Origin of the sequence: Vibrio penaeicida, assembly GCF_002933855.1 — a bacterium.
GTDB classification, from domain to species: Bacteria; Pseudomonadota; Gammaproteobacteria; order Enterobacterales; family Vibrionaceae; genus Vibrio; species Vibrio penaeicida_A.
In genome coordinates this window covers 1-115343 of sequence record NZ_BFAQ01000049.1, presented here as the reverse complement: position 1 = coordinate 115343, position 115343 = coordinate 1, and the positions used below count along the sequence as shown (strand labels likewise).

93 protein-coding genes and 1 tRNA gene are annotated in these 115343 nt (G+C 43.1%); 27 read left to right on the top strand and 67 right to left on the bottom strand.

The genetic code is table 11. The features are described from left to right. Positions 1-11 precede the first annotated feature (11 nt). Positions 12-1136 carry a hybrid sensor histidine kinase/response regulator gene (locus tag VPNCDNU1_RS24875; protein ID WP_104402866.1) on the bottom strand — a complete coding sequence of 375 codons (1125 nt, stop codon included), beginning with the start codon at positions 1134-1136 and terminating at the stop codon, positions 12-14. Between the two features lie 164 nt (positions 1137-1300). Here VPNCDNU1_RS24875 and VPNCDNU1_RS24870 point away from each other — a divergent pair, with 164 nt between their 5' ends. Beyond that, on the top strand, positions 1301-5251 hold the full coding sequence (locus VPNCDNU1_RS24870) for a response regulator (RefSeq protein WP_104402865.1): 3951 nt from the start codon (positions 1301-1303) through the stop codon (positions 5249-5251). A 39-nt stretch (positions 5252-5290) separates the two neighbouring features. Here the strand turns inward: VPNCDNU1_RS24870 and VPNCDNU1_RS24865 are convergent, their stop codons facing one another. Continuing rightward, the gene (locus VPNCDNU1_RS24865; RefSeq protein ID WP_104402864.1) at positions 5291-7597 is read right to left on the bottom strand and encodes a response regulator; all 2307 of its coding nucleotides are present in this window, start codon (positions 7595-7597) and stop codon (positions 5291-5293) included. A gap of 415 nt (positions 7598-8012) precedes the next feature. Here VPNCDNU1_RS24865 and sstT point away from each other — a divergent pair, with 415 nt between their 5' ends. Further along, a complete protein-coding gene (sstT, locus tag VPNCDNU1_RS24860) occupies positions 8013-9227 on the top strand; it encodes a serine/threonine transporter SstT (RefSeq protein ID WP_104402863.1) in 1215 nt (404 codons plus the stop codon). Between the two features lie 69 nt (positions 9228-9296). On the opposite strand, the gene VPNCDNU1_RS24855 is transcribed toward sstT, so the two are convergent. Next, positions 9297-10394, bottom strand: a complete 1098-nt coding sequence (locus tag VPNCDNU1_RS24855; RefSeq protein WP_104402862.1) for a tetratricopeptide repeat protein — start codon at positions 10392-10394, stop codon at positions 9297-9299. Positions 10395-10919: 525 nt separating this feature from the next. Here VPNCDNU1_RS24855 and glgX point away from each other — a divergent pair. Further along, positions 10920-12869 carry a glycogen debranching protein GlgX gene (gene glgX / locus VPNCDNU1_RS24850; protein ID WP_104402861.1) on the top strand — a complete coding sequence of 650 codons (1950 nt, stop codon included), beginning with the start codon at positions 10920-10922 and terminating at the stop codon, positions 12867-12869. Positions 12870-13161: 292 nt separating this feature from the next. Further along, positions 13162-14865 carry a sensor domain-containing diguanylate cyclase gene (locus VPNCDNU1_RS24845; RefSeq protein ID WP_237324216.1) on the top strand — a complete coding sequence of 568 codons (1704 nt, stop codon included), beginning with the start codon at positions 13162-13164 and terminating at the stop codon, positions 14863-14865. Between the two features lie 2 nt (positions 14866-14867). On the opposite strand, the gene VPNCDNU1_RS24840 is transcribed toward VPNCDNU1_RS24845, so the two are convergent. Beyond that, a complete protein-coding gene (locus tag VPNCDNU1_RS24840) occupies positions 14868-15863 on the bottom strand; it encodes an arginine deiminase-related protein (protein WP_104402859.1) in 996 nt (331 codons plus the stop codon). A 603-nt stretch (positions 15864-16466) separates the two neighbouring features. On the opposite strand from VPNCDNU1_RS24840, the gene VPNCDNU1_RS24835 reads away from it, so the two are divergent. The 3 genes from VPNCDNU1_RS24835 to VPNCDNU1_RS24825 all read left to right on the top strand — a co-directional run bounded on the left by VPNCDNU1_RS24835 (position 16467) and on the right by VPNCDNU1_RS24825 (position 19962). Continuing rightward, entirely contained in the window at positions 16467-18332 is a 1866-nt protein-coding gene (locus tag VPNCDNU1_RS24835) for an ABC transporter ATP-binding protein (RefSeq protein ID WP_104402858.1), read from the top strand. A gap of 148 nt (positions 18333-18480) precedes the next feature. Continuing rightward, complete coding sequence (locus tag VPNCDNU1_RS24830) at positions 18481-19092, top strand: outer membrane protein (RefSeq protein WP_104402857.1); 612 nt, start codon at positions 18481-18483, stop codon at positions 19090-19092. 621 nt (positions 19093-19713) lie between these two features. After that, a complete protein-coding gene (locus tag VPNCDNU1_RS24825; RefSeq protein WP_104402856.1) occupies positions 19714-19962 on the top strand; it encodes a hypothetical protein in 249 nt (82 codons plus the stop codon). Positions 19963-20084: 122 nt separating this feature from the next. On the opposite strand, the gene VPNCDNU1_RS24820 is transcribed toward VPNCDNU1_RS24825, so the two are convergent. Both VPNCDNU1_RS24820 and VPNCDNU1_RS24815 read right to left on the bottom strand, forming a co-directional pair. Further along, positions 20085-20158, bottom strand: a tRNA-Gly gene (locus VPNCDNU1_RS24820). A gap of 116 nt (positions 20159-20274) precedes the next feature. Beyond that, entirely contained in the window at positions 20275-20739 is a 465-nt protein-coding gene (locus VPNCDNU1_RS24815) for an Lrp/AsnC family transcriptional regulator (RefSeq protein WP_104402855.1), read from the bottom strand. 411 nt (positions 20740-21150) lie between these two features. Between VPNCDNU1_RS24815 and VPNCDNU1_RS24810 the strand changes: the two genes are divergently transcribed. Beyond that, entirely contained in the window at positions 21151-22104 is a 954-nt protein-coding gene (locus tag VPNCDNU1_RS24810) for a nucleoside recognition domain-containing protein (RefSeq protein WP_104402854.1), read from the top strand. 53 nt (positions 22105-22157) lie between these two features. Here VPNCDNU1_RS24810 and VPNCDNU1_RS24805 read toward each other — a convergent pair whose 3' ends face one another. Beyond that, the gene (locus VPNCDNU1_RS24805; RefSeq protein WP_104402853.1) at positions 22158-22871 is read right to left on the bottom strand and encodes a DUF1223 domain-containing protein; all 714 of its coding nucleotides are present in this window, start codon (positions 22869-22871) and stop codon (positions 22158-22160) included. 77 nt (positions 22872-22948) lie between these two features. After that, positions 22949-23905 carry a DHH family phosphoesterase gene (locus tag VPNCDNU1_RS24800; protein WP_104402852.1) on the bottom strand — a complete coding sequence of 319 codons (957 nt, stop codon included), beginning with the start codon at positions 23903-23905 and terminating at the stop codon, positions 22949-22951. Positions 23906-24162: 257 nt separating this feature from the next. Between VPNCDNU1_RS24800 and VPNCDNU1_RS24795 the strand changes: the two genes are divergently transcribed. Then, on the top strand, positions 24163-24522 hold the full coding sequence (locus tag VPNCDNU1_RS24795; protein ID WP_104402851.1) for a diacylglycerol kinase: 360 nt from the start codon (positions 24163-24165) through the stop codon (positions 24520-24522). Between the two features lie 53 nt (positions 24523-24575). Here VPNCDNU1_RS24795 and arfA read toward each other — a convergent pair whose 3' ends face one another. After that, complete coding sequence (gene arfA / locus VPNCDNU1_RS24790) at positions 24576-24794, bottom strand: ribosome alternative rescue factor ArfA (protein ID WP_104402850.1); 219 nt, start codon at positions 24792-24794, stop codon at positions 24576-24578. Between the two features lie 486 nt (positions 24795-25280). Here arfA and VPNCDNU1_RS24785 point away from each other — a divergent pair, with 486 nt between their 5' ends. Together VPNCDNU1_RS24785 and VPNCDNU1_RS24780 are read left to right on the top strand one after the other, a co-directional pair. Then, complete coding sequence (locus tag VPNCDNU1_RS24785) at positions 25281-27008, top strand: choice-of-anchor I family protein (protein ID WP_104402849.1); 1728 nt, start codon at positions 25281-25283, stop codon at positions 27006-27008. A 217-nt stretch (positions 27009-27225) separates the two neighbouring features. Next, positions 27226-30387: an Ig-like domain-containing protein gene (locus VPNCDNU1_RS24780; protein ID WP_104402848.1), complete on the top strand. Its 3162-nt coding sequence runs from the start codon at positions 27226-27228 to the stop codon at positions 30385-30387. Positions 30388-30475: 88 nt separating this feature from the next. Here VPNCDNU1_RS24780 and VPNCDNU1_RS24775 read toward each other — a convergent pair whose 3' ends face one another. Together VPNCDNU1_RS24775 and VPNCDNU1_RS24770 are read right to left on the bottom strand one after the other, a co-directional pair. Continuing rightward, positions 30476-30787 carry a hypothetical protein gene (locus VPNCDNU1_RS24775; RefSeq protein ID WP_104402847.1) on the bottom strand — a complete coding sequence of 104 codons (312 nt, stop codon included), beginning with the start codon at positions 30785-30787 and terminating at the stop codon, positions 30476-30478. Further along, positions 30784-31758: a hypothetical protein gene (locus tag VPNCDNU1_RS24770; RefSeq protein ID WP_104402846.1), complete on the bottom strand. Its 975-nt coding sequence runs from the start codon at positions 31756-31758 to the stop codon at positions 30784-30786. The genes VPNCDNU1_RS24775 and VPNCDNU1_RS24770 overlap by 4 nt, the downstream gene beginning before the upstream one ends. Before the next feature lie 298 nt (positions 31759-32056). Between VPNCDNU1_RS24770 and VPNCDNU1_RS24765 the strand changes: the two genes are divergently transcribed. Continuing rightward, complete coding sequence (locus VPNCDNU1_RS24765; RefSeq protein WP_167404888.1) at positions 32057-32434, top strand: VOC family protein; 378 nt, start codon at positions 32057-32059, stop codon at positions 32432-32434. Positions 32435-32488: 54 nt separating this feature from the next. Here VPNCDNU1_RS24765 and VPNCDNU1_RS24760 read toward each other — a convergent pair whose 3' ends face one another. The 26 genes from VPNCDNU1_RS24760 to VPNCDNU1_RS24635 form a co-directional block, all read right to left on the bottom strand. Continuing rightward, a complete protein-coding gene (locus tag VPNCDNU1_RS24760; protein ID WP_104402844.1) occupies positions 32489-33103 on the bottom strand; it encodes a fumarylacetoacetate hydrolase family protein in 615 nt (204 codons plus the stop codon). A gap of 33 nt (positions 33104-33136) precedes the next feature. After that, on the bottom strand, positions 33137-33589 hold the full coding sequence (locus VPNCDNU1_RS24755) for a MarR family winged helix-turn-helix transcriptional regulator (RefSeq protein ID WP_104402843.1): 453 nt from the start codon (positions 33587-33589) through the stop codon (positions 33137-33139). Between the two features lie 28 nt (positions 33590-33617). Beyond that, on the bottom strand, positions 33618-37286 hold the full coding sequence (locus VPNCDNU1_RS24750) for an SbcC/MukB-like Walker B domain-containing protein (protein WP_104402842.1): 3669 nt from the start codon (positions 37284-37286) through the stop codon (positions 33618-33620). Further along, complete coding sequence (sbcD, locus tag VPNCDNU1_RS24745; RefSeq protein WP_104402841.1) at positions 37283-38563, bottom strand: exonuclease subunit SbcD; 1281 nt, start codon at positions 38561-38563, stop codon at positions 37283-37285. The genes VPNCDNU1_RS24750 and sbcD overlap by 4 nt, the downstream gene beginning before the upstream one ends. Before the next feature lie 137 nt (positions 38564-38700). Continuing rightward, the gene (locus tag VPNCDNU1_RS24740) at positions 38701-39111 is read right to left on the bottom strand and encodes a VanZ family protein (RefSeq protein ID WP_104402840.1); all 411 of its coding nucleotides are present in this window, start codon (positions 39109-39111) and stop codon (positions 38701-38703) included. Positions 39112-39136: 25 nt separating this feature from the next. Further along, positions 39137-40003: a UTP--glucose-1-phosphate uridylyltransferase GalU gene (gene galU, locus VPNCDNU1_RS24735; RefSeq protein WP_104402839.1), complete on the bottom strand. Its 867-nt coding sequence runs from the start codon at positions 40001-40003 to the stop codon at positions 39137-39139. Between the two features lie 126 nt (positions 40004-40129). Continuing rightward, positions 40130-41437 (bottom strand): HlyD family type I secretion periplasmic adaptor subunit, encoded by a 1308-nt coding sequence (locus VPNCDNU1_RS24730; protein ID WP_167404887.1) that lies wholly within the window; start codon positions 41435-41437, stop codon positions 40130-40132. 10 nt (positions 41438-41447) lie between these two features. Continuing rightward, a complete protein-coding gene (locus tag VPNCDNU1_RS24725) occupies positions 41448-43148 on the bottom strand; it encodes a type I secretion system permease/ATPase (protein ID WP_104402837.1) in 1701 nt (566 codons plus the stop codon). 211 nt (positions 43149-43359) lie between these two features. After that, positions 43360-44265 (bottom strand): hypothetical protein, encoded by a 906-nt coding sequence (locus VPNCDNU1_RS24720; protein WP_104402836.1) that lies wholly within the window; start codon positions 44263-44265, stop codon positions 43360-43362. Positions 44266-44657: 392 nt separating this feature from the next. After that, positions 44658-45902 (bottom strand): O-antigen ligase family protein, encoded by a 1245-nt coding sequence (locus tag VPNCDNU1_RS24715; protein ID WP_104402835.1) that lies wholly within the window; start codon positions 45900-45902, stop codon positions 44658-44660. A 393-nt stretch (positions 45903-46295) separates the two neighbouring features. Further along, positions 46296-47549 (bottom strand): O-antigen ligase family protein, encoded by a 1254-nt coding sequence (locus tag VPNCDNU1_RS24710; protein ID WP_104402834.1) that lies wholly within the window; start codon positions 47547-47549, stop codon positions 46296-46298. 2 nt (positions 47550-47551) lie between these two features. Next, positions 47552-48304 (bottom strand): heparin lyase I family protein, encoded by a 753-nt coding sequence (locus tag VPNCDNU1_RS24705; protein WP_104402833.1) that lies wholly within the window; start codon positions 48302-48304, stop codon positions 47552-47554. Position 48305: 1 nt separating this feature from the next. Continuing rightward, positions 48306-49028 carry a WecB/TagA/CpsF family glycosyltransferase gene (locus VPNCDNU1_RS24700; protein ID WP_104402832.1) on the bottom strand — a complete coding sequence of 241 codons (723 nt, stop codon included), beginning with the start codon at positions 49026-49028 and terminating at the stop codon, positions 48306-48308. After that, the gene (locus tag VPNCDNU1_RS24695) at positions 49028-50140 is read right to left on the bottom strand and encodes a glycosyltransferase (protein WP_104402831.1); all 1113 of its coding nucleotides are present in this window, start codon (positions 50138-50140) and stop codon (positions 49028-49030) included. The genes VPNCDNU1_RS24700 and VPNCDNU1_RS24695 overlap by 1 nt, the downstream gene beginning before the upstream one ends. Further along, positions 50137-51036: a glycosyltransferase family 2 protein gene (locus VPNCDNU1_RS24690; protein ID WP_104402830.1), complete on the bottom strand. Its 900-nt coding sequence runs from the start codon at positions 51034-51036 to the stop codon at positions 50137-50139. Before VPNCDNU1_RS24690 ends, VPNCDNU1_RS24695 begins: the two co-directional genes overlap by 4 nt. Before the next feature lie 23 nt (positions 51037-51059). Then, on the bottom strand, positions 51060-52187 hold the full coding sequence (locus VPNCDNU1_RS24685; RefSeq protein ID WP_104402829.1) for a glycosyltransferase: 1128 nt from the start codon (positions 52185-52187) through the stop codon (positions 51060-51062). A gap of 56 nt (positions 52188-52243) precedes the next feature. Further along, positions 52244-53137 (bottom strand): glycosyltransferase family 2 protein, encoded by an 894-nt coding sequence (locus VPNCDNU1_RS24680; protein ID WP_104402828.1) that lies wholly within the window; start codon positions 53135-53137, stop codon positions 52244-52246. A gap of 23 nt (positions 53138-53160) precedes the next feature. Then, positions 53161-54288 carry a glycosyltransferase gene (locus VPNCDNU1_RS24675; protein ID WP_104402827.1) on the bottom strand — a complete coding sequence of 376 codons (1128 nt, stop codon included), beginning with the start codon at positions 54286-54288 and terminating at the stop codon, positions 53161-53163. A gap of 12 nt (positions 54289-54300) precedes the next feature. Further along, positions 54301-55713 carry an oligosaccharide flippase family protein gene (locus VPNCDNU1_RS24670; RefSeq protein ID WP_167404886.1) on the bottom strand — a complete coding sequence of 471 codons (1413 nt, stop codon included), beginning with the start codon at positions 55711-55713 and terminating at the stop codon, positions 54301-54303. Next, positions 55706-56686: a polysaccharide pyruvyl transferase family protein gene (locus VPNCDNU1_RS24665; RefSeq protein WP_167404885.1), complete on the bottom strand. Its 981-nt coding sequence runs from the start codon at positions 56684-56686 to the stop codon at positions 55706-55708. Before VPNCDNU1_RS24665 ends, VPNCDNU1_RS24670 begins: the two co-directional genes overlap by 8 nt. A gap of 4 nt (positions 56687-56690) precedes the next feature. Beyond that, the gene (locus tag VPNCDNU1_RS24660) at positions 56691-57686 is read right to left on the bottom strand and encodes a glycosyltransferase family 2 protein (protein ID WP_104402824.1); all 996 of its coding nucleotides are present in this window, start codon (positions 57684-57686) and stop codon (positions 56691-56693) included. Between the two features lie 9 nt (positions 57687-57695). Then, the gene (locus tag VPNCDNU1_RS24655; protein ID WP_104402823.1) at positions 57696-59906 is read right to left on the bottom strand and encodes a GumC family protein; all 2211 of its coding nucleotides are present in this window, start codon (positions 59904-59906) and stop codon (positions 57696-57698) included. A 27-nt stretch (positions 59907-59933) separates the two neighbouring features. After that, positions 59934-60467, bottom strand: a complete 534-nt coding sequence (locus VPNCDNU1_RS24650; RefSeq protein WP_104402899.1) for a polysaccharide biosynthesis/export family protein — start codon at positions 60465-60467, stop codon at positions 59934-59936. A gap of 8 nt (positions 60468-60475) precedes the next feature. Continuing rightward, the gene (locus VPNCDNU1_RS24645) at positions 60476-61726 is read right to left on the bottom strand and encodes an outer membrane beta-barrel protein (protein WP_104402822.1); all 1251 of its coding nucleotides are present in this window, start codon (positions 61724-61726) and stop codon (positions 60476-60478) included. Positions 61727-61739: 13 nt separating this feature from the next. After that, a complete protein-coding gene (locus VPNCDNU1_RS24640; protein ID WP_104402821.1) occupies positions 61740-63140 on the bottom strand; it encodes an undecaprenyl-phosphate glucose phosphotransferase in 1401 nt (466 codons plus the stop codon). Between the two features lie 306 nt (positions 63141-63446). Beyond that, complete coding sequence (locus tag VPNCDNU1_RS24635; protein WP_104402820.1) at positions 63447-64094, bottom strand: LuxR C-terminal-related transcriptional regulator; 648 nt, start codon at positions 64092-64094, stop codon at positions 63447-63449. Positions 64095-64657: 563 nt separating this feature from the next. Here VPNCDNU1_RS24635 and VPNCDNU1_RS24630 point away from each other — a divergent pair. Together VPNCDNU1_RS24630 and VPNCDNU1_RS24625 are read left to right on the top strand one after the other, a co-directional pair. Then, positions 64658-65140, top strand: coding sequence for an acyl-CoA thioesterase (locus VPNCDNU1_RS24630; RefSeq protein ID WP_104402819.1), 483 nt, complete (start codon positions 64658-64660; stop codon positions 65138-65140). A 378-nt stretch (positions 65141-65518) separates the two neighbouring features. Then, a complete protein-coding gene (locus VPNCDNU1_RS24625) occupies positions 65519-65770 on the top strand; it encodes a hypothetical protein (protein WP_104402818.1) in 252 nt (83 codons plus the stop codon). A gap of 457 nt (positions 65771-66227) precedes the next feature. On the opposite strand, the gene malG is transcribed toward VPNCDNU1_RS24625, so the two are convergent. The 3 genes from malG to malE all read right to left on the bottom strand — a co-directional run bounded on the left by malG (position 66228) and on the right by malE (position 69966). Beyond that, a complete protein-coding gene (gene malG, locus VPNCDNU1_RS24620) occupies positions 66228-67118 on the bottom strand; it encodes a maltose ABC transporter permease MalG (RefSeq protein ID WP_104402817.1) in 891 nt (296 codons plus the stop codon). Positions 67119-67128: 10 nt separating this feature from the next. Next, positions 67129-68700 (bottom strand): maltose ABC transporter permease MalF, encoded by a 1572-nt coding sequence (gene malF, locus VPNCDNU1_RS24615; RefSeq protein WP_104402816.1) that lies wholly within the window; start codon positions 68698-68700, stop codon positions 67129-67131. Between the two features lie 84 nt (positions 68701-68784). Beyond that, entirely contained in the window at positions 68785-69966 is a 1182-nt protein-coding gene (gene malE, locus VPNCDNU1_RS24610) for a maltose/maltodextrin ABC transporter substrate-binding protein MalE (RefSeq protein WP_104402815.1), read from the bottom strand. Positions 69967-70373: 407 nt separating this feature from the next. Between malE and malK the strand changes: the two genes are divergently transcribed. Next, on the top strand, positions 70374-71483 hold the full coding sequence (gene malK / locus VPNCDNU1_RS24605) for a maltose/maltodextrin ABC transporter ATP-binding protein MalK (RefSeq protein WP_104402814.1): 1110 nt from the start codon (positions 70374-70376) through the stop codon (positions 71481-71483). 77 nt (positions 71484-71560) lie between these two features. Here malK and VPNCDNU1_RS28930 read toward each other — a convergent pair whose 3' ends face one another. From VPNCDNU1_RS28930 to VPNCDNU1_RS24590, 4 genes are all read right to left on the bottom strand, one after another. Next, positions 71561-71731 carry a hypothetical protein gene (locus VPNCDNU1_RS28930; RefSeq protein ID WP_167404883.1) on the bottom strand — a complete coding sequence of 57 codons (171 nt, stop codon included), beginning with the start codon at positions 71729-71731 and terminating at the stop codon, positions 71561-71563. Positions 71732-71872: 141 nt separating this feature from the next. Next, on the bottom strand, positions 71873-72547 hold the full coding sequence (locus VPNCDNU1_RS24600; protein ID WP_371410816.1) for a LuxR C-terminal-related transcriptional regulator: 675 nt from the start codon (positions 72545-72547) through the stop codon (positions 71873-71875). Between the two features lie 547 nt (positions 72548-73094). Further along, positions 73095-73295 (bottom strand): chromosome partitioning protein ParA, encoded by a 201-nt coding sequence (locus tag VPNCDNU1_RS24595; protein ID WP_104402812.1) that lies wholly within the window; start codon positions 73293-73295, stop codon positions 73095-73097. Positions 73296-73377: 82 nt separating this feature from the next. Continuing rightward, positions 73378-75294: a methyl-accepting chemotaxis protein gene (locus VPNCDNU1_RS24590; protein WP_104402811.1), complete on the bottom strand. Its 1917-nt coding sequence runs from the start codon at positions 75292-75294 to the stop codon at positions 73378-73380. 272 nt (positions 75295-75566) lie between these two features. On the opposite strand from VPNCDNU1_RS24590, the gene VPNCDNU1_RS24585 reads away from it, so the two are divergent. From VPNCDNU1_RS24585 to VPNCDNU1_RS24560, 6 genes are read left to right on the top strand one after another with little or no spacing between them, the layout of a single operon-like run. Continuing rightward, entirely contained in the window at positions 75567-76523 is a 957-nt protein-coding gene (locus VPNCDNU1_RS24585) for an AAA family ATPase (protein ID WP_104402810.1), read from the top strand. Positions 76524-76532: 9 nt separating this feature from the next. Then, complete coding sequence (locus tag VPNCDNU1_RS24580) at positions 76533-77453, top strand: DUF58 domain-containing protein (protein ID WP_104402809.1); 921 nt, start codon at positions 76533-76535, stop codon at positions 77451-77453. A 1-nt stretch (position 77454) separates the two neighbouring features. Beyond that, on the top strand, positions 77455-77943 hold the full coding sequence (locus tag VPNCDNU1_RS24575; protein ID WP_104402808.1) for a DUF4381 domain-containing protein: 489 nt from the start codon (positions 77455-77457) through the stop codon (positions 77941-77943). Beyond that, positions 77940-78902, top strand: coding sequence for a vWA domain-containing protein (locus VPNCDNU1_RS24570; RefSeq protein WP_104402807.1), 963 nt, complete (start codon positions 77940-77942; stop codon positions 78900-78902). The genes VPNCDNU1_RS24575 and VPNCDNU1_RS24570 overlap by 4 nt, the downstream gene beginning before the upstream one ends. Next, the gene (locus VPNCDNU1_RS24565) at positions 78895-80814 is read left to right on the top strand and encodes a VWA domain-containing protein (RefSeq protein ID WP_104402806.1); all 1920 of its coding nucleotides are present in this window, start codon (positions 78895-78897) and stop codon (positions 80812-80814) included. The genes VPNCDNU1_RS24570 and VPNCDNU1_RS24565 overlap by 8 nt, the downstream gene beginning before the upstream one ends. Beyond that, the gene (locus VPNCDNU1_RS24560) at positions 80808-82436 is read left to right on the top strand and encodes a BatD family protein (RefSeq protein ID WP_104402805.1); all 1629 of its coding nucleotides are present in this window, start codon (positions 80808-80810) and stop codon (positions 82434-82436) included. The genes VPNCDNU1_RS24565 and VPNCDNU1_RS24560 overlap by 7 nt, the downstream gene beginning before the upstream one ends. 166 nt (positions 82437-82602) lie before the next feature. On the opposite strand, the gene VPNCDNU1_RS24555 is transcribed toward VPNCDNU1_RS24560, so the two are convergent. The 3 genes from VPNCDNU1_RS24555 to VPNCDNU1_RS24545 all read right to left on the bottom strand — a co-directional run bounded on the left by VPNCDNU1_RS24555 (position 82603) and on the right by VPNCDNU1_RS24545 (position 86935). Further along, positions 82603-83826: a sensor histidine kinase gene (locus VPNCDNU1_RS24555; RefSeq protein ID WP_167404882.1), complete on the bottom strand. Its 1224-nt coding sequence runs from the start codon at positions 83824-83826 to the stop codon at positions 82603-82605. Positions 83827-83858: 32 nt separating this feature from the next. Next, positions 83859-84530, bottom strand: a complete 672-nt coding sequence (locus VPNCDNU1_RS24550; protein ID WP_104402803.1) for a response regulator transcription factor — start codon at positions 84528-84530, stop codon at positions 83859-83861. A 380-nt stretch (positions 84531-84910) separates the two neighbouring features. Further along, complete coding sequence (locus VPNCDNU1_RS24545) at positions 84911-86935, bottom strand: PAS domain-containing sensor histidine kinase (RefSeq protein ID WP_104402802.1); 2025 nt, start codon at positions 86933-86935, stop codon at positions 84911-84913. Positions 86936-87311: 376 nt separating this feature from the next. Here VPNCDNU1_RS24545 and VPNCDNU1_RS24540 point away from each other — a divergent pair, with 376 nt between their 5' ends. Together VPNCDNU1_RS24540 and VPNCDNU1_RS24535 are read left to right on the top strand one after the other, a co-directional pair. Next, positions 87312-88832: an HD domain-containing phosphohydrolase gene (locus tag VPNCDNU1_RS24540; RefSeq protein WP_237324215.1), complete on the top strand. Its 1521-nt coding sequence runs from the start codon at positions 87312-87314 to the stop codon at positions 88830-88832. A 204-nt stretch (positions 88833-89036) separates the two neighbouring features. Continuing rightward, positions 89037-90041: an adenosine deaminase gene (locus tag VPNCDNU1_RS24535; RefSeq protein WP_104402801.1), complete on the top strand. Its 1005-nt coding sequence runs from the start codon at positions 89037-89039 to the stop codon at positions 90039-90041. A gap of 104 nt (positions 90042-90145) precedes the next feature. On the opposite strand, the gene VPNCDNU1_RS24530 is transcribed toward VPNCDNU1_RS24535, so the two are convergent. The 5 genes from VPNCDNU1_RS24530 to VPNCDNU1_RS24510 form a co-directional block, all read right to left on the bottom strand. Continuing rightward, on the bottom strand, positions 90146-92032 hold the full coding sequence (locus VPNCDNU1_RS24530) for a methyl-accepting chemotaxis protein (RefSeq protein WP_104402800.1): 1887 nt from the start codon (positions 92030-92032) through the stop codon (positions 90146-90148). A 269-nt stretch (positions 92033-92301) separates the two neighbouring features. Next, positions 92302-93195 carry a heme o synthase gene (cyoE, locus tag VPNCDNU1_RS24525; RefSeq protein ID WP_104402799.1) on the bottom strand — a complete coding sequence of 298 codons (894 nt, stop codon included), beginning with the start codon at positions 93193-93195 and terminating at the stop codon, positions 92302-92304. A gap of 2 nt (positions 93196-93197) precedes the next feature. Further along, positions 93198-94280, bottom strand: a complete 1083-nt coding sequence (locus tag VPNCDNU1_RS24520) for a COX15/CtaA family protein (protein WP_104402798.1) — start codon at positions 94278-94280, stop codon at positions 93198-93200. Positions 94281-94301: 21 nt separating this feature from the next. Then, complete coding sequence (locus VPNCDNU1_RS24515; protein WP_104402797.1) at positions 94302-94874, bottom strand: hypothetical protein; 573 nt, start codon at positions 94872-94874, stop codon at positions 94302-94304. Beyond that, positions 94852-95682, bottom strand: coding sequence for an SURF1 family protein (locus VPNCDNU1_RS24510; protein WP_104402796.1), 831 nt, complete (start codon positions 95680-95682; stop codon positions 94852-94854). The genes VPNCDNU1_RS24515 and VPNCDNU1_RS24510 overlap by 23 nt, the downstream gene beginning before the upstream one ends. On the opposite strand from VPNCDNU1_RS24510, the gene VPNCDNU1_RS24505 reads away from it, so the two are divergent. Continuing rightward, a complete protein-coding gene (locus VPNCDNU1_RS24505; protein ID WP_371410815.1) occupies positions 95678-95896 on the top strand; it encodes a DUF2909 domain-containing protein in 219 nt (72 codons plus the stop codon). The two genes, VPNCDNU1_RS24510 and VPNCDNU1_RS24505, sit on opposite strands and share 5 nt — an antisense overlap. A 30-nt stretch (positions 95897-95926) precedes the next feature. On the opposite strand, the gene VPNCDNU1_RS24500 is transcribed toward VPNCDNU1_RS24505, so the two are convergent. From VPNCDNU1_RS24500 to coxB, 4 genes are read right to left on the bottom strand one after another with little or no spacing between them, the layout of a single operon-like run. Beyond that, positions 95927-96802: a cytochrome c oxidase subunit 3 gene (locus tag VPNCDNU1_RS24500; RefSeq protein WP_104402795.1), complete on the bottom strand. Its 876-nt coding sequence runs from the start codon at positions 96800-96802 to the stop codon at positions 95927-95929. Further along, entirely contained in the window at positions 96799-97392 is a 594-nt protein-coding gene (locus VPNCDNU1_RS24495; protein WP_104402897.1) for a cytochrome c oxidase assembly protein, read from the bottom strand. The genes VPNCDNU1_RS24500 and VPNCDNU1_RS24495 overlap by 4 nt, the downstream gene beginning before the upstream one ends. A gap of 14 nt (positions 97393-97406) precedes the next feature. Further along, positions 97407-99002 carry a cytochrome c oxidase subunit I gene (gene ctaD, locus VPNCDNU1_RS24490; protein WP_104402794.1) on the bottom strand — a complete coding sequence of 532 codons (1596 nt, stop codon included), beginning with the start codon at positions 99000-99002 and terminating at the stop codon, positions 97407-97409. Then, positions 98999-100114, bottom strand: a complete 1116-nt coding sequence (gene coxB, locus VPNCDNU1_RS24485) for a cytochrome c oxidase subunit II (protein ID WP_237324218.1) — start codon at positions 100112-100114, stop codon at positions 98999-99001. Before coxB ends, ctaD begins: the two co-directional genes overlap by 4 nt. A gap of 502 nt (positions 100115-100616) precedes the next feature. Between coxB and VPNCDNU1_RS24480 the strand changes: the two genes are divergently transcribed. Beyond that, positions 100617-102329: a phospho-sugar mutase gene (locus tag VPNCDNU1_RS24480; protein ID WP_104402793.1), complete on the top strand. Its 1713-nt coding sequence runs from the start codon at positions 100617-100619 to the stop codon at positions 102327-102329. Positions 102330-102533: 204 nt separating this feature from the next. Beyond that, positions 102534-103286, top strand: coding sequence for a substrate-binding periplasmic protein (locus VPNCDNU1_RS24475; RefSeq protein WP_167404881.1), 753 nt, complete (start codon positions 102534-102536; stop codon positions 103284-103286). Between the two features lie 103 nt (positions 103287-103389). Here VPNCDNU1_RS24475 and VPNCDNU1_RS24470 read toward each other — a convergent pair whose 3' ends face one another. The 11 genes from VPNCDNU1_RS24470 to VPNCDNU1_RS24420 all read right to left on the bottom strand — a co-directional run bounded on the left by VPNCDNU1_RS24470 (position 103390) and on the right by VPNCDNU1_RS24420 (position 114171). Next, entirely contained in the window at positions 103390-105129 is a 1740-nt protein-coding gene (locus tag VPNCDNU1_RS24470) for an ABC transporter ATP-binding protein (protein WP_104402791.1), read from the bottom strand. 10 nt (positions 105130-105139) lie between these two features. Beyond that, the gene (locus VPNCDNU1_RS24465; RefSeq protein ID WP_104402790.1) at positions 105140-106087 is read right to left on the bottom strand and encodes an acetamidase/formamidase family protein; all 948 of its coding nucleotides are present in this window, start codon (positions 106085-106087) and stop codon (positions 105140-105142) included. Next, positions 106077-107690, bottom strand: a complete 1614-nt coding sequence (locus VPNCDNU1_RS24460; protein WP_104402789.1) for an ABC transporter substrate-binding protein — start codon at positions 107688-107690, stop codon at positions 106077-106079. The genes VPNCDNU1_RS24465 and VPNCDNU1_RS24460 overlap by 11 nt, the downstream gene beginning before the upstream one ends. A gap of 14 nt (positions 107691-107704) precedes the next feature. Beyond that, on the bottom strand, positions 107705-108631 hold the full coding sequence (locus VPNCDNU1_RS24455) for an ABC transporter permease (protein WP_104402788.1): 927 nt from the start codon (positions 108629-108631) through the stop codon (positions 107705-107707). Continuing rightward, on the bottom strand, positions 108628-109476 hold the full coding sequence (locus VPNCDNU1_RS24450) for an ABC transporter permease (RefSeq protein WP_104402787.1): 849 nt from the start codon (positions 109474-109476) through the stop codon (positions 108628-108630). Before VPNCDNU1_RS24450 ends, VPNCDNU1_RS24455 begins: the two co-directional genes overlap by 4 nt. Further along, entirely contained in the window at positions 109476-110057 is a 582-nt protein-coding gene (locus tag VPNCDNU1_RS24445) for an ANTAR domain-containing response regulator (RefSeq protein ID WP_104402786.1), read from the bottom strand. The genes VPNCDNU1_RS24450 and VPNCDNU1_RS24445 overlap by 1 nt, the downstream gene beginning before the upstream one ends. Beyond that, entirely contained in the window at positions 110054-111178 is a 1125-nt protein-coding gene (locus VPNCDNU1_RS24440; protein ID WP_104402785.1) for a transporter substrate-binding protein, read from the bottom strand. The genes VPNCDNU1_RS24445 and VPNCDNU1_RS24440 overlap by 4 nt, the downstream gene beginning before the upstream one ends. A gap of 451 nt (positions 111179-111629) precedes the next feature. Beyond that, positions 111630-112094, bottom strand: a complete 465-nt coding sequence (locus VPNCDNU1_RS24435) for a GNAT family N-acetyltransferase (RefSeq protein ID WP_104402784.1) — start codon at positions 112092-112094, stop codon at positions 111630-111632. 31 nt (positions 112095-112125) lie between these two features. After that, positions 112126-112707, bottom strand: a complete 582-nt coding sequence (locus VPNCDNU1_RS24430) for a hypothetical protein (RefSeq protein WP_145959488.1) — start codon at positions 112705-112707, stop codon at positions 112126-112128. 102 nt (positions 112708-112809) lie between these two features. Continuing rightward, on the bottom strand, positions 112810-113199 hold the full coding sequence (gloA2, locus tag VPNCDNU1_RS24425; protein ID WP_104402782.1) for an SMU1112c/YaeR family gloxylase I-like metalloprotein: 390 nt from the start codon (positions 113197-113199) through the stop codon (positions 112810-112812). A gap of 66 nt (positions 113200-113265) precedes the next feature. Next, positions 113266-114171 carry a LysR family transcriptional regulator gene (locus VPNCDNU1_RS24420; RefSeq protein WP_104402781.1) on the bottom strand — a complete coding sequence of 302 codons (906 nt, stop codon included), beginning with the start codon at positions 114169-114171 and terminating at the stop codon, positions 113266-113268. Positions 114172-114293: 122 nt separating this feature from the next. Here VPNCDNU1_RS24420 and VPNCDNU1_RS24415 point away from each other — a divergent pair, with 122 nt between their 5' ends. Further along, the gene (locus tag VPNCDNU1_RS24415; protein ID WP_104402780.1) at positions 114294-115100 is read left to right on the top strand and encodes an SDR family NAD(P)-dependent oxidoreductase; all 807 of its coding nucleotides are present in this window, start codon (positions 114294-114296) and stop codon (positions 115098-115100) included. Positions 115101-115343: the final 243 nt, after the last annotated feature.

Here is a 115343-nt window from a genome sequence, read left to right as displayed (position 1 = left end):
GCGATATTGATTTAAAGTTCAAAAGGAAGCTTTATTTGCCAAACCAGCCCTCTTTCATCTGATTCTAGCTTCGCATTACCGGCTAGAGATGTGTTAATGATGTTTGCTGCGACCGTTGCACTCAAGCCAACGTGCCCTGCTCGCCCTCTTTTTGTGGTAAAGAACGGACGCATAACTTCTGTTAAAATCTCGCTTTCAACGCCAGCACCATTATCCCAGTAAGTAATCGTGAGATGCTGACCCGCCCGCTGCCATGAAATATGAATATTGCGCTTTTCCTCTTTGTTTGAATAGGCATGTACTAGAGAGTTCTCTATCAAGTTATTGAAGACAATACCAAGCAATTTTGCATCGGTTTTCAATAGTTCTTTTTCCCCATCTAACCGAACCATAACGCCTGCTTCGGCAAGTTTTGCATGAAAGTGTGCGATTACTTTTTCGATGATTTTAATCAAGCTCACTTCTTCAATGTTCAATTCATTTTCTGTATCCGAAATAGATTTAAACATTTCCATCATATCGGCAACCCGATTCAAGTTATTCAGATTGAGGTCGACGCTGTCGTGGCAGAAAATAATGAAATCTTTTAATTTCGAGCTAGTGATCTTCTGATCTCTAAACTGTTGCTCGAAACTCAAAATGGTTTCTCTCATATGTGTGGACGTAAGAATACTCGTCCCTAAAGGGGTATTAATTTCATTTGCGACCCCAACCACTAAGTTGTTTAGCGCGGAAGTGAGCTCTTTCTTAAGGAGTTTTTTCTGTGCTTCTCGGAGCGTAAGTTGAGTCTTTACTCTCGCCAATACTTCTTGAGGACGATACGGTTTCGAAATGTAATCCACACCCCCAGCATCTAAAGCTTCAACGATGCTTTCTACATCCGTAAAAGCGCTGACAAAAATAACCGGGATGTCGCTGGTATCGGTGTTCTCTTTTAGGATTTTACACAATTCAATCCCCGACATGCGGGGCATTTTGATGTCTGAAATGATCAAGTCGGGTTTTTGTTTTTCCACCAGCTTCAAAGCGATATGCCCACTGGTAGCAGCTCGAATACGATACTCAGGCTGCTGCATGATAAGCTGCAACATCCTTAAGTTTTCTGCCACATCATCAACAATCAAAAGTTCATACATAGATCACGTAACACCCCGTTTTTTAACTCAAGTATAGACGAGGAAAATGAGAGTTATTGAGCCAAATTAAAATTTCTGAAATCAAGCAGTTGTCTACTTGGGTAAATAGCACATTGTTAACTATGCTAATTAGAGTTGTGTTTCCGTAGTAGCGTGGTAATTCCATGAAAATGAAGACTCTATTTAGTTTATTGTTTTTACTAATGTTTATCGTGAACATTAGTATCATTTTTGTCGTCGATCGAACAATAGATGTTTTCGAAGAAGAAGAGCAGATCCTCCAAGATCAAGCCAACTTAATAAAAATGGGAAGTGAGCTTAAGCAAAGTTCTGATAATTTAACGAAATTCGCACGTGCTTACGCCTTAACTGGAGACGTCAAGTGGAAGGCGTTGTTTGAAAGAGTTCTAGATGTTCGAAACGGAAAAGCGCCTATCCCGATAGGTCACGAATTTGGCTACTGGGATGTGATCGCCACTGAACCTCATTTAAATTTCACCCTGACACCTGGATTCATCGGCGATACCTTCTTGCAACGTATTTATAAGGCAGGGATGTCTGAAGATGAAGTCAATTCGCTTGCTGAAGCCCTATCAAAATCGGACAAACTTGTTGAGTTAGAAGAAGAAGCCTTCGAACAAATCGAGCTTGCGACCTCTCAAAGTAAACGTAACGCGCTCTCCCTTCTTTATGGGCAAACCTATTTTAATGAAAAATCAAAAATAATGTCCGCCATTGAATCGGCTTATTTATCGAGTATGGATAGGCTAAACAAAGAGCAGATGTCGGCGGAAAAGCACGTAGATCGCAACTCCCAAATACTGTTTACAGGCATTCTGATCCTTGGCTTTTTCTTAGCTTTATCCTTTATTTTGCTTTGGCTTGTCTACATAGCGCCACTTGGTCGCATGCAAAACCAAGTTATATCAAAAGTGAATGATCAAGACTATGACTTCAAACTCAGCGAAAAAGTGCAAGGGGAGCTTGGTGCATTTTCCAGTGCAATTAACTCGTTACTCTTTAATTTAAGAAATGAGCTTAGAATAGGACAAACCGTTCAAAACTATAATGATGTGATTCGTGGTAAAGAACAGCTTGATGACGTTGTATCTGCTACCAAGCAGTTTTTGAACACTCATTTCTCTTTTCCACTCATCACTTTCTATCAAAATAAAAGCGGCGATTTAGTCTCCATTAACAGTTTTGGCAACATCTATGACCCAACACCCGAAAACTATACGTTCCCCTATTACTGCTTAGAAAGCGGCTCTCACTTAGTGGTGGAAGCAACTTCGGATGCGCCATTAAAAATTGGCATGGGTGAAATGACCATGGAGTTAATTGAACTGCATGCGTTTCCTATTCAGGCCAACAATAAGCCTCTAGGGGTAATACAAATAGGAACCATCAAAAAGCTGAGTAAAAACAACCTGAGGATCCTCAATGAACTGGTAGAAAACTTCAGCATCGCATTTCAATTAGGCTTGAACATAGAGCAACAACGAGAAACAGAACAAGAGGTTACAAGACAGCTAGAACTTAACCAGCACATTATCGACTCCATTCCTAACCCTACGTACTACCGAAATCGATTAGGGGAATACCTTGGTGTTAATGAGCAGTTTTGCGAGTTCATGGGGTTGAAAGTTGATGAAGTACTTGGAAGCCACATAGAGTCACTATTTAACGAAGATACCGTACACGTACTAAAGCGTTATGAGTTGGAGCTTCTTCAAGGAACAAAACGCCTTGAGTTTGAAATGGTACTCACCAATGGCAATGAAGAAGAGCGCGATCTGATCGTTTACGAAGCACCATTTTATGATCAGAACAATGGGATTATGGGTATCGTCGGTACCTTTATGGATGTAACGGAGACAAAACAATTAGAACGCGAGTTGATTGAATCAAAAGACTCGGCAGATAAACTCAGCAAAATAAAAGGCGATTTCTTAGCCAATATGAGCCACGAAATCCGGACGCCAATGAATGCGATTATGGGAATGACTCACCTTGTCCTTTCATCCAGTTTAGAAGAGCAACAGCGTGTTTACGTTGAGAAAATCGATTATGCCAGTAAGCAGCTTCTCGGCATCATAAACGACATTCTGGATTTTTCGAAAGTCGAAGCAGGCAAACTTCAAATTGAAAATACGGAGTTCAATCTCGATAAAGTTCTCGATAACTTAGCTAACGTATTGTCCGTGAAATCTGAAGACAAGGGGATAGAGCTGATTTTTAATGTTTCACCGAATATCCCGAATCAGTTAACTGGCGACTCATTAAGGCTAGGACAAGTGCTCATCAACTTAGCGGGCAACGCTGTTAAGTTTACGGAGAGTGGTGAAGTTATTATTAGTGTTTCTGAAGAAGCCCGAACTGGTAACCTTGCTGTCTTGCGATTCGCAGTAGAGGACACAGGCATCGGGATGACTCCTGAGCAGATCAACAACCTTTTCCAAGCCTTTAATCAGGGGGATACGTCAACAACTCGCAAGTATGGCGGGACGGGGCTAGGGCTTTCTATATCCCAGCAATTAATTCAGCTTATGGGCGGTGAGATTATGGTGAGCAGCCAATACGGCAAAGGCTCCCATTTTTGGTTCGAGTTGGAACTGGAAATCAATGAAGAAACAGAAGCAAAAGAGCGCTATCTAATTACTCAGCACAAAAGTGCATTGGTTATTGATGATAATGATACCGCAAGGCTTATCGTTGCAAGCATGCTGACCGACATGATGTTTGATGTCGACGTCGCATCGAACGCACAAGATGCATATCAAATACTCGAACAACAGAAAAAACAATATGACTTGCTTTTAGTAGATTGGCAAATGCCGGAAATTGATGGAATACAAGCCATTGAGCATATGATCGAACATCAACTTTGCCCCAATGCTAAAACAATTTTGATCACTGCGTATGGCAATCAACTCGATTTCAACAGCCAATATGGTCACCTTATCGATGGGCTTGTCTTAAAGCCCGTCAACCCATCCAACCTGCTTGATACCATTGTAGACACATTGGGAAGTTACATTGCCGAAGACGTCCAGCAAGCGTCTACTGAATCCAAAACTGAACACAATATTTCAGGAACCAGAATATTATTAGTGGAAGACAACATCACGAACCAAGAAATTGCCTCAACCATACTTGAAAATGAAGGGGCAACAGTGAGCATCGCAAATCATGGTTTGGAAGCACTCGATTTATTAGACAAGCACACATTCGATGTCGTATTGATGGACATGCAAATGCCCGTTATGGATGGTCTTACCGCCACTAAAGAAATTCGGAAACAATACGATGATTTCACTTTGCCAGTGCTGGCCATGACAGCTAATGCCATGCGTGAAGATGTGGAAGCTTGCCTGAATGTCGGAATGAATGCCCACATCGCTAAGCCAATCCACGTTCCTGGGCTTTTGGCTAAAATTTCCGAATTCGCACAAAACCTATCGAGCAAGAAACCAGAGGCAAGCCATCCGAAGCCAGCCTTAAATGGTCATACTAAAAAACCGGAGAATAACGTGAATTCAGAGCATACTTTTCCAGAGATCGAAGGCATCGACCTTAAAGCCGGTTTACATCGGTTATCGGGCAATGCGGAAATCTATTTCTCGACGTTAAAACGCTTCTTTAAGTCGCAAGTCAACGATATGGAAGAATTGTTGAATATGGCTAACGAGCAGGAGTTAGAAAAAGCCAAAGACAAGCTGCATGCCATAAAAGGGGCATCGGCAAACCTTTCCGTCGATTTCCTTTATCAGCAATCCTCTAGAATGGAAAAAGAGATAAAAAATGGGCAGGCTCTTTTAACAGATGACGTGAAGAAAATGATGTCCTTTGTGGAAATGGTTAATTCACAAATTCATGAAGCAGAAGAAAAGCCACAAGATAAAATAGCCATCGACAGTAGCTTCCACAAGCTTATCGAACAGTTAAACACAGCGTTACTGGAAGCAGATACAGAAGCTCTCACCATTATTGAAGAATTGCAAAAATATAACCTTGGTGATGCATCACCACTTAACGAAATGAGCGAATTACTGGATAACTTCCAGTTTGACCAAGCGGCTGATATGTTGGCAAGACTTAAGCAATCTATTTAACCTCAGCTTCGCGACCAAAAGCTGAGGTTATCTAAAAACTTAATGAGCTGTTCGCTTTTTCGAAAGCTCTCTACTCTCTGAGTTTGATTTGGAATCTTTGACTAGGAATTCAAAGTTGGAAACGTGCTTTCTAAGTACTGTGGACAACTTACTTAAACTAACCGGTTTTGAAACAAACCCATCCATCCCAACTTCAAAACATCTCTTTTTCTCTTCTGCTAATACGTTGGCAGTCAATGCGACAATAGGAACCCTCAAGCTAGATTCGTTCTCCATTTTTCGAATAGAAAACGTTGCTTCAAACCCATCCATTACAGGCATCTGGCAGTCCATTAGGACCAAATCATAATGCTCTACTGCGCACTTTGATACAGCCACTCGCCCATTTTCTGCCACGCTAACATCAACACCTAGTCGCTCCAGCATCTTTTTCATTACAACTTGATTAGAGACTTGGTCTTCCACCAGCAAGACTTTCAATAGCGATTTCGCCGCAGGTTTTCTTTCCAACACATGCGAAGGGCGAGTTAATGGCTTTTTCTCTAATATCGACTTTACTTTGGGTTCAAGGTCATCAACATCATAAGGTCTTGCAAGACAGGTATCGACCCCACATTTTATGGCTTCTTTATGATCAAACTTGGATGAAGATATCATCATAATTGCGGGAGCATTATCCCCAAGCCCGTTCTTTATTTGCTTAACAAAATCGAAACTGTCGAGATACGCTAAATCATGATCTATCACTAGAAGCTGGTAAGCTAACCCTTTCTTAAGCGCCATTTTCAACATAGTAGTAACGTAGCTAATGTCTTGGCAGCATGTTGACTCCCACCCCATTTTGTCCAATTGAATGGACGTAATTCTCATATTCAAGCAATAGTCGTCGAGCAGTAACGCCCTTGGTTTATCAAGTTCTTCTTCGATCAATACAGACTGCTCTAAGGAGTGCGAGAATCGTAAGGTAAACGAAAAATGAGTCCCAACTCCAGGCTCGCTATCCAGTCTTAAGTTCCCCCCCATAAGGTGTATTAGGTTTCGTGTTATGCCTAAACGTACTCCGGTGGTATTTCTTTCGCTGTCATCACTTGGGCCATTTTGTTCAAATATTTCTTCTTGCTGAGACTTATCAATTCCAACTCCGCTGTCTTTGACTTCAAAAAGTATCGTTTCGGAACTGTCGTCATACGATAGGTGTTGAACGTCTAAAAGAACGTAACCGCTATCCGTAAATTTAATTGCATTGCTCAATAAATTTCGCAGCACTTGTCGAATACGGCTTTTATCACCAAGTAATCTTGGACTGATGCTTGAATCTATTGTGCATTGGAATAAAAGATCTTTTTCTGTCGCTTTAGCACGGAACATAGCATCAATATCATCCACCAGTTCAGTAATACTAAAATCCTTCTTAACAATGTCTAACCGACCGGTTTCCAACTGAGACATATCGTGAATATCACTGACTAAGTCCTGCAAATTTGCGGTCGCTCTTTGGATAAGAGCAGAAAACTCCTTCAGCTCTTCTTTGCTAGGTTCATCTTTCAATAGTGAAACCATTCCAACGTAACTATTTAACGAATTTCGAATGTCGTGACTCATTGTTGCCATTAAGTCGCTTTTCCGTGCCTTCGCTATTTCGGCTTGCTGGCACGTATTAGATAGTTGAAGAAAGGTCTCTCGAATTCGGTCTACCGCATTATTGTATCGCTCATTAAACTGCGACATTTCGTCTTTGAAAATGCGTGATTGAAGGTGAATTTTTTTTGGGAGGTTATTCTCGTCGATTTCCCCAACCCGACGAGACATTTCGCGAATTGGTTTGATGATTGATTTTAATAAAGTGATGTACCCAATCAATACCAACATTAGAGCGAGCAAACATTGCGTCGCAAATTCTTGAAACGAGAACCTGTCTTGCCATTCGATTTGATTAGGTGACATTAACGCTAAGCTTAACGTTTGATCAGAGGCCCCACCTTCAAGGCTCCAATGAGAGACCACTGAATTTTGCGAAGAGATTTGACCAAGCTGAATATCGTTTGATCCTGACATGGCTATTTTTACGCCATCGACTTCTGCAAAGCGATATAGCTCTTTGACCACCGCTTCAAGCTGAAGCGGATCTTGCACCTTTAAATAACGCTGGATCTTGGGAACAAAATACGTATCAACAGAAGCCAAAATCGCTTCCGTCCTTTCAGAATTTTTATGTTGTTCCCAATAGGCATTTGACAGTATCGACAAAACAGCAAACAAGCTGCCTAACAAGCACAACAAGACCAATATCTGACGGGACAGACCTAACCTAGCTTTCCAACTTAATACGCTACTTAAGATAGTCATATGAATAACCTGTAACGTCTATTTTTATTCCTTAAGCATAGCTGGAAAAATCCAATTTAATAAAAACTCAGTTGCTTATTGGTACTTTTTTAATTAGCTCAAAAAGTTTTCATTTCTAATCAATAATTTGCCGAATCTAATAAATCATGTTTCCTACGTTTATCTTCTAGAAACCCTCCTCACCTCACGATAATGAATGCTAATTTTAAATCCATTAACAGAACATACACCTAGGTTAAACATCAAAAAGTAAATTTTAAAACATAAATAACTCAATTAACCTAGACAATAAAACTGCAATCTATAAGATCGCACCACCGAAACAAAGAGTTCGGATATTTATAGGAACAATCGGGGTGAATGAGTACTTCAGCACCTGACTTAGGCTAAAACTTATTACATTACAGGAAAGATTATGAACAACTCTTCCGTATTATCACGGTTAGCAAACGGAAATCTTGTCTTACAGATACTCTTAGGTATTTCTTTTGGCGTTGCACTCGCCATTACCTCACCAGATACCGCAATAGAAGCGAGTATGCTAGGTGATCTTTTTGTTGGTGCACTTAAAGCGGTTGCCCCCATTTTAGTATTCATTCTTGTCGCCGCCTCCATCGCCAACCAAAAGAAAAATCAGCACACAAATATGAAGCCCGTTATTGTGCTCTACCTTTTGGGTACATTCTTTGCGGCTTTAACCGCCGTTGTGATGAGCTTTGTTTTCCCTACAACCCTAACATTAGTCGCAGGAGCACAAGGGGCAACCCCTCCACAAGGCATAGCGGAAGTCTTACACACCCTTTTGTTTAAGCTGGTAGACAACCCCGTCAGCGCTCTAATGAATGCAAACTATATTGGCATTTTGGCGTGGGCCATTGCTTTGGGGCTGGCATTACACCACGCTTCAGATACTACCAAGGCTGTTTTCGAGGATTTAAGTCATGGTGTTTCACAGATCGTTCGCTTTATTATCAGACTGGCTCCGTTTGGTATTTTCGGGCTTGTCGCATCTACATTTGCAACCACTGGCTTCGACGCTCTTTTCGGTTACGCGCAATTACTGGCCGTATTGTTGGGATCGATGTTCATTATGGCGCTGATCATTAACCCAGCCATCGTTTACGCCAAGACGAAACAAAACCCTTATCCTCTCGTTTTAACCTGCTTACGAGAAAGTGGCGTGACGGCTTTCTTCACACGTTCAAGTGCAGCCAATATTCCAGTCAATATGAATTTGTGTTCCAAGCTTAAGTTGCATGAAGATACGTATTCTGTCTCTATTCCTTTAGGGGCGACGATTAACATGGGCGGCGCAGCCATTACTATCACAGTTCTTACGTTAGCCGCAGTGCATACCATGGGTATTCAGATTGATGTAATGACCGCCCTACTTCTATCAATTGTCGCGGCCGTATCAGCGTGCGGTGCATCTGGTGTAGCGGGTGGATCTTTACTTTTAATTCCCTTGGCTTGTGGGTTATTTGGTATTCCAAATGACATTGCGATGCAAGTCGTTGCCGTTGGGTTCATCATCGGTGTGATTCAAGACTCCGCAGAAACCGCTTTGAACAGTTCGACCGACGTAGTATTCACGGCAGCAGTCTGTAAATCTTTGGATAAACATTCATAATAAAAAAATGCCCCGCTTCAATCGCGGGGTATTTCCAAAGAAACTGTAATTAGGCTAGGTAAGCATGCGCTAACTCATTGCTTGGGTGAAATCAGAAGATTTACTGGGTTGTTCAGTATTTTCTTGTTCTAACGTTCTTACCACAAATTCATCGCCATGGATCTCAGGGAAATATTCATCACGCTTGTACATTTTATTTAGTGCCTTGATGATCGAATGTCTTTTGATTTTCCCTTCTTCTAGTCTTGATAAAATGGGTTTAGTTAACCCTTGAAGACCTACAATGGCATCAATGCCAATCACATTACCAATTTCATCACGACGTTTCTTGGCTTTTGAAAAACCTGAATGAGCAGAAAGAAAAAACCAAATATAAGCAAGCGCATTGCCTTGAGCATCTGTATCAGCCCAAAGTTCGCCAGCATAAAATTGCGCTCGCCCACTGCCCGTTTCGGCAGCTCGCTCTAGCCAGTATGTGGCACGAGTGTGATTTTGCTCAACGCCTTGTCCTTCAGCATAATGCCGACCCAAACGAATCATTCCTTCAATTGAGCCATGATTTGCGGCTTTGTAGCTCCATTCTGCAGCTAATGCGGAGTTAGGCGTAGGGTTCGATTCCGCGACGTACCAATCACTCATGTACAACTGAGCATCGATATTCCCTTCTTCAGCCACCTCTTGGATTAAATCAATGCCTTTTTGCAAATCTTGATCAATACCATGACCTTTTAACAAACATAAGCCCACTTCAAACTGCGCTTGCTTGTCACCACCTCTCGCTTCTATCACTTTACCCCAATACTTTCCTTTAAGGTTCATAATGTGATTATCACTAAAGCGGTTACACAGGCGAACAACGCTGTACATAGCAATTTCATTATCTGCATTCGCAGCCCGCTCATACCAATGCAAAGCTTCTCTCGGATTTCCTATTTCAGCTTCTTTTGCCAAGAATAACTGAGTTGGAATGTGACCCGTTTCAGCTTTGTACACACGCTCTTGATGATCTTTTGCTTTAGAGGCTTCCATTGCCTTTTTATATGCGGCTTCACGGGCGGCTTTATCACGTTCTTCAGCGCGCTTTCGGCTGCTGATCGTCATCATACCGACTCCTACTAGTATGAGACAGATAACGGAAGCGCCAATGGCAATGGTCATTACATTCATAGGAAACTGCTGGTGGTGAATACAAGCTGTAGTGTACCGTTTTTGAGGGGGCATTTTTAGGGGGAATTGTGTTAAAAGATGTCGCAACAACTAATTTAATTGTGTAGCTCAAACAAATCAGCCAGTTACTCTACCTATCAAATCGCGCACATCAAACAATCGAACACTGTTTTAACATATTGCGTGGAAAAATTTCGTCGAATTTCACTCAAGCTGACCCATACCAAACGAGAGCATGTTCAAGATTACACCTCGCATATGATGTGAAATGGAAATATTCCTTCTCTAAAAAAGAATGCTCAGTAAGGTTGACGTACGGTCATTAAAAATCATACTTAAACCATTACTCAAACTTATGCATATCAACATATTCGTCAAGTTCTGTCCACTCGACATGTCGAAATGAACTATGCAGAAGTCTGAATAACCAGAACCTGAGTAAACAGTTCCTGAATAAACTTAAGCATATTAGAGCTTTTGTACTGCTCAGATAATTGAACTTGAAGAATAGAAATACAGTTAGCCATGGATAAAAAACGAGCACGCCCATTCCCACTCGGAGCGACACCAGACTCCACAGGTTGCAACTTTGCCGTTCACGCGCCCAGTGAAACAGATATTCGTCTAGCCTTGTTCGATAAAAACAACGAATTTGTCAGCTATACCCTTCAAAGCTTTGGGCATGGTGTGAAAGCCATATACTTAGAGGGTGTTGAGCCAGGACAAAACTATGGTTTTATCCTGCCATTTGAAGATTCCGAAATATTAATCTCCGATCCTTATGCCAAAGCACTCAGTAAGCCTCTTCACTATGTGCCACCGTATACGCCTGAAAAAAGCTGGGTTTTAGCCAAAAGCGTCGTTACGTCATCGGAGTTTGACTGGCAAGAGATCGAGCCGCCAAGACGTGCTCTTGAAGATATGATTTTGTTCGAAACGCATGTTAAAGGATTAACTAAGCTACACCCTGAGATCCCTAAGGCGCAAAGAGGGACTTACCGTGCATTAGCAAGTAAAGAAATGCTCACTTTTTATCAAAAGCAAGGCATTAACACCATTCAGCTACTTCCTATTGCTGCCTGTATGCACGAGCCGCATTTGCTTGAAAAAGGAATGGCAAACTATTGGGGATATAACCCATTTGTCTTCATGGCTCCAGATCCTAGATACGCAGAGGCAGACGCAGTTAGGGAATTAAAGACTGCCATTAGAGAACTCCATCGCAACGGAATAGAAGTTATTCTGGATGTGGTATACAACCACACTGCCGAAGGTGGTGCTGACGGGCCTGAGTTTAATCTTAAAAAGCTCGATCCATTACATTATCTGGTACACGACGATCATTTCTCAAACTACACAGGATGTGGGAACACTTTAGACTTAACACATCAACCCACCCTCAATTTAGTTATGGACACACTAAGGTACTGGGTACAGGAATATCATATTGACGGCTTCCGGTTCGATCTGGCGGCCACACTCGGGAGAAACCGAGAACACTTCAACCATAAAGCGTCTTTTTTTCAAGCAGTAAGACAGGACCCTTCTCTTCGTGATACCAAGTTAATTGCTGAACCTTGGGATATTGGTCCAAATGGGTACCAAGTTGGCGGTTTCCCTGATGGTTGGAATGAATGCAACGACAAGTTCCGTGACATTAGCCGTAGCTTTTGGCGTGGCGATCAAGGCTATCTTAAAGAGTTTGCCACACGCCTAATGGGTTCTAGAGACATATACTCTGCAAGCCGCTGGCCAGAGAAGCTAACAATCAATTACGTCACCTATCATGATGGCTTCACACTGCAAGATTTGGTGTCTTATAAGCACAAAAACAATCTGAAAAATGGCGAATGTAATCGAGACGGACATGGAGACAATCGAAGCTCAAACTACGGAGTAGAAGGCGATACAAATAACATGCTCATCAAAGCCATGAGGGAAAAACAAAAGCGGAATTTTATGGCCAGCTTACTGTTTAGTTTTGGTGTTCCCCATATCCTAACGGCAGATCTTCTGTCTCACTCTCAAAATGGCAATAACAATGCCTACTGCCAGGATAATGAACTTAGTTGGCTAAACTGGGAACTGTCTGAACGGCAGAAACACTTCAAAGATTGGCTGGCTACGCTTGTCGCAGCAAGAAATAAATACATGCTCCCATTTGTACGCGCATTTAGTGGGCATTCCCGAAACGACAACCGAATTACTTGGCTCCGAACCGACAGCGAGGTCATGTCTCATGATGATTGGAACGTTGTTAGCGCTATCGCCCTTCACATGGGAATAGGTGAAGATGGCCGAGAGCTTCTGTATCTAATTAATCAATCAAGTGTCCCTGCAAGGTACAAATTGCCTGCATCTAAGGATCAGCATTGGCAAATCATATGCGATACCTCTTTGAATCATAAACTTGATGAAGAGGTGCATGGTGAGCAGCTGGTCACGCCTATGACACTCATGATTCTACACAATTGACGCTATACCCAAGTCATTCTTTCAGAAATTATCACCGTATTTTCACTTGGGTACGCTTAGCTCATTTAATTTATAAATTAGCTCACTTCATTTACCGAACAAATAACAGCCCTCGCTATATACATCCAGTAGATATGCATTGATACACGCTTAATTTAGGTCTAAGATGACGAATACAAAAATGGGATCTACTTCCAAATTTTAATAAAAAACAACGTCTATGGCTTTACCTAAAATATTAATAAAATTCATTCGTCCATTTATCGTCTTACTGATAATTGGAATGTTATATATGGCATATCAAGAACTTAAGGAGACAGAAACCCAAGCATATCGACAATCACAGGCAAATATTCGAACTGCCAGCTCACTAATACAGGCTCATTTAGAATCAACAGTGAGTAAATTCTACATTTTGGAGCAGACTTGGCTTGAAAAAGGCTTTGGATCTTATCAAGAAATGGTTCAGCAGATCTTGCTGGAAACCCCTATCTACTCCGATATTATTCTTCATTCCGAGTCCAAAGATAACTATCGCTCTTATCGCGGAACTTCTTTAACAAAAAGCTCAGTTGACGATCTTAGCTGGAAGCGACTGCACAATTATGGTGACAAGTTTTATGTTTCTTCTATTTATGAGAAAGAACCGGATCACTGGGTTTTTGCCGTCAAACACTCCAACCCTAAACTGCTTTTTAATATGTGGATTGAATTCGATCTTTTTTACACAACACAACACTTTAAAGATCTCAGAACTTTAGAAAGCGGCTACGTCTTTGTTGTTGACTCCACTGAAAAGCGGTTGGTATTTCACCCTGATCCACAACGTGTTGGAACACGTTCAATCAGCTATAGTGCAGGTATTGAAGAGCAAGTAGACAATGGGGTTCGGTTTGGAACCATTGAATACTATTACAATAATGACAACAAGATTTCGGTATTTGATGCTGACAACGATTTAGGGTGGGTATTTGTATCTGGTACAGGGCAAGCAGACATTCTCGCCAGCTCTTATCAATTTAGCCTAACCGCAATCATGTTTTGTTCTTTATTGTTTTTAACAGTAGCGGTTAAATACATTACATTGCAGTTAAACCAAGAGCTCGAAAAATTGAATAGGGCACCGGATCTTTTGACGTTCAAAAACCAACTCAAAACCATCTTTCGTCGATTCTTTAGCCATAGCGGTTTTCAGCTCTGCCTTTATGACCACCAGCAACACACCTTCTCCACGATCGACTATCACGGGAATTTAAACGTGATATTGCAGAACAAGCAATTAGCGGACAGGTTGACTCATCAAAAAAACTTGAGCTACACGTTAGGAAAGCATGGTGATGAACTTGCTCAAACGTTAAAAATACGCTCGCGTCACTATACTATTCCACTCATTGTTCGGGAAAAGTTGCTAGGTGTGATTTACCTTTCTTGTGCTATTCCTACTTATCAAACTTTGATACTTCTTGTCAGAGATTTCACTCAAGTTTCTTTGTCTAACTTTGTTCTCAACCATCAGCTCAAAAACAAAGACAGCATGACTCAACTCGACAACAAACAGTATTTTTATTCTCGCCTGAATCAGCCCGTCGAACATTCCAATCGCTACCTAGCGTTTATCGATATTGATAACTTTAAGTCCATCAATGACAAAAATGGACACCTTTGTGGCGATCAGATCATCATTGAAGTGGCCAAGACAATGAGTTCATTGTTCCCAGCCCCAACCGTCATCAGTGTTGCTCGATTCGGAGGTGAAGAGTTCTGTATATTATTTGATGCGGTTACAGCACAAGAAGCGTTTGAGCGAATAGAACATCTAAGAGATGAAATAGAAAACATTGATTTCTTGTATGAAGATAAGGAATTGAGCATAACGGTAAGTATTGGGGTGACTAAAACATCGCAAGATCAACACTCAACAATAGAGAGAGCTGATCTTGCATTGTGCCGAGCAAAAAATGCAGGGAAAAATCAGGTAGTGATGAAAGCCGCTTAACCTTAAAGCGTTGCGACTCGTGGAGATAGGAAAACTTCTCCTAGCATGCACCGCACACTACCACCACCAATAGTCTCGATGGTTCCCACATCAAATGGAAGCAGTTTGCCGTGTTGAGCGAGCTGCTTTCTTTGCGCTTCGCTGAATGCATTGAATGCAGACAGTGACATAGCGATCAACTTATCACCATTAACCGATTGTAACTCCAAGATATTACCGCAGAACTGGTTCATTTGTTCAATGCTAATACTGATTACTTGACGGTCTTTTGCTAGCGATTTCAATACAAAGCGTCTCTCGTACTCTGGGATCACTTCATCACAAATCACACAAAATGATTCGCCCACCGCCATCATCACGTTGGTATGGTAAATTGGATGCCCCGTTTCAGGTAATGCTGTTTGAAAGCTGATCACTCGGTCGTAACCAATTTGCTTGGCGTAATCTTCGAGAACTTCTCGGTCACAACGCTGGGATAAAGCTGCATAAAGGGTACGGTTAATATGATCTTTTACCATCACCCCCGTACTTTCCAAATACGCATCTCTATTTGCATAAATCAAAAGGCTGTCGTTAGTTGAACGAACGTTTCTACCCGCTTTTTCAAGTGCCTTTACGAGTGCTTCTGTTCTTACTTCATGTCTTCGATTTTCACACGCCATAGGGAAAGTGAAAAATTCGCCATTTCGGGTCGTACTGAACCAGTTGTTTGGAAAAACGGCATCTGGTGTTTCAATCATCGATTCAGGGTAATCAAATTCGACAACTTGAATTCCGTTCTGGCGCAATGTTTTTGCCATCACTTTAAATTCTGACATCGCTTTTTCACGAATCACTTCTGTTGATTCGTCTACTGCGTGTTGAAATTCATTATCCGCTGCTGTTTGCGCATTAAACGCAAACTCTTTTGGTGGGACCATAACAACACAGTTGGCATTCTGGACACCTTGCTCACTGTATAACAGAGAGTCGACATTTTGATTAGGAGAGTTAAACATGTTTTCCCTGACAACTTTGATTGGAACACCTTTGAATTGTAAACACAATGTTAACCATTATTTCACTGTAATAACGTCAGTTTGAGAAATCTAAAGCCAACAATTCACTGTAATCATCCAAATTTACCGAAAATATCACTGAACGCACATCTCGATCACATATTAAACCAACAAGGCATATCTGGTCGATACATTCATCCATTAAGTACTGAATACTCCAATGGTTCCACTGCATTTTGACCCTTAGTTAAAACAAAGCATTTAGACACTTCCACACTCAATACGATGCTCAAGTAACGATATTAATTAATAACAAGTTAATTTCATGATCACTAAAATAACAGTGCATTAAGTTGATTACATTTCGCTAATGTTGGTGTAGAGTAAACGGCTCGGATATTCTTTTTGTGTACAGAGAAAGTCTGAGTTTTCCCTAGCTACTTCAAGCCTTTACCTTGAGATCTCTTTAGTAGTTAGGGTTCGAATAGAAGAGCTCCTCTCCTCTTTGAATCGATCACCCTAAATTTAAACAAAATAATCAGTTGCGCTAATAAGCCCACTGCCCATTGGTGGCGGCGGGACGTATTCTATTAGGAAGGATATATGTTCAAACTGTTCGAAAGCTTTACGAAGGCTTTTCCCAAGGATGAGCCCGAACAACCTCCAAAAGGCATTTTCGCTTTTTGTCGTCATTATACGAGAGGGTACGAAATCCCATTGGTCATCATGGCCATTTTCGCTACCTTAGTTGCCATTATTGAAGTCTCTTTATTTGGCTTTATGGGGCAGCTCGTTGATTTACTTAGCCAAAGTAACCCCGAGACCTTTTGGCAGGAAAACCGAGATACGCTACTTTGGTTTGGCTTCCTGTTACTCGTTGCTATGCCCATTCTCGTTTTGGTGTACTCCTTACTTATTCACCAAACCATGCTGGGTAACTACCCAATGTCTATTCGTTGGTTGGCTCACCGGTATTTATTGAAACAAAGCCTCTCTTTCTATCAAGATGATTTTGCAGGTCGGGTGGCAACGAAGGTTATGCAAACGTCTCTCGCCGTAAGAGAAACCGTAATGAAAACGTGTGACGTTTTTGTCTACGTTTTGGTTTATTTCACGTCGATAGTAGTGATTCTTGCACAAGCCGACTGGCGCTTAATGATCCCAATGCTGGCTTGGTTAACCGCATACGTATGCATTCAAATCTACTTTGTCCCGCGCTTAAAGAAAGTCGCGGCAGAACAAGCTGATGCGCGTTCTACCATGACAGGCAGAATTGTTGACAGCTATACAAACATCGCCACAGTGAAGCTGTTTTCACACAGTAAGCGGGAAACCGAGTATGCCGAGGAAGGTATGAAAGGGTTCTTGGACACCGTGCACCGCCAAATGCGCTTGGTAACAGGCTTCGATGTGTGCGTTGAGATTTCTAACTACATCATGGTATTTGCCGTAGCCAGTATGTCTATTTTCCTTTGGATGGACAATGCCATCAGTGTTGGTGCAATAGCCATTGCTATAGCCCTTGCGTTGCGTATTAATGGTATGTCGATGTGGATCATGTGGGAAGTGACTGCGCTGTTTGAAAACATGGGTACGGTAGTCGATGGTGCTAATACGCTATCAAAACCGATAGCCATTGAAGATAAAAAAGACGCCAAAGATCTCAATGTAGAACATGGAGGCATCAGCTTCGATAATGTCAGTTTCCACTACGGTGAAAACAAAGGTGTCATCGACAACCTTAACCTCGACATAAAACCTGGCGAGAAAGTCGGATTAGTCGGACGCTCTGGCGCAGGTAAATCAACATTGGTTAACCTTTTGCTTCGCTTCCACGATGTTGAAGGCGGCAGTATCAAGATCGATGGTCAAAACATATCAGAGGTCACTCAAGATTCGCTTCGAGCTAAAATAGGCATGGTAACGCAAGATACTTCGCTTCTGCACCGTTCGATTCGGGACAACATTTTATATGGCAACCCCGACGCATCTGAAGAAGACATGATCAATGCAACCAGACAAGCGCAAGCTCATGAGTTCATCGATACGTTAACCGACCCATTTGGTAATGTTGGTTATGATGCTCAAGTCGGTGAAAGAGGTGTGAAACTGTCAGGCGGGCAAAGACAGCGTATTGCTATTTCACGAGTACTGCTGAAAGACGCACCTCTGCTTATTATGGACGAAGCAACGTCGGCACTCGATTCTGAGGTTGAAGCGGCAATTCAGCATAGCTTGAATGAGCTTATGGAAGGAAAAACGGTTATTGCCATTGCACACCGTCTCTCGACTATCGCTGCAATGGACCGCTTAATTGTTCTGGATAAAGGTAATATCGTTGAACAAGGTACTCACCAAGAGCTTGTTCGGTCTGGTGGTATTTATGCACAACTTTGGGCACACCAAACGGGTGGCTTCATTGCAGAAGACTGTGAACTCGAAGCCAGAGAAGAAACGAGCCAAGTATAAGCTCACGCTTGTATGATCTTTAGAGGCGGCAAGTATGCCGCCTTTTTCTTTCCCTTCCACACTTACACTTACTTACCAATCTGCCACTCAATAACGTGATATTCATCGTAAAATACCCCATCTCTTAAACGATGCCTTCGTAAAAAATATGACTAAGTTCTACCTTCTATTTTTGCTATTTTCAATACCGTTTCAAACGAATGCTTACGAAAAAATTAATGACCTTACGCTGAACGTTAAACTTGGAAAGGCGAACTTATCTGCCGAACACAGTGCAGAAAATTTGGAAGGAACGACACTTGGTCTAGGCATCACATTCCAAACCAATGAGTATACGGGCAGTGAACATGCTCTCATTGGTTTTGAGATGGGAATGGAGCAATTCTCAGAAAGTGGAGAAACCGTCGATTTTGCAGGAAGTAAAATGCAGAGTGATGTGATTCTGAACACTTTTTCACTTTCTCCAGTATTTACCTATATCCCAATGAAAAATATACAGGTTTACGGTAAAGCTGGGCTTGGGTTCGCCTTTGGAACCATTCAGGGAAGCAGTCCAATTCATTCAAAGTCAGTCGACATGTACAGCCATGGCGCATCCTTAGGTTTTGGAGTTGGTGCTAGATATCAGATCAAGAAAATCTTACTGGGGATCGAGTACACCAAGCAAGACTTTACATCCACGTTTTCCAGTGCACAGAAGCAATTTAATGGCAAAGGACGCATTAACAGTTTGATACTTTCCGCTTCTTATCGATTCTAAGATTTATCATTACATTGAAAATGAAGAAAAGCGCTGGCTCAGCACTTATAGATACGCTTTTCTTTACTGCACTCTACTCTGGAAACACAGTAGCCTAGATCAATAACGCAGCATAAAAACCAAGTCTAAACCCTTCCGATACGTGCAACAAACAACATCTTTTAACTCTCAATACATAGCTCAGTTTTAATTCCTTCACCTTATTACCTTGAGCTTTGGGGAAGAAACCGCACAAATGATTGTATTAACTCAATACGGCTACCCCAAAATCTTAAAACTCAAACAATTGAGCTTTTAGTGAAAAATATTTCATTTATAAGAATGGGTTGCAAAAATTAAATGTAACATTGATAGATTATTTAAGTCATTAGATTCATATAGATAAGAAAAAATTGGGTATAATGAGAAATATAAATAACATAATGAAACATTGACTTCCTAGATACCACATAAGCTACTGAGTAAATTTCAGATACAGATCATAATCTCTGCCCTGACAGCAATAATATTTCGCGTATGCCTTGAGAAGGTATACATGACTACGTTGCAAAAAAATGCATGGTTGGAGCACTCAAAAACAACGAACATCTTTGAGCTACTTCGAAGGAATAAATAGAACACATGAGTCAATTTGCTTTAAACCTAACTCGTACCCAAACAGACTTTATACAGCGCCACAACTCGCCCTTAATTACATTATCGGTTCAAGTTCATCGCATAGGCGAAACAAAAGAAGTGTATACAGTGGCAAATAAACGGAATGCTGTTGGAAAGATAACACTTATCGAGACATACAAACTAACGGATGGAGAGTGGATGTTTAGCACTTCTATCGAGACTTACACAGAATCCAGCGCTTTCTTAAATTAGGGCGCTAATGAGGGAGCAAGGTAAAGGAATACGCTCTTTTGCTCTCACAAATTCTATAACGGCAAAAGCTAAGTATTGATATCTATATGGGAATATAAGGGATTGAAGTCTAACGAAAGGATTGGAGCGTGCAGCGGGAATCGAACCCGCATCATCAGCTTGGAAGGCTGAGGTAATGCCATTATACGATGCACGCATCATCGTGGAACGAGTTCTATATTGCCACAAGCATTGAGAATTGGAACCCCCAAAGGTCACTTTTTTCTTAGAAACTCAACTGGTTGCTTGATTTTAAATCAACATGAACAAGCATTAATCGAATATTTGAATTCTCGTGTCGTATTTTACCTTGTTCATGGAGATCAAAGTTCGAAAGTTCTTCACGTTTGGATTGGAATACAACAACTCATCGCAAAGTGATTCATAGCTTTCCATAGTGGGAGAATCGACAATTAAGACAAAATCGACCTCTCCCGTTACCTTATAGCACTCTTTTACTGCCATCGTCTGATTCACTTTATTGATAAATGTGCGATTCAAATCCAGTCGGTCGCGCTCCATAATAACTTCAACAACCATATGAATCATGGGACCAAGCTTTTGATGATTGATCAAAGCGACTTCCTTGCTAATCACCCCTTCTTTTTTAAGCCGTTTCACTCTTTTAAAACAAGCGGGAGCTGAAAGCCCAACGGATTCCGACAGTTCGACATTCGTCACAGAGCTGTCCTCCTGTAAACGCCTTAAAATGGCTTTGTCTAATTTATCTAAAAACATACTTACCTTACTAAGTTTTCACTTCGATAACAGTTCATCATCTACCCTAGCTTCTCATGATATGCGGTTCACGCTCGCTTAAATTGCGAAACTGAAGTCTGCCAGCATCCAAACAATCTAGCACTTAAGTTTACTCAAAGACTGGCGTTTCACTATTTAACTTTCGTTATGGAATTCACGTCCAATTTAACCCAAAAGTCTCTTATGTTGGTTCAGTTTATGCTTCCACAAATACAATTCCCCAACACTTTGAATGTGTAGCGATTTTAGCAATGAGAAATATTATTAGTTTAATTAATTAAAAAAAGAAATTTATGCAAATATTTAATCATTATAACTAAAATTATTTTTCGCCCCTTGGAATAAAATAGAGTCAGCCAAATAACTTACGAGAATGAATGAGGAGTACCTATGGAAGCCGTTTGGAAAGGAGGCGTTGACCTAATAAAAGATATAAACCGTGTTTACTGGACATTACTAAAAATAATGGTGCCTACCCTCATTATTGTGAGAGTGTTAGATACGGTTGGAGGGACACAGTATTTAGCTTCAGCGCTTTCGCCATTAATGGAAGTGTTAGGGCTTCCTCAAGAGTGGGGGTTAGTTTGGGCCGTCGCTATTCTTACCAATATTTACACTGCAATGGCGGTTTTCTACGACATTGCAAGCCAATCAAATTTTACAGGGGCACAGATCTCGGTTCTTGGGCTTCTTATACTGTTCGCACACTCGTTACCTATTGAAGGAGCGGTAGCAAAAGCTACAGGAGTCCCGTGGTGGATAACACTCTCATTTCGAGTGGGTGGTGGTTTGGTTATAGGATGGATCGCTCATATCACATACCAAATCGGCGGATGGCAGCAAACTCCCGTTTCATTGCTTTGGAAGCCTGACCCTATCGGTCACAGTTGGTCTCAGTGGCTTCTAGACCAATGCCAAATGCTAATATCTATATACATTATCATTGCCATATTGATGACATTGCTAAAGCTACTGCGGTTATTGGGAATAGAAAGGTTGCTCCACATAGCCCTTTCCCCATTAATGAAAGGGCTCACCATTGGGAAAGAGGCAACTAACATCACTATTATTGGGATGACGCTTGGTCTAAGTTTTGGTGCTGGATTGCTAATCAATGAAGTAAAACAGGGAAAAGTCTCAAAACGCGACACATTGATCGTCGTCTGCTTTTTAGGCTTATGCCATAGTATTATTGAAGATACGTTACTAATTCTTCTGCTGGGTGCCGACATTTACGCAGTGCTTTGGGGAAGAATAGCGTTCTCGATCATAGTGATCGCAATATGGGCGCGATTACTAAAGCGCCCAAGTCCTCAATCCAACATAATTGCAGATAAAACATAATTGCAGATAAACAAGTGATCGTTTATATCTGAACCAACTATGACCAAAAAACCTTAACGAATATAACCCGCAACGGTTTGAACTGGCTGACTCTGATTCCCCTGAGTCAGCCAAACAGCGACAGCATCCGCATTATTAGATACCATGATATTTTGGAAGTCCCAGTGTTGTTCTGCATTCATCTGGTATTTATTCAAAACCACAAAATCATGCTCCAATTCCCGTCCTCTGTTTTCTCCAGCTTTAATCTTTGTTTTTTCATCCATAGCCAGCAAAACTAAGTGCGCTGTGTATTTACCTTTCTGATCGTATTTTAATGAAAAGTTATCTTGATTCTTTTCGAGCGTGAGTACCCCGCGATCATTCTGGCTTTTTGTAGGAAGTGGACTTCGTGAGAAAAATCCGCGCCACTCTTTTCCATCAACAACAAAACCTGGCGTGTAGACAGAACTGATTGACCCATAAGCGCGATACAAACGTTGTCTTTGACTGTAAGCAGGGTGAGCGAATTCATCTTTCCACCCTAAGTAATCCCAATAATCGACATGAAACGCAACTGGAATGATCTCTTCCCATAGCTTTGCTGAAGATTGGAATTTACTTAAGAATCGATCAGCTGGCGGGCAACTCGAACACCCTTCAGATGTAAACAACTCAACGAGTTGTGCTGGTTGCCCTTGGTGTGTCCAAGTTTGAGCTGATACAGATGTCGACATTAAGAGGGCTGTCGCACTAAGCCCAAGTATGGTGAAGAAGCGGTTGTTCATGGGTGCTGTCCGTTTATTGACTCAAACAGACAGACCTACAAATTCATTAATTTCTTTCATTTTACTTGCAGAAGAGCCTAGCGGTAGTAGGACTCTATACGTTCAATAAAACGCGGTAAATCGGAAGGCTGCAATGCGTTTATCCCAGCCGCGGCTTCACGCCCTCCCCCAGTTGGAAACTCACTGCAAATTTGCCCTGCACCTTGTTTATTATTTAGCGGTGCACGTAGCGAGACTGTGTAAGAGCCGTCTGTGTTGCTAGTCAAAACAGCGTGAGCGGACGTCGGGGTTGAATTGGCCAAATGGTTTCCTAACACTCCACTAACCCTTCCAGACCAAGGCGCGTCTGGTAATTGTATGACCGTTAGCAAATCCGTTTGATGGGTCGCTTTCGCCGCTAAGGCGTTAGCAAAGTCACTCTCATAGGCGGATTTAAGCACGTGATAAGGAGAATCAGACTGCTGAATTGCATCAAATGGAGACGAATACGGCAACAAAGCGTTAAACAAATCCGCAGGGTGATAATGCAAATCTTCAACTGTTGCGCCGTAACCATTGTAATTCACCAGTGTACCAAATTCTTTCAACTGCTCTTTTTGGTCCTTGGTCAATGGAATTTGATCAGCAAGGGCATCCGCTCGTGCAATCATATTGTCGCCGTATGCCGCCGTGATAGCCCACAAGCGGTATTTCCCAATAAGGAGCTTATCAACAATCAAAGCCGTACAGGTGTTTGGGTCGGTATCGATATGAGCTTGTAGATTATCATCTTCAGGAATGTCACCCGGTCTGTGATGGTCGGCATAAAATACCTTTGCACCTATCTCAAGCGCGTTTAACAAATCGGCTTTGTTCTTTTCCATTGAGATATCGAGGACAGTCAGGTCATCTCCTTGCTGAACATCGATTTTACTGATGAGCTTAATGTCACGCTTAACGCCAGTAACAAGAACCGCGTCTTTAGGTTGATTCAGCCTAAGCTGTAACAGGGCGATTATGCCGTCTGCATCGCCATTAAATATATCGTAATTCATCCATATCTCATTCTATTGCACAATCCTTATGCTCAACTCGCTAACGCAACATTGGTAGAGCACACGTATAGAGTAAGTGTTGTCGTGATCCTGTCAACGAAATTAAATCTATGAAAATAGAATAAAATATTCTCTAAAAAACATATGGTAAGAATCTACGCAAGGCTCGTTGAACCAGTATCTTGAGGTTACTTGGGTATAGTGGTTATTTAGGTATACAATGCGTGCTTTGATTTTTTGAACACTGTAGGAAAATAATGAAACCTGGTGCTACCGGACTTACTCGTGTCGTGCATGCAACACGCTACTCTATGAAAGGTTTAAAAGCTGCGTGGATAAATGAAGCGGCTTTTCGTCAAGAAGTGGTATTGCTCGTATTTCTCACCACATTGACGTTTTTCTTGCCCGTAACTCCGCTAGAACAAGTTGCCATGATCAGTGTTGTGCTTTTGGTGATCATTGTTGAACTGCTCAATTCTGCCATTGAGACTGTGGTAGACCGCTTTGGTTCTGAATGGAATGAGTTAAGCGGGCGTGCTAAAGACATTGGTTCAGCAGCGGTGTTTGTCGCCTTATCACTGGCGGGGCTTGTCTGGATAGGTATTCTGTTCCTATAGATTGGCCGGGTTCCAGAATTCCAAAATGAAAGAGCCCTATTCAAAGAAAGCAATTATGCAGCTTGCTTTGAATAGGGCTCTTTCCCTTTATGTTTGTTGCCTCGACTAAAACTTCCTTTCCCTTTCTTCGCTTTAACCACTCGGGTTTTATAAAGCTCGCTGGTGACTATCGCCTTAAGTGCGTTATCTTGAATCACACCTCTGCCGTGTTCGTGTTGTATCTCAACCACATTTTCAGTGGCAAGCTTCGCATTTTTGCGTTTCTTTGCCATGTTAGGCTCCTTTGTTTAATTCGCAGGCAATATTGGCGTTCGTAGTTAGGAAAGTCAATGCTAACTTTAGAAACATAACCTCAACTGTCTTTATGAAATACACCATGACGACCTGTTTTTGTGCAGCACTGCTTTCTGTCTATTCAGTAGCGCAGAATTATATTGTTCTGAGCTATATTGCTCTGAACTATATTTTCAAACGCTTTGCCTTGTTTATGGTAACGGCCCTGAAAAATACGCAGGTTTATTGGATGAGTTCGGGAAAGAATATCGAGAGGAAATAAAGTCGTTTTACGAATATCAGTACAACACTACTCGTACCAACTGGCATACGGATTTAAGACAGCCTTAACACAATGATATTGTTGTCAGCAGATTTTATGAGTTTAAACTAATCGTCATATTAAGCGCATTAAACTGACATGGCAGTGTCATCTTTCATCTTCAGACTTTCTGTTTTAACTATGGATAGAAGGATTTTTAAGGATGAAATACATTACTTTATTGAGCGCTTATTGCGCTCTTTTCATGTCTACCCAATCATGGGGAAACCCTTTACAGATTGATCTTATTGGTCGTTACCAGTCGGGTATTTATGGTGAAGGTGCAACGGAAATTGTCGATTTCGATAAACGAACTAACCTTGCATATGTCGTTAATGGTGCAAAAAACCGTATCGACATTCTGTCGTTGAACAACCTCCCTTCAGAACCAATTTCGAACCCAACAACAGCAGATACTTTACGCTCAAAATCGCTCTTTTTACCAACAAGCGTGACACTTAATACAGGAAAAGAAATCCCCTTAGGTAATGCAAACTCGCTCTCTATCTATGATGGATTATTGGCTATTGCAGTTGCCAATGAAAACAAGCAGTCCTCTGGGGTGATCCTTTTTTATCGCCTTAAGAGCGATTCATCCACATTTTTGAAAGCAGTTGAAGTGGGCGCGCTTCCAGATATGGTCACCTTCACGCCAAACGGTCAATCTGTCTTGGTTGCAAACGAAGCCGAACCTAGCAAGGACTATTCTCTTGATCCGGAAGGATCCATATCTAAAATCTCTGTCAAAAACGGTATGCCAGAAGATTTCGCGATTCATATGACGTTTGAAAATTTTGAATCACAAAAATCCAACCTTCTAAAACAAGGATTCAAATTTGCTAGCCCAACTGGCACAAGCTTGGCTCAGGATATAGAACCAGAGTATATCGCGGTTAGTCCTGACAGCCTCTTCGCATGGGTAACTCTACAAGAAAATAATGCGATGGCGAAAGTTGATATTCGAGCGAATAAAATTGTTCAGGTAGTAGGGCTGGGGCTGAAAGATTATGGCGATGTACCCAACGCATTAGATGTGAGTGACAAAGATGGGAAAGTGAACATTCGTACATGGGAAGGTGTTTTTGGTTTGTATCAACCCGACACGATTGCAGCCTATCAAAGTTCGGGGAAACAATATGTTGTCACGGCAAACGAAGGCGACGCTCGTGATTACTGGTTTTCTGCGGCAAGTGAAGCAGCGTGCTTGCAGGCTGGTGGCAAAAAGTACGACAAAGAGGATGGGTGTTTAGGTTATAGCGAAGAAACTCGTGCAGGTAAGCTAAACCTTAGCCCCAACCACCCTCAAGCCGCCCATTTGTCGAAGCTAGAGCTAGGTCGCCTTAAAGTCACAACCGCCATGGGTGACAGCGACGGAGATGGTGTTTATGAAAAAGTCATCGCCTACGGTGGACGCTCGTTTTCGATATGGGACGAGAATGGGAAACAAGTTTTTGACAGTGCTGGTGAAATCGAAAAAGTAGTGGCGCAGCGATACCCTAACATGTTGAATACGAACGAAACCAAAAACAAAATGGACAATCGTTCCGACGACAAAGGAGTAGAGCCTGAAGGGCTCGCTTTAGGAAAAATAAACGAAAAAGACTACGCCTTTATAGGGCTAGAACGTATGGGTGGGTTTGTGATTTACGATATTACGCAACCAGACAACGCCAAATTCGTTGACTACATTGTTAATCGCGATTTTTCTACCACATTTGAAATTGATGACGATGCTGATCCTGTCGCTGTCTCTGGGCAATTCCGTGAAGCTGGCGATTTAGCACCTGAAGGGTTCAAATTTATTAGCTCACAAGACAGCCCGATAAAGCACCCTCTATTACTTGTAGCAAATGAAGTAAGCGGCACAGTCTCTGTTTATTCTTTGAAATAACCCCCCTATCTCTCATATTTGGCTTTCGGCTTATCGTCGGGAGCCTATTTCTGTACTTCCTTTACGTTCGCCGCTTTTTGTTTAACGCTTTAAAAAACCGACACTTACCCTTCCTATACAATTTTTCTTTCAAAGCGATTTTGCTTATCTCGCATTATTTTATCGAGAAAACCTTAACGAACCCAACCCTCTTCCACCTCATAGCCTGAGCCCAAATATGCATTTAAAAACATTCCTTTTCACACTATTACTGAGCAGTCTTGTATCAGGCTGTGGAGGAGATTCACCTTCTTCTTCTCACGCTGGCGCAAATGGAAATAAACCGACTACTCCAGGAACTCAAAAGCCCACTAAACCGACCCAACCAGGTCACCAGGTTTCTGATCACGAACTGCTGCCTTATTCTTTCAATGCTGTCGTTCAAGTTGCGGGGCGACCACATACTGTGGAACTGCAAAAATTTTCTGTCAGGCAAGAAAATGCCGCCTTCTATGTGTTAAACACAGACAAGTCAAACCAAATAGAAGCGCTCAAATACGTTCCTGAAGTGCGCAGCTATAGGGGTAGAGTTGTCGGTCAACCTGAATCGAGCATAGTTGGGTATATCGATGGTAATAATCTGTTTTATGGCAAAGTATTTTATGGTGGCATCAAATCTTGGGAAATCAAAAACCTAAAGGTAAAAACAAAATCAGCCGTTGTCGCAAGCTCATCTATAACGCTGAACCGATCGCCAGAAGACTTGAGACCAGTCTCAACCACTCACGTACTTCCTGAACCCTCATTAGGCAGCCCAATACCGAGTATTAAGGATTTCTATCTACAAAGAGCAGACATCACTTTCCACGCAACGGAAGACAGTTACACAAAGATCTTTAGCAAAAATCTAGAGTCAGCCATTGGTGGCATGGATTACATGGCAAATTTACTGGATTATTTGTTTACAAGAGATGCGCTGATTCGCTTCAGTTACCCCGGAGGCTTGATCACTCAAAAGTCGGGGAACATAGCTCAAAAAGACCAACAAACGGCATTGAGAAGAGCACTGAAAGGCAAGTTCTCGTTATTTCACTATTTCACTGGACCAAAAAACTCAGGGGCAAACGCTGGGCTAACCAGCTTCTGTGAATTCAACGTATCGGCTTGGTGCACGCTACATGAAGTCGGTCACGCATTTAATTTGGGGCATGATATCGGAGTAGAAACCAACAGTGTCATGGGTGCTGTAGAGCTGATCCCAACCAACGCGATATCTGTGATCAAATCTTCTCCAGCAGCAACACGAGGAACAATTGTAGGAGCTTTGCAATCCCCTATAAGCCCTAACGCGAATATCGATCACGTTGATGTATCGCGAGATGGTCAAGCTACTCTCAATGTATTGGACAATGATTTTGATGCCAACGGTCCACTGTCTGGAGGTACAATCAAAATTCATAGTATGGATTCGCGCTCACTTGCCTATGGCAGTATCTCTTGGGAACCCAATGGTAAAACCACCTACCAAGCGCCTAAAGGGTTTGTTGGAGATGACCACTTTCACTACACCATCATTGATGACACGGGAATGAAAGATGAATCTGAAGTCCATGTAAAAGTCATATCCGACTCTAGAGTTGCCTTTTTTAAGAAAAGTCAATTTACTCGTCACACGGACCTAGAACCCTATAACACCAAAGATTTTAAAACGACCCCAGTCGACCAAGCACATAATCTTGCCGGCAAAGAACAGTTTGTTTCCCTTCTTCACCGCAACCCTAAATACCCTAACTTAGGGTTTACCCAGCAGGTGTTAAAAGAAGGAGGATACGATACCGTTTATGAAAAAAACAACACGATGACGTTGCGCGACTATATGCCGCACGATCTCGCCCCCGGTCAGTCCAGCTTTTCGGTTTCTCTAGTACTCACGCAAGACGGCGATTTTGTGTCTCGTGAAAGTAATGGTGACTTTCACAAAACAATCCAAGAGCTTTCATTGATAGGGCAAGGAAAACTCGATGATGGCTACGCTTTATCTTACTTTAACGGAAATCAGCATCGCGTTGCTTTGAGCGGCTCCCCTGCTAAAGGGCTAGGATGGACGCTTGTAGGTCGTCAATTCTTTACTCAGCAAAACTTTCGCCAACGCCCACATGAGATCCATGCATTTGCCTCTCCAGATGCTGTCACAGTGAATGACAATAAACCACACATCATCACTTGGGTAATCAACCGAGAAGCGAACACAGTGACGACTTACGTCGATGGTGTGGCTATCCCAATGGCATTAGACAACAACCCGACTCACTTTGTTGAAGATGTACCTTTGCCTGCAAACTTTGGGGGGATTTATCCTGGTGGAACACATTATTGGTACAGTTCCGGGAGAGATTTGCATACAGAGTCTTATGGTCCTTGGTTTATGAGAACCACAAACTCCGATGCTGGGAAGAAAAATCCGAGTATCTGGGAAACATCAACGGACTTCCTCTCCAAAAACATGGACGTCGATGACGTACAGATTTTCACTTATGCTTTGTCTCCTGCACAAGTCTCACAAATTGCTCAAGGTGTTTACCCTGCTTATACGAATTCGCCTTACAACGGTCAAGCCGTTTTCTTCGATAAGCCTATAACGTTGGCTTGGGAACATGATAAAGCCACCAACTTCAAACTGGTATATGGCTATGAGCCATCCCTTAGCCATCCTTTATTTTCCCAAGTGTTGGGGACTTCTCGAACTCGGACAGTGGAGATAAATGATGCTCATGAAGTTTTATATTGGCGTGTTGACAGTAAAGTAGATGGTAATTGGATTACAGGGCACACTTGGTCTGTTCGAAATCAACTCCAGATTGGCAATATGTTGTCGCTCTCGTTTACCCAAGACGAGCTAATTGGTTCGGCACAGGCCAATGCTGCGGCGTGGGGGAAAAACATCGAAAAAAACTTCGGCAATGTCAGTGTAAAGGTAAGTAATCAAACAGACACCAATGGGCGTTCAACCCTATTACTGCGTGGTAATAACGCCAACATCGCGTTTACCAGCAATAGTAGTCGAGAGATCAAACAGATCAACGTATCACTAGGATCCTATAACCAAGAGAAAGTCGGCGAACTTGCAATCCAGTACCGTGTGGGAAGCCAGTGGAACGACGCAAAAGTACTGCATAAAAGTGGATTACCTACTGGGCAAAACTACAACGGCAGTTATTCTGATAATCCTGGGGTAGGAAACGGAAAGAGTGGACCGGGAAAAAATCGTTATGCGCCGGCATCTACTGATAATTTAAGTTCATACAAGGTGTCGCTTCCATCTGGTGTTTTTGAAGCGAGAATCATTGTTCGAGGGCATAAAAACGTCGTGACGCTCATAGACCACCTGACTTTGATGTAGAAAGGTTGGATAGAGATTAGGGTTAATACACCCTAATCTTTACTCATTCAAACCGATACCCAAGTGGCCTCAAGATACTTGGGTATACTCAAACTACTGCGTCCAAAATTTTATCAATGGCCTCAATAACCTTCTTAGATATCTCCAACAGTTTGGCGTGAGAATCCAGAGCGTCTTCTGCTTCCATCGCGGCTTTTTGCTGCTGCTTTAGCAGATCGATGGCAATCGCGACCTCATTGGAAGGTTTCTCCGATTTTGCTAATACCCAACGATCCAGCCGTATAAACAGCGTGTGCTGTTGATCTCGAATCTCGAATTGTTCGTCACCAGTTGCTGATTGCGCTGCTCGGTTAAGCGCCTTCATACTAGCTTGAATCTCTTTAAATACGGCGTCCGTCATTTGTTTTGTCCTTTGCAACTTAGCTTACTATCAACGACCTCAACACCTTCTTCACAATTTTCTAGTAAACCTTTTGTTGTATTGAATCGCGAAGTGACATCTTTCATCCTAGCTTGAGTTTGCACCAACGTCGCCTTGGTAAACATTCCACTATTGAGGCTTTCTGCCACCTGATTATGGCTCATTCGGAATGTATCAATAGCTTTGATCGTTTGCTGTATGAGAATAGGTGTAGCAGCCATTTCTTCCCATTGTGCATACAATCGCTCTATCTCTTCTCGGCTGGCTTTTAGTGGTATCTGACGAATGTTTGCTCTTCGATTGAAATCCTGAACTTCTTCGCTTAAAACGTATGAGCGCGATAGATAAATTGCCGTGCCAATCTGATGTTCTTCAATCAGTTCGATAAGCCTAAAGCTAAGCTGAGAAACGATTGCATCAGAGTTTGTAATGACTTTTTTAAGCGCCCGCTGCTTTTTTTCTTCACTGTAGCTTCCAACCAGAGCCACCAGCGCACTTTGAGCTATCCCTTCCTTTTCTTTTGGTATGGGCAGGCTAACCCATTGTGACGACTCTGCGGCTTGATACAAATTCAAAGCTGCCAACTCCGCATCCACCCCATTGTTGGCAGAAGCCAAATCATTAAGTGCTTTGGAATAAGCGAGAAGCGCTTTTGATATTGCAATAATGGGAGAATTTTCTGGAAGTTGGTAAGTTGCTAAAGGCTCAAACTCATCGGAATTTAGCTTTGCTTTAGAGGAACCATTATATTTAGCGGCAAGATGGGTGAGATCACGGTGAGATTTCGCCTGATTGTATTCACTAACGACCCCAGATACATGTTCAAGCATGTTGGTCGCAGACTGGCTAAAATCTGCAACTTTATTTTCCGGCACGTTAGAGCACCCCGAAAGTACCAATATCGTAGCCATTGCTACTGCATTTTTCGTAAACATCCTTTTAACTTTCATCGCTCACTTCATGTGTTGAAAAACATACTTGCACATATAATGTTGACTATTTGTGACCTCATGCACGAATTTTTAGATAACACCACCCTACCCAATATTTAATTACACCTTTAATTTCAGTAATTTATATTTATAGCACTGCGTATAATTGAACATAATCACTTAGTTGTTCCTTAATATGAGACCCTTACTTCATTAGCTGATATATGTTACAAAGTTTGGGTAGGCTAACGCTACGCTCGCTCTTTTATCTCGGTGCTAGAATTACACCCGAGTAGACAATTTGAAAGGAAACATGATGTCTGTTGATCGATTGATGACCACACTTTGTACCCACAACTTACTCGCATCTAAACAATTTTATCAAACACTGTTTGGGTTTAATGTAGGCTTTGAAAGTGAGTGGTTTATCCAGTTGGTCCACCCCAAAAGCAATGTTGAATTGGGGCTTATCACAGCAGAACATGAATTGGTTCCCCCTCGATATCAGGGAGCAGCTAGTGGCTTATTTGTTACTCTTGTCGTCGAAGATGTCGACGCTGTATTTAAAGCCGCCGAACAGAAAAATTACGTTGTTCTTCAAACGCCTGAACCCACATTTTATGGTCAAAAAAGGCTATTATTAGAAGACCCGGCTGGTGTTCTTGTTGATGTTTCCACACCACTTCCTATCTAGCGTCGCTTTACTGCGCATGATCCAGAAACATAAGATAGCAGCAACGGGATAGTGCTATTTTGCTACCCATTCCGTTTCGATCAATGTTTTATCTTGGCATTTAATGCGCGCTAAAAAGAGATCGCCCTTTTCAATGGTTCCGACTCCTTTTGGCGTGCCCGTCATAATGACATCGCCATCCTCCAAACTGGTGTAACTTTGCAGCTCATCCAAAATTTGAAGCGGCGGATAGAGCATATCTTTAGTGCCACCAGACTGAACACGAACACAGTTTATGAAGAGTTCTAAGGTCAAATTGGGTAAATCTCGCTGAGAAATAGGGACAAATCGACTGAATACAGCACTGCCATCAAATGCCTTTGCTCTCTCCCATGGTAGCCCTTTGCCTTTCAGATTAGATTGAAGTGTTCGCTTGGTTAAATCCAACCCAAATCCAACATAGCTAAGCTTACCTTCCATTATCACAAAGCAAATTTCTCCTTCGTAGTGAAGCGTTTCACCGTGGAATGAGTGGAGCGTAGAACTAATAGAACTATTGGGTTTATTGAACACCACCATTTGGTCTGGAACACTGTTGTTCAGCTCAGCAATATGTTCTGAATAATTTCGACCAACACATAGTATCTTTGAAGGTGTCACTGTCCGTTGTTCAACCTGAATGGTGTTCATCGCTAATCCTTGAGTTAATGGTTAATCCTAAAGTTAGTCGCGATCGAGCTTATTGAGCAGTTTTTCACATAGCTGCTTCATTTGAATCAAATCTTCAAGATCCATGTCTAAAGCACACAGCATGGCGCTTGGCACTTTTTGAGCTTCTAACTTCAGTTCATGTCCTTGCTCGGTTAGGTGCAGCTCTCTCACACGCTCGTCATGTTGTGCTCGCCGCCTTTCCACCAGCCGTTTGGCCGAAAGCCGCTTCAGCAATGGCGTAAGTGTACCTGAATCTAAATAGAGTTTATTGCCTAGCTCTTTGACATTAATACCATTTTGCGACCAAAGCACCATCATAACCAGATATTGTGGATAGGTAAGATCGAGCTTTTCTAGCAGCGGGCGATAAGCACGTACCACGGCATTGGTAGCGCTATAAAGTGGAAAGCAAAATTGATTTTCCAATTGTAGAACTTTTCCGCTCTCTATCTCTTTCTTCGTCATTATTTGTTCTAAACCCTAATATGCCAATTTATACTCGATATTCGGATGCGAGCTCACTGATGCCAAGCCCACTTTTCTTAGACACTTTTAATTGAACCGGAATACGTTCTTTCATCGCCTCAATATGGCTAATAACACCGATCATTTTTCCAGACGCGTTTAAGCTATCCAAAGCATCCAATGCTATATCCAAAGTTTGCGCATCCAATGTACCAAAGCCTTCATCTAAGAATAATGAGTCGATACTCGTCTTGTGACTCACAAGATCGGATAAAGCCAGCGCTAATGCTAGGCTCACCAAGAAGCTTTCTCCACCAGACAGTGTTTTGGTATCGCGTTCACTGTCGCCTTGCCATAAATCCAGCACACTGAGCTCTAAGCCTTCACCTTGCTTGCGTTGCAATTGATATCGACCGTACAAGCGAGAAAGCTGCTTATTCGCCAGATGAATCAAGTTATCGAGCGTTAAACCTTGTGCGAACTTTCTGAATTTATCGCCTTTTTGGGAACCAATCATGGAATGCAGATACTGGATATCATCGTAGACGACCCGGTAGCTATCTATTTCTTCAAAAAGCGCCGCCTGATCATTTCGTCTTTGCTGATCCGATGCCAACTCTTGGTTAATTTCCCCTTCCCGCTTGGTTCGTAGATCCAAAGCTTGCTGAACTTCCTCCAGTTTAAAAGTAAGCGCCTCTAAACTGTCTTTATCCCATTCGAGGGCATTTACGTGCTCATTCATTTCACTCAGTTTCTTTTTGCAACTTCCAAGTAGCGTTTGAGACTGCGTGATAGCATGGCTAAGGCTTTGTTGAAGCGCCTTTAATCTGCCTTTTTCGTCCTCAGACAACAGCGCGGCTTGGTACGCTTCTGTGTTCTCAAATGGGCTCGTTTCTAGAGCTGTTAGCCAAGTGCTTTCGGCTTCTTTAAGCGATTTTTCTGTGACATCTAGGTTTGTAATCAAGGTCGATTTTTTGCCTAGCGCGTTCGCTAGTTTTTCTTGAGACAATTTTAGCTGACCATCAATACTTTTGTGCAAGCTATCTAGAGTCGTCACTTTTTCACGAATTTGATTTCGTTCATTCGTAACCACCTTGTCTTTAAAGGCTTCAAAACGCTTCGACTTAACCTCAGTCAGAGCATGCTCTGTATTTTTTACTTGCTGAAGCTGGACGTTTAGTTCATTCGATAATTCTGCTTTCTGCTTTGCCAAAGTATCGGAGTGGTTTTGAGTAACCGCGATGCTCTGCTTTAACTCTTCTAACCTTTGAGTGGACTGTTGATACTCTGAAATTTGTTTTTCCAATCCTTCAAACCACTGTTGGGTGTTTTGAGAAGGAAAACTCAGCCCTAAAGATTCAACCTGGTGTTTAAACTCGTGTTCGGCTGTTTGTGTTTCTTTAGTTAAGCCCTGAGATCTAGCGAGTAATTCTTTGGTCATTGACTCGGACATTTGTAAGTCTTTATCCAGTAACTGCAACCGCCCATCTAATTGCTGTAATTTTTCAGATAGCTCATTTTTGCGCTTTTGAGTGTGTTCTAACTCTTTGAATGCGGATTTATTCTGTGAAAGGTGTGTTTTGGTAAACGTAATTCTTTGTTCCAAACCTTTAACTGCATTCAATGCGCTGTTTGTATCTTCAATAGAAATCGGCACTTCCAGATTTGGTACTTTCTGATACCACTCAGAAGCAATTTTCCCTAGCTCAACTTGAAATGAATCGGCTTTCTCTTGGTTCTCTTTTTGGTGACGTTCTAACGTGCTCACTTGAACCGAAAGTGCTTCGCCAGATTGTTTAATCTCTTCGAGTTGTCTTTCTGCTTCACGCTTTTTTGACACGGTTTCAGGTAGTGCTTCAATACCATTTTCCAATATAGGGTGCTCTAGGCCACCGCACAGAGGACAAGGGGTATCCGGAGACAATTGAGCGCGGTACACTGCCAAATGTTCCTCTTGAGACACCAACTGGTGAAGGGATTGTACCAGTTGATTCTGAGACTTGTATTGTGCTCGCATGTTATCGCGCTGTGTAAGCAATACTGCGAGATCTGATTTCTGCTTATCTCGATCCTGATCGAGATTTCGTTTCTCATTGTTTAGCTCACTCCAGCGCTCCTGACTATGCTGAAGCTGTAACGTCAAAATTAGCTGTTGATTTAGCTTCTCTAGCCCTGATTCCAGATTCTCGACCGTGCCATTTTGACAAAGTGCCTGAAAAGCGGCGGTGGCTTTCGTTTCTTCGTCATTCAGCTGTTCATAAGCAGGGGTGAGCTGCGACTTTTCTGACTCTAACTGGCTCTTTTTCTTTACATACTCACTGAGCTCAAACTCTGCCTGATTTAGCTTTTGGATTAGGTGTTGGCTTTCCTGCCATTGGTTCTGAATAAGAGAGGTTTGTACTTTCCACTTCTCTAAGTTTGGGGCAACCTGAGCAAGCGTTTCATTTTGCTTTAGAAACAGCTCCGTACTTTGCAATTCATTACTTTGAGATGCCGCCAATAGCTCAATGCGCTTTAATTCCTCTTGCACGTCATTAAGTTTGGCTTCGGATTGTGCGACTGACTTTGATTCTGTTTGTATCTTATTAGCCAGTTGTTCCATTTGGTTATCCAACGGTAAAACCGTCTGGGTAATCAAATCTTCAAGATCATGCTGCTCTTTTTTTGCGTTAAAGAGTGCTTGTTGGGATTCATCAAGCTTTCGATTGAGAGATTGGAATGCCTCTTCTAATTCCGTCGTTTCGCGCGTTAAGTCAGTGACTTCAAGTTGTTGCTGCGAGTGCGACTGATTCAGCTCGGTACACTTCGAATAGAGTGGTTGAAGGCGTTCGGCGGGCTCAGAAAACGAGAGCTTATCGAGGTCATTTTGAGATTCTAATTGAGATTTCTGTGCGGCTTCCAGTGCAACTTCTGCACTTTGAAGCTCTTTTTCCAAACTCGCTTTATCATTCTTCCATCGGATGCTCATGTCTAATTGCTGTTTAGACAATTTGGCGTCGGATTGAAGGGCAATCAAACTATCGAGCTCCGTTTTCAATTCACTGCAATATTCCGCACTGAGGAGTTGCACACCTTGTGCTTGTGACTCTAGCGCCACCATCTTCTGTTTGGATTCTGACCAATGTTGATGAACACGTTCCGATATCAGCCCATAAATTTCGGTACCCGTTAGCTCTTCTAGCAGCTCCGCTCTTTCAGACTCTTTAGCATTAAGAAACGCAGCGAATTGCCCCTGGGAAAGCATCATGGATTTAGTAAAACGATCGAAGTCTAGCCCTGTTACGTGTTCGACGACTTCCAATTTCTTTTTGGCTTGTGAAGCAATGATTTTGTTGTTTTCAACTTCTGCAAGTTCAACGACGGCGGCCTGAAGGTTTCCGTCGGACTTGCCATGGGAACGTCGCATGCTCCAAAACGCTCGATAGGCTTTACCTTTAACGTCAAATTCAACCTCAGAGAGGCATTCCGCTTCTCCTCTGGTCATCACTTCATTGTTTGAAGGTGTGAGCAACCCAAGGCGCGGTGTTTTGTGATAAATCGCTAAACATATGGCATCGAGGAGCGTGGTTTTTCCTGCCCCTGTAGAGCCTGTAATGGCAAAAAGCCCATTGTCGTTAAAAGGCGCTTGGGTGAAATCTATTTTCCACTCCCCTTTAAGCGAGTTGAGATTTTTAAACCTTAAAGAGAGGATTTTCATTTCATTGATTCCTCAACTTCCGATACGATCGTCAAAAATGCGTTTTGTAATCGCGTCTTTCGTTCTAGCTCTTCATCAGATTCAAACACTTCTTGATCCAACCTTTTCTCAAACACATCAGCTGGTTTAAGCTCATCTAGCGTCTCATTCTTTTGTTGCGTCAGTGCCTTTCTTCGCGAGGACTGGCTGCGCTTAAGTTGCAGCACTTCAACAGGGAGATCCGCAACCAGTAGCTGAATACGCTGCTGAAGATCGGAAAGATAGTCGTCTATTTCTACCTCAATGCTAACCCACATTGCGCCATCCCCAACCTGATGTTCATTCTGAGCCTCTTTTGACGAATTCTCATCTAACCGGTAATCATTGAGCTGAGTTTCAATTTCAGCCAAAGAGCCTGAAATGGTTGCCATTGCTTGGAAGCGGGGAACAAAAATAGGTGTAATGGTTGGTGAAGGGCTTTGTTCAAAATCCAGCAACAATACTTGTTTCTCTGATTTCAGTTCATCAAAGCTTAATGGAATAGGTGAGCCGCAATAACGAATGTGTTCCTTTTTAGCCACTATTTGGGGGCGATGAATATGCCCTAGTGCGATGTAGTCTGCGGGGGGGAAACCATCAGCGGCAAACCCTTCTAGGCTACCTATATAAATATCCCTGACCGATTCAGATTGTTTCACCCCCAAAGCAGTGAGATGACCAGTAGCAATAATAGGGATAGCCCTATCTGAGCGCGCACGTTGTAATTCTTTTTGCTTGATGAGTGCGTGGTTATACACGCTCGCATAATGCGTTTTAATCGCATCTGCCAACGCTACTTTTTTGTCTGTCGATGATTCACCAGATTGACTGACAACCAGATCCCTTGGGCGTAAAAAAGGTATAGCGCACAGCAAAGCTCCAATATCGCCCTTGTCGCCTTTTAGTTCTATAACTTGCTGATCATTTTCCTCAAGACTGCTCGCGATTACGTGCGTATTGAGGTACGCGAGAATCTGCTTTGTTTCATTCAGTACTGAAACAGAATCGTGGTTACCCCCCAAAACAACCAACGCACACTGCGTTTTTTGCAGCGCAACGACGAACTGGTTGTACATTTCTCGGGCATAACTGGGTGGTGAGCCCGTATCAAAAATGTCACCAGCGACAATCAGTGCGTTAACTTGATGCTCTGTGATCTGCTCTAGAAGCCAATCTAAAAAAGCCTGATGTTCGTTTTTTCTGCTCTTGGTGTAGAAGTTTTGACCTAAATGCCAGTCTGAGGTGTGAATGATCCGCATGTCATTGTTTTTTCGTTTTTATCATGCAGCCAGTTTATACCCAAGTAACCTCAAGATGCTAGGAAATGGTATTAAGGTAATAACAGGCAGTGTTTAGGCGTATCACTTGGTTAATGAAGTGCGGGTAAGAGTTTAAGCTATTTGAGATCTTTCGAAAAAAAGAATGAAACTTGGTATAGCAAAACACCACCAAGGCACCCGAAAATATTACACGAGAGATCAACCCAAGAAAATTGCCGGCTGGGAATCCAGATCTGGGAAAATTCGTCAATCAGCATTAATAGCAGCAACAAACTCAGAAATGGTTTTCCCGTTACTTTGCTTGCGAGCGTTGCTGTAAAACCCAATACAAAAGCAAAAGAGAAGTGAAAAGCAAGATCATAGTGCTGAATGGCATAACGCAGGTCACCGGAAAGCAAACCGATGCTCTGAAGTATAGAAAGGCTGCCTACCAATGCGATGCAGCTAAAAAACAGACCAATCACCAAGCTCTGTTGAGCTGAGTTGGAACGATTGGTCTGGTTATCGAGTTCTTTCATCTTTGTCATAATCTCAGGGTGATATCCCCTTCAATTATTTCTTACCTGTTACCTTTTTGGCAAGTTTTGAAGCGTGACCTTTAAGATAAACATTTTCGTAGCAGTAATTGGTCGCTTCGATATAGCCTTCAACGCTACCACAATCGAATCGCTGACCGTCGAATTTGTAAGCTAGAACACATCCAGATTGCGCTTGTTTAAGAAGTGCATCCGTTATTTGGATTTCACCACCTTTGCCTGGTTCTGTTTTCTCAATCAATTCAAAAATATCAGGCGTTAAGATATAACGGCCAATGATCGCCAGATTACTCGGTGCTGTACCCGGTTCAGGCTTTTCTACCATGTCATCAACACGGAATAGTTTGTCTTTGATCATTTCCCCAGAAATCACGCCGTATTTGTGTGTTTCTTCTTCTGGTACTTCTTCAACCGCGACTATCGAGCAGCGAAACTGCTTATACAGTGCGACCATTTGTGCCAATACGCCTTCGTACTTGTTCACACAAAGGTCATCAGCCAAGACAACAGCAAATGGCTCATCACCCACCAATTCGCGACCTGTAAGAATGGCGTGACCCAATCCTTTCATCTCACGTTGACGAATGTAAGTAAAGTTAGCCGCATCGATAATTTCACGAATATCGATCAGCAGTTCTTCTTTGTTTGTACCACTGATTTGGTGCTCTAACTCGTAGTTTTTATCAAAGTGATCCATTAGAGAATGTTTACCACGCCCCGTCACAATACACATGTCGGTCATTCCAGCTTGTATCGCTTCTTCCACACCATATTCTATCAATGGTTTGTTAACGATAGGCATCATTTCCTTAGGCATCGATTTCGTTGCTGGTAAAAAGCGCGTTCCATAGCCAGCTGCCGGAAAAAGGCATTTCTTGATCATCTCAACTCCGTTTTCGTTGTTCAGTTATGGGTTAACCCATAAGATTTAAATTGGTGTTATTGGTGAAAAGGCAAAGGACTTTTCGTGTCTCACTTTAAATAAGTGATTGTTATATTTGGTTCAGCTTCAGCTTTCTCTGAAGGCTCTCAGTAAACTGACTTTCAGTGGTTCTAACAAGTAGTCCAATGGGCGCTTTTCTTCTAGTAATACGTAGACTTCTGCTGGCATCCCAGGGTACAACTCCAAGTCTGGATTGTTGGATATTTCTTGGCTATTTAGCTTCACTTTCACTTTAAAGCCACTCAACTCCTCGCCATCAGAATTCGTTCTGTCTGCATCTATGTATACAACTTCACCTTGCACTGGAGGAGTCGTTCTAAAGTTAAATGCAGAGAGACGTATCAACGCTTGTTGACCAATCCTTACCACATCTATATCCGTAGGGTTTATGATCGCTTCTACAATCAAGCTGTCGTTGTCTGGAACAATTTCCATAAGGCTTTCGCCTGCCCCTACGACTTCGCCCGCCGCATTCACTTTCAGCCCTAATACGACGCCACTAGCCGGACTCTTTACGACCGTACGAGCTTGAACATCCTTGGCGAGGTTTAATTCAGCCTCCAAAGTGATAAGCGCATTACGAACCTCAGCGATTTGAGTTTCAACCTCGGAGCGATTTCTTTGTTTAATCGCACTTTTTTGCTGCTCCAGTTCAGAGACTGATAATATCTGCCCATCCAATTCCGCCCGAACCGAGATAATATCGGAGACCAACAAGACTTCTGAACGCTTGAGTTCTAATAACTTTAAGCGCGAAGTAAAACCTTCTGCCAAAAGTTGATCGTGCATCTCTATTTCATCGTTGAGAAATTCCAATGCTTGCTTTCTTTGCGCTAGCATCTGAGATGAGAAAGAGCGTCGATTTCGCGTCTGTTTCAAACGTGAGTCCACGATATCCAGCTCCTTTATCCGCATATCCATGCGGCTGGCAAACAGAGATCGTTGGTTTGCTATTAGCGTGTCAATTTCCAAAGCAAGGTGGGGAAATTGAACTTTATCGATCGAGGGGACATAACGGGATAAATCATCTCGTTCTGCCAACAATCGTTGATATTCTATCTGGCGGCTAATCCAAGTAAGTTGGGTTTGTTTTAGTCGACTCTGAAACGTGATGTCTGAGATTTTTATCAGCGGAGCACCTTTCTCTACCTTCTGACCTTCACGAACGTAGACTTGGGCAACAATCCCCCCTTCTAAGTGTTCAATGCTTTTCCGCTTACTTTCGACAATTACAATACCCGAAGCTATGGCCGCGGAATCCAACTTCGCGAACCAAGTCCAAGCCGCGAATAAACCTAAGCTCAAGAACAAAAAAATCGTCGCGCGCTTTATGAGACGGTTGTTGTCCGTCATTAACTGTGTTGAGTCATTCATCATGAAGCCTTTAGTATTTCATCGCTTGGTAGTTTGAGTGACTGGCGATATTCACGCTTTTCTTATCCAGTTTCGTTTTGTTCTCGTACGCTTCAGAAATGACACCATCTTTAAGTTCAACGACATAATCAGCCAACTTCATCATTAGCGGGGAACTGCTTACGAAGATAATCCCAACTCCGTTACTTTTTAGAGTTTCTAGGTGTTTAACTAAGTATTGAATCGTTGGGTTATCAAGAAATGCCGTCGGCTCATCCAGAATGAGAAGTTTGGGTTGGTAATAAAAACAGCGCGCTAAGGCTAATCGTTGCATTTCACTACGAGACAATTCCACCCCTTCTAACCCAAGCATGGTCCCGTAACTTTGCGGAAGCTTGGCAACGAAGCTGTGGCACTGTGCCGCTTTACTCGCTTTTACGACATTTTCAGGGACATGCATATCTAAGTGATCACCAAATCCACTGATATTGTCGGATACGGTGGCATCAAAAACATCAATCACTTGGGGTAAATAACCGATGGACTCAGCGAGTCGCATGGTATCTAGCTTATCGATATTGATTCCATTGACTCGTACTTGCCCTTTAGTTGGTACGTAATAATTCGCCAAAAGCTTGAGCAAGGTTGATTTACCTGCTCCAGATGCCCCTTTGATAGCCAAACAATGACCAGGCTTTAGGTTGAAGCCTATATTGTGAACCAAAAGCCGGTCGCCTAGCCCCCGGTAAGTGACTTGGTCAACAGACAATTCAATCTCATCTAATGTGATATCCATTTTACTGTCTTCTAGATGACTAGAAAAAACAGCACTGATTCTTTCAAACGCTTCTTTCGATTCCAACCAATTGAAGTATTGGCTTGCACCTTGATCAATCGGTGCCAGTATTCTTCCTAGCAATATTGAAGCAGCCAAAAGCGAACCGGCCATTATTTGCTCGTTAATAACTAGCCAAGCACCAACTGCAAAAACACCAATTTGAACGGTCATTCTGATCATCTTAATGACACTTTGACCATGATTTGTAAATCGCTTAGAACGCTGCTCTTGTTCAAGGGTCCGGCTGTGTTTTTGATTCCAGCGCTCCAGTACTTTTCCAGAAGCTTGATACGCCTTAAGTAACTTCCCCTTGCTAAACAGCTTTTGAACTGAGGACGATTGCTGGATCGCCATATTCTTCGCTTCGTTCATGTTTTTGTGTGTCAACAGCAGTAACAAGCCGCTTGCAACCGATAGTACAAGTGTTGCTGCAAGCGCGTAAGCGCCGAGTACTGGATGAAGAAGAAATAAAACAACGATGAAAATGAGCGACCAAGGAAGGTCTGATAAGCTTCGATGAAAAGGAGAAGATAAGTATTGTTTCGCCAATTGATGATCTTTTACCGCTTTGTGTGCAGCTGCCGCATTCATGGAAGATAAGTTAAGGCTCTTTTGAATCAGCAATTCGCCAAACGATTGATCATAAATAGATGAAAGGTTATTGAGAACTTGTTGTCGTGTGTAGTCCATCGCAACTTGTACGATAAGGAGAAATACCGCAATTAAAGCGAGAAAAAGCAGCGTATCTGTACTGCGAGAAGAAAGTACGCGATCAAATACCTGCAAACTGTATATTGGCAATACCAATACTAAGAGATTTGCAAATACGGAGAATATTTGAAAATAGAAGAAGTTTTTCTTGCGATAAGAAGTGAATGTAGACCAACGTTTCATAAACGATTTCTGCCTGTGAGTCTTTTAATATTTATTATGTTTCTAGCCTGCTTAGACTCTTAAAATAAAAAACCTAAGACAAAACAAGTATAAAGTGCCTCAGGCTTCACGGGCATACTCAGAATGCATATTGGGAGTAATTTCACCCCTGTGCATGAGCCAAGTACTAAAAGGGATCGCACTTAGCAAGCGATCCCTCATTAGGACTGGCTTATACTGGAGCAAAGTCCGTATCAGTAGTCAGGATCTGATAGGCGTCGTCAGCAGTGTAAACTGTCACAGAGTAGAATACATCAGCATTCAGACCTTGCGCCTGCAAGTACATTTCTTCTGCAGAACTCAATGCGCTGCTGGAATGCCCAGTAATGCTTCCGTCCAGTGTTAGGTCAATATTGGACAGTACTAAACCAAATCCAACTTCCGATTCAGCATCATTTGCAGCCAGTAAGGTGCTGTCAATAGTGAGTGCAGCTGGCGCAACTTTCCCTGTGCCTTTAACTACTTCAAAGTTTTCAAACGTCACCGTATCCGTGCCGCTCAGTTTTAATACATCGAAACCAGAGCCACCGTCTGCATCACGCCCAGTAACGCCTGCAGCAGGACCGAGTAAACCAGATACATCAACCACATCGTTGCCTGTGCCCGCATCAATATCAAAACGTGTGAACTGAGAGTTTTTTGCATTTGTGATTGAAATGGTGTCGTTTCCCGCACCTGAATTAACCTCAAAGAGGTTGCCCCAGTTGATGCTATTTGAGAATGCAGACACAGCAATATTGTCGTTACCTGTACCTGTGTCGATTTCACCACGCTTTGCATTTGAAACAACAATCGATGAGCCATTGCTGTTTTGGTTATCAATGTCGACATCGACAAAGTTGTTTACGTAAACAATTTGATCATTACCGTCAACTTTCGCTTCTTTGTAACCCGCTTTATTCCAGCTGTCGGAAGAAAGGATCGTGGCGCTCAAAACACCGCTCGTAGACTCTAGGTTTACACCATCTGCAGATACCGAACCCACTCCAGTTAGAGATTGAGTTGCATTCCCTGCAGTAAGACCTGACGCTGAGCCTGTGCCATCTGTATTAGTTGTCCCTACATATGTTGTAGTCATTTCCATGTCTCCAAATTATAAATAACACAAGTTAACTAGCACCAAGATATAAGGCTTATTATGTTTGGTGCCACATTGTTGAAATCATGAAAAATTATATTGAGCTTAACGTCAATTTGACACTGCTCTGACAGACAATAATGACAAAATAGGACTGGAGCATTAGAGTTTCCTAACCTAATATTAAAGGGTTAATTAAATAAGGTGACTTTTCCTAATTTTAGGCATGACAATATTAGTCCAAATTTTTAAGAAATAATGAATAAAAAAGATCAGTACTATTTATTTATTAGTGGTAATAACAAGAAAATGAACAAAAAAACAATTAATTAAATATATATCAATCAGTTATGAACACTAGCACCAAACTAATGAATTAATACTTAATCTCGTTAAGCCTCATCTTCTACTTCTCTTGAGTGGCAAAACAAAATCATACTTAGCACTAGAGCCCATATAAAAGCGTTACTTAATAATACTCCACTTGATGCAGATGCAATAGTTAAACCACCAGTTATCACACCAATTGCCACCGCTAACTGTTGCTCGTAAGTATGAGTTAATGTCTTAGACATGAGCGCAGAAAAAACGCACTTACCTATCCAAACAATAACAACCATACTTCCTGGAATACCAATACCAAGAGCGAGATCCATATATGAGCTATGTGTTGATCTCGCTGCCCAGCCAAATTCCGAGGAATATTGATACATAATTTCTGGTCGGCTAAACACACCGATTCCATACCCAACTAATGGACGCTCAAAAATCAATTCATAGAGGACTTCCCAAAGCCCTGTTCTTCCGGTCAGAGTTGGGTCTCTCCCAAGCAATATCAGAAAGTCGTGTAGAAAGACATTCAATAAAGTCACTAAAAAAATAAGTCCCACTGAGTAAAAAGCCAATAATACTATTTTCTGACGAATCATTGATTTGGCTATTACAAAACGCACGAAGAAAAAAGTGGTCATTACAACGATCATTGTCAGCAATGCCGTTATTGACTGAGACATAATGACCATTAACAAACAACAAAAAAATAAACTCAGCTGTTTAATATCCTTACGTTTTGATTCAAACCACCAACGCTGGAAAAATACAATACTGATAATTGCGAAAAACGAACCTGCACCGTTTTTATGAACAAACAACCCTCTCCAAGAACCCGCATGTATGCCATTCATGATCGCGTGTTGAGGGAAGACGAGTAAATATATGACATTCAACACGACGACCGCTGTAAAAAAGGTGACCAACGTATTGTATAGCACTTCTGGTCCGTAATATCGGTAGTAGAGAAAGACAGGTATCGAAACAACAGCAACCGAGATCATATACCTAAGGGCAAGATTTGAGTTTGGAGAAAATAAAATCGAAAGCAAACTGAACGCAATAATGGCATATGCGAGTAAACTTATCCTCATTTGCGCAAATATTCTTTTTCCTGTAAAGAAAAAGAATACGGCAATGAGACCAAGTTGCGCCATTTGCATGAACTTTTGCGGTGTGTAGCTGATGTTACTCAGTAAGTACTGAGCAGCCGGGTAACCGAAGCCCATGTTAGTAGATCGGATCAGCACCAGATAAAACAGCGCAGTCAGACAGACAAAATTAAACGAATCTCTTCGAATCAGCATACTTAGTTAAGCTCCAAATCTTTAATTTTTAAGCTTATTTCGAGGTGCCAATCCCAGCTTATTAGCTTGTAAATACACAGTTTTAAATATAGCATCCTGACACTATCAACTGTGATTCACAGCGCTTCCTATCTTTATTGACTTCAGTTTGAACTCTACAGATGTGCTGAGAGATCGTTTTTCCTATAGTGTCGGAGTACATTCGTAAACCAACGAAATCGGATTTACCGTAGAAATAATTCTTCTTGCTGAGTTGTTTTTTTGGAGCTGGCAAACGAAGAAAAAATCATCGTCAAAAGTGCACAAACAAAAATACTGTTTAGCTGATTTTTGTATCCACTCAAGTGCCTGGTCAACCATACCTGCAATGAAGTCTATAAATGGAATGGATAACTAATCCAACGGCACTTCATCCTCTACTTCTCTTGAGTGGCAGAACAAAATCATACTCAGAACTAGAACCCATATAAAAGCGTTACTCAGCAACACACCACTTGATGCCGATGCGATAGTTAAACCACCAGCAATCACGCCAATTGCAACCGCTAACTGCTGCTCATAAGTATGAGTCAGTGTCTTAGACATAAGCGCAGAAAACATACTTTTACCAATCCAGATAAATACCGCTATGCTCCCTGGAATACCAATACCAAGAGCGAGGTCTATATATGAACTGTGCGTTGTTTTCGCGGCCCAACCAAACGCCGAGGAGTATTGATACATGATTTCGGGGCGACTAAAAACGCCAATTCCATACCCGAACAATGGTCGTTCAAATATCAACCCAAATAGCACTTCCCAAAGCCCTGTTCTACCTGTCAGAGTCGGGTCTTTCCCAAGTAAGATGAGAATGTCGTACAGAAAGATATTCAATAATGTCACTAAAAAAATAAGACCTACAGAGTAAAAAGTCAGCAATACTATTTTCTGACTAATCAGTGGTTTGGCTATTACAAAACGTACGAAGAAAAAAGTGGTCATCACTATGATCATTGTCAGCAGCGCCGTTATTGACTGAGACATGATAACCATTAATAAACAACACAAAAATAAACTCAGTTGTTTAATATCTTTACGTTTTGATTCAAACCACCAGCGCTGAAAAAATATAATACTGATAACAGCAAAAAATGAACCTGCACCGTTTTTATGAACGAACAATCCTCGCCAAGAACCCGCATGTACACCGTTCATGATCGCGAATTGAGGAAAGACGAATACATATATGACATTCAACACGACGACTGCAGTAAAAAAGGTGACCAATGTATTGTAAAGCGCTTCTGGTCCGTAATATCGGTAGTAAAGAAAGACAGGTATCGAAACAACAGAAATCGAGATCAAGTACCGAAGGGCGGAACTTGAGTTTGGAGAAAACAAAATCGAAAGCAAGCTGAACGCAATAATAGCGTATGCCAGTACACTGATCCTCAGCTGCGCTAATACTCTTTTTCCCGTAAAGAAAAAGAATAAGGCAGTTAAGCCAAGCAGTGCCATTTGCATGAATTTTTGTGGTGTATAGCTTATGTGACCCAGAAGATGCTGGGCTGCTGGGTAACCGAAGCCCATGTTGGTAGATCGTATCAGCACCAGATAAAATAGTGCAGTCAGACAGAAAAAATTAAAAGAGTCTCTTCGAATCAGCATACTTAGTTAAGCTCCAGATCCTTAACCTTAAGGCTTATTTCGGGATACTTATCCCAGCTTGTTGGCTTGTAAATACCCAGTTTAAAGAACGGCACTCTGGCATCATTAAATGTGTTGGGACCGCATGTTTCGCTCAGTAAAGCTTCATTTAAGTAGGTTTTGAGGCACTCGTTGTTAGAAGTAGATAATACACCTTCTATTCTAAACTGATTCCATACATTAGCTGCGTAGCTCACACCTTCGAAAAGCGTCCGAGAACGAATAGAATTACCATTTGCAGCACAGGAACCACGTTTGGTGCTAGATATCTTTTTCTGATCCCAGCGATTATACATTCTGAGTTTTCCGTTTTTAGTTTCTAATGCCATGATTGGGCAACGCCAGCTTTCTCCTTTGTCAGGGAAGGAATGAATTTGAAAATAGCTGTGCCACTGATTGGAATACTGGTAAGTATCGTTAACCAAAAAGCGAAAGCTCAAGGAGAAGGGTTTGTCTCGCTCAAGCCCTTTTTGAACTGCAATTTCACAGCGCTTCCTGCCTTTTTTAGGCTTCAGCTTGAACTCTACAGACGTGCTGAGCGATCCTTTGTCCCATAATTCTGGATGACACTCGTAAACGAATGAAACCGGATTTTCTGTAGAAATAAATTCTTCTTGTTGAAGTGTTTTTTTTGGACTGGCTGACGAAGAAAAAGTCATCGTCAAAAGTGCACAAACGAAAAATACTGCTGAGTATCGCTTCCTGCTGACTAACATATTATCCACTCAATTTCACAATCATAGCTCGGGTCAAGAAAGTGACGTTCCCAATAACATATCGATTGAACAAGCGCTTCGGCTCTCTCATTAACCGGTAAGCCCACTCTAAGCTGAGTTTTTGCACCCATTCAGGTGCTCTTTCAACCTTACCAGCTATGAAGTCCACAATGGCTCCACCGTTGATGGTCGATATGTTTGGATACGTCTCGCATATCATTTTAGACACAGCTTCTTGCTTAGGCATCCCCATTGCCATCACCACCAAATCAACCTCGTGATCGACAAGATGTTGAACATATGCACTGGGTTCCTTAAAGCCGTCAAGAACGGTCACTATTTGTACATTCTGAGTTTCAAGTTTTTGTCTGGCAACCGTCAGTTCTTTGTTTGTTGAACCAAACAATGCCACTTTTTTTCCCTGATACACCTGAGTAAGCAATACAGGAATGAGATCGGTGCCATTGAGGTTGTATCCAGGTTCCTTATCCAGCATTTTGAAAAGGAGCTTTACACCAATTCCATCTCGTAAAACCAGATCGCTCGCCATGATGGAATCGACAAAGCCCGAATTTCTGCATCCGAGATTAAAAGCATGGGCATTTAGGAATGCGATATTGAGCCGCTTTCCTTCTTCAAGATACTGACGACAATATTGAACAACCCGATCGGTTGATTCAAATACGGTAATTTTTGAAACGAACTGACGAAATTCCAATTTCATTAAACTGCTGCCTTAATGTAGTTGAGCGCTTCTTTTGCTCGTACTGCCCAAGTGTTTTGTTTTGCAAACGCTTTTCTTTTTTCTCTTGTTGATGGAGTATCAGATTCAATTGCCTTGCCTATTGAATCAACAAACTCATCATCCGTTTCGACAACGTGGACCAGTCGTTTACCTTCCTTGTCAAAGTCACATTGGCTAGAGACAGACGGAATGCCAGCAGCGCAATATTCATATAACTTCAAAGGGTTACGGTACTGATTGAAAGGAGACATTCGGTAGGGACATATTCCGACTTTAAATGTGGACATAAAATTGGGTAATTGTTCGTAAGGAACTAGCCCTGTCAGCGTTAAATTCGAATATTTGTGAGAAAGAGCCGTAATGGCGTCGTTTCCAACCTTTCCAACCATCATTATGGTCATGTCAGGATAACGCTCGCAAACCTGTTCAATTAGACGCTCATCGGTCGACTGATCGATAGAACCTACAAAACCAATAACGTTTTCTGAGACAGAATCTCTGTCGAACGCATTCACCCATTCACTGCCCACAGCGTTAGGTAAATACTGTACGTTTGAATGTGAAGTCAGCTTAGAAAGCTTCTCGACCAGTTGATGGCTGGTTGCGAAACATGCGGCACTGTTTGTAACACATGCTTTCAATGTTTTCTGGTAAGAAGGATAATGAGAAAACGGGTACTCTTTATCGTCATCGTAATTGTCATAATGAGTATAAGCGTACGGTATCCCAACCCCTTTCAGATATAAGTATTGGTCCGGCTTGTAAAACCAGAGACAACTCACTTTGCTCCCACAACGCTTTCCAGCTTTTATTACTTGCCACTTGATCGGCAACGTCACTGCAAGCCAGCGGACAAATGCATTACTCATTGTCCAACTAATAGGAAGTAAAGTAAGCAAAGGCAGAACCTGTACATTGCCAAACTTTTCCGGAACCTTGTAGCTAGTGTCTGCCTTTAAAAACCATTTTGGTCTTTTGAAATAAAGCAGAGGTGTGTCTTTATTGTCCAACTCCTCACTTATCGCCTTGATAAAAGGACGTCGATGAAATTTTAGGTACTGATCACTGATTGAAAAAATCGCGATACTCATGAGTAGAAACCTGCCACTATGCCATCACTGACGAATATCCCTTTATAAAAGCCCAACATCCAAGTAAAACCACAAAAATACATGACAGGACATAAGATGAGCAGCATCAATGGGCTGAAGGCATACTTGAGATTACGAAAGTTAATTCGAGTAATTTTTACCATCATCATCAAAGGTAAAAGCAGTGCAAGTAGCCACTTGTTCATACCGCCATCCTCCTTCTGATATCGAAGGAAGAACAAATTGTTTCCAGTGATGTAGATTTTTTTGACGACTTTATTGAAGGGAGAATCCTGAATCTGGTAGCCAATCACATCAGGGAAAAAATGCAGAGTATGACCTATACGCACCAATTTTTCCGTCAATTCGGTATCTTCCATACGTGAGATATCAGTGAACCCGCCCACTTCATCAAATAGAGCTTTCTCGATAATCATGAATGCCGAGCTCAAATTCGCTCGCTCTGTAGGCGTGCGAGAAGACTGAGATTCATGATTAAAGTAATAATGCTCAATATAAGAGGTCAGTGTTACCGCCCCTTTTTTATCCAGATCCAGTGCTCCACCAAATATCTTCACACCATCTGTGATATGTTTCTCAACATCTTGAAGCGCCTGTCCATCTAGTACAACATCAGCATCGACAAATACAAGATAATCACCGTTTGCAGATTTAGCCCCTATGTTACGACCACCACCGGGGTGAAAACGTTTTTCTTCTTTAAGCAAACGAACAAACGGATACTGAGCACAAATCTGGTCGACTGCAATCCCTGGTGAACAATCTACGACCAATACCTCTGCATCGACCTCATCCAACTGTTTAGCCAATGCAGACAGGTTACGTCCTAAGTTATCTTGAGAGAGGTAAGACGGAATAATTATGGAAAGTTTCACTGATGTATCCCTACTAAATTTCGTTAACTTTGCTGCAGCACATTCTTATAAATGTTCTCGAGTGCTGCGCACTGTTTACCTAGGTTATGAGTCTGGTGAACAAACTCCACGGCATTATTACTGTATCGGTCCCAACGCTCGTGGTCATAAGACAGATTAACAATCGCATCGGCCAACTCGTCAACGTTTTCTTCACTGACCACGGTGCCAGTCTCACCATCAATAATGGCTTCAGGCATTCCGCCAGTATTGAATACCACTGCTGGCGTACCAACAGCCTGTGCTTCCACAATAGTTAGGGCGAGCGCCTCTTCCTGCCCATTGGGCATTCTGACACTTGGTTGCACATACACACTTGCTCTTTGCATCCAGTGCTTTACCTGCTCTGGTGTTTGCCGACCTGTAAACTCAACCTGAACGCCTCTGGATTTAGCCAGTTCTTCAAGATGGGCTTTTTCTTCGCCATCTCCGACCAGCACCAGCTTATTATCAGGGGCAAGTTTTTGGACTTTGGACATGGCTTCAATCAAGAATCGGTGTCCTTTTATTGGAATCATCCGACCCACACACAAAATAACTTTCTCACGTTTAATATTTTTAGAAGGCACAAAAATTTCAGTATCTATACCAATATAATGACGTATGATTTTGTCTTCAGGGAACCCAAGACGAATCATTCGTTCTTTAATAGAGTCTGAAACAGCAATAAACTGAGTCGCCCTGTCAGCTAATTCAAATCGTTTATCCATATACCGCAAGTGCAGCCGCCCATGCTTTTCCAATGAAGGGTGTTCGATCACATCAAAACCGTGAAAAGTCACAACTAGTGGGGTACTTAATTTTTCGGCAATAGATAAGGCTGTCAATCCATTGGGACCAAAATGAGCATGAATCAATTCGGGTTCAAGCTTTCTCATTCTTCTTAGTAGGTTGGGAAGCACAAGGCCCAATTTAAACAATTTATCCGTTACCGCCCCTAACACACCGGATTGAACAATATGAGTTCGATCACTAGGTAGTGAAAGTCCCTGAGCAACTTTATCGCTGCCTACATACTGAGCTTTGAAATGCTTTAATGCTTCTCCCTGTGCCCTGATAAACGTTTCTGAGTACGCAAGAAGATGATTTGAAAAAATAATGACGTTGTTCATACTATTTCTACTTTATCTGTTCAAAAATGGCCCGCGAAAAGTTGCGATGCTCATGGTTAACGGTCTGCAGCTATACCATCACTTACGAATATGCCTTTATAAAAACCCAGCATCCAGGCAAAACCACAAAAATACATGACGGGGCATAACACGATTAGCATGAATGGGCTAAACGCATACTTGAGATTACGAATATTAATTCGAGTAATTTTTGCCAACATCATCAAAGGTAGTAGCAGTGCCAGTAACCATTTGTTCATGCCTCCTTCTTTTGACTGATAACGCAGGAAGAACAGGTTGTTACCTGTTATGTAGATTTTTTTAATGACCTTTTTGAAGGGGGAATCCTGAATCTGGTAGCCAATGATGTCTGGGAAGAAATGTAATGTATGACCCATACGTGCCAGTCTTTCGGTTAACTCAGTGTCCTGCATACGTGGAATATCACTAAACCCACCTACTTCATCAAACAGAGCTTTCTCGACAATCATAAGCGCCGAGCTTAAGTTCGCGCGCTCAGTAGGCGTGCGAGAAGATTGGGATTCATGATTAAAATAATAATGCTCAATATAAGAGGTTAGCGTTACATCCCCTTTTTTATCGAGATCCAGTGCGCCACCAAATATTTTCGCTCCATCTGAAGCGTGTTTTGCGACGTTTTGAAGCGCCTGTTCATCTAGGACAACATCAGCATCGGCAAAAATAAGATAATCACCGTTTGCTGATTTAGCCCCAATATTGCGCCCCCCACCAGGGTTAAAACGCTTTTCTTCTTTGAGCAAACGGACAAACGGGTACTGAACACAAATCTGGTCGACTTCATCTCCAGGAGAACAGTCGACGACCAATACCTCTGCATCGACCTTATCCATCTGCTTAGCCAAAGCCGACAGGTTGCGCCCCAAGTTATCTTGAGATTGGTAGGATGGAATAATTACGGAAAGTTTCACTGACGTATCCCTACTAAATTTTGTTAATTCTGCTGCAGCACATTCTGGTAAATACTCTCAAGTGCTACACACTGTTTATCTAAGTTATGAGTCTGACGTACAAACTCAATGGCATTTTTACTGTATCGGTCCCAACGCTCATGGTCATAAGACAGGTTCAAAATCGCATCGGCTAACTCGTCACTGTTCTCTTGGTTAACCACGGTTCCTGTCTCACCATCAATAATGGCCTCAGGCATTCCACCAGTATTGAAAACCACAGCGGGCGTCCCCACCGCTTGTGCTTCCACAATAGCTAAGGCAAGCGCTTCTTCCTCTCCATCTGGCATTCTGATGCTAGGTTGCACATACACGCTTGCTCTCTGCATCCATTGCTTAACCTGCTCTGGTGTTTGCCGACCAGTAAACTCAACTCGAATACCTTTGGATTGAGCCAGTTCTTCAAGTTGCACTTTTTCTTCGCCATCTCCAACCAGCACTAGCTTATAGTCAGGGGCAAGTTTTTGAACTTTAGACATGGCTTTAACTAAAAATCGTTGCCCTTTGTAGGCAGTCATGCGCCCAACGCAAAGAATGATCTTTTCTCGGTGAGTCGATTCATCTGGTGAAAAAAAATGAGTATCGATACCAATGTAATGCTGAATGATCTTACTTTCAGGAAACCCGAGCTTTACCATTCTGTCTTTTACCCACTTCGATACGGCAATAAACTGAGCCACGTTCTCTGCAAGTCTCGATCTACGATCCATATACCAGATATGCAAGCGCCCATGCTTTTCCATCGTTGGAGATTCAATAACATCATGGCCATGAAAAGTCACAACAAGGGGGGCACCTAGCTTCTCTGCAAGCGATAGTGCAGTCATTCCATTTGGACCAAAATGAGCATGAATCAATTCAGGTTTGAGCTTTCTCATTCTTCTGAGAAAGTTAGGATGCACGAAACCCAATTTAAACAAATTGTCCGCCAGAGTTCCCAGCATGCCAGTTCGAACGAGATGAGTACGATCACTAGGAAGTGAAAGTCCTTTTTCAACTTGATCACTCCCTACATACTGAGCCTTGAAGTGCTTTAATGCTTCTCCCTGTGATCTGATAAACGTTTCTGAGTAAGCAAGAAGATGGTTTGAAAAAATAATGACGTTATTCATATCATTTCAACTTTATCTATTCAGAAATTGGCGGAAATCCTGCTGCCAGGAGGGATACACTAATTTCATGCAAACCACATAGCTCGCCGCACCGATCAAACAGGAGGCTGCAAAAATTATCGCTAATGACGATTCAATAAACTGCCCTGAGATTACAACAGCAAACGTCATTCCAAGTGAAGCCAACCAAGCAGCGGAAACGGGTTTAATCTGGTAAAACCAGCTAAGCCCGAATATTTTGTAGTAGCCTTTCATACTAAACGGCATCGTTACGAAAACACGTAAAAGCATGCCAAATGCGGCTGCCATCGCACCGTAGGTAGCACCAAGTAATGCGGTAGTAGCTAACGCTACAAATGTAGCAACTACATCCGAAATCAAAGCTGTACTCGGTTTTGCTACCGCAGTAAATGATACTGGAACATAGATCCGGGCAAGGCTAATCACGGCGACTATGGCAAAGATCTGAGTAGGTAAAATCGCATCTAACCACTTATCGCCGAACAGCCAGGGAACAAACGTTGGAACCACTAAGGCCAACCCAACAAACAATGGCGTAACTATCATGGCAGTGAATTTTGTGGATGCCAAGAACAGTTGACGCAGCTCTTCTTTTTCGTTTTGTCGACGTGAAAATACAGGCAACGCATAACTGAGCAACCCACTTGCAATAGCACTACGTGGCATTTCAACCATACGCCATGCAAATCCAAACAGACCGACTGCCGCTGTCCCTGATGTCACTCCGAGCAAAATTGGAATACCTCGAATTGAAGCGTCCCAACTTAAGCGTCGAACGCACAGCATCCAACCAACAGAACCTAGCTCAAAAAAGGCTTTGCGCTGAAAGCTCAGTCCGATTCTGTGGTTGGAAACCAGAAGTAGATAAGCCAGACCGACAATTTCAATCATCACTGAGTGGGCAACCACAGCGACACTGTCAAATCCATACAAGGCTAAACCAACTCCTGAAGCAGCTCCAGCTAAGCGAGATAACATTGAACGTTTTGCCAATGTATCAAATCGCCCTGTACGACGAAGTATCGCTACATAAAGCGATGCCATGCTGACTAAGATGATGTGGAGTAGCGAAAATACAATTAGACCAAAGAGTTCTGTGTCTAAAGCAAGCAACCAGCAGACTACCAATATCGAAAAACTTAGGACAACACTTAAGCTAATGCCTCCCCAAAACGCGGTATCAAAGTGCACCGACTGCGGATCTTTATGCTGAACCAGCGCATCTTCAAACAGATTGCCAAAAATGTACGCCGCCCCCTGACCAATAGACAGTGCAAGCACCGCCATACCAAATACTGAAGGGGTCAGAATCTTTGCATAAATGAAAAACGTGGCGATTGAGACAATTGTCATGCCAAACTTTTCAAATGCAATCCACAGCAATTTGATTACACGACTATTCATTTGCAGCTTTCTTTGAGTCTTCTGCGTAGGTCTCATCGAGCTTTAATCCAAGCCAGCACGTAGCATAACGTCGCAATTTGCCGTAGCTGTTATCTCTCATAACAACATCGTTACCAACTAAAAGAGAAAGAATCATCCCATGAAGGCGATCTGTATCAACAACGCTATAAGATGTAAATTTCTCTACACCCCGCTGAATCAAGTTGTTGCTATACCACTTCCAGAACGCATCCAGCCCCAAATTCAAATGAAGTTTGTTTTCATACCTAGCAAGCCTTCTGGCGATATTGTAGCAACGTTCATCAAAGGGTTGGAAAAGGTCATCCCAATCAAATCTTTCGCCATCTTCGCCGGTATCTGTTGCTTCAATATCGCGCCTTCTCAGACTTAGTGTTCCTTCAGAAGTGCGGACAATACCTTTCCAACGATCAGACATTGCAAACGCCATATCAGGCAACAGTTTCAGATGATCACTATCAAACGCTTCACTCATCACCTCGAATGAGTGCTCATCTCGGACAAACATATAAAGGTTGTTATGAGACTTAAACAGTGGAACCTTTTGAGTTAACTGAGAAGGATCTTGATAATGAACAGACTGCGGCATGATCAGAATCGTGTTTTCCGGAAACGACTCGATTACACGCTCGCGTAACGACTGATGATGCGGGTATAAATCACCGAAATTACCACCGCCATGAAGCACAAGAACCGTCTCTTTAGGAATTTTCTTACTGAACAAGCGTTCTTGGTTACGTTCAGATATGCGTGCAGTGATATTTACGTCCAATGCTCTAAAAAGCGCTTCAGTGCCCTCAGCAATCAAAAGATCACCAACATTAAGGTGAACTGGGTAATCGATAAAAATTGCGTCTTTGTTCTCTAGATGTGGTCGAAAGTTTTCAACCAACGTTTTTTTCAACGAAGCTAGAATTTGTTCGTTGAATTCAATGATAGGGGCTGATTGTTCCACGATATTATCCTTTAGGCTTTACTGGCACAGGTTTAGCACTGCTCAAACGCATCTTAACGCGTTGCATAACGCTCATTCCTTGTGTAGGTGAACAAGAGTCCATATATGCCTTAGCTTGGGCGTCAGAATTCACACTTGGCTGAGTCTTCCATGCTGCTATTGCTTGGGGCACCATAGAAAACCCTTGGAAAAGCCCCTTAAATGTCGACCAAATAAGACCAGAGCGAACACCTCGCCAAACTAAAATACCCGTGTGGAATATCGCAGTTGGTAGAAAGGTTTTAAATTTAAAATGAAGATACGTTTTGTTTCGTACATCAAAAGTCCAGCGCCCACCAGTCCAAGCAACACGGTGCTCAGCAGAAACTTTGTGACCAATGACAACTTCCGGTGTGTACTTAATTTTGTAATGGGAATTCATCAAGCGTTTTGACAGATCAACTTCTTCATGTAAGAAAAAGAGGTCGGCATCGTAGCCATTGATCCCATCAAAGGCGTCACGTCTAAGCATGTGACCGGCCCCGACAAAACGATCAGTATAAAAAGATTGTACTGAAGCTTCTTCCGCACTTTGGTGGTAAGACCAACTTGTCAGGTCATCTTCTTGGCTGCCAAAGCGAAGAATGCGGAACGCTAATGCGCCGATTTCTGGTTCACTTTTCATGATTTCACATGCTTTTGCTAACTGATGCTCATCAATGAATTCAGCATCATTGTCCAGCGCGACAATAAAATCTCCAGTCCCTTGATCTGACGCCTGATTTCGTCCTCCTGGAACACCTAAATTAGTGCGATTACACACCAATTGTATGCGTGTATCTTTAAGACAATGCTGACGTAGCCGCGCCAATCCATCAGGTTGCGAACCTTGGTCAACAACAATAATCTTCAACTCAATACCTTGCTGAGTTAGTGCACTGTCTATAGCGTCAAGCGTATCGTCAATTCGATCCCAAGAAAGAATCGTGATATCAACGGTTGGTTTATCTAGCATTTCCATTATTTTGACCTAGCTTTGCTCGTAAGTACCGTAGTACTGGTAAGCATCCTGAGTTTTACTCTGATCTTGATTTAAAATGACACCTTCAATGACGCTCTTGTATTTAAGCATTCTAGAGATGGCGAAATTCAACTGATTTACTTTTGTGCTATTGGCTTTAACAACCATTACGCAGGAGGTAGTCACATTGGCAACCAGCATTGGGTCTGTAACGACATTCACTGGTGGTGTATCTATTATTATTCGGTCGTACTTATCACTCAGCAATTCAATCATTTCTTTGTATTGATCTGAGCCAAGCAACTCCTGAGGGTTGGGGATTAGCAGACCAGATGTCATTACATCTAATCCTGATTCCTCATGATGATAGATACAATCCTCAAGTTCAGCGCCCATCAGCAAGTAATTCGTCATCCCAGGTTGTGCGTTACTAAGGTTGAAACGCTCTCCAACCGATGGTTTACGAAGATCACAGTCGATAAGAAGCACTTTTTCCATTGCAGCGAATGATTCAGCTAAGCTAACGGATACCGTTGTTTTCCCTTCGCCAGGGACCGAAGAAGTGACCGCAACACACTTACGCTTGTTCTGCATAAGGGTTAACTTGAGGGAAGTACGAATACTCCGTATCGATTCACCAAACTCTTTGTGCTCCTTATCCAAGAAAAGCTCTGCGCCGATTTTTTCTTTGCGGTATTTTTTCGCTTTGATCTTTGGAACACTACCTAGACCAGAAAGCCCGACTTTGTTTTCAACATCAACACGTCTTTCAAAGGTGTTTCTCATCGCTTCTAGAATAAACGCCATCGCTAACCCAAATACAAAGGCACCGATCGCAGCAATCAAGATAATCAAGACTTTTCGAGGCTTAGCAGGCACCAAAGGTATATTGGCTTTGTCAGTAAAACGGGCAATAGCATTTTGGTAATCACTGGTTGCCGAAGTTTCTTTTTGGCGTGTTAAAAACAGATCATACAACTGTCGGTTGGTTTCCACTTCTCGTCTGCGGGTTTCAAATTCCGCTTTCTTTAACGTGACGGACTGGAATTCCTTTTTCTTCGATTCTAACTCTCTTTTTAACCCTCTTTCTTGCTCTAGGGCGGTCGAAAGCTCTTTCTCTATTCCTACAACAAGCTGTCTAAGAATCTTAGTCGAACGACTTTGTAATGCGTTCAATTCAGCCTTTGCACGAATCATCTTGTCATGCTTGGGACCGTATCGTTTTGATAGCTCAAAGACTCGCTTTTCAGCATCAACTTCGTTAGATCGAATATCCCGAATTTGTGGATGATTAGACACTTGCTTAATGGCGTATAAACTTGAGATGTCTGCGCTGCTGTTTTTTTGAAGGACTGAATACAAAGAGTCAGCAGCTAATCTTCGATCTCTTGCTTCAGAAAGTTGATTGGTGAGGTTGGTTAGCTCCGTCGTAGCTAACCCATCAATACCTGCGGCATCAACAAGACCTTCACGTTCCATAAAACTCGCCAACTTTCGTTCGGATGATTCCAGCTGTTGTTCAAGCTCTCCAAGGCGAGAGTTGATCCAAAGAGACGCTTGCTGATTTGCTTCCAGTTGCGATTCAATATGGTTTTGAATATAGGCCTCACCAACTGCATTCGCGACATTTGCAGCCAGTAGCGGATCATTCGAAAGATACGTGATGCTGACTAGCTGAGTATCTTTTACTGGGCTGACAGATAGGTTACGCTTGAATTCACGAAGAATAGTCTGGCGATGACTATCTCTGAGTTGCTCTTCAAGAATAGGGCGAGGTTTTTGGATATAATCGGACAACAGCGGTAGATCATAGAAAGCGTTCTTTACATCTTTAATAAATGCCTTGATTCCACTTGGCTCTGACTGATCAGTTTCGACAACATTCGCGTCGATAACACCAATACCCAGCTCGCTAATGACCTTCTCTGCAATCCGGTTTGATCGAATAATTTCATACTGGGTTTGATAATACTCTTGCTTACTGGTGTCAACGCCAACCACTTGCTCAATCGAAATCACTTTATTTTGCTGATTTTCAATTAACAAAGTGGACGTCGCTTTATATTCTGGCGTTATGGTAAGAACATAAAAAGTGACTAAAACCACAACAAAAAGGGTAAATGCTACAACGGACAATAGATTTTGTTTTACTAACTGAATGTATTTACTTAGGTCAATGAACTCGTCATTGCGCTTTAAGTCATCGCTTTTAACTATCATAAATTTTGAATTCTGATTCTTGTTGGATTAGAAAAAACTTTGCTCAATGACAATGATGTCACCAGGATTAACCGCTTTACTCAACGAAACGCCTTTCTGCGTTCCTCCGTCGCCATTCGGCGTTATGTTGATTTTTTTGCGTGCTGCTCTATCAGTAAAGCCACCAGCAAGCGCTATAGCTTTATCTACCGTAAGTCCAGGTTGGTATTCATAGCCTCCGGGCTTTTTAACTTCGCCGTTGACATAAATCTCTCGGAATGAAATAAAGTTAACCATTACCTTAGGCGTTATCAGGTAATCTCCCTTTAACCCCTTTTCAATAGCAAGCTTGAGTTGTTGTGCTGTTTGTCCTTTTGCGGTCATTTCACCCAAATATGGGTAATCAAAGGTTCCACTTGAATTGATCAACAATTCGTCGAACGATAGATCTGGCTCTCCGTAAACACTTATCTGAATACGATCACCAGGTCCAATTTGGTATGTAGTCGCAAAAGACGCTGAAAATGCCTTAAGCGGAAGCAGCAGTAATAGTGCTACCAAAGATAAAAATGTTTTATTCATAACCCCAACTAATATGCAATAGAACCAGAAACTGACCATACCGTTTGGTCGTAGCCATACCCTTCCCAGCTCGATGTTTTATTTGTTTTTCTGACTCCAACGAAGAAGTCGACTAATTCACTAAATTCATATCCAATATTCGCCGACCACTCAAAAGACTTATCATCTCTTAACACACCATTCTGGAAGGCACCGGTATATTCTTGAGATTGAGCCACCACGACGGCTCTGGTGTATATCTGTGGGCGCCAATAGTGTTTCCAGCCGACACTAAGATTCGTGTCTTTGACGTAGTCACCATCTTGATCCGGGTCTCTGGCAACCTGTTCGGTTTTAATGCTCCAAGTAGAGTGATATAACGGATTCCAATCCACCCCAACTAACCAGCTCAAACCAGTAAAATCTTCACGCTTTGCGTCAGTAAAGTCTTTATCTTGCAGACCAATCTTTGCATAGCCTTTTATTTTCCCAGTAGGATCCCACTCCAAACCTACAAAATAACTATTCGTATTACTGTCTTGGGAAGGCACACCATTTGCGGTAAGTGCATAGGTTTTCTTCGCGAACTCATACTCTAAAGTAGCTTTAGTATTGGCAAGCCATTGATAGGAAAACTTCAGCCCAGCGTAGCGATTGTCATAATCTCTAAAACGTGTGCTCCTACCATCGTTCGAGACGCCGAGATCCCGAAAATTCTTGTATTCAAGATCGTTGTAACCAAGCTTGGTCTCTATTTGCCCTTTTGCTCCGCTCGCACCATAGGTGTAGGTAGTCACAGCAGAACGCTGAAGATAATCCAGAGGGCTATCGATAGCAGTTGAAGTTCCATCCCCTTCACTCAAGCCTGTACCTCGGGCTTCATGAAGTTTGGCAATACGAAAATCGGCACGGACAGCATGGCGAAATCCTAACTTCAACGTATTTTTACTTTCGAAGAAGTGATCTGTGAAATCATCTCTTGAGCTAGAGAAATAGCGACCATCACTGATTTTGTAAGACAATAAGAATTCGTGTTCGCGAGGTTGAAACCGGACAGAAACACTTGGATCTATAACTAAAAACGAAGTGGATACTGCGTTTTCCGACTCAGACGTACGCAACAAATTATCATTTTGTCCGAATTTCGCTTTAACTCCAGGCGCAATCTCTATCCCCGACTCAGTTAAAAAAGGCTCTGCAGCTAAGGTGGCACTATGGGCAAAGGCTATTACTCCGAACACCAAACAAAGGGACTTTTTCAAGGAATATTTCATCGTCATAAGGTACTCGGTTTTAGTAAGCTGCTTTGCCAGTGAACCCTTTAAATATAGTCAGAAATACGATCTTTAGATCCATTCCAAATGACCAGTTTTGGATATAGGCCAAATCGAACTCAACGCGTTTTTCCATTTTATCGATAGTATCCGTTTCGCCGCGGTATCCGTTTACTTGTGCCCAACCTGTAATACCCGGCTTAACCTTATGGCGTAACATATACCTATCAACAATTTGGCGAAATTCTTCATTGTGGCTCACTGCATGTGGGCGAGGTCCTACGATCGACATAGAACCCTGAAGAACATTAAAAAACTGAGGAAGCTCGTCAAGAGATGTTCGACGAATAAAGGAACCGAAGCGAGTGACTCGTGGGTCGTTCTTTGTGGCTTGCTTAACCACTGTGCCGTTATCCATCACTTTCATTGAACGGAACTTCCACACTTTGATCTTTCTCCCATCCAATCCATACCGATCTTGTTTAAATAAAACGGGTCCAGGAGAAGAGAGCTTCACACCCAATGCAACCACAGCTAAGACAGGCGAAATCATCAGGAGAATGATGGAAGACAGAACGATATCTTCCACACGTTTAATCCACGAAGAAAAGCCATTAAACGGTGTGTCGAAAACACTTAAAGTGTGGACGTCACCAATGTGGTGCCATCGAGAGTGCAAAAGGTTATATGTAAAGAAATCGGGTACTAGGTAAGTATTGGCAGTCGTATCAGAAAAACGTGCTAGAAAGTCGGAGATTCGCTTATTGGCATGTAATGGCATTGCGATATAAACATGCTCTATCTCGCCATTTTTTGCACGTTCCAATGCTTTCTCTACATTGCCCAATATCTTATATGAGGTTGATTTTTGTAAGCGCTCTGCATTTCGTTCATCGTAAAAGCCATCCAATACGACACCATGCTGGTTGTTGCGTTCAATTTCACGCGCAAGCTTAAGACCATGCTCAGTAAAGCCGATAATAACGGCACGACGCGTATTGAAACCTTGTTTACGTAGGTTCAACAATACAATTCGGTAAACGCAACGCCAAAGCATTAACAGAATAGGAGCAACGATAAACCACGCACCTATAACAACACGTGAAAAATCTACGCCTGTTTTAGTGAAGTAGCCAAGAGCTAGGAGAATAACCGTGGCAATAAACCAAGGAAGTAACGTAAGTTGGCACTGCTCTCGTAATGTGTTGGTTCGCCATGAGCGATATAAGTTGGCGCTTTCGGCACCCAAGAGGTAGGAAATAATTGCGATAACACCGATCAAGTTATAATCGCGATTGAATTCACCGACATAAAAGAGGGTTAATACAAAAAGCGACCCACCTATAATTCCGATGTCAGCTAAACGAAATAAAAATGCAAATTCAGTTTCATAAGAGCGGATCAAGCCCTTTTTTTCCATATCCATATCTGACCGCTAGTTGTGTTGATTTAAAGTACACAGAATTTGCGCACCCCTTTTCCATACGAAATACGACTTAACCAACGTGACAACACAGATAATTATGCTTTGTTTGGTAAGTGTAATCGTAAAAGCCTAAAAGAGCTACGCGACTAGTTATTATGATTGTTAATTCGGTAGATAATTTATCGAAAAATTGAAATTATTTAAGTGGTTAAAAGAATGATTTTGTCAGGCACCAAAAGTAGTACTTCATTTCATCCTAATTTAGTGCCTAAACATCACCTGACTACAGTGAGAATCAGATTATAAGTGTTTCTTCGCCCAAGCCATTGCTTGAAGGCGATTTTTAACTTCTATTTTTTTAAAGATATTATATAAATGCGATTTGATAGTATGCTCACTTATGAATAACTTATCCGCAATTTCTATATTAGATTCCCCCGTTTTTAACGTTTCGAGGATTTCTATTTCTCTGCGGGTCAAATCTACTTGAATTGCCTCATCTTCCATGTAGCTTGAGTCATTTTTTTGATAAAAGCTCAATAGCTGATTGATTACTTTTCGAGGTAACCAATTTTCACCTTGGGAAATTGAGAGCAACCCATTGCATACGCTTTCAAGATCATCTCTTGCCCCAAAGCACCCATGAAGCTTTTTCCATTTAACTAATTCTTTAAATTCAATGTCTTGCTCGCTATTAAGCAAAACAACAGCGGTAAGCCCCTCAGATTTAGCCAGCGCCGAAGCGACCCAATCAATGTTATCCTTAACACTCAAATCCACAAGTGCGATAAACTCCTCTCCCATGAGCAGTTCGCTTTCCAAGCCATCATAATCTACTACTGTCACCAATAATGGGACGTGTGATTCAACATAACTTTTGAAATAGTTACTTTGAATGTTCTTGTTGGTAATGAATATTATATTAGCTTTATTACTTGTGTTATCCATACTAATACCAGTTTCCCATCAGTCTATGTTAATGCCTTTTTTGTAGGAGTATCTCCGTACTCATTGTTTTCCAGCATCATTCTTATCTAGTCAACCGACTTAATAAAGTAAGCAGAAACTTGAGAGTATACAATCGACAAGTGACTTTGCAAAAAAATCCATTCTATATATATCGTTTTATAACTGCTTTCTTACTATTGAGACGATAGATACCCTCTAAGAATCTTGTTGTATTTATAAAACTCGACTATTTACTTACACTTTCTAATGCATTACTAAGTCTAGCATTAGAATATTAGTGCATTTTCGAAACCTCAGCCCAAAAGTACTAGAATTTCGTCTCATGCAGAGACGGTACGATATTCTATGAATACACTAATATTAAAACATCGCTAATTTTTGAGGTCCCACGCAAATTTAAAGATAGTCGCACAGGTATATGAAATTTATTGTTGATATATTTCATTTTTCTTGAAATTAATTTTTCCCATAGTTATTGGTATCACAGACCAATAGGAACCCCATGAACTACACTTAAGTTTTAAGCATTACGACTGGAAATTATGAGTAACAGCCAACGAGAAATTACCCTGCGCTTTCTAGCAGAACCCACAGACGTTAACTTTGGTGGAAAAGTCCATGGTGGCGCCGTTATGAAATGGATTGATTTGGCGGCTTATGCGTGTGCTGCTGGGTGGAGCGGAAAATATTGCATTACCGCTTATGCGGGTGGTATACGATTTGTTGCCCCCATTCGCGTAGGTAACCTTGTCGAAGTCACAGCCAAGGTTATATACACAGGTCGTAGCTCGATGCACATTGCTCTTGATGTACAGGCTGGTGACCCAAAATCCGCTTCCAAAATACTTACTACGCACTGCATCGTCATCATGGTAGCCGTGGATGAAAACGGGCAGCCAACCCAAGTGCCTGAATGGGTACCTACAGATGCGAAGGATATTGAACTTCGCGAGTCTGCTATTCGACTAATGGATATGAGGAAGCAAATTGGTGCTGAGATGGAAGCACACGTAAAGGACAAATAGAAATTTAATCTTCAGCTCATGCTCGAAAGAAGTCTTCTGATGCAAACTTTTTTTGGTTAATTTTATGTGAATATGATCCAAATTTCTTCCTATCCAAATTAGCTCAACGCAAGCTCGCCCTTTGGCGTTTATCTTCTGTCTAATTTCATCGTCAAAGAACTTGGAAAGAACTCGTCATTCCAAGTTCTTTATGAATAGTGCGGCTTGAATTGAAACAGAACGTAGAGATCTGGATCCTGTCTCTAGAAGTTGTTTGAGTATAAAATCTAGATGCCACAACTTTTGAAGCTGCTGTCATCAATGTTTCATCTTTCTTTGCTCTAATACTCAATACTCTCGAACTATCATCATTCGGTTTGGCGCACAGTAAATTGAGCAATGATTAAATTAAGTGAACAAACAATCAAAGATTTGAAATCCGTTGAGTACCAGTGGGTTCGTACGCTTTATGCTGAAGGTTATCAATCCTATGAGATTAATCACTACATCCGGACTTGCTTTGGTGGAGATGATGTTTTTGCGGATTTATTTCGACGGGTAGCTCTTGATCAAGAGAGCATTTACGTATTAATGCGACATCTTGGCTGGGCGCCTTCCAACCGTGAATGTTTGTATGACAGAGCACTTTGAACCAACTCAAATAGAGTGATAGTCATTACACTCAATTTAAATTTACAACTTTCTCATTAATTAGATTGAACTGCCCCGCAATTTTTTTGATAAGTTAGTTACTTACTTTCAAATCAGCTTTGCACACAAACAATTCCTGCTATATTGAATCAATCTCTCATTCTTTCTATTTAACATTTGATCTTCACTATCAATTATAAAGCCACGAGTGAAGGTTTGAGAGTTTGTTATCCGCGCTCTTGTTTGTACTAAAAAAGTTGTTGCAATAAAAAGCCCAAGCTCAGAGCTCGGGCTATCGTTACAAAAACTGTTAGACAAATATGTAAGGAACTTAGCTAACAGCCAGCTATGCGTAACCAAGTAATTTGCAGCGTACTTAAATCAACTGATCAGCGGCCAAACCAATACGTTGATAGTACACAGATTATTATATTCGTGAATAATTCACGAACTCCTATTATCCTTTAACTCCTCCCGCTGTCAATCCTCCAATAAGCCATCTCTGCGCCAGTAAGAACACGATAGTAATTGGAATAGCAGATAAAACCGCCGCAGCAGCAAAGTCTCCCCATAGATAATTTTGCGGGTATAAGTATTGTTGCATACCAACAGCTAAAGTATAGGTTTCAACATCGGAAAGAAGCAAGGATGCAACAGGAACTTCGGTAATTGCAGCTATGAATGCCAAAATAAATACAACGGCGAGAATAGGCACAGAAAGTGGCAGTAAAACCAACCTGAAAGCTTGCCATGGTGTTGCACCATCTAGGGCCGCCGCTTCTTCCAATGATGAGTCAATTGTTTCGAAATAGCCTTTAATCGTCCAAACATGCAAGGTAATACCGCCTAAGTAGGAAAATATTAGCCCACCGTGTGTATTTAGACCCACAAATGGTATGTACTGCCCCAACCTATCAAACAACGCATACAAAGCCACCAGAGCCAATACAGCTGGAAACATCTGAAAGATCATCATTGCTTTCAATAAGGTTGTTTTCCCACCAAATTTTAGCCTTGCAAACGCATAAGCAGATGTCGTCGACAACGCCACAATAAGCACCGAGCTGATTGCGGCCACCTTGACTGAGTTCCATAACCACAACAAAACAGGGAATGGAGGCGGTGTCGCAGAGCCATCGGCGTGAGCCACCGTAAACCCAAGCGCCAACTTCCAGTGTTCTAGAGATGGGCTTGAAGGAATAATTTCCCCTGTTGCAAAATTGCCTTCGCGTAAAGAAATAGCAATGACCATAACTAGCGGGAATAGAATCAGAGCCAGAAAAAGCCAAAGCGCAATGTGCGTTGCCCAAACTCTGTATTTCAGCGATTGTCCTTGTACCATCGGCATAACTCTACTCCTAACGCTCAGACAGTTTGGTAAATTTAAGATTAAGGAGAGCCAGCCCACCCACCAATAGGAAAATCAGTGTTGCTATTGCGCTAGCAAGACCAAAATCTTGTCCACCAGACCCTTCAAACGCAATTCGATAGGTATAGCTTACCAACAAGTCGGTATAACCAGCAGGTTCTGACGTTCCGATGCGATTGGGTCCACCTTCTGTTAGCAGCATAATCATAACAAAGTTATTAAAATTGAAAGCAAATGTCGCAATTAGCAGCGGTGTTAGTGGTCGCATCATCAACGGCAGCGTGATATGGACAAAGTTCTTTATAGGACCAGCGCCATCAATAGCAGAGGCTTCATACAAATCAGCAGGAATGGCTTTTAATAAACCCATGCATAAAATCATCATATACGGGAAACCCAACCACGTGTTCACAACCAGCACCATGGTTTTGGCTAAAATGGGATCAGAGAACCAAGTAGGGCTGATCCCAAAAAGCGCATTCAACACCATGTTTATCTCACCGAAGCTTTGGTTGAATAATCCTTTAAAGATGAGGATAGAAATGAAAGACGGGACCGCATAAGGGAGGATCAGCATAACTCTGTAAACGGCTCTCCCCCTTAATGCCTCCCACTGAACAACGCTCGCTAATATCAAGCCAATAAACAGGGTGAACACCACCGTACAAACCGAAAATACTATCGTCCAAATAAAGATATTGATAAACGGTTCCTTTATTCCTTCATCTTTCCAAACACGCTCAAAGTTGTCGGTTCCGATGTTCACCACATACCCAGGGGAAACAGGATCACCTTTGAATTTGCCGTTTGAAAACACTTGATAGTAACCAATGTCGTCGTTGGGCTTTAGTGTTTGTTGGGTTTCTTGGTTGACCAGCGTTCTCTGGTCTTCAAGCAGATAATACTTAGGTTGTACCGCACCAAACTTTCTCAACCCGTTCATTGTCACTTCGTCACCGTTTGGTAGCGTAAGGGTTAGCGTAGAGAGTGTCTTACGGTGCTTTATGACGGTTTTCATTTTCTCTTTGCTTCCCATTGGTTTCGCAACAGGATGCAGCTGGATGACAGTCGATGTTATGTTGTCAAAATCGATAGCTGGTGATGCCGCCCATTTCCCCGATTGATCAACAAATATCTGGTAACCAATCTCAGAGCTGTGCAGTTGAAATGGGTAGCTCTCCCCGCTTTGAAAAGTTTGTCCAAGTAGAACAGATTGAGCTCGTTCGAATGAAAGCTGGTTCTTCGCGCTGTAATTAGTCAACGCTAAGCCAACGGTGTAAACCAAAGGAAATACAACAAACAAAATCATCCCCGCGACACCCGGGTAGATATATCGATGCGCGTAGGTTTTCTTATTACCAAAAATTGCAACGGCAAGCGCGGTTAACACAACTGTGAGTATCGCAAAAGCAAACTCACCTTGAACATACATTAGAATACTGGCGTAACCGTTAACTAAAGAAATCCCCCACAACACCAACCATTTGATGATAAGTCGTGCTGAGAAAGAACGTGAGGATACCGTTTCGCTCAACGATTCAGTGTTAGAAAATGACGGCATATAAAGACTCGCAGTGCAGCAAAGGAAGATAATTAGCACCACTACTTAGACGCAGTGATGCAATAGACTTACAACCCTGTCGGGTTACTTGGTCATTTGTTTCTCAGCGTCACTCAATGCCGCCTCTACGCCCTGGCGACCGTCGACAATGTTAATCACCGCATTTTTTGCAGAGCTCCAGAACGCGTTCATTTGAGGAATATTAGGCATAACCTCTCCGTTTTGCGCATTGATCATCGTCGCCGCTATACGCTTGTCCTTCGCAATCTCTTGTTGGAATGTGTTTAACGCTACGGCACCTAGAGGTTTGTCGTTATTGATGGTACGTAAGCCTTCGTTTGTCAGTAAGTAGCTTTCAATAAATTCAACCGCTAAATCTTTATTTGGAGAAGCTGTACTGATACCTGCAGTTAATACACCAACAAACGGTTTGGATGGCTGACCATTGAATTTTGGAAGTGTCGCTACCCCGTAATTGATGCCCGATTTCTCAATATTCCCCCAAGCCCAAGGTCCGTTAATTGTCATTGCAACGTTGCCTTTGTTGAACTCCGACTCAGACACCGAATAATCCATATCTGGAGAAATCACACCTTTATCAGCCAGCGATTTAACAAAGTTCATTGCTGCCGCTACGCCTTCTTTATTGATGCCGGCATCTTTTACGTCGTAGCCACCTATTGTACTCTTAAACGCATAACCACCATCCGCCGCCATTAGTGGCCATGTGAAGTAAGGTTCTTTTAGGTTCCACATAATGGCAGATTTACCGTCTTTCTTTAGTTTTGCATTAAGTGTTTCCATCTCCTCCCAGTTTTGAGGAGGGTTCGGCAGTAAATCTTTATTGTAAATCAGAGATAAAGATTCGACAGCGACTGGGTAACCAATGAATTTACCTTTGTAAGTAACCGCATCCCATGCAAAATCGACAATGCCTTCTTTGATTTCCTTGGACGGGTTTACTTCAACTAATAAACCGGATTCTGCATAACCACCAAAACGGTCGTGCGCCCAAAAAACAATATCGGGTCCATCTCCAGTAGATGCAGTTTGCGGAAACTTGTCTTGCAAAGAATCTGGGTGCGCAACCGTCACCTTGATGCCAGTATCCTCCTCAAACTGCTTGCCCACTTCGGCTAAACCGTTGTAACCCTTGTCACCGTTAATCCAAATCGTTAACTGCCCTTCTTCAATAGCCGCACTTGCAGCGAAAGAACCAAGAGAAGCAAGGGTGCAAAGCGCAAATGCACGAACTGGAGCTTTCATATAGTTATCCTTTTTAATATGTAGAGGTACGCGGATAATAGTGCTCGAACGGTAGGGAAACATCATCATCCTAAATGCTACGCCTTCCCTCAGACACTGGCGTTTCGTGACCGTCATTGTATTTATCAATAACTCCAGATCACAAAATGTGAAGATTCTGTGACTTCCACCTCGCCCACTAATTTCTAGGCACGTTAAGGATTGTTGAATGTACGCGGGGTCTCCTCCTTGACTACTCCCCCTATTCCCCACTCACTTAGGATGATCCATTTTATTTCGCAATCGGTCATTATAGTGAATCAACAAGCACAATTATTTTTGAGGCTTCTGAAGGTCTTTGATATTTTAAAAAACCTCTAATCTCGAAAAATCTTTATAGCTCAAAAGGTTAATCTAAGGAAAGCGATATGGCGAGCGTTACGCTTAAAAACGTGTCAAAAGCTTATGGTGACATACTTATCTCAAAAAATATCGACTTAGAAGTTGAACAGGGAGAGTTTGTCGTATTCGTAGGACCGTCAGGCTGTGGAAAGTCGACATTACTTCGATGTATCGCTGGGCTTGAAGACATTACATCAGGCGATCTCTACATTGGCGACAAAAGAATGAACGATATTGAGCCATCAAAACGTGGAGTGGGAATGGTCTTTCAATCTTATGCACTCTACCCTCACCTCAATTTATTCGACAACATGTCATTTGGTCTCAAATTAGCTAAAGCCAATAAAAACGAAATAAAGAAACGAGTCACTGAAGCTGCTGATATTTTGCAATTAACGCCACTACTCCATCGCCAGCCTAAAGCTCTGTCCGGCGGTCAACGTCAACGCGTGGCAATCGGACGCACGCTGGTTTCGCAACCAGACGTTTTTCTGCTAGATGAGCCACTTTCTAATCTGGATGCTGCATTAAGAGTCCAAATGCGAAGTGAGATCACTAAACTGCAACGCCAACTTGGCTGCACAATGATCTACGTAACCCACGATCAAGTCGAAGCTATGACAATGGCAGATAAAATTGTGGTTTTGGATTCAGGTTATGTTTCTCAGATAGGAAAACCTCTAGAACTTTATCATTACCCTAAAAATCAATTTGTCGCAGGATTCATCGGTTCACCAACGATGAACTTTATTGATGTAAAAATAGAAAAAGCCGAATCAAATCGAGTTTTGATTCAGACAGAGGAAGGTCAAGCCTTTTGGATTCAAGTAGATGGGTCCACGGTGCGCTCTGGTGAAAAGATGACAATGGGTATAAGACCAGAACACCTTGTAGAGCATTCAGTATCGGATCATATTATGAATGGTACGGTTCAAGCGGTTGAAAAACTAGGAAATGAAACGCAAATCTACCTAAGCTTGAATGATTCAGGTACTCAAGTCATTTATAGAGCGCCAGATACCATTGAGGTAGAGCCCAACCAACCTTTTACTATTGGAATTCCTGCTCATCGATGCCACTTGTTCCACAAAGATGGGGGAGCGTGCCAGCGTTTGTACAAAGAGAAAGGTGTTTAAGAACAATATGGCTTCTGGCGGACTTGGAAGTCATAGTAACTACCAAGCAAGGTTGATGTTGATTATCCCTTTAACAGCTAACTCGAAGTATCAGACCACTTTATGCGGTTATACACTTCTTCGTGAAGTGTTTGGTTAGATTGTTCAAGACGCAAAATCAATGATTCAATTTTATCCACCCAATTCACATCTTTATTTCGATCGAGAGCTTTGTCATCAATATTCGTTTCATGCTCTTTGTCAGCCATCACTGTGCTCCCCAAAATCCACTCTATTCCTAAACACCATCATCAATCTACAGATTTTGGGGGCTATACCACCCAAATAAAAGTTCTTAGGAAAGCTATATCATAATCATAGCCCATCTTTTTGTGGGAGGAGCAAAGTCGTTAAACTAATTCTTCTTGGCTAATGTTTTCTTTTGCCCAAATCAAAGCTTGAAGACGATTTTTTGCATGGATTTTCTTAAATAAGTTATGCAAATGTGTTTTGACCGTATTTTCACTAACGAACAGTTTGTCTGCAATCTCTGTGTTCGTTGCCCCCTTAGCCAAATGTCGAATGATCTGTTGTTCTCGGCGAGTCAGTTTTGAATAAAGCGCGTTAGTGGTGCTCTTTTGGCGCTGCCGATAATACATTATGTATTCTTGAGCTAACTTACGGCTTAACCACATCTCACCGTTTTGAATGGCACTCATGCCTTTTGATAGCGTATCAATATCATCATCCAAATAGAACACGCCCACCAAGTTCGTCCAATCCAACAGTTTTCTTGAATCGATATCTTTCTCGCAATTCAGTAAAACTTCTTGGCTTTGTGGAAAGTAGCGATTTTTGTACTGCAAATACTTTGGCAAAAAACCAGAATTAATAGCACTCATGTCAATAACAACAAAGTTATCTGCCTCGAGAGATAAACCAAACTCTCTGTCTTCTAATATCGAATTGAGCTGTAAAGCTTTCACATATATGTGCAGTTTTTCTTCTAAAGACCGCTGAAGTAGCTGTGATTGCATTGTGTTATTTGTTATTAGAGTAAACACCACAGTGTTCCTTTTAATTATTTTGCCAACCGGGCTGAGCTGTATACGTTATAAATATAAACGGCAATGTCAAGGCACACACTTCAAATACAACAAAATGCGTATAACCACAACACTTAAGCTATTGATTATATGAGAGTCTCATTTGTGAGAAATGTCTTTTATTCTATATTTCGAATTCTGTTCGAATAACTTTATCGAATGGAGAACCCATTAATAAAGTGACAAGAATCACTAATTCTTGCTTATATTTAATTCTAGATATCACTTAAAGCGTTATTATTTAGAATGCTGTCTTGCCCACCCATAATATCATTATCCACTTTATGGCTTATATTGGTATTGATTTTAATATCAATTAATAGAAAATTGAGTGAACATGCAAAACTCAGATTCACATTGGTGAACTTGGTTCAAATAAATGGTCGTTCATACTGTTATATATTGAAGTAGTCTCAAAACAAAAAAATCAAGCATCGATAATACTGCATGATAAACTCAAAGGCTCGCTAAAATAAAAGCGCCTATTCAGGCGCTTTTATACTCTATATCCACGTTAGAGAAGTTTCTAATGAACTGGCTTGGTGCCTTTTTCAGAAAATTTGCCGAAGTACTCTTCCATGATCTCAGGAGTCAATTTCCCTTCCGCTTCAAGTTCTTTTAATTTAGCAACAATTTCTCGTTGCTCTTCCAAAGAAGGAAGTTTTACTTCAGGTTCACTGACGACCTCTTCGGTCATTGCGGCCAGATCTTTATCGAAATCACTCATAACGTACTACCTTAAAAATAATTTTCTAAATTCTAACTATTCATCACCGTGGATTCCAGCAGAAATGAAAGCTTTGCACTCCTTAGAGCTTAAAGTTACTCACCATGGCATCCAAACGTTTAGATAGCGACTGAAGCTCTGCGCTCGCATCTGCAAGCTCTTGTGCCGTGCCTGTAGTTAGCTCATTAATCGCATTGATCTCTTCAATGTTTTCATTAATGGTATGAACCACCGTCGACTGCTCTTCAGTTGCTGTTGCCACCTGAGTATTACGGTCAGAAATATCGCTGATGCTCTCTGAAATACGCCCAAGCACTTCCACAGCTTGATCGGTCGATTCAACCCCTTCCATTGTCACTTCTTGACCAGCTTCCATAGCAGAAACCGCATCTTGAGCATCCGCTTGAAGTTGATTAATCATTTTCTGAATTTCTTCTGTCGAATCTGCGGTACGACTTGCAAGGTTTCGCACTTCATCAGCAACGACGGCAAAACCACGTCCTTGCTCCCCTGCTCGCGCCGCTTCAATGGCTGCATTTAACGCCAGCAAGTTGGTTTGCTCCGATATATCGCGAATAACATCCAGTATGGAGCCAATGTCTTGTGTGGTTCCAGCCAGCTTCTGTACAACACCGCCAATATGGTCGATATCCGATGCCAATCGGCTAATCGCATCTTTGGCACGGAATACAACACCACGACCATCTTCCGTATTAGATTCTGCGCCACTTGCCGTTTCCGCAGCGGTTGCCGCATTGGAAGCAATTTCACTGATCGTTGCACCCATTTGATTGATAGCAGTCACCACTTGAATGGTCTGGTCACGCTGATTTTGACTGTTGTCATGCGTAATATGAGACTTCTCAGCCACACCTTCCGCAGCAATCTGCAAAGCGTTACTGGTTGCTGCAACCTCTTTGACGGAGTTATGAATCTTCTCGATAAAGCCATTAAAGCCCTGAGAGAGCTTTGCAATCTCATCATTCCCATTAATTTCTATGCGCTGCGCTAAGTTACCGTCGCCTTCACCTAGCTGGCGGAAACGCTCCGCAATCACGTTAATAGGTTTGGTAATACTGCTCGCAAGAATCAGGCTCAATACAACAAAAATCAAAGCAACAATTAGCGTAGTCAGCATCATTTTTTGCGCGGTAGAATCGAGCTCTGCAAACACCTCTTCGACTGGCACTTGCGCCACAATAAACCAATCCATCGAAGCCACATATTGGCTTACAACAAATACATCTTTGCCGTCATATTGAGCACGAACGATGTTATAACCCGATTTATTTAAAAGCTTCGAAGCTTCTGAACCATAGATACCCGCTAGATCAGAATCCGATTTTGAAGATTGCTTATGAATCTGAACCTTTCCCGACGAATCTGTTAAAAAAACAAAGCCCGATTGCTCTATCTGAAAACTATTCAATAGAGAAACCATATCGTTTAAAGATTTAGAGAGGCCAGACATCGTCTTACCAGATACAATCTGATAGTTGGCGAACATTTTCACTTCGCCCGTCGATTCCGTAAATACACTCACCATGGTTTCCTGACCTGATGATGTAAAACCAAAAAACCAGCCATCTTGCTGACGGGTTAACTGACGCAAAAAGCCATTCTGATTCCAATAATAAGCAGTATCACGATTGGCAACTGATGCATCATTCAATTTGTATTGGCTACGAATATTATTAAGCTGGTCAACCAACATTTTTTCCGTTGCTGGATCTCGTTCCGTAGAGTTAACAGCTTGTTGAATGAACGTGTTGTTTGCTATTTGCTCCGCAGCTGAGAGAAGCTGGGTGACTTCCTGATCCACTTCAGAGCTGACTAGGTTAAGCATGGATGGAAGCTCAATTTCAACCAAGCGATGCTCCAATACATCACGCGCTTGGTTTTGAGCCATAAAGCCAACAATACTGGTCGAAGCCAATACCGCGAATGCCATGCCAATTACGATCTTTTGTTTAATGTTCATAGATAGAGAACCGAACATACGATTGCCTTATTAAAAACTTAGGTAGGAGGAGTCTCCAGCACTCTTGATTTTGTCAATACAATTTGAGGTGGAGGAGGTAACAGTTTGTAACTTATCGACAGAGTATACAGAACCTTTACTGACTTTATTACAAATTACTTGTAAGCATTTTATGAATTTACACACAGTGTCTTGATTTTTCTAAACGAACCAATATCTTGTTGCTGAACTTTTTTAGATTTTATTAGTCGGACTTGTCGACTAATTTGTAAATTGGAGCCTTTCAACGCATGCAAGTGAACCTATTTCAACAATTGCAGACGCATTTAAACTCACAAGTCATTGGACAAAGTGAGCTGGTAAAGCAAATCCTCGTCGCTTTACTAGCAGACGGTCACATTTTGGTAGAAGGCCCGCCAGGGTTAGCGAAAACGCGCGCCGTAAAATGTTTAGCCGACTGTATTGAAAGTGATTTTCACCGAGTCCAGTTCACACCAGACTTACTGCCTGCCGACCTGACAGGCACGGATATCTATCGACCAGAAACTGGATCGTTTTCCTTTCAGAAAGGTCCCATATTCCATTCACTGATTCTTGCCGACGAAATTAACCGAGCGCCAGCCAAAGTCCAAGCCGCTATGCTTGAAGCCATGGCAGAAGGACAAGTAACTGCTGGCAGCCAAACCTATTCACTGCCTGAACTTTTTTTAGTCATTGCGACACAAAACCCAATCGAGCAAGAAGGCACATACCCGCTGCCTGAGGCCCAACTGGATCGTTTCCTACTGCACCTTGAAGTGGATTATCCAGATGCTGAAAGCGAATTGGCTATCCTTCGTCTGAACCGTGGTGAAGCGTTGAGCGACGAGAAAACAGAACAAATCACGATAAGCCAACGCGATATTTTTGCTGCGCGTAAAGAAGCCCTCAGCCTGCATATGGAAGAGTCCATTGAGCAATACATCATTCGCTTGGTGATGGCGACGCGTCAGCCAAGTCAATACAGTGATGAGCTTGCTCAATGGCTAGAAATGGGTGTAAGCCCGCGTGCCACTATTGCGCTAGACAGAGCCGCTCGTGCTCACGCTTGGCTTAGTGGTCGTGACTTTGTGTCGCCAGAAGATGTTCAAGCGATGGCTTATCCAGTACTGAGACACAGAATGCTATTAAGTTATTCTGCGCAAGCACAAGGCATCAGCGCTAATCATGCCGTCAAAACCATTCTTTCACTGGTCGGCAGCGCGTAAGAGTTCACTATGTCCAACATGCCTCCTTACGCCAATGGCGCTTTTCTTTCAATTGAAGAGCTGCTTTATTACAAAAGTCAGACTGCAAAATGGCTACCTCCCGCGAAAAGCTTGTGGTCTCAACTCAGTGGAAGTCATCAAAGCCGCAGCAAAGGCCGTGGAATGAACTTTTCTGAAGTTCGCCAATACCAAGCTGGGGACGATATTCGATCCATCGATTGGCGAGTCACCGCTCGTACCGGAAAGGCTCATACGAAGTTGTTTGAAGAAGAGCGTGAGCAGCCGGTTATTTTGCTTATCGACCTGAGTAGCCAAATGCGATTTGGTTCTTCTTTGCTGCTTAAATCCGTTCAAGCAGCTCATATGGCAAGCCTAATCGGATGGTTAACGGTTCAAGCGGGGGATAGGCTCGGCACTGTGATATCGACTGGGAACGAGATAGTCGACGTTAAGCCTATGGCACGTGCAAAAGGGGTATTGAGCGTTATTGAAGCCATCATAGAAGCTCATAACCATGCGTTGCAAAACGTCGACCAATCACCAGCATCTATCAACTGGTCTACGTCACTGCAAGAGCTTCATAGACTCAGCCCTAAAGGCAGTGAGATCATCCTGCTGAGCGATTTCATATCGTTTAGCGAACCAGACTTCACCCTTCTTAGCCAAATAGCTCAACACAATCGTCTACGTGCCATTCAGTTTTATGATCCTCTCGAACAAGGGGAAACAAGGTACAAGGGGCAAAATGCGGTTAGCGATGGCAAGCAGAGTCGATGGGTGGATTTTTCATCTTCCAAAACCAAACACAGTTTTCGTCAGGATTTCAGCGCACGCTCAGAAATGTTAAAGAATGGATTTCTGAAACAAGGCATTCATTTTAGTCAAATTTCAGCTGGCGATAACCTGATGAACCAATTACACAGAGGTTAGAATGCAAAACAGCCCTCAATCTCTTAATTTAGCCCCCATTCAACTGCCTCAAGAGCCTGGACTTTGGCCTCTCGCTTGGGGCTGGTGGGCAGTCGCTATTATTATCATTGCAGCCCTGTTGGGTGTGGCGTTACTTCTTAAACGCTATCGAGCGAATCGCCACGCAAAACGAATAGCACAAGAAAAACTCAAGCAAATTAAATCGGCGAAAGATGGAATGCAGTTATTGCGTCAAGTCGCTTTGAGTTACTTTCCAAGAGAACACATTGCTTCGCTTTCGGGGCAAAATTGGTATGCATTTTTAGATCAACAACTCAAAGCACCTCGGTTTCTATCCAAAGCCAGCACTTGGGATGAGCTCCTATACATGCCCAGCAGTCAATCGGGTAACACTTCTCAGCCAACCGAGCTCTTGAGTGATATTGAATATTGGATTAACCATGCCCTTCCACCTCGTCGTTCGGCTTCGAGCAGCAAGGAGGGAAGATGATCGACTTTGAATGGCTATGGGCATTTCTACTGCTTCCACTTCCCTTGCTTGTGTACTTTCTTGCCCCAAAAACGCAGGAAACACAAGCCATTCAGCTACCGAGTATTCCGGATACGCAGATGGGAGAGACGCCTAATCGAAATGGTCAAAAACTGCTGCTACTTGGCATTTGGGTATTACTTGTTACCGCAACCGCTCGTCCAGTTTGGCTTGGCGAGCCCGTAGAGTTTTACCCTGAACATCGAGATATGATGCTGGTCGTTGATCTCTCGTACTCCATGAGCAAAGAAGACATGCTGGAAGATGGCGACTACATCGATCGCCTCTCTGCAGTTAAAAACGTAGTCGGCGAATTTGTGGCTAAACGAAAAGGGGATCGGCTTGGACTCGTCTTATTTGCTGATCACGCTTACTTGCAAACCCCACTGACTCTCGACAGACAAGCCGTTAAATCTCAGCTTGATCGCACAGTGCTAAAGCTCATCGGAACCAGCACTGCGATAGGTGAAGGCATTGGTCTTGCGACTAAAACGTTTATAGACAGTGACGCCCCACAAAGGGTTATGGTGCTGCTTAGCGACGGTAGCAACACTGCCGGAATTATAGACCCTATAGAAGCTACAAAAATTGCCAAAGAATACGGTGCAACCATTTATACCGTGGGCGTAGGTGCAGGAGAAATGGTGGTCAAAGACTTCCTATTTGAGCGTGTGGTAAATACAGCAGAAGATCTGGATGAGAAAACGCTGATTCAGATTGCAGACATGACGGGGGGGCAATACTTCCGCGCTCGAAACAGTGATGAGCTTGCCACCATTTACGACACAATCAACGCACTCGAACCCGTATCAAGTGCTAGCCAAACCTGGCGCCCTAAGTCCGAATGGTTCTGGCTACCGCTTTCAGTCGTTCTCTTTTTGTCTTTGGTTCTAGCATCACTTAGGAGGAATCATGGCTGATTTTCTATTTATGAATCCTTACTGGCTTTTAGGAATTCTCCCTGCGTTTGCGTTGAGTTTCTGGATAAAAAAAGGGAGTTCCTCTAAAGGGTTGATTGCAAGTCATCTTGCTCAAGCCATGGGTATTTCACAGAATCGAGCACGTTACATACACCATTTCTGGTTTGTGTTTTGGTCCATCAGTTGTATCGCTCTCGCCGGTCCGAGTTTCGAAAAACAGACTCGTCCAGCATTCAATGTCAGCCATGCTCGCGTATTGGTTTTGGACATGTCACGCTCTTTATACGCCAACGACATCAAACCCAACCGTTTACAGCAACTTAAATATAAAGCGCTCGATCTCCTCCCTGAATGGAAAGAAGGCAGCACTGGTTTGGTCGTCTTTGCCGGAGGTGCCTATACCATTAGCCCTTTAACAACAGACAGCCAAACACTCGCGAGCCTTATCCCTGATCTAAAGCCCGAAATAATGCCGCATCAAGGCAGCAACGTAGCAGCTGCTGTTGAATTGGCGATAAAGCTTATGAGCGATGCTGGACACCAAAAAGGCGACATCATATTGCTGGCCGATGAACTGACGGAAGCACAGGCGAAAAGCGCCACAAAGTTACTTGGAAAAAGCTGGCGAATGTCTACCATTGCTATTGGCACGGAACAAGGTGCGCCTATCTTGCTCCCAGAAGGTGAATTGCTGAAATCTCCAAGTGGAAACACGGTGATTGCCAAAACCGAATTTGACGGCTTCAATCTAGTGGCTCGTCACTCTGGCGGGGTTTTCTCTCCACTACGTGGTGATGGTAAAGATGTAGAAGCCATTGCAGCGCTTTCGATTACGCCATCCACTTCTTCTGACAGCGACAGTCAAGAAGTCAGTGACCGAATTAATCACGGTTATTGGTTGTTGCCCGCTCTCGTCATCGCAGCTCTTGGTTTGTTCCGCAAAGGGTTTGTATTTGCGATTGTTCTGCTCGTTTTTCCGATGCCTAAACCTGCGCTTGCCTCTCCTTTCCAAACAGACGATCAAGCAGGATTCCAAGCCTACCAAAGCCAAGAATTTGAAAAGGCCGCAGAACTCTTTGAATCGAAAGAGTGGGCGGGTGCAGCTTGGTATGAAGCAAAACAATACGATAAAGCGATCGAAAGCCTTGAAGGTATTCAAACGGAAGGCGCTCAATACAACTTAGCCAACGCATTGGCGCAAAAAGGCGAACTTGAGAAAGCACGAGACCTGTATGAATCTATTTTGGAAAAGAACCCAAACTTCGAAGATGCAAAACAAAATTTAAGCATTGTTGAAGAAGCGCTGAAGCAACAGCAACAGCAACAGCAGGATTCTCAAAGCGATTCGAATCAAGAACAGCAGGACGAGAAAAACGCCTCTTCTCAAGAGGATAGCACTGACTCTCAAAACTCGCAGGATCAGCAAAACCAGCAACAACAAAACGGCGAACAGTCGCAATCTCAACAATCTAAGGAGTCGTCAGAAAATTCAGACGATGCTAGCCAAACGGGCGAGCAAAGCGAATCTCAGGATAAAAAGGAGTCCGACGACTTCAATGGTTCTGAAGGGAAACCAGACTCTGACAGAAAACAAAACGCTGAGAGAAAACAAAACGCTGAGAGAAAACCAGACTCTGAAGGAAAGCAAGATTCAGAAAATGAGGACGAAAGTGAGTCTTCACCTCAACCAGCAAGTTCTGAGCGTAAGCCTGAAGATGAATCTGAGGAAGATACTCCAAACCAAATTGCCACTAGCTCTCAAACCCAAGGCAGTACCCAAGAGGTCGATCCTCAAATTAGGCAATTGGAACAAATCCAACAACAAGCGGATGCAAGCCGTCTGCTTAGAGCACAAATGATTTTACAAGAAAGACAAAACCCCGCTTCTCAAAGGTCTGAACAATCATGGTAATTCGTAATTTCTTATCATCCGTACGGTGGTTCTTCTCCTTCACTGTCTTATTGGTTCTTGCGACACCAACAGCATTTGCAAATGATGCCGTTGCAACGGCGACAGTGAGCCGAACCAGCGTCGCTAAAGATGAAGTATTTCAACTCAAAATCTCAGTCAATAAGCGTGTATCAAACAGCAAAGTCGACTTTTCTATTTTGCAGCCTGCCTTTTATATGGGCCGCCCCAGTTTTGGGTCGTACACCAATTCGGTTAATGGAAAAGCGACCGTCAGTAGTGAGTGGACCGTTGCACTAGCCGCAACCCAAACGGGCATTTTGAAAATCCCAAGTTTCGATATAGACGGCGCAAAAACAACGCCAATCGCCATTCAAGTGACTAACGACAGAAATGCGCGTACCCAAGATGATGTCATTCAGCTTGCTGCCAATATTGAAAAAAGCGATTTGTATGAAGGCGAACGTACAACGCTTCATGCAAGACTGATCATCAAAGCGGATCTTCGTCGCTTGCAGAATACCAACATTGAGTCAGCCTTTGGTGAAGGATTATCCATCGAACCGATTGGCGAAAGTAACCAGTACCAATCGGTTGTCGATGGTGTGGAAGCGACTGTTGTCGATCAGTCGTTCTACGTTATCCCTGAGCGTGCAGGTACATTAACGCTGCACCCTCCTCGCCTCAAAGGAGCGCTAATAGAAAGTTCAGGGACAAGAAGCAGTGGCACTAGGTTAATCCAGCTCGATAAAAGCGCCCCTGCCATTACCCTAACGGTTAAAGCGAAGCCTTCCACATACCAAGGTGCGTGGCTGCCTACACCATCGTTGATGGTGGATCAACTTTGGCAAGATGAGGAAGGTAATCGTATTACTTCTGATGCCTTCACCACAAAAGTGGGTTCTCCTATACAGCGAACATTAGTGATCCGAGCAAAAAATTTGAGCCAGCAACAAATGCCAAACTTGAAGGTGACCTATCCTGCACAAATTCGTGTGTACGATGAAGCACCTCAGTTCTCTCAAGGCAATAATGGCGACATTATCATGACCGTTAAGCAGGTGTTGATTGCAAAGGAGACGGGGCAATTCGAGTTGCCAGCAGTAAGTGTTCGATGGTGGAATAGCGAAACGGGTCGAGAGCAAACATCAACCGCCAGTAATATGTCTGTCACGGTTGAAGCAGGTGATGTCAGTGATTCTATTCCCGTGGTGCAGCCAGTTTTACCTCAGCAAACTGTCACTATTACCGACAGTGGTTTCTGGCCATATCTTGCGGCTTTCTTCGCTCTGCTTTGGTTAGCCACGTTAGTACTTCTATGGAAAGTTAAACGCAGTCCAGTACGCACTCCTTCTAAACCTGTCAACGTGAAATCAGACCACTCTACAGAACAGTTGATTCAAGCGGTAAAAAACAAGGACGGCATTTTGTTTGATAGAGTGTATCGGGAGTGGGTGGAAACCATCCAACTCAACGACGCTATCATCAGCCAAGCTAACGCTTTCAGACAAAGCTTATATGGCAAGGGTGGCGCGACATTTGATGAGCATACATTTATCGATGCAATCAACGGTGCAAACAAACAAAGAATTGCAGAACACTCCGATGTGCTTCCATCACTTTAGAAGGTTGGTAGCACTTTCTAGCCTATCGAAAACTTGAAAAACCAAGATCGGATAACTAAAAAAGGACCCTGCAAATAGAAAGCGCGCTATATTTAGCGCGCTTTGTATACCCAAAATGACCTCTGATTACCGGATGAGGGAGACCATTTGTTCGAGCCTGCTCATCCTATGTCGAAAGCGTATCTTCTTTCTCGAATTTCACTGTAACGTGTACCATCCCATCTCTAGCAGCAAAATCGAAATGCCAGAGCTGCGTTTGACATATCCTTTTCACCAACTCCAACCCCAAACCAAAGCCACTGGATTGACGCCCCTGATAATTCGCAGAATTTGAAATGCAGACCGCCTCATCACCCACCACTATTTCAACCTCGCCGTGTTCAGCATACTGAAAGGCATTTCGGATCAGGTTACTCAGCACAATATTAAGCAAATCTGGGTTGGCTGATAATTGGCTCTCCCCTTGCACATTAACGGAGAGTGCTTTTTGCTGTCTTAGGTAACTTAAGTCTTCCACCAGCTGTTCACAGCAATGCCGTAAATTTTGATCAGTTTTATCTAACGGTTGTCCCGATTCTCTTGCTAGCCATAACAAAGATTGTGTTAAGGACTGCATATTATCCAAGGCATAACGAGCACGCTTTAAAGGTCTTGAAGGAGGGATTTGCTCGTCTATGGTATCAAGGGAAGCTTGCATTATTGCTAATGGGGTGCGGAGCTCATGGCTTGCGTGTCTTAAAAACTGCGTTTCTCGCTCATTGAATCGGCTAACACGATCTATAGCATCTTCCAGTTGTTTAGCCAGTTCGTTTAGCTCGGTAAAACGATATTTAGGTCGGGGTTCCTCTTTTGGTGTACCGAGTGTCGATGCCCATCGATTAAGGTGAACAAAAGGCGCACCAATACTTCTCATCCACCAAAGTGCGACGAGCACCAAAATGGCAGAAAAGCAGATCAAGGACCAAATACTTTGCTCAATGACCGTGTTGGCAAATTCTTCAATAAGCCATTCAATGTCTTCCACGGGATATTGGCTAAGAAGGTAGACGTATTCACCATTACTGAGTAGGTGAGACATGATGGAGATATGGTATTCCTCACCATTTATCTCTTTCATGATCGCGGTTTCATCTTCCGCATGGACATTCTCTGCTGATCCAAAGGTTTCTTTAATGTGGTCGGGAAGGATTTCCCAGCTTCGATAAACTTTGGTGGAAGACAAGGTCGTCACGCTAGAGTCTGGGTCTTTCTCTAGATGTCGAACCATGGCTCGAACATCCATCCATGCCGCGGTGTTAGACACCTTTTCAAGGCTCAGAGAATACTGAACCATTGCGATAATGATCATATCGATCACAAGGAAAAACCCAAAAAGAACCAGCTTTTGCATCAGGTCCTTTTTTAATGATATGGAGTACGCTTTCATTCCAATACCTTCACCTGTATACCCGCATTAATACGAGTATGCAGTAGAGGAGAACCAAAAGGCTTGTCTAGAACCTTTCTCAAATTACTCAGCTGTACATTAAGGTTCCCTGGCTCTACCGGATCATCTGGCCAAACGGCGTTTTCCAATTCTGGTCGAGGTACAACCCTAGGGCTTTGAATAACCAAGTAATGAAGAATACGCCACCCGATGGGCGTCATTTTCAATCTTTTCCCTGATCTGTAGGCTTCCTGTGTGTTCAAATCGAGCTCTAAGTCACCTATAGATAGGTTACTCGACACGTTCGGCTTCGTTCGTTTTGATAGAGCTTGTAACCGCGCCCACACAACAGGCATCGGGCAGGGTTTTACGACAAAATCATCGACACCACTTCGGAAACCTTCCAGCTCGTCTTCAACTGTGTCGTATGCGGTCATCATCAGTACAGGAGTTTGAATGCGCGCTTCTCGTAGCATTCTACATACCTCATACCCATCCATTTTGGGCATGTTTACATCCAATATGATGACATCTGTATCGCCTTGCAGCGCGAGCGAGAGCCCACTTTGTCCGTTGTAGGCGAAGTCACATTCCACACCTTTCAACTCTAAATAATCTGCAAGTGCGCCAGCAAATTGGTTATCGTCATCAATGATTAAGACTTGCATGTTTTTTCCTCGTCCCTTTCTTCCGACACGTTACTCGTGCTCTGTCTTTCTGAGTCAATTCCGGCCCCAGATTTAGCCGAAAAACTAGCATGTAATCGGTTAATATGACCTTAAGTTTACAGGGTTCACGGCGAAGAGAGGGCATCAAATGTTTGGAATGCGACCAAGCGCGATCAGAGAGTGAATCTTCGATTAAGTTTCGAACAAAATGGCATCTATACCCAAGTGACTTCAAAAAGCTTGGTTCAGCGAGAGTTAACTTGTTTTTAGACAAAAGACCGATTTAAAGATCGAGTCATTCTAAATCAAGAATTGGTAACGCAGTATGAAAGCCAGTTAAACTCGCCTTTGGGAGCCGTGATAGTGCCAAAGAATCAGAGCTATGCCGATTCTTGCTTATCTTGAAGATCAAGTTGCAGCGGTACGGTAATAACAAACTCAGCACCATGTCCAAGTTCAGAAGAGCACTCTATTTTCCCTTTTAACAGTTGATTGACCATGTTGTAGATAATATTAGCACCTAACCCGCTTCCACCTTTTCCTCGCTTGGTGGTGACAAACGGTTCAAATATGCGCTTGAGTATTTTTTCATCAACACCTTGCCCTGTATCTTTGTAGCGAATAATCAAGTCTTCTTCATTTGTAGAGACGTGAATAAAGATGTTCTTATTACCACCCCATTCATCAAATCCATGTCGAATACTATTGGCAATGAGATTGGTGTAAATTTGAATGTAGCAGCTTGGGTAACTCTCGATATGAATATTATCTGGGCAATCCACTTCAACACTGACGCTGGCAACTTTTAACTCATGAGACAATGAGAGCAACACTTTCTCTAAGTTCTCTTTCACATTAAACGGATAGACGGATTCACTGCTCTGATCAACGGCGACTTGTTTGAAGCTTGATACCAATTGTTCTGCCCGAGATAGGTTTGCAGTAAGAATTTGAGCCGACTCTTTAAGCGACTCTATCGCGCCTGAAAACTCAGTTTTAGACAGCTTCCCTGTTTCAAATCCCTTTTGTAGTACGTTTACTTTTTCGTCTATAAAGCTTGTCGCTGTAACGCTTATACCTAGTGGCGTATTAATCTCGTGCGCTACACCACCGACTAAACTGCCGAGAGAGGCCATTTTTTCCGCTTCAATTAACGATTCTTGTGTCTCTTCAAGCTTGCTAAGAGTATCGGAAAGTTCATGGTTTGCTTCTTCTAGAGAGTGTGTTCTGTCTTTCACTTTTTGCTCTAACTCTCGGTTTAACGAGATCAGTTGGTTTTCCGCATTCGTTAAATCGGTAACATCTATACCAAAGCACATGACTCGCTTTTGCTCTTTATTTTCAATAACACGCCATTGTAAAAATCGTTGATTCCCTTCTTGATCTCGCATTGTAAAAACTAAATCGAATTCGGGAATGTTTTCAATCAGTTCCTGCTCGCTTTCTTTCTCGACGTCTTCATCCACAAAATAGCCAAACCAGTTTTTTCCTATCAGATCACGCTCTTCTACTCCAAGAAGGGATTCCACTTCAGAGTTAACCAGTTGAATTTCAAATACGTCGTTTAAAGAACAGATCAAAGAAGGAGAGGATTGGATAATTACACGGGTAAAATCACGCTCATATTCAAGCTGGTTATTCATCTTTTTGCGTTTGTCCAGCTCTGAATCAATACGATGATACAAAGCATTAATAGACTCGACTAACGTATCCAGCTCATCTTGATGATTGCTCCTATCCAAACTCAACAAATCACCGGATTCGTTGCTGTCCAGTTTGTGCCCTTGTACAAAAGAGGAAATACGATTGATGTGCTTGATCACGACATGATAAACCACATACAGAACGCACATCGCGACAAGAAAAATTTTAACCAGCTGAGTTTCTAAGATAATAATGGATTTTTCCCAAAGCTTTCCATATATCAGCTGATAAGACGCTTCAATTCTTAGACCGCCAATTTTTTCTTCTTTGTGGACCAAGTCATAGAGGTGGCTTAACTCGTTGAGGGGACTTTTCTCTCCAATTTCCACCACGGAATTAAGCGTGCCGTTGTGAAATGAAAAAATGCCGACGTACTCAACACTGGAAACGTTCAAAATACCGTTTGCTTGAATGAGCATCTGTTCTTCATCCAGATTCCACAAGCTATTTGAAATGGAAGACGTTAAGCTTTGCTCCAAAGAACTGATGGAGTTTTGAAGAAGTTGAACTTCTTTTTTATAGTCCCAGTAAAGTTGTACAGCCGTAATCGTGACCGCAAGTACAGATGAACATAAAACAATATAGATCAGCAATCGAATAGCAAAACTGTGCCTATTCATTGTCTTTAACGTTGAAATGATCCCATCAGACTTATTCGAGCTAGAAATACTCGAAATTTTATTAGGAACACCTGAACTCATCGACTGCCCTCATCCATGCTTGCTGCATCTAGTTGATCAACGTAAACATAATTAAAGTTCAAATAGTTGAATATGCCCACGCTAATCCCATGTTCAAATCACACTCAGCCTATGAGCTCTATGCTCAACATCCAACGTTCTAAATAGTATAGACAGTGAAATTAGATTTTCTTGATATCGTACGTAAATTTCCTTGTACGATCAGAGCTATGCTCCTGCTTTCCACCTCGCTACTTAACTCCTAATTAGAATTTGTGCTTTAAATGAAAACTTTGTCTACACTTGTTTCAGACGGATGATTTTTTGCGCTGCTTTTTCTCTCCATTTTGGATACGAGATGGGGGCGTGAATTGGAATAGATTGAGTTATGGGGTCAATGATGGGAAATGATGATCAATTCCTCTTTTCAGATCATGAAGAAGAATCGGAAATTGAAGAACGTGAGACATGGAAGGTCTTAATTGTCGATGACGATGCCGACATTCATAAAGTCACCCAATTTGTTCTCAACGACTTCGAGTATCTGGGAAGAAGACTTAACTTTTTAAACGCATACTCCGCAGCTGAAGCCAAAGAGGTTTTTGTAGAACACGACGATATCGCTGTTGTATTTCTCGATGTTGTTATGGAATCTAACCATGCTGGGCTTGATCTCGTCGACTGGTTACGAGTAGAGCAAGGAAACAAGACCAGCAGAATCATTTTGCGCACAGGTCAGCCTGGTGATGCTCCTGAATCCGAAGTCATTAAAAAGTACGAAATTAATGACTATAAAAATAAAACAGAGCTAACGGCAACAAAACTAAACACTACCCTTTGTGCTGCGTTGCGTTCTTATCGCGACATCATGGTGATCGAAAACACCAAAAAAGGGCTCAATACGATCATCAATTCTTCAGCATCCATTTTGGTTGAGGGAGACGGTGGGCACTGGCTAGACGGGATTCTTTCTCAACTTTCTGCTTTGTTGCATCTTGGTGAAGTTCACGCGTTCAATTTTGCCGCGCAAGAAGTGGAAGGAAAATGGCAGGTCGTCGCTTCTTCCGAAGGTGGCGAAGGGCTCATTGGCAAAGAGCTAGATGAGTTTATATCCTGCTCTGTTGACGACGTTACCGCCACCAAAGATCGCTTTATCCAGGTGAAAGATGAAGAATTTCTTATTCCCGTAAAAGTGAATAAAAGCGTCGGTTTACTGGTTGTACATTGCCCTAGAAGCAGCATTGAAGAAAACATTGAAATACTGGACATATTCATCCGAAACATCACTATCGCGTACGAGAAAGTCATTTTGCTCAATGAGGTTCGTGATACCCAAAAAGAAATTGCATATCGCTTAGGGGAAGTGGTGGAAACGCGTTCAAAAGAATCGGGGAGCCACGTTAAGCGAGTGGCGGAAATATCGCGCTTTCTTGCCTCAAAATATGGCTTGCCACCGGAGCAATGCGAGAAGATAAAACTCGCCTCTCCTTTGCACGACATTGGCAAAATTGCGATTCCTGATGCTGTGCTTAATAAGCCGGGGAAACTCGATGCAGATGAATGGGTTACCATGATGTCTCATGCCAGTGTGGGTGCAGAAATCCTACGTGGTTCTAACCTAGAAATCTTGAACATCGCAGCGAATATTGCTGGTCACCATCATGAAAAATGGGACGGTTCAGGCTACCCAAATAAAATATCTGCTGAGTCGATTCCAATCGAAGCACGAATCACCGCACTAGCCGATGTTTATGACGCTTTGGCTTCCAAACGTTGCTACAAAGACGCTTGGCCAAGTGAAAAAATATTTGAATTATTCCAACAAGAAGCAGGGAAACATTTCGATCCTAAGCTGACTGAGATTTTTCTTGAAAACTTCGACGAATTGCAAGGGATACGAGGGTCATTTCCTGACTAGCAATTTCATTTCTATTTCCTTAGCCAGCGGATGTCGCTGGTTTTTTTTTAATACTCCTTTAAAAACGTAAATGAGATCTCTAACACTAAAGTTACCTTTAACTTTTCTCATCACTAAAAATCTGAACTAAGCTGAGGCTACTCCCCTAATAACTAAACAGTTGTTGCTCATTTTCTGAGAGCAAGCGCAACATAAGGAGTTTCTATGAAAGCATTCATTCAGCACCTCCCAAAAGTAGAGCTCCATCTGCATATTGAAGGATCTCTTGAGCCAGAGTTAATGTTTGAACTGGCTAAACGCAACAAGGTATCCATTCCATACAATAATATCCAAGAGGTCAGGGACGCGTATCACTTCCATAATCTGCAATCCTTTTTAGATATCTATTATCAAGGTGCCAATGTACTGATTAAAGAGGAAGATTTTTTTGACCTCACGTGGGCATATTTGCTGAAGTGTAAGCAAGACAATGTAGTGCATACAGAGATCTTTTTCGATCCTCAAACCCACACCGACCGAGGCATTTCATTTCACACTGTTATCTGCGGTATCTCAAAAGCACTGGATAAGGCGAAATCAGAGCTTGGAATCAGCAGCCAAATCATCATGTGTTTTTTGCGTCACCTCGATGAAGAAGCGGCATTGAAAACCTTAGAAGAAGCGTTACCCTACAAAGGAAAAATCATCGGTGTTGGTCTGGACTCGTCCGAAGTTGGGCATCCACCAGAAAAGTTCGAGCGGGTATTTGCAAAAGCGCGAACTGAAGGTTTTTTAACGGTCGCGCACGCTGGGGAGGAAGGACCCGCACAAAACATCATTGATGCCTTGGATATGCTTAAAACATCTAGAATCGACCATGGCGTTCGCTGTGCAGACGACGAGGCGCTGGTTCAGCGGTTAGTCGAAAACCAAATTCCGTTGACCGTCTGCCCGCTTTCCAATACCAAATTAAAGGTGTTTGAACATATGAGTCAGCACAACATCGTCGACCTACTCAGAAAAGGCGTTTGCGTTACCATCAATTCGGACGATCCAGCTTACTTCGGTGGCTATATGACTGATAACTTCCTTGCAGTCTCAGAGGCTCTCAACCCAACACGGCAGGAGTTAGCACAGTTTACTTTAAATGCTATTGAAGCCAGCTTTATTTCGCCGCCATACAAAGAAACATTACGCGATACGGTCAATAAGTATCTTGCGAATAATTAGGATTAGAATAGAAGCCTAACGCTTAAATACAGATAAACAAAAGCCCCAACTTTGGAGCTTTTAAACGTTAATGCGGTAAAGTCTGTTGAACTAGTTAACCAGCTTTAAACTTTAAAGCGATTCACCGAGCGTTGTAATTCGCTGGAAACCGAATTCAATTCCAATGCGGTTTGAACATTCCCCTGAACATCTTGAACAGTACTGCGAGCCAGATCGTTCACATTCACCACGTTTTCATTAATGTCCGTCGCAACGTGAGACTGCTCTTCCGCTGCTGTGGCTATTTGATTATTCATGTCCTGAATTTTGCTAATTTCTTCTTGTATCACTTGCAGTGATTGACTTGCTTCATCCGATTTTACTAAAGTCTTCTTAGCGTTTTCTGCGTTTTCTTCCATTAAACTCACAGACTGTTTCGCTTGCTCTTGAAGCACCGAAATCATGGATTGGATTTCATTGGTGCTTTCCTGAGTTTTATTGGCAAGGTTACGAACTTCATCCGCCACAACAGCAAAACCACGACCTTGTTCACCAGCACGGGCAGCCTCAATAGCAGCATTCAGAGCGAGCAGATTTGTTTGCTCAGCAATACCGCGAATAACATCTAGAATCCCACCAACATTCATCGTTTCCTTTTCGACTTCCAAGATCGAAGATTGAACACTTTCGATATTATTTACCAGCAAGTTGATGTCTGTGTTCATTTGGCTAACGACACCAAGCCCCTGAGTGGAAGACTCACTTGCATCATTGGAAGAAGTGGATGCCTGCATAGCATTTTGAGCAACTTCAGCAACGGTTGCTGTCATTTCGTTCATTGCGGTTGCCACTTGTTCTAGCTGCATCATTTGAGACTCAGATGAGCGGTTAACCTGATTTGAAGAAGACTCAAGCTGACCTGACAAATCAGTAAGTGCGGCAGACGAGGTATTAATATTTCCAATGATCTGTTTAATGCTCTCTCCCATAACCAATGTCGAGCGATACACCCCCGTTTCGCTTCCCTCAAGTGGGCGAATCATCGTTAAATCGCCATTAGCAATTCGGTTAACAAACTCTTCAATCTCTTTAGGTTCACCACCGATTGGACCATACATCAACTTTTCGACCGCAACATACACAACAGCGATACCAATAACCGCAAAGACAAGCCCTGCAATCCCGTTGATCTTCACCATAGTATTCGAAGGTTCGTTAATATCGTCCCACGATGCCCAAGCCCAAACAGACCATCCCAATGAATCAATTCGGGAAGACACAACGTAAAAGTCACCCTTATCAGGAACGTTGTAAGAGTGGTCACTGCTTTTATGGGTGCCGTATTCGCGATAGCTTGGACGCAACTCATAGATGTTCTTACCAACAAAATCAGGGTAACTGGCGGCCATTAAGAAACCATCAGCGCGTGACACAAATAGGTTTGGCTCAGCCGAGAGTTCATTAATGTAGTCGGTGATATCGCTCATCTTTAAACTCAGACCAATTACAGCCTTAATCTCACCATTTCGACGGTAAGGGATCACGGCTGACATGGTTAAGTCCCCTGTCGTAGATAGATAAGGATTGGTTACTGAACGCGCCGCACCACTAAAACCTTGAATAAACCATTCACGCTGCTTTTGTTTGGCATTGAAGTCAGGAATGAGACCGTTGACATCGTACGTCGTGCCATCAGGCAAACCAACATACATGTTCAACACTTTTAAACTTTGCTTACCGTGTGTCAGTGCATCGAGAACGTGACTGCTGATCACCGGTACGCCTTCACTATCAAGCGTTATACCTGCACCCGTCGTTTCTAATGCAGTGAAGTATTTACTCATTTTACTTTCGACAGCTTTCGCAACTAAAAATGATTTATCTGAAAGGTTCTTACGATAGTCGTCAGTTGTGGCCGTTTTGAATTCAAAATATCCGATGACGGAAGTCACAAGAATTGTAAACGCGATCAAGCAACCGATTGCGGTCACCAGCTTAGATTTCACACTCATTTAAAATATTGTCCGATAATATTGTTGGCTTCGTGTGAAATCTATCAGTAAGGAAGGGGGGCTTGGAAACACATTTTGCACTAATAATTAAACAAATTTATCGCTTTCTTTAGGAGTAACAAAACAAGCGATTGGAGCGAATTTCTTACATAACCGTCCTGTTAAATGAAAAATTCCTCTTTGAGCTTAAAATTTCAAGCTCAAAGAAGAACTAAATAATCAATAAAAGCGGAGTCAGGGATGAGCTTTATAGGAAACCATGAATTCCATTAACGTAGGAAATGATCCACCAGTAGTGCAACGAATAAGAACATCAATTGATAGATGGAGAAAATGAAGGTGCTCATGGCATCTCCCTCTTCCTCATGATATTTCAGTTTCCACGCTTTATAGATGAATCCAGCACTTAAGAAACTTGATACAACCAAGTAAAGCAAGCCGCTCATGCCAACTAAAACAGGGAAAAGGCACGCAATGGCTAATAATATCGTATACAGCAGAATGCTGGTTTTTGTGTATTCCACACCATGGGTGACTGGCAACATTGGAATGTCGGCACGTGAATAATCGTCTTTCCTGTGTATGGCTAACGCCCAAAAATGAGGAGGCGTCCAGATGAAGATGATCATCACAAGTAGCCATGCATGGGAATGCAATTCATTGGTAACCGCCGTCCATCCAAGTAAAGGCGGCATGGCACCTGCAATTCCGGCTATCACGATATTTTGAGGCGTTGCTCGCTTTAAATACAAGGTGTACACCAGCGCATAACCCACCAAGCTTGCTAGTGTCAACCACGCCGTTAACTCATTCACCCACCAGTACAACGCAACAAACCCAGCTATGCCAAGCGCAATCGCAAATATAAACGCGTTGACGGCTTTAACGTGCCCAGAGGGCAAAGGGCGCTGATAAGTTCTCGCCATTATGGCATCAATTCTGCGATCAATTAGGTGATTAAATGCCGCTGCACTCGACGCCATTAATCCGATCCCAGCTAATGCGATCAATGCCGTCACAACGGGAAACTGCCCTTTTATTGCCAAAATCATTCCTACTACTGCCGTAAGTAGCATTAAAGCAACGACTTTAGGTTTCGTGAGCTTGTAATAATCTTGCCACGACGCGCCTTCTATTCCTGCTCTAGAAAGAGATTTATCCATACTCAAAGCCCTCGCTCTTGTTCCATAAGAGGTTGTGACACACTACGCCACACATGGAAATTGATGTAAATCGTACACAACAGTAAAAGTGCCGCACCAAGGTTATGCGCCACCGCTACAGGTAATGGGAGATTCAATAAAACATTACTCATACCCAATCCAATTTGGGCAATGAGTAACACCATTAACATAAACGCTCCCTTACGAAGCTGAACATGCGTTTGCTGATACAACTGAAAAGCCAACCCTATTAACACAATAGAAGTCACTACCGCGCCTATTCTATGCGTGACGTGAATAGTCATTCTTGCCCCGTAATCCAATACGCCAAATTCATAATTTGTGTGTCCTTCTTGGCGGAAATCAAAGGCTTCAGAAAAATTCAAATAGCCAACCCAATCCCCTTCACAAATGGGTAACTCCGTACACATTAATGCGGCGTAATTGGAAGAGGTCCACCCCCCAAGAAAGATTTGAAGAACGACCACCGCAAGAGAGAAAGAAGCCAAAATTTTCAGCATTGGTGTATTGACGACGATAGGTTCATGCGGAGAGGTGATTGAAGAAGGGTTTCCATCGCTCACCGTAAAATGCGCAACATCATTGAGTTCGTAGCCCACTTCTTGTTTAAGGCGGCAGTAGAGCAAAAACAGCAAGCTGAATAAGGTAAACCCACCCATTAAGTGCAACATGACAATCACTGGCATCAGTTTTAGCGTCACTGTCCACATTCCTAGCGCCGCCTGAAAGACGATGAGCAGTGACAGGGAAACCGGAATCACACGCCCGCCATGGCGAGATTGAAGCGTCAAATAACTAATGGCAAAAACAACCAGTCCAAGCGTTCCCGCCAAATAACGATGAATCATCTCTAACCAAGCTTTATAAGGCTCGACTTCGTTTTCTGGGTAGAGGAGTTTGGCAGTAGAAAGCGCCTTATCTGTCGAAGGCACACTGAGATGACCATAGCAACCCGGCCAATCTGGGCAACCAAGACCTGCATCAGCAAGCCGCGTATACGCGCCCATTAAGATAACCAAAAATGTCAGAATCAGGCTTACTTGAATCAGTCTGATGATATTCATACGCGCCCCCCTATCCTTGATTTACCCCACGCGAGATAACTTCAATAACTTCTTAAAGTCGGCGATTAACCCCTTACTTTGCTGTACAAGTAATTCAGGGTTGATCTGCTTCGGGTAATGCATAACCAATTGACCTCGTGGGTCTACAATGATGTATTCGTTGGTGCTGAAATCAGAAAGAAATTTGTCGTTAGATTTAACGCGATTGAAACTGTAATCCTGCAATACGGAAGTGTCGCTATTTGGGTGAATGTATACCGTTGGTCTAACGCGCTCTTGGTACTTCCCTAGGGATACATAGCTTTGTTGCAATAAGTGCAACTGCTGGCGGCACAATGCATTGCATTCTTTTGGTAGAACATAACCAAGTTGCCATTGTTTTTCCGATTCCGAACCCATGGAATAGTCGGTTAAGTAGCTATCGGGCTCTACCAAAACGCCCTGATTTGTCACCCCAGGTTGATACCAATTCATTTCCAAAATGACTTTAGCGACAATGGCAGGCATCGCAAACAACCCCACCAGCGCAAGTAAAATGATACGGCCGCGCTTCACATTAGGTGCGGAGTCTCTATCCATATTTTGAACTGTCATCGTTTTCTCCCTTGGGTATCAGGCGAATATTGAGTGCTCTAAGCAACAGCATCACCATAATGAGCGCAAAAACTAATGCCATCGAAAACCACTGCAACGCATACCCAAAATGTTTTTGAGAAGACATTGGAACAGGGCGCCAAGGCTGAGGGTATTCAAGATTTAAGTTACTAGGCTGAATAACAAAAGGCAGTAAAGGCAGACTAAGTTCTCCTTCCAATGCCTCTATATTCAGGTTTTGAATTCGTTTGGGCCATCCGCTTTCCGCATGAAGCTTGTCACTAACGGGGTTGCTTTGTTTTTGATACACCCTCCCCTCCAGCGACACGGGTTGGGTTAGCTCTTTAAAGCTGGGCAATATGCGGCGATCATGCCCCGCCTTCACAAAACCTAGCTCTAACAGCACATAACGCCCGTTTCCTTGATAACCCGATGTCACTTTCACTGGTTGAAGCATCAAATACCCCACTTCTCCGTTCCATACTTGGTTATCAAGCAAAAACGCACGATTCGAAACAGGCATAACATCCATTTTCACTTTTGCTCCAGTCAGGCTTTGCTGTGCATCACTTAAATATTCCTGACTGAGATTGGGGCTTATCTCGATTGCCTTTTTAAGCAACGTATCTAAAGGCTCCGGTGCCATCGTCGCACGCTGCGCTAATGCCTTTTCGTAGTCTAACTTTTGCTCACCACGTCCCATTTGCCAAAAGCCCAACTTGATCAGCAGAGTAAATACCACCAAAGTGAGAATTAGGGCGAACCAAAATTTTGGTTTTAACGTCAACGCAACCCAGGGAGACATCATGGCAGCCTCACTGTTTAAACTCGTTCTGGTCTTGACACTCTGTTTCATTATCTTCAACCTTGGTCGCGCTTTAGTGGTGATGGTAAAAGGCAAAAGCGATAAGCCTGCCAGTCACTTCTTGGGTCGCCGTTTAATTTTCTCCGCTTTGGTTATCGTATTTTTGCTCATTGCGCTTCAGGCGGGCTGGATTGAACCCAACCCTAGACCTTACTAACGTTTGCTCTACTCATTCGGGGTAGAGCGTCTAAAGCACATACACAAAGATAAATAGACATAGCCAAACCACGTCCACAAAATGCCAATACCAACTCCCCGCCTGAAACGCGAAATGGTTTTCAGGTGTGAAGTGGTCGTAGGCAATCCTTGCCAGTAAAACCGATAAGAAAATAGTGCCCAATAACACATGCATGCCGTGGAAACCTGTTAACAAGAAGAAGGTATTGCCATACACACCAGACTGCAGCGTCAGCCCCATTTCTTGATAAGCGTGAATGTATTCTTCTGCTTGATAAAACAAGAACACAATCGCCAAAATAATGGTGATTTCCAACCACACCACCAGCGCCATTCGATGGTTCTTCTCTAAACTGGTGTGCGCCATATGAAGAGTGATGGAGGAAGTCAGAAGAATCATGGTGTTGAGAAAAGGCAATCCTTGCCATCCCATCGCTTCTGTCGTTTGCCCTGCTGGGGTTAAAGTGAGTGGCCACATTGCTTCAAATGCAGGCCAAAGCACTTCATGAGTCATTTGATTATTGTCTGCACCCGCAAGCCAAGGGACAGATATCATTCGGGCATAAAATAGCGCTCCAAAGAAGGCGCAGAAAAACATAATTTCCGAGAAAATAAACCAGCTCATGCCCTGCCGGAAGGAAACATCAATTTGCTGGGAATAAAAACCCGACAAAGATTCACCAATAACGTTTCGCATCCATCCGATGAACATCACCAGAAAAACGACAAATCCGCCTATTAGAAATACTTTCCCAAACACACTGCCGGTTTCTAAATTTTGTACAGTAACGCCAGCGCCGACTGCAATAAAAAACAAGGCAATCGCGCCGACTATCGGCCAAATACTGTGTGAGGGGACATAATAAGTTTGGTGTTGTGTTGTCATTGCACCGCTCCTTGATCCGTTTCTGAGCGTGAAATTAGAGCCACGGTTTTCTTATCTTCTGGCTCTGTGATATTGAATAGCGTGTAGGAAAGTGTCAGCGTATGGATAGAGTCAGGAATCGTCGGCTCGATATAGAAAATCACGGGCAGTTCAGCGCTTTTATTCCCTTCCAATGGCTGACGATTAAAGCAAAAGCACTCAATTTTATTGAAGTATGCTGCGCCGTTGCCAGGAGCAATAGAAGGGACGGCTTGACCAATCAGTGGTGAGCCATTGAGGTTTGTCGCCATGTACCGTGTTTGAACCACTTGCCCAGGGTGCACATCCATGACCTTTTTAGCGGGTATGAACGTCCACGGCATATCCGGCTTAACATGTGCCATAAACTCAATACGAATCACACGTGATGTATCCACCTGCATACCGACTGGGCTACTCACGGCTTCATTGTTGGGTTTACCGTTGATACCAAGCTGTTCGCACATAATGTCGTACAGTGGTATCAAAGCAAACCCAAACCCAAACATGCCTAGAACACCAAGCAAAAGCCAGATTGTCAGTTTGCGATTTGAAGGTTTTGCCGTATCCATCGCTGCATCTCCCATCAATCAACTTTAGGTGGCTGACTGAATGTGTGATGAGGTGCTGGGCTTGGAACTGTCCACTCCAAACCTTCCGCTCTTTCCCATGACCGAGCCTCGGCTTTCTCGCCTCCTTTGATGCATTTAATCACCAACCAGAGGAAAATAAGCTGAGACAGACCAAACGCAAATCCGCCAATCGATACAATTTGGTTTACGTCTGCAAACTGAATCGCATAGTCGGGAATCCGCCTAGGCATACCTGCTAATCCCAAGAAGTGCATAGGGAAAAACAGAACATTCACCGAAATAACCGAGCACCAAAAATGCCATAAGCTCAACCGATGATCGTACATATGACCAGTCCACTTAGGCAGCCAATAATACGCGGCTGCCATAATCGAGAAGACAGCTCCGGAAACCAAAACGTAATGGAAGTGCGCCACCACAAAATAGGTATCGTGGTATTGGAAATCAGCGGGCACAATCGCCAGCATTAACCCCGAGAACCCACCAATCGTAAACAGCACAATAAATGCGATAGCAAACAACATGGGCGTTTCAAAGGTCATTGCCCCTCGCCACATCGTTGCCACCCAGTTGAAGACTTTTACCCCTGTCGGCACCGCAATCAACATGGTGCAATACATGAAGAAGAGTTCGGCAAACACTGGCATCCCGGTTGTGAACATGTGGTGCGCCCAAACCAAAAACGAAAGCAGCGCGATACTGCACGTTGCGTACACCATGGAATGATAACCAAACAGCTTTTTGCCACTGAAAGCAGGAATGATGGCCGATACGATCCCAAAGGAAGGTAAAATCATGATGTACACTTCGGGGTGCCCAAAGAACCAGAAAATGTGCTGGAACATCACAGGGTCGCCCCCACCCGCCGCATCAAAGAAACTGGTGCCAAAGTACTTATCTGTCAGAACCATGGTAACGGCACCGGCCAGCACGGGCATCACCGCTATTAACAAAAATGCCGTGATTAACCATGTCCAAACAAACATTGGAAGCTTAAACCAAGTCATGCCTGGGGCACGCATATTCACAATGGTCACGATCACGTTGATCGCCCCCATAATGGAGCTGATACCCATAATGTGAACAGAAAACACGAACAATGCGGTGCTATCTGGGCCATACGTCGTCGACAATGGCGCATAGAACGTCCAGCCAAAATCAGGGCCGCCCCCTTCCATAAAGAGCGAACTGATTAAAATGAGAAACGCAAAAGGCAATATCCAGAAGCTCAAGTTATTCATACGTGGCAAAGCCATATCTGGCGCACCAATCATGAGCGGAATCATCCAGTTTGCCAGTCCAGTAAAGGCTGGCATAACCGCACCAAATACCATCACCAATCCGTGTACCGTCGTCATCTGATTGAAGAAGTGCGGATCCACTAACTGCAAGCCAGGCTGGAACAATTCGGCGCGAATGATCATCGCCATTAAGCCGCCCGTTAAAAACATCGCAAAGCTGAACCACAAATACAGCGTGCCTATGTCTTTATGATTGGTCGAATATACCCAGCGAGCCAGCCCTGAAGGTGCGGCATGATGATCGTCATGGTCATTTTCATGAGAATTTACATCGGTTGAACTGTTCATTGTCCCTCCTCGCTGCGCAAAGTATTCACGTCTGACGCTTGCGCCATATCGCCTTTGTCATTACCCCAAGCATTGCGCTCATACGTCACTACAGCGGCAATTTGCTCATCGGTTAACTGATTTCCAAACGCTTGCATGGCTGTTCCTGCCACCCCATTTAGAACAACATCGATATGGTTGTTTACGTCACCTAGTGTCACAGGGCTGTCTTTCATTGCAGGGAAAACGCCCGGAACACCCAACCCATTAACCTGATGACACACCGCGCATCGGTCGTTGTACACTTGCTCGCCCATTGCCATGAGTTCATCCATAGAAAGCTCTTTAGAAAGTGCGGCTTTTGCTTCTTCTGCTGCTTGCTTCGCCACCAATTTTTGGGCGACCAACCATTCATCGAAGTCTTTCTCTTCCATGGCATGCACCACTATCGGCATAAAGCCGTGGTTTCGCCCACACAACTCCGCACATTGACCACGATAAACACCCGGTTCATCGATTTTGGTCCACGCTTCATTGATGAACCCTGGCACTGTATCTTTCTTCACGGCGAAATCCGGCACCCACCACGAGTGGATGACATCGTCGGACGTTAAGAGAAACCGGACTTTCCGGTTGATGGGAAGAACAAGCGGATTGTCGACTTCAAGCAGGTAATTAGCCCCTTTCAGTTCATCACCTTCAATCTGCTTGGAGGATGTGGTTAACAAGCTAAAAAATTCGACATCCTCACCGAAATAGCTGTAATGCCACTTCCATTGAGAACCGGTAATTTTAACCGTGATATCAGATTGGCTGGTGTCTTCCATATCGATAAGCGTTGTGGTGGCAGGCACCGCCATCGCAACCAATATTAGAATTGGAATCACAGTCCATATGATTTCCACTTTCGTACTCTCATGAAAGTTCGCCGCTACAGCGCCCTGAGATTTACGATGCTTGAAAATGGCGTAAAACATGACTCCAAAAACGACAACCGCAATGGCACAGCAGATGTAAAAAATCAGCATATGAAGGTCATAGACCTGCTCACTGATTCGGGTTACACCCCGTGTCATATTGTATTGGCTTCCAGACCATGCCACCGTTGGGATTAGCGCACCCCATAAACACAAAGACGTTAATCTTTTCAAAAGATCTCTCCTCTGTTTCCGCTTACGGGCTAGACACGTTTGGTAGCGCAACGTGAATACCTCATAAGCATCAGATCGCCGTCCAAATCCGTTTGTGTTTTTATAGACGGTGATCCACTTCGCATTTCTACACAGTAATGTGATAGAACGCATGCCATGCGACTTTGGGATTATTTCCAAAGCGCTAACTATTTGTTATGGCTTTGTTAATAACCCTAGATTCTTGGCGGCAATTGTTCAAGAATTAAACGACTCTGTCCATTTTGGAATTAGACTTTGATCCCCAATTTGCCCTTTAATACTCCAACTGTTGCTTATGATTCGTTTAAATATCTTGTGTAAAAAATTTCAAAAAAAATTCATCTCGATTTAATCGATTGCGACCACATCGTGAGACCTAAACCACAAAAAATGGTGTAATCATTAATGGATTTCAATTAATTTAGAGACATACTATTTAAGTCCCCTTTGACAGGAAAAAACGATGAACGAATTGATGAAAAGCTGGCTGGAAAGAGACCCAGATCCTCGTACACGTGAAGAGCTGAATACACTTCAAAAAGAAAACCGCTCTGAAGAAATTGCAGACCGATTCAAAGGACGTTTAGAATTTGGTACCGCGGGTTTACGCGGCGTTGTCGGTGCGGGTCCTAACCGCATGAACCGACTGGTTATCCAAGAAACCGCGACGGGTCTTGGTCAGTACCTGTTAAAAGCACAACAAGGTGCGGCTGAAAAAGGCGTTGTTATTGGTTACGATGGTCGCCCAGATTCCAAACAGTTTGCCCACGACACTGCTTCTGCTCTTGCTGCGCAAGGTATCAAGGTTTACTTAACTCATGATGTTGCTGCCACTCCGATTGTTGCATTTGGTGTCCTACACCTTGGTACAGCCGCCGCTGTTGTTGTCACCGCTAGCCACAATCCACCAGAGTACAATGGCTTCAAAGTGTACTGGGACAATGGTGCTCAAATCATTCCACCACACGATTCAGGTATTGCAGCAGAAATCGACGATGCGGCTCAAAAGCCTCTTAATCTTATGCCACTTGAAGAAGCTGAAGAAAAAGGCTTACTCGTTTGGTTGAAAGACGATTATTACCAAACCTACCGCGACACCGCGAACGCTAGCCCATTGTTGCAAAGTGATCCATCGCAACAAGCCGAGAACCTTTCCTTAGCCTATACGGCTATGCACGGCGTTGGTGCAAATATGGCTGAAACGCTGCTTGCCGATGCTGGATTTACTCAAGTACACAGCGTAGCTGCACAGCGCGAACCCGACGGCAGCTTCCCAACCGTTAATTTCCCAAACCCTGAAGAAAAAGGGGCGATGGATTTAGTGATTGCTGAAGCGAAAAAACACAACGCGGAACTAGCCTGTGCCAACGACCCTGATGCAGACCGCTTTGCAGCGGCAGCTAGAAAGCCGGATGGCGAATACCAGATGCTAACAGGCGATCAGGTCGGTGTGTTGTTTGGTCACTACCTGCTTAATCAAGCGCAAGATAACCAAAAGTTAGTGGGTGCAACGATTGTTTCCTCTAGCCTTCTAGCCAAGGTTGCCGAAGCCGCGGGCGGCACGTTCTACAAAACGCTTACGGGTTTTAAATGGCTGACTAACGTCGCTATGCAAGAGCAAACGGAAGACAAACAGTTCCTTTTTGCTTACGAAGAAGCGCTGGGCTATACCGTGGGAACATTGGTTTGGGATAAAGACGGCCTAACCGCTTTGGTTGCCTTTGCTCAGCTGGCTGCTCGCCTAAAAGCCCAAGGCAAATCCGTTTGGGACCAGCTAGAAGAGATTTATAGGCAGCACGGCATGGTGATCAATGCTCAACATAGCATCGCTCTTGACCCTTCTGCGCCACCAATTGGTGACACGCTTCGTGCTAACCCACCTTCAACAATTGCAGGTCAGACGATCGCGAGTATTGAAGATTTCAAACTGTCGAAGCAAACGTTCGAAGATGGCAGTGAGAAAGCCTTAGAATTCCCAATCAGTGACGTGTTGATTTATCACCTTAATAACGGTTCACGTGTTGTGGTTCGCCCTTCTGGAACCGAGCCTAAGCTGAAGTGCTACTACGAAGTGGTTGAACCATTTAGTGCAGAAGAAAGCTACGCTGACGCGCACAATCGTGCTGAAGAGAAGATCGACATGTTGATCAGCGAACATCAGCACTCTCTCCAATAAAGTCCACATTTCAATCTATTAGTCTAGAGAACGGAATCTCAGACATCGAGCCCTCTTTTGGAGGGCTTTTTCGTCTATGTCATCTTGGATTATGATTATGCCGTCACAAGCAGTGAAATCGTTTTAAGTTTGAGGATTTAATATGCGAGTTAAGAATTCCGACTAAGCTTACTAAAAACACAAATGGCTTTTTGGAATTTCGTGATGTTTAAAATATTCGGTCTTTGCATTATTGTTCTCGCGTTCGTAGGTCCTGTTCAAGCTGATCCCGACCGAACACTCAGAGTTTGCTGGGAGGATGAAGCCAAGCCACCATTTCTCATGTTCAGTAGTAAAAATGAACCATACGGCATCATGGTGGATGTGATTGAAGCGGTAATGACTAAAAATGGTCACACATTGACTCACGTCATCCAACCTTGGAAGCGCTGCTTACATTCTGTTAAAGATGGCAAAGTTGATTTAGTGCCTAACGCCTCATTCAAATCAAAACGCGCAGAGTTCTCTCACTACTCTTACCCAATTTATGAAACCAATATAGCCTTGTTCTACAAAAAAGAACGATACAATCCTCCACCTCAAATATTTTCTCAAGCCGAGCTATCTAAATACAGTTTGGGTGGGGTTGCTGGTTTCAATTACAGCTTTATAGGTCAAGCAGTCAATATAGATGTGGGGGCAAAATCTCGCGTACATCTAGTAAGAAAGCTCAAAGCAGAACGAGTAGACTTCGCATTGCTTCAAGTTGAAGTCCTCAGCTATTTAGCAAGACTGCAAGGAATCGATATAACAATGCTGGATCATGTCGCTTTTCCAGACAAAAAATCCAAGGAATACCATGTGCTTTTTAGTAAGAAAACAGACAACTCTGCTTTGTTGAATAACATGTTTAATCAAACATTTCTGGAAATGAAGCACAACGGCACAATTAAAAAGATAAAAGCAAAATACTTGTAGGTGTAGCCATCCGATTTCTCAATGCTAGGTTCATTAAACCGTTAGAGATTAGTGTGCTGTATAACCAAATCGCAACCCGAGATTGACGTCGGTTTAGGGTAGCCTAATAATTCAACGCAACAATGTGTTCATGCCCAACATCTTCGTATTTGAGTACTTCATCTATCACAGAAACATTGCGTATCGGATCCGGCATTTTATGTTCCGATAGCACCATGGAAAGGTCGCGTTGCACATCTACGTCAGCTATGGGTACGGCTTGCATTAAACGCTGAGTGTAGCTGTGACGAGGCGAGCTGAGCACCTCATCTCTGGGACCCATTTCAACAATCCGCCCGCCATGCATCACCGCCACTCGGTGGGATACCTGCTCAACGACGGCCATGTCGTGTGAAATGAACAAATAGCTCACACCCAGCTTCTTCTGCAAACGTTCCAAAAGATCTAGAACCTGAGCTTGAACAGACACATCCAGCGCTGAGACGGATTCATCTGCAATCACCAATTTGGGTTGAGATGCAATCGCCCGAGCGATGCTGATCCGTTGACGTTGACCACCTGAAAACTGATGAGGGTATCGATTCATGTGATTCGGCAACATGTCGACTTGTTCCAGCAGCAACGCGACATGATCGCGCACATCTGAAGCCGGACATATTCCATGGATCAATAGTGGCTCTTTGAGCAGTTGGAATATGGTTTTCCGTGGGTTCAAAGAACTGTAGGGATCTTGAAACACCATTTGAATGTCTTTGCGAATAGCACGCAAACCCTGGCCACGAAGCCCGTTTAGCTCAACGCCATTAAGGTTGGCGCTGCCACAAAACGGCAACATGTTCATGAGTGCTTTGCCAATAGTCGATTTACCGCAGCCGCTTTCCCCAACCAGCCCTAAGGTTTCGCCCGGTTTTATCGCGAACGACACATTTTCTACCGCCCTCACTTCCAGCTTATCTTTTTTCCACCAAGCATGTTGAACCGGAAACCGTACGCAAAGATTGTTTACTTCCAGTAAAGGCTGGCTTTGAGGTACTTCTGCAACAGGCTTGGCATGCCCTAGTTTAGGCACCGCAGCCAATAAACCTTTGGTGTAGTCTGCGGTAGGAGATAGAAACAAGCTGCGTACATCCGATTGCTCTTCAACGATACCTTGATTCATCACCACGACTTTATCCGCCATTTCAGCGACCACCCCCATATCGTGAGTGATCATTAGAACTCCGGTATCGAAATCACTTTTGAGTTCATTAAGCAGCGACAAAATCTGCGCTTGAATCGTCACATCCAAAGCGGTTGTTGGCTCATCTGCAATCAAAATTTTAGGGCGACACACCAGAGACATAGCAATCATGATGCGTTGTAACATTCCGCCAGACATTTCGTGAGGGTATTGATGGTAACGCTTCTGCGCATGAGGGACTTTCACGGCGTCCAACATGCTAATAGCCATCAGTTTGGCACTGCCATAGTCAACATTTCGGTGAGCTTGAATGGCTTCACACAGTTGCTGGCCAGCGGTCATTAGAGGATTCAGCGATGTCATCGGCTCCTGAAAAATCATGGCGATGTCGTCCCCACGCATCGCACGCATGCTTTTTTCAGGCGTGGTCAATAGGTCTTTCCCCTCAAACCAGATATGACCACTTGCCACTTTCGCAACGGGCGGCAGTAACCCCATAATTGCAGTGCTGGATAGCGACTTCCCGCTCCCAGACTCCCCAGCAATACAAACGGTTTCACCCGAATTCAGAGTAAACGATAAATCGTCGACAACCCTGTGATATTGCTTCCCTGCCGCTATGTCGATGGAAAGATGCTCCACCGACAACATCGCCTTCTCCATTCGATGACTCCTACTCGAACACTACGTTAGGCATGTAAAACGTGACGAGCCAATTTGGCGCATCGACAATTTCACTGATCCTTAAGTCGCCACACACAGAGCACAGCATGTACGCTTGCTCCGGTGCCATATGGTGTTGAGTACAAAGCAAATCCACCATTTGGCTTACCGCGCTTCGCGCTCCTTCCATTAGGTCTGGTCCTACCCCTGTGGTCACTTGATACCCTTTACTGTCAAGGTGGCGAGTAACCGGTCCCGTCGTAGTGAAGTAGGGGGTATCGATTTTTAGGTTATCTACAACATCCAGCTCAATCACCACATTCATTGGGCTTTCTATCGCGGTTCCGCATACTTCCCCATCGCCCTGAGCCGCGTGAGTATCACCAATAGACAGCAACGCTCCTTCCACTTCGATAGGTAGATAAAGCGTGGTCCCTGCCGACAAATCTCGGATATCCATATTGCCCCCCACTCGCCTAGGCGGCACAACGGAATGGTCACCGCTTTGTGCTGGAGCAACACCAATGGTTCCAGCAAAAGGCTTAAGCGGCACTTTTGCGCATTGCCCGAAGGCAGCAGGGGCTAGGGTTTGAGAATCGTATGACCAAAGATTCAATGCTGGTGCTTGAAATTGGTCTGCCAGTAACCCGAACCCAGGAATGTTGGCCGTCCAACCAAACCCACTGGGCTTGAATTCGTGAATGGTCATTTTCAATACATCACCAGGTCTTGCCCCTTCAACGAATATAGGCCCTGTTACTGGATTGATTTTGCCAAAGTCCAGACCTGCAATGTCTTCAACCTTAGAAGCGGTGGTGAGCTGCCCACCGGAACTGTCTAAACATTCAAATTCCAAAGTGGTTCCCCGCGCCACATGGTACGCGGGGGGAATGGCGTTATTCCAGCCATGATGATGGTGGACGCTATGGATGGTTTTCACAAATGAGTTATTGCACATCTTTTGCCCACACATTTTCATAGTTAACAGGAATATGAACCGGATCAACGAAGATACTGGTGTCTCCGCCCAACCGTTCAGAACGAATGGTAAAGCGACGTTCGTTAAATACCGGCACCCAAGGCGCATCCGCCATCAGATCAACGTAGATGCTTTCCCATTCTTTCATTCGTTGTGCCTGCTGCGATTCTGCCACCATGGCATCGGCTTTTGCTGCACGATCATCCAGTGCTTCGTTGCAATACCAAGCCCAGTTCCAGCCTCCATCAACCGCACCACCACAACCAAGAATCGGTCCGTAGAAGTTTGAAGGATCAGGGAAATCTGCAATCCAAGCCATACCACCAGACCAAATCATTGGCGCTTGGCTGGCGTCGCCCCCAGCGGCAATCACATTGGCTTGCGCCAGTGCTTTAATTTCGGCTTTCACACCAATTTTCGCTAAATCTTGTTGAATAGCTTGCGCTATACGCGGCTGTGGATCGGTATTCGCGACGTAAATTTCGGTACTGAAACCGTCTTTAAAACCGGCTTCTGTTAGCTTGTTTTTGGCCATTTCTGGATCGTACGCGTAGCCTTTATAAGACTTGGAATAGCCGGGCATGGCTGGTGGTAAGGGTTGATTCGCAGGTGTGCCTCGTCCATTAATGATCTGTACGATTCGGCGCTTATTGATCGCCATATTCACAGCTTGGCGTACCTTCACATTATCGAATGGCTTCATCTTCACATTCATGGTGATGTAACCGGTGTGCAATTGGTCACCTGCGATGATCAGCGGCTTATATTGCGGGCTGTTTTTCATTTGAAGAAACTTTGCTGGTGGAATGCCATCACCCGCAATATCCACTTCTCCTTTTTCTAAGCGAAGCAGCGCGACCACAGGCTCTTGCCCGACTTCAAACCGAATCTCATCCAAATAAGGTAAACCCGGTTTGTTGTAGGCTTCATTGCGTTGGAAGGTTAGGTATTGCCCTAATTTCCATTCACCTAACTTAAATGCTCCAGTTCCGACAGGGTGCTTACCAAAGTCTGATCCCCATTTTTCTACCGATTCTTGTGGTACGACAAAAGCAAAGTTAATCGCCAAGACATGCAGGAAGGTGGCGTCAGGGCGAGACAGTTGGAAGCTAACGGTGTAATCATCAACGGCTTTAACGCTATCGAGCCCTTTGGATTCACCATTATTAAACGCTTCAAACCCTTCTAGCGATCCGAAAAATCCAGCACCTGGACTTTGAGTTGTAGGGTTAATGGTACGTTCAATAGAATACTTCACGTCTTGCGCTTTAACTTCACGACCGTTGTGAAAGCGAATGCCTTGCTTGAGCTTAAAGGTGTAGGTTTTACCGTCGTCTGAAATGGTGTAACTTTCTGCAAGATCCGGTTCTAGCTCGGTCGTACCTGGCTTATAATCCATCAACCCATCAAACAGCGCTTTGATCATCGACCAGTTTTGCCAGTCGTAACCTATGGCTGGGTCTAGCGTTGAAACATCATCCTTGTAAGTCACAATCATGGAGCCGCCTTGCTTTACTTCTGCCGATGTCAAAAAAGACACCGCCATCAAAGATAAAGCTGCAGTAATAGCTAACTTTTTCATCACACTTTTCCTTGTTACAGTTTTTTTAAGTCAATCCTTGGATCAACAAACGGTGAGATCAGATCAGCCAGCAAATTCCCCAATACAATAGCTATCGCAGAAACCAAGGTGACGCCCACAATAATGGGGATATCGACACGTTGAATTGCTTGCCATGCTAGCTGCCCTATGCCTGGCCAGCCAAATACGGACTCCACCACCACCATGCCGCCAATGAAAATACCTATGTCGATTGCGATCATGGAAATGATCGGCAAAATCGCGTTGGGGATCATGTGTCGGCATATAATCCTTGTGTGGCTGAGCCCTTTGGCTTTGGCCGTTCGTATGTAGTCTTGATGCAGCACTTCGATCATCGAAGAACGCATCATTCGCGCGTACCATCCACTGCCCAATATTCCTAGCGTAATGGCAGGAAGCACCAAGTGTTTCCATTCGCCATATCCCCCAATCGGGAACCAAGACCATTGCACAGCGAATAAATATAAAAACATCATCGCTGCAACGAAATGTGGAGACGATACCCCCACAAATGAAAAAATCATCAACCCACGATCAATCAGGCTATTGCGTTTAAGCGCAGCAATAATACCCAGCGAAAGCCCTATCACGAGTTCGACGCCAATTCCGGCTATCATTAGCTGCAATGAGGCGGGAAGACGCGAAGCAATCAACTCAGATACTTCCGTTTTTTGTAACCACGAGCGCCCCATGTCTCCTTGAAGCAATTTGGTTAAATAGCGCCAATATTGCTCATAAAAAGGTAAATTCAGCCCCAGTTGTTCGCGAATGTTGTTGACGGTTTCAGCGGTCGCGCTGCGCCCTGCGATTTGCCTTGCAGGATCTGCCGGCAACAAATAAAGCAGCAAGTAGGTAATGAAGGTCACGCCTAGCAGAATGAAAGCCGCATGCAGTAAGCGCTTCAATAGGTAGTAACTCATCCCGCTTCTCTCCCATTCAAAGTTGGGTCGAGTGCATCGCGCAGTGCATCCCCCAAAATGTTGAAGCACAGCGAAAGCAAAATAATCACGCTACCGGGAATAAACACCAGCCAAGGAGCCACACTGAAATAGGTTTGATTTTCGAAGATAATGTTGCCCCAGCTAGGAATAGGAGGCTGTACACCAATCCCTAAGTAAGAGAGCGTCGCTTCAAGCAAAACGGTGGTTGAAATGCCAAGCGTCCCCCATACCAACATCGTCGGTACTAAATGCGGGAAAACATGGCTGAGTAAAATTTTACTCTCCGATACCCCAATCGCTTTTTCAGCCGCGATAAAGTCTTTTTCACTTATCGCCAGCGTTTCTGAATACACGACCCTAGCGATTTGGACCCAATTAACCATGGCGATGACCATGGCGACGATCCACAGGCTGGGGGTAAATATGGCCGCAAGCGCTATTGCCAAAAGCAGCGCTGGAAAAGCCATCATCAGGTCAGTGAACCGCATCAACACCGTGCCTACCCAACCTTTAAAATACGCTGCGGTAACACCTACTGCCGTACCAATAATAATAGCGATTCCATTGGCGACCAGCCCAATAAGTAAAGAGGTTTGCGAGCCGTAAATAATGCGCGATAAAAGGTCGCGCCCCAGTAAGTCGGTTCCTAACCAAAAGGTTTCATTAGGAGGGAGAGGTGCGCCTTCTAATGTTAGCCCTTCAAAGAACTGCTCGGTTGGATCATAAGGTGCGAAAAGGTGTGCACCCACAGCAAGGCAGACAATCGTGCATATGACCACCATCGAGACAACGACAGAGGGACGCGACAATAGTTGATTCCACATTAGCCTTCACTCCTAAGCCTTTCATAGCTCATGTTGCCCTGCGATAGTTCTAGGCAAATTTGCTCCACAGGAAGGTTTCTGTGCATCGAATATTGTCGCAAAATCTCATACGCTTTTTGCTCGGTGAGTTTGTGAGTTTCCATCACTTTGATCACCGCTTCTATTACAATAGGCCGTAGCTTATGGCGTGTTCTTAAGGTATCTAACTCTTGGTGCAGCGCCGTATGTTGCTGAGAGAGCTTTAATGCCATATGAAACGCTGAATACAACCCCACCTGATGAATCGGTTTACCAACCACCGACATCGCCCCCATGGAGATAGCACGTTCAATTTCAGTTGGAGAGCCATGAGCCAGCAACCCAACAACGGGCATGGACTGCCGAATTGGTTTTTGCACGGCAATATCAGCAAAGTAGTGTTGAACATCAATGAGTAAAAGATCCGTCGGTGCATTGTCTATATGGTCGCTGATGTGGCAATAAATCCCCATTCGCTCGGTCGCTTTTTGGATCTGCCGACATGTTCGCTCATCCGCAGAAATAACAGAGATCTTATTGATGGATAACGTCGATATACTCATTTGACTACCCTCAGCCGAGTAGGCATTCCGAGGCCGTCAACGTCGGTAAGAAACCCCTGAGCAATTAGATAGGGGTTAGGTTCGATAGGAGAGTAAGATTTCACCATACGAAAATCCGCACCATCTCGCTCCCCTATAAAGCAGGGCAAAACCGCGTGCTGATTATTGGAAATGGTTAACGTGTGCCCCATCGGTGTTTCTGTTCGTACTTTATCCAGAGCAGAACGCACAGACGTTACGTCATCACTTCCTGCTAATGAAATAGCATTGGCGAGACTGAGAATAGAAAGATAAGCGCCGACAAAGTTGCTTGAGACTGGTTCACTGTCTGATATAGCCAATTTTGCTGTATCGGTAAATTGGGGGTCTATCGATTGCAAAAAAGTCAGCGCAGTAAACAAACGTAAATTTGGCAAGGCGCGAATGCTTGCCAGTTCACATTCACTGAGGTTGCTGCTCAAGACTGGGAGGGAGTCGGCGCTCCATGCATCATTAAGTTGATGCAAAAACGCGTAGCTGGATTCTCCAACTAAATTATTAATGACAAAATCAGGCTGATGGGATTTCAGGTTCTCTATCGACAATCGGAAATCTTTGGTATCGAAACGATAGTAGCTGTCTTCCACTATCTCTCCGCCTATACTGGCAATGGCATCTCTAGCAATACGGTTACTTTCCCAACCCCAAACATAATTGGAGCCAAGAAGTGCAACTCGCTTACCAAAACGTGGCACCGCATATCGAAGCATTGGCAATAAGTTTTGATTAGGGCAAGCCCCATGGTACACAACATGCTCGTCGCATTCGTATCCTTCATACGGCGAGCCATACCATAGCAGCGCTTGATACTCATGAACATCTGGGATCACTTCCTTGCGCGCACTCGATGTTATTGTGCCGACAATGTGTTTTATCCCTTGCTTCAACAAAGACTGAGCGCCTTTGATGTATTCGTCCATGTTACCTTTCGGATCGATATGGTGCCCTTCAAGCTGGAATTGAAAACGTTCATCCGCGTTCACTTTTTCAATCGCGTAGCGAGCACCAAGTAAGGCGTTGTAACCTATCTTTCGATAGGTGCCCTCTGTTGAATAAAGTAAACCTATGTGAAACGTATCCATACCTAACTTCCACGGCTAATTGTTCTGAGCTCTGCTTCCAAGCAGCTGAATTTTGCAAATAAAAAAGCCTAAATGAATTCGAATAACCGAATTCATTTAGGCTTCGTTACCTTGCTACGCATTTTTATGAGTCTTAGTCGAAGCATGCTTCGTGCTCATCCTTTTTCTTGAAATTGGCTCGACAAGAAAAAGGGCATCAGTACTTAATTAAGCCCTGAATACCATTTAGTTTTACACCCCACATAATTTGTGGTCAATATGTTAAATAGTTATCAAAAATATCTCTTCTCAATAGTGAAACAAAAGAATCGGAACCACATACTCACTTAAAAGCATATCAACTCTAACATTTATTATTTATTTATCAAAAGCTTAGAAAAATCATTGAATCTCGGAAAATGTTACAGTATTCCAATAATCAAATAATATTCTCTTAATTAAGACAGGTGCATCATCCTCTTTTAGGCAAGGTGTTATCCCAGCGGAATAGGATATCAGGCAGCCCTTCTTCATTGTCACTATTGCCTGAACTCGCCAAAAAGCCGTGCTTTATATAAAAGGATTGTGCATGCTTATTGATCTCAAATGTTCTTAACTCTAGGAAATGGCCGGCTTGGGACTTTGCCATTCGTATGAGTTCACTGCCTATACCTTTCCCTTGATGATCGGGGTGAATATACAATTGGTTAATCTCGTTGGGTTTTATTGCGATGAATCCAATCGCTTGTTCAGAATCATTCACTGCGACAAAAATACGATAAGACAAAGGGAGGATATGAGAAAGAAAATGCATCTGAGATTCAAAGGAATGCACGGGGTTGATTCCCACACTCTGACGCATGTTTTCACGCCAGAATGTGGTTATTTCTTCTGCATGACATTCTTTAAAAGGCACTATTTTGTATTTAACAGCCATATCACCCCCTTTGATTTGACTCCAAGGTGGTCTAACGCTTGATTTGATATTCAAATACGGAATACGACCAGTAACTTTCACCAGTGGATTCCGTTTGTTTCCATCCTTGGGATTTGAGCTGTTTAGCAATGAGTCGATTCATTATGCCATGTCCTAGCAAAAATACGCTCTCATGTTGATTCGCTAACGCACTTAAGTAATTCGCCCCTAACCTCGCTCGTTCTTTAGCTTCATGAATAGGCTCACCATTTTTAGCAAACCCAATCAGCCATAAAATACGAAAAATCACAGCCCAGCAAAAGAAGCTTAACTTTGGGGTTCGCCAGTTGAGATGGGGCAGGCTAGATTCTCGAAAGCATTTTTGTACATGATGCACCTCCTCTACCCCAAGTACTCTCACTGAGGAAACCGCCCGTGGTAACTGGCTACTCACCGCTAGCTTACAACCCTGTGCTGCCTTGATCGCTTGCTCGCTAGGACGCACAGAGAAATTTAAATCCGACGCTTCGTATTCGAGTACTAGTGGGCCAAGATCATTAGGACAAAACCGTTGATCTTTCAAACTGTGTAGATCGAGTTCCGGTTGCCCATGGCGCATCAAAACAATTTTCAATGGTTCGTACCAACTAGCAAAAAATTGAATGCGATAGTAAATCGAAACATCTAATGTTGAAGTTAATTTGCGCTAAACGAATCAGTCGTTCTGTACAGAAAATTAAGTCGAAACTTCGTAAAGCTCTAGTGGGAGCCCATCAGGATCTTGAAAAAACGTATAGCGACTTTGGGTAAATTCGTCGATACGAATGGGCTCTACTTCGACATGATGCTTCTTTAAATGTGCAACGACATCTTCGATACAAGTAACTGAAAATGCTAAATGTCTCAGTCCTCTGGCTTCTGGTCGAGTCGGTCTTTTAGGTGGATTAGGGAATGAAAACAATTCGATCTGGTTGCCATTTGGAAGTGCCAAATCGAGCTTGTAAGACGCGCGTTCTTCTCGGTAGTTCTCTGCGATCACTTTCAGTCCCAAAATGTCACAATAAAATGCCTTAGAGACCAAATAGTCGGAACATATGATCGCGGTATGATGAATTCCCTGTAGCATGTTTTTCCTTTTTAGATTGTTATCTTCTGTGGCCAAGTAGCCAAAAAATACTTGGTTCTGCGAGAATTAATTGGATAAACAGTCGTCCCAATAGGGTGGTGTCCCATAACATTCGACTAAATAATCAATGAACACTCGAACTTTAGGAGCAAGCTGACGAGAACTTGGATATACAGCCCAGATGGCGGTATCAGACTGTAATGGGTAGTTGGTAAGAATCGGTTTAAGCTCGCCACGTTGAAGTTGCTTGTAAGCACTCCAAGTTGAATTGATCGTAATACCTAGCCCTTCAACACAGGCATCTCTAACCGCTTCACCGTTGTCTGCTTTAAAACTTGCTTGTGTTTTAACCACTATGGGCTTGTCTGCCGATTCAAACACCCATGAATCTAGCCCAGTTAGATGTATGCATTGATGGTTATGCAAATCTTTGGGGGAATCTGGTTCACCATGTTCTTCAATATAATCTGGGGATGCACACACCACTCGATTATCTGGTGCGAGCTTCCTGGCAATGAGACTAGAGTTTTTAAGCTCCGCATTTCGAATAGCTACATCAAACCCGCCATCTACTAAATCCACAATGGCATCAGAAAAACGAATGTCTAAATGAATCTTAGGGTATAGAGACAAAAACTCTTTCAACACTGGCATTAAGTGCATTCGCCCAAAAGAAGCTGGGGCTGTCACTCTTAGCGTACCTGAAGGCGTGGTTTCTCCTGCGCCTACTGACGCAGCGGCAGCTTCGATGCTTGCGATGACCTCCTGAGCATAAGGCAGGAAAATCTTACCTTCTTCAGAAAGCGAAACTTTTCTTGTGGTGCGATGAATTAACCTAACACCTAACCCATCTTCTAGTTTACTGATGTAAGAGCTGGCAACAGCAGGTGATAAGCCCAGCTCCTTACCTGCGCTACTAATATTTTGAGTAACGGCTATTCTTAGAAACAACTTAAGGTGTTCAATGTTCATGAGAACCTATTTTCAATATTATTTTGATAGTGAATATATTAAATTCGCCATTATCAACTTAAGGTATATTAAATATATTAGGAATAGCCAACCCCACATATTTTTAAACCAAGCAGGCAATGATGAAAAAAATAATTCTGATTACAGGCGCAACTGATGGTATTGGTCTTGAAACAGCAAAAAAACTGGCTGATGAAGGACACCACCTGCTGATCCACGGACGCAATCCAAGCAAGCTCGCTGAAGCTAAACGTCAATTATCCGAACTAAATAACTCAGCCACTGTAGAAACCTACGTCGCCGATTTATCGACAATGTCTAGCGTGAAACAGTTTACTGCAGACATTAAGTCGAATCACAGCGCATTGGATATTGTGATCAATAATGCGGGAGTTTACACAACACCGAATTCGGATACCGAAGACGGATTGGATGTTCGCTTTGCCGTGAACACGCTTGCCCCGTATTTAATCACCAAATCGTTAGCTCCGATAATAAACGACGGGGGTCGCATTATTAACTTGTCCTCTGCCGCTCAAGCTCCGGTTGACCTAGATGCTTTAAAAGGAGAAACCAAGCTTTCTGATGGCTCTGCGTATGCCCAAAGCAAATTAGCGCTAACGGCTTGGAACCACCACCTAGCTCAATCGCTTCCTCAACCTGCACCTGTGTTAATTGCTGTAAACCCTGGCTCGATGCTTGGAAGTAAAATGGTGAAAGAGGCTTATGGGGTTGCAGGAGGGGATATCGCCATAGGCGCAGACATTCTTGTACGCACAGCCCTTAAAGAAGAGTTTAGTCTCGCCAATGGGCAATATTTTGATAATGATTCAGGGAAAATTACATCTCCTCACCCTGATGCAACCAATGCGAGCAAAGTGAAAGCAATTGTCGATGCGATTGAAGCTGTACTTAGAAAGTTGATTTAACCGCCATTGCGCTTTCCAGATGATAAAGTAAAGATCCCGACACAGGTGCGGGATTTTTGATGTTCTGGGCAAGTATCTAATACCAATCACAGTAAGTAAGTGTTCATAAATAGCGAAGGAAAAACGCTTGAGAACAAGGCAAAAAATTTCGATAAGTAGTTATTCTACAATCAAATTTTTTAACGCAGTTATCGAGTGTTTTAACAAGCTAGAATGAGTAATTACTTACTACGATTGGTATAA

Coding starts and splice junctions, on each gene's coding strand:
- VPNCDNU1_RS24580 (WP_104402809.1), top strand. CDS start 76,533: ATGTCCAACATGCCTCCTTACGCCAATGGCGCTTTTCTTTCAATTGAA.
- VPNCDNU1_RS24445 (WP_104402786.1), bottom strand. CDS start 110,057: ATGAGTATATCGACGTTATCCATCAATAAGATCTCTGTTATTTCTGCG.
- VPNCDNU1_RS24795 (WP_104402851.1), top strand. CDS start 24,163: ATGAAACCTGGTGCTACCGGACTTACTCGTGTCGTGCATGCAACACGC.
- VPNCDNU1_RS24535 (WP_104402801.1), top strand. CDS start 89,037: ATGAAAGCATTCATTCAGCACCTCCCAAAAGTAGAGCTCCATCTGCAT.
- VPNCDNU1_RS24545 (WP_104402802.1), bottom strand. CDS start 86,935: ATGAGTTCAGGTGTTCCTAATAAAATTTCGAGTATTTCTAGCTCGAAT.
- VPNCDNU1_RS24420 (WP_104402781.1), bottom strand. CDS start 114,171: ATGAACATTGAACACCTTAAGTTGTTTCTAAGAATAGCCGTTACTCAA.
- VPNCDNU1_RS24440 (WP_104402785.1), bottom strand. CDS start 111,178: ATGGATACGTTTCACATAGGTTTACTTTATTCAACAGAGGGCACCTAT.
- arfA (WP_104402850.1), bottom strand. CDS start 24,794: ATGGCAAAGAAACGCAAAAATGCGAAGCTTGCCACTGAAAATGTGGTT.
- VPNCDNU1_RS28930 (WP_167404883.1), bottom strand. CDS start 71,731: ATGGCTGACAAAGAGCATGAAACGAATATTGATGACAAAGCTCTCGAT.
- VPNCDNU1_RS24595 (WP_104402812.1), bottom strand. CDS start 73,295: ATGAGTGATTTCGATAAAGATCTGGCCGCAATGACCGAAGAGGTCGTC.
- VPNCDNU1_RS24435 (WP_104402784.1), bottom strand. CDS start 112,094: ATGGCTGTTAAATACAAAATAGTGCCTTTTAAAGAATGTCATGCAGAA.
- VPNCDNU1_RS24865 (WP_104402864.1), bottom strand. CDS start 7,597: ATGACTATCTTAAGTAGCGTATTAAGTTGGAAAGCTAGGTTAGGTCTG.
- VPNCDNU1_RS24845 (WP_237324216.1), top strand. CDS start 13,162: ATGGCATATCAAGAACTTAAGGAGACAGAAACCCAAGCATATCGACAA.
- VPNCDNU1_RS24875 (WP_104402866.1), bottom strand. CDS start 1,136: ATGTATGAACTTTTGATTGTTGATGATGTGGCAGAAAACTTAAGGATG.
- VPNCDNU1_RS24775 (WP_104402847.1), bottom strand. CDS start 30,787: ATGACGGACGCCGTATTTAAAGAGATTCAAGCTAGTATGAAGGCGCTT.
- malK (WP_104402814.1), top strand. CDS start 70,374: ATGGCGAGCGTTACGCTTAAAAACGTGTCAAAAGCTTATGGTGACATA.
- VPNCDNU1_RS24835 (WP_104402858.1), top strand. CDS start 16,467: ATGTTCAAACTGTTCGAAAGCTTTACGAAGGCTTTTCCCAAGGATGAG.
- VPNCDNU1_RS24740 (WP_104402840.1), bottom strand. CDS start 39,111: ATGACAAAGATGAAAGAACTCGATAACCAGACCAATCGTTCCAACTCA.
- VPNCDNU1_RS24570 (WP_104402807.1), top strand. CDS start 77,940: ATGATCGACTTTGAATGGCTATGGGCATTTCTACTGCTTCCACTTCCC.
- VPNCDNU1_RS24650 (WP_104402899.1), bottom strand. CDS start 60,467: ATGAATAAAACATTTTTATCTTTGGTAGCACTATTACTGCTGCTTCCG.
- malE (WP_104402815.1), bottom strand. CDS start 69,966: ATGAAAGCTCCAGTTCGTGCATTTGCGCTTTGCACCCTTGCTTCTCTT.
- VPNCDNU1_RS24540 (WP_237324215.1), top strand. CDS start 87,312: ATGATGGGAAATGATGATCAATTCCTCTTTTCAGATCATGAAGAAGAA.
- malF (WP_104402816.1), bottom strand. CDS start 68,700: ATGCCGTCATTTTCTAACACTGAATCGTTGAGCGAAACGGTATCCTCA.
- VPNCDNU1_RS24730 (WP_167404887.1), bottom strand. CDS start 41,437: ATGAATGACTCAACACAGTTAATGACGGACAACAACCGTCTCATAAAG.
- VPNCDNU1_RS24500 (WP_104402795.1), bottom strand. CDS start 96,802: ATGACAACACAACACCAAACTTATTATGTCCCCTCACACAGTATTTGG.
- VPNCDNU1_RS24825 (WP_104402856.1), top strand. CDS start 19,714: ATGAGTCAATTTGCTTTAAACCTAACTCGTACCCAAACAGACTTTATA.
- VPNCDNU1_RS24715 (WP_104402835.1), bottom strand. CDS start 45,902: ATGCTGATTCGAAGAGATTCGTTTAATTTTGTCTGTCTGACTGCGCTG.
- VPNCDNU1_RS24710 (WP_104402834.1), bottom strand. CDS start 47,549: ATGCTGATTCGAAGAGACTCTTTTAATTTTTTCTGTCTGACTGCACTA.
- VPNCDNU1_RS24550 (WP_104402803.1), bottom strand. CDS start 84,530: ATGCAAGTCTTAATCATTGATGACGATAACCAATTTGCTGGCGCACTT.
- malG (WP_104402817.1), bottom strand. CDS start 67,118: ATGCCGATGGTACAAGGACAATCGCTGAAATACAGAGTTTGGGCAACG.
- VPNCDNU1_RS24695 (WP_104402831.1), bottom strand. CDS start 50,140: ATGAGTATCGCGATTTTTTCAATCAGTGATCAGTACCTAAAATTTCAT.
- VPNCDNU1_RS24670 (WP_167404886.1), bottom strand. CDS start 55,713: ATGAATAGTCGTGTAATCAAATTGCTGTGGATTGCATTTGAAAAGTTT.
- VPNCDNU1_RS24805 (WP_104402853.1), bottom strand. CDS start 22,871: ATGAACAACCGCTTCTTCACCATACTTGGGCTTAGTGCGACAGCCCTC.
- VPNCDNU1_RS24555 (WP_167404882.1), bottom strand. CDS start 83,826: ATGCAAAAGCTGGTTCTTTTTGGGTTTTTCCTTGTGATCGATATGATC.
- VPNCDNU1_RS24630 (WP_104402819.1), top strand. CDS start 64,658: ATGAGTAACAGCCAACGAGAAATTACCCTGCGCTTTCTAGCAGAACCC.
- VPNCDNU1_RS24720 (WP_104402836.1), bottom strand. CDS start 44,265: ATGACTACAACATATGTAGGGACAACTAATACAGATGGCACAGGCTCA.
- ctaD (WP_104402794.1), bottom strand. CDS start 99,002: ATGAACAGTTCAACCGATGTAAATTCTCATGAAAATGACCATGACGAT.
- VPNCDNU1_RS24475 (WP_167404881.1), top strand. CDS start 102,534: ATGTTTAAAATATTCGGTCTTTGCATTATTGTTCTCGCGTTCGTAGGT.
- VPNCDNU1_RS24700 (WP_104402832.1), bottom strand. CDS start 49,028: ATGAAATTGGAATTTCGTCAGTTCGTTTCAAAAATTACCGTATTTGAA.
- VPNCDNU1_RS24855 (WP_104402862.1), bottom strand. CDS start 10,394: ATGAATGTAATGACCATTGCCATTGGCGCTTCCGTTATCTGTCTCATA.
- VPNCDNU1_RS24810 (WP_104402854.1), top strand. CDS start 21,151: ATGGAAGCCGTTTGGAAAGGAGGCGTTGACCTAATAAAAGATATAAAC.
- VPNCDNU1_RS24510 (WP_104402796.1), bottom strand. CDS start 95,682: ATGATGTCTCCCTGGGTTGCGTTGACGTTAAAACCAAAATTTTGGTTC.
- VPNCDNU1_RS24830 (WP_104402857.1), top strand. CDS start 18,481: ATGACTAAGTTCTACCTTCTATTTTTGCTATTTTCAATACCGTTTCAA.
- VPNCDNU1_RS24515 (WP_104402797.1), bottom strand. CDS start 94,874: ATGACAGTTCAAAATATGGATAGAGACTCCGCACCTAATGTGAAGCGC.
- VPNCDNU1_RS24815 (WP_104402855.1), bottom strand. CDS start 20,739: ATGTTTTTAGATAAATTAGACAAAGCCATTTTAAGGCGTTTACAGGAG.
- VPNCDNU1_RS24495 (WP_104402897.1), bottom strand. CDS start 97,392: ATGGATACGGCAAAACCTTCAAATCGCAAACTGACAATCTGGCTTTTG.
- sbcD (WP_104402841.1), bottom strand. CDS start 38,563: ATGCGGATCATTCACACCTCAGACTGGCATTTAGGTCAAAACTTCTAC.
- VPNCDNU1_RS24685 (WP_104402829.1), bottom strand. CDS start 52,187: ATGAACAACGTCATTATTTTTTCAAATCATCTTCTTGCGTACTCAGAA.
- VPNCDNU1_RS24575 (WP_104402808.1), top strand. CDS start 77,455: ATGCAAAACAGCCCTCAATCTCTTAATTTAGCCCCCATTCAACTGCCT.
- cyoE (WP_104402799.1), bottom strand. CDS start 93,195: ATGGATAAATCTCTTTCTAGAGCAGGAATAGAAGGCGCGTCGTGGCAA.
- VPNCDNU1_RS24870 (WP_104402865.1), top strand. CDS start 1,301: ATGAAAATGAAGACTCTATTTAGTTTATTGTTTTTACTAATGTTTATC.
- VPNCDNU1_RS24765 (WP_167404888.1), top strand. CDS start 32,057: ATGTCTGTTGATCGATTGATGACCACACTTTGTACCCACAACTTACTC.
- VPNCDNU1_RS24760 (WP_104402844.1), bottom strand. CDS start 33,103: ATGAACACCATTCAGGTTGAACAACGGACAGTGACACCTTCAAAGATA.
- VPNCDNU1_RS24560 (WP_104402805.1), top strand. CDS start 80,808: ATGGTAATTCGTAATTTCTTATCATCCGTACGGTGGTTCTTCTCCTTC.
- VPNCDNU1_RS24465 (WP_104402790.1), bottom strand. CDS start 106,087: ATGTGCAATAACTCATTTGTGAAAACCATCCATAGCGTCCACCATCAT.
- VPNCDNU1_RS24470 (WP_104402791.1), bottom strand. CDS start 105,129: ATGGAGAAGGCGATGTTGTCGGTGGAGCATCTTTCCATCGACATAGCG.
- VPNCDNU1_RS24625 (WP_104402818.1), top strand. CDS start 65,519: ATGATTAAATTAAGTGAACAAACAATCAAAGATTTGAAATCCGTTGAG.
- VPNCDNU1_RS24455 (WP_104402788.1), bottom strand. CDS start 108,631: ATGAGTTACTACCTATTGAAGCGCTTACTGCATGCGGCTTTCATTCTG.
- VPNCDNU1_RS24785 (WP_104402849.1), top strand. CDS start 25,281: ATGAAATACATTACTTTATTGAGCGCTTATTGCGCTCTTTTCATGTCT.
- VPNCDNU1_RS24655 (WP_104402823.1), bottom strand. CDS start 59,906: ATGATAGTTAAAAGCGATGACTTAAAGCGCAATGACGAGTTCATTGAC.
- sstT (WP_104402863.1), top strand. CDS start 8,013: ATGAACAACTCTTCCGTATTATCACGGTTAGCAAACGGAAATCTTGTC.
- VPNCDNU1_RS24530 (WP_104402800.1), bottom strand. CDS start 92,032: ATGAGTGTGAAATCTAAGCTGGTGACCGCAATCGGTTGCTTGATCGCG.
- VPNCDNU1_RS24840 (WP_104402859.1), bottom strand. CDS start 15,863: ATGTTTAACTCTCCTAATCAAAATGTCGACTCTCTGTTATACAGTGAG.
- galU (WP_104402839.1), bottom strand. CDS start 40,003: ATGATCAAGAAATGCCTTTTTCCGGCAGCTGGCTATGGAACGCGCTTT.
- VPNCDNU1_RS24780 (WP_104402848.1), top strand. CDS start 27,226: ATGCATTTAAAAACATTCCTTTTCACACTATTACTGAGCAGTCTTGTA.
- VPNCDNU1_RS24645 (WP_104402822.1), bottom strand. CDS start 61,726: ATGACGATGAAATATTCCTTGAAAAAGTCCCTTTGTTTGGTGTTCGGA.
- VPNCDNU1_RS24590 (WP_104402811.1), bottom strand. CDS start 75,294: ATGTTCGGTTCTCTATCTATGAACATTAAACAAAAGATCGTAATTGGC.
- VPNCDNU1_RS24565 (WP_104402806.1), top strand. CDS start 78,895: ATGGCTGATTTTCTATTTATGAATCCTTACTGGCTTTTAGGAATTCTC.
- VPNCDNU1_RS24640 (WP_104402821.1), bottom strand. CDS start 63,140: ATGGAAAAAAAGGGCTTGATCCGCTCTTATGAAACTGAATTTGCATTT.
- VPNCDNU1_RS24635 (WP_104402820.1), bottom strand. CDS start 64,094: ATGGATAACACAAGTAATAAAGCTAATATAATATTCATTACCAACAAG.
- VPNCDNU1_RS24800 (WP_104402852.1), bottom strand. CDS start 23,905: ATGAATTACGATATATTTAATGGCGATGCAGACGGCATAATCGCCCTG.
- glgX (WP_104402861.1), top strand. CDS start 10,920: ATGGATAAAAAACGAGCACGCCCATTCCCACTCGGAGCGACACCAGAC.
- VPNCDNU1_RS24705 (WP_104402833.1), bottom strand. CDS start 48,304: ATGTTAGTCAGCAGGAAGCGATACTCAGCAGTATTTTTCGTTTGTGCA.
- gloA2 (WP_104402782.1), bottom strand. CDS start 113,199: ATGCTACAGGGAATTCATCATACCGCGATCATATGTTCCGACTATTTG.
- VPNCDNU1_RS24675 (WP_104402827.1), bottom strand. CDS start 54,288: ATGAATAACGTCATTATTTTTTCAAACCATCTTCTTGCTTACTCAGAA.
- VPNCDNU1_RS24725 (WP_104402837.1), bottom strand. CDS start 43,148: ATGAAACGTTGGTCTACATTCACTTCTTATCGCAAGAAAAACTTCTTC.
- VPNCDNU1_RS24585 (WP_104402810.1), top strand. CDS start 75,567: ATGCAAGTGAACCTATTTCAACAATTGCAGACGCATTTAAACTCACAA.
- VPNCDNU1_RS24415 (WP_104402780.1), top strand. CDS start 114,294: ATGAAAAAAATAATTCTGATTACAGGCGCAACTGATGGTATTGGTCTT.
- VPNCDNU1_RS24460 (WP_104402789.1), bottom strand. CDS start 107,690: ATGAAAAAGTTAGCTATTACTGCAGCTTTATCTTTGATGGCGGTGTCT.
- VPNCDNU1_RS24520 (WP_104402798.1), bottom strand. CDS start 94,280: ATGAATATCATCAGACTGATTCAAGTAAGCCTGATTCTGACATTTTTG.
- VPNCDNU1_RS24755 (WP_104402843.1), bottom strand. CDS start 33,589: ATGACGAAGAAAGAGATAGAGAGCGGAAAAGTTCTACAATTGGAAAAT.
- VPNCDNU1_RS24770 (WP_104402846.1), bottom strand. CDS start 31,758: ATGAAAGTTAAAAGGATGTTTACGAAAAATGCAGTAGCAATGGCTACG.
- VPNCDNU1_RS24750 (WP_104402842.1), bottom strand. CDS start 37,286: ATGAAAATCCTCTCTTTAAGGTTTAAAAATCTCAACTCGCTTAAAGGG.
- VPNCDNU1_RS24660 (WP_104402824.1), bottom strand. CDS start 57,686: ATGGAAATGCTAGATAAACCAACCGTTGATATCACGATTCTTTCTTGG.
- VPNCDNU1_RS24480 (WP_104402793.1), top strand. CDS start 100,617: ATGAACGAATTGATGAAAAGCTGGCTGGAAAGAGACCCAGATCCTCGT.
- VPNCDNU1_RS24450 (WP_104402787.1), bottom strand. CDS start 109,476: ATGTGGAATCAACTATTGTCGCGTCCCTCTGTCGTTGTCTCGATGGTG.